The sequence below is a fragment of the Mitsuokella sp. AF33-22 genome (assembly GCF_003475755.1).
In the GTDB taxonomy this organism is placed as follows: domain Bacteria; phylum Bacillota; class Negativicutes; order Selenomonadales; family Selenomonadaceae; genus Mitsuokella.
Window position 1 is genome coordinate 6314 of record NZ_QRQA01000009.1, and the last position, 115343, is coordinate 121656.

The following is a 115343-nucleotide window of genomic DNA, read 5'->3' on the forward strand; positions in this document are numbered from 1 at the left end:
GTTCATGGGTTCGAATCCCATAGGTGTCACCACGGCGCCTTCGTCAAGCGGTTAAGACACCGGCCTCTCACGCCGGGTTCATGGGTTCGAATCCCATAGGCGTCACCATCGGCACCTTCGTCAAGCGGTTAAGACACCGGCCTCTCACGCCGGGTTCATGGGTTCGAATCCCATAGGTGTCACCATTGCATGATACAGCCAGGATGCGATTTCGCTCCTGGCTTTTTTGTTATTTTCCCCTCACCCCATCTGCCATCGGAAAGGAAGATTCTCATGCTCCTCATCTCCATGCTCATCCTGGGCGCCCTCATCGGCTTTGTCGGAGCCGGCGGCGCCGGCGTCACGATTGCCCTCCTGACCGTGGGCTTCCATGTCCCCATCCACACGGCGCTCGCCGTGGCCCTGGCCTCCATGGTCTTCACGATGCTCTCGGGCACCATCAGTCATTTCCGCCAGCATGAGGTCCTCGTGAAGACCGGCGCCATCATGGGGCTAGGTGGCATCACGGGCGCCTACTGCGGCGCGAATTTCTCGAATCTCGTGCCCTCAGGTATCCTGAGCTTCATCACCGGCTTCATGCTCTTCTCAAGCGCTGTGACACTCTACATCAAGATGTACCAGGCCGAATGGCTCGGCCGCCACATCCACATCCGCCAGGAGCCGCTCACGGGGCGCAGGCTCTGGATCTACGGCCTTGCCATCGGCGTCTTCATGGGCTTCCTTTCCGGCGCCTTCGGCATCGGCGCCGCCGCCTACATCCAGCTCGCGCTCATGGTCGTCTTTGGCGTGCCTCTGCTGCAGACCATCGGCACCTGCATGATGGTCATCCTGCCGATCTCGGCGGCCGGCGGCCTCAGCTATCTCTTCAACGGACGCCTCGATTTCGCCATCTTCATCCAGACGATCATCGGCCTCATGGTCGGTGCCTGGTTCGGCGCCAAATGGACGCATCTCGCACCGCTGCGCCTGCTGCGCGTCTTCATCGTCGGCATGCCGGCCATCGGCGGCCTCGTCATGATCTTCTTCCACTGACCCGCCCGGCATATGGCCAGCTCACGCCAAAACCAAAAGGGACAATCCCCCTCGCACACGCAATACACGACGTGCAGAAGGGATTGTCCCTCTTTTTTTCGATGAAACCGATGAATCATTGTGCCTGCTTTGCATCGGCCTGCAGAAAGGCGTAAAGAGCGCCGAGCATGCCGGCATCGTTGCCGAGTCTGGCAAATTCCAGGCGCGTGCCCGCGCGCATGGCCGGCATGACGAGGATATCGAGCTGCTGCTCGATTATTGGCTGCAGCATCTCGCGCTGAGCCATGACACCGCCGCCAAGCACGATGACCTCGGGGTTCAGCAGGCAGCAGATGGCCGACAGCCCCTCGGCGATGGCCGCGGCCATGTCATGGATGGCAAGCATGGCATCCTCGTCACCCTGCTGCGCCCAAAGGAAGATCTGCTCTCCCGAAAGCTCCGCAGGGCTCATGTGATGCGTGAAGGATGCCTCGCGGATAAGCGCCCGCGTGGACGCGAGTTCCTCGAGGATGCGCTTCTCGCCATGAAGGCGCAGGAAGCCGAGCTCACCGGCACTGTGACCGGCGCCATGCCAGACGTTGCCGTCGAGCAGGAAGCAGCCGCCGAGGCCCGTGCCGACCGTCGCCATAAAGACAGAAGAAGCACCTTTGGCCGCTCCCTGCCAGTATTCGCCGAGGGCCGCCGCGTTGACATCGTTCTCGAGACAGCAGGGCAGTCCCGTCGCTTCGGTGACGAGCGCGGCGAGCTTCGTGCCGCTGTAGCCCGGAAAACTCGCTTCGCCGGCAAAGACGATCTCACCCGCAAAGCCCGGTTTTACGATGCCGGCCGTATCGATGGCCACGCCCGCGAGCTCGCCCCTTTGACCGAGCTCGTGCACAATGGCAATGACCTTGCGCACGATGCCGTCCCGGCCCTCTTCCTGCGCGAGCGTCGGGCGCCAGCCCTTCTCCAGGAAACGCCCGTCTTCCGTTGCACGGCCGTATTTGATGGCCGTGCCGCCGATATCCAATACCGCATACTGTTTCATCGCAGCGTCTCCCTTCCTGACGGCGCACACATGCAGGCTGCATGCGTCCCGTTCCATCGTCTAAATCTTCGCTTCCCGATGATGGCGAAACCCCTTGTCACGGGCGACAAAGCGCCCCATGGCCGCAATGCGCCCCTGCATGCACTGGCGGCAGTCTGCCGGCGTATCCGCCACGCAAATCTTGCCGGGATACAGCGCGTACTTGCGGCGGTAGTCGCCCTCTGTGACATTCGGCATCACCACGTTGGCCCCCGAGGAAAGGATGACCTCGCGGCCGCGCGGCACCATCGTCTCCATGGCCGTCGTGGCCGGGATATTGGCCTCCGGCAGCAGCAGCCGCAGGATGGATACCATGCGGCGCGTCAGGTGGAAGTCCCCGGGCTGAGCCTTGCCGAGCGGCGTATCACCGTTCGGGATCAGCGGGCCAATGCCGATCATATCGGCATCGAGTTCCTGATAAAAGAGCACATCGTCGGCCAGCGACGCGAGGCTCTGCCCCGGCAGCCCGACGAGCGTCCCCGTGCCGACCTCATAGCCGAGCTCGCGCAGATCCCAGAGGCAGCGCAGCCGGTTCTCGTGGCTCATGCCCGGATCATAGCGATGGTAGAGTGCGGCATCCGTCGTCTCAATGCGCAGCAGGTAGCGGTCGGCCCCGGCCTCCCGGAAAGCCTTGTACTCCTCACGGCTTCGCTCACCGATGGAGAGCGTGATGGCAATATCAAGCTGCCTGATGCGGCGCAGGATGCGGCACATGACGGGCGCAGAGAAATGCATGTCCTCGCCCGACTGCAGGACAACGGTACGATAGCCGTAGCCTTTGGCCTTGCGTGCAAGCTCCACGATCTCATCCTCCGTCAGGCGGTAACGCTCAATCCGCCCGTTTTCGCGGCGCAGGCCGCAGTAGCAGCAGTCCTGCCGGCAGATATTCGAGAACTCGATGAGGCCGCGCAGATGCACGCCATCCCCGACGAACTCGTGCCGCACCGCATCGGCAGCCCGTGCGAGCTGTTCTTCCGCAGATGCATCGCCGAGCAGCGTCACGATTTCCTGCCGCGTCAGGCCGTGCGTCTCTCTAGCCTTTATGATCAGCTCCTCACTTTGACCGGCCATTCTGTGCTCCTGTCCTGCCGGCCGTCTGGCGCGCACCCGCCTTTTTCTGCACGGAAGGCGCGGACGTGCCCTGCTTGATCAAAAGATTCAGCGGGTCCGTCCCGTTCTTCAGCAGCTTCTGGTCAGCCTTGCTGAGATTCCCCTTCGTGCGCGCGATGAGCTCATCCTGATGCTCCTGCGCGTAAAGCAGGATGGCACGGTAGAACTTCGCGTCCACGTCCTTGTCGGAACGGCCGCAGACCTTCATCGGCGTGCCGTCGTGCGTCGACGACAAGGCCGTCCAGGTATTGTCGAGATCGTCGTGCTGCGTGACCGTCACGGTCTTATCCGTCAGATCGAAGGACAGATATTCCGCACAGCCGACCAGGTTATCGTAACCATCGGTCGCCATCATCTTCCAGCGTCTCTTGTCGACGACATCCTGCTTCTGCACATCGTCATACGTGCGCAGCGTCGGGACGATCAAGGTATTGAGATCGATGTTGCCGCTGCTGTCAACGCCGTAGCACATCTGCTCTTTATTGAAATAGTAATTCTGACGTGAGGTAGACTGTACCCAGTGGAAAACCGACTCCGGCACCTGAATGGCTGCTGCCTGGGCCGGATACTGCGGCGCCGCTGCAAACAAAACAGCAGCCGCCAGAAGGCCAATGCCCCATTTCTTCATTTCCATACCCCCTGTTTTCGTTCTGAGCCTTATTATAGAAGCGTTCCATGAAAGTTCAGTGAAGCGGGCAGCGCATGCTTTATCAGTCGTCTTCCTCCTTGTACAGCTCGTCGAGCACGTACGGCGTTTCCTGATAGACGTAGTAGTTGAGCCAGTTGGCAAACAGGAGATGCGCGACGCTGCGCCAGCGCACGACAGGTTTCTGCGTGGGATCATCGTTCGGATAGTAGTTCTGCGGGATTTTCGGATGCATGCCCGCCTTCTCATCGCGGTCGTACTCCTGCTTGAGCGTCATCGGGTCGTACTCCGCATGGCCCGTGATGAAGAACTGGCGCTTCTTGAGATTCGCGATGGCGTAGACGCCGGCGTCGCCCTCGGCCTCGGCCAGGATGGTGAGCTCCGGCACCTTGAGGATATCTTCCTTATGTTCCTCTGTATGGCGGGAATGCGGCACGTAGAATTCATCGTCAAACCCGCGGAACAGTTTCTCATGCTCGACGCAGAGATGATGCTTGTAAACGCCGAAGATCTTTTCGGGCACCTGGTACTTCGGCACGCCGTAATGATAGTACAGGCCGGCCTGTGCGCCCCAGCAGATGTGGAACGTCGAGTAGACGTGCGTCTTGCTCCACTCCATGATCTCCGTGAGCTCGTCCCAGTACGCCACCTCTTCAAACGGCATGTTCTCGACCGGAGCACCCGTGATGATCATGCCGTCGTACTTCTTGTGGCGCACCTCGGCAAAGGTACCGTAGAACTCCGTCAGATAGTCCTGCGGCGTGTGGCTCGGCGTGTACGACTCCGTGTAGATGAAATCCACTTCCACCTGCAGGGCCGAGTTACCGAGCAGGCGCAGGAGCTGCGTTTCCGTGATGTACTTGATGGGCATGAGATTGAGGATGAGGATCTTCAGCGGACGGATATCCTGACTGTAGGCGCGGTCCGCATCCATGACGAAAATATTCTCACTCTCAAGGATATGTGCTGCTGGTAAATTGTTCGGAATCTTAATAGGCATGTCATCACTCCTCTCACATGCCTGCGTCTTTACTTGTATACAATCTTTTTCATTATACCATACGCATAGAAAAAACCGTACAAAAAACGAGGCAGCTGCTTCCTGCCTCGTTTTGTTTTTCATTTCGTCTTTTCCTGGTATCCGTCTGCTCAGCGCAGGAATACAACATTCGTGCGATCGAGGAAACCCGTCGCGCCGTTCTCGATGAGCACGCGGTTTGCATCGGCCACGGATATCACCGGATCGCCGCTGTGGTTCGTCACGGACACGGCCTTGACGACAAGCGGGTTGGAGCCGGCACGCGTCGCGCGGCTGATATCCGATACATAGCTTGCCATGCCGTTGGCAATGACCGTCTGCGAATCGAGATTCTTGTAGCCGTAGATGGGCTGGCCGTTGTCATTGCGGATAACCGGCGACATGACCGGCTTGAGGCCGAGGCCGCGGCAGTCCACGATAAGGCCCGTGAAGCCGCCCACGGCTTTGCCGGCAGGTGCGGCGGCAGCTGAGGAACCAAGCTTGCCTTCCGTCGTGCTCGGCAGCATCGTCGTACCGGAGAGGCCGACCGGCTGGCTCGGCGCAACGGATGCCTGCGGCTCCGGGAAGCTTTCCTTCACCGTCGACGGCGTGAGCACGGCACTGGCCAGCGAATTGGAGGCGCCGTACATCGGGATCTCCATCGTCACCATATAGCCGCCGTCGTCGAGCGCCTTCTCAGAAACGATCTTCGCGCCGCGTATAAGGGCCGATACGTGCGTCTTCGTCACATCGCTCGTCACCATCATATTCTCAACCGTCGTATCGGAATCGACATTGACGCCCTTGATGATCTCTGCCATCTGGCGATAGGCATCGACCACGGCTGCGCGGCGTGCGAGCATGCGGGCCTGAATGCCGCTCATGGCGCTCGTCGGTGCAACGCCCGTGCCTTCCACCGTGATTGTGCCGGAACTCCAGTCCGGCCCCTCCGAAGCAAAGACGCTGGCCGCCGAAGCTGCCACCATCAATGCTGCCATCATGAGGACGGACAGCATTTTCGTGATACGTACTTTCATAGGATCTCCTCCATTTCCTATCGGTTCTTGCCTTTACTATCTATTCTTCAACACCACGCGTGTCGATTGCACGATCCACGCGGCGATAGAAGTCCTTGAACATCGAGCGCAGGGCATTGGCATAGCGGTCGGCATCGGCCTCATCGTACGATTTCTCGAGAAGCACCTCCCCGGTCACGCCATCGACGAGCTGCAGATTCGCCCGCACGCGGTACCAGAAGCGGTAATAGCCGAAGCTGTCAGCGATGCTCGTCCGATAGAAGATGCGCTCTCCCTCGTTCTTCCTGCCCTTGTCATCACGCCAGGTAAAATGCTCCGTGCGGTAGCGTTCAAGAGACGTCTCCACCGAGGGCGGCACCCACGTCTCGCCGCGCGCATAGTCCGTCACGGTCCCGCGCACATAGTAGCGGGCCTTCGCTTCCGGCTCATCGACGACACGGACCTTGCGGAGCGTATCGCCGGCCTCATCCTTATACGCATAGTAAATCGTGCGCATCGAGAATTCATCCTGTGCGGTCTCGTCCGGCAGCGTCAGCGGGCCGAACCCCAGCGTCGGGGCATCCTTCTCCACCTTCTGCGGCCGGTCGTCCTTGAGCCGGTTCCAATCGCCCGTGAAGTTCTTGGCCACCTGATCGAACGCATGCTCATGCGTCACCTCATAGCAGTGGTAATAATCCACGAGCGTCATGGCCTTCCTGCCTGTATAGGCATCATAAAGCGTGAAATCCATATCGAGCATCTGCAGATGGCTGTCGTGCGCCGGTATCACATGGTTCTGCCGCCAGCTGCGGTAGCCCGCGCGATGGCGGTCGCCGTATGGCCCGTTAATCTCATCGTAATACCGTTCCATGCGGACCCTAACGGGCGTGGCGGGTGAATGATCGATGCGCACATCGGCCCTGCGGATATGCGGCAGCAGGTAGCCTTCCGCCCCCGTGATATCGTAAACCGCTTTTGCGCGTTCCTGCTCCGTCGCATAATGCTGGAGCAGATTCTCATAGGCGGGATTGTCCCGCATGATCTGACGCTTTTCCTGGGACTTGTCCGCCTGCTTCGCATCGTCCGGGTCCTCAAAGCGCAGGAACGTCGTCTTCTTGATGCGCTTCTGGACGCGCTTCGTGAGCATTTCGTTGTCAGCCTGCAGCTCATCCACGCGGCCATCGGGCTCCTCGCCATAACGGATGGGGAAAAGGATGATGCGCTTGAAATCCTTGGCCTGCACCTCGGCATGCTCATCCATCCAGATATTGCCCGCCGCCAGGACTGGCGCAGGCGCGAGCACGCCCCAGCATACAGCCGCCGCCAGCAGCCCGTACAGGGCACGTCGAATCTTCATGCACATCTCTCCCTTCCTCGACTGCTCCAACACACATCTCACTTATTCTCAGGATTACATCGCCGCCTTGCACTGCGCGGCCAGATTCGTCGCCGCGTCATCGAGCGCCTGCGCGATGGCCTCCTCCACGCCGCGGTCGTCGCGCCGCCAGATGGCATGATACGAGAGCTCGCTCTTGCGGCGCGAATCCGCCGTCGTGACGAAGACGAGCGCACCCGTGCGGGCATCCACGACGCGCAGGCTGACTTCGGCATAAACCGTCTTGTCCCGGCCGGAAAACATCAGCACGCCGCTCTGCGCCTTGACGTTGCTCAGCGTCGTCAGATAGCCGTACAAAAGATAATCGGCCTTGTCGGCAAACTCGGGCACAACTTCCCCGCGGCCAAGCGCGGAGATGACATCCGCCTCATCCAGGCGGGCCCGCCTGACCGCACCTTCATAATCCACGAGCTCAAAACGGTCATCTCCCGCCAGCTCCGCTTCCAGGCGGTCCCGGATGACGGGCAGCATCGCCTCGGGCTGCACGGGGAGGTCGCGCATCGCGATATCCGTCTTGGCAATCCGGCTCGAAAAGCCCACGACCGCAAGGCGCGGCAGCGCGGCTTCCGCTGGCAGGGCGCAGGCAAAAAGCAGCACCAGCGTCAAGCCGAAAAGCCGGCAGCCTTGCCAGATGCCGCCGTCACCGCAGCGACAGCAGGCCCGAAGCTTCCATATCCTTGACCAGATCATTCGTCTGCGCCTCCATGACTTCACTGAGTAACGTATCGATATTCATACCCTTGCCCGTCCTGCCCAGGCCAAAATTCAGGAGCTGCGCCGTCTTCCTGTTCTCGCAGTGTCCCTCGTAGACGCGTCCGTCGGACACGCGCACGAGATAATAATCAAGCGCCGCTGAAACCTTCTTGCCCCGCGTCTCCACATCGGTATGCGTGGCGAACCAGCTGTGCTTCAGATGCACATCGATATCCTTGAGATTGACAAACAGCAGGTAATCGGCGCCGTACTTCCGCCCGATCTCCTGCATCGTACTCTGCCGGACGGGTGTCAGGAAATACGGTCTCTTCGGCTGCGAGCGCCAGTCCGCGAGCCGCGCCTCATCATGGAAATACGCGCGGCCCATCATCGCATCGGCATAATGCGCGAGCTTCGCACTGGCCTCGCCGCGGTCGAACCGGTGCCCATGGATGATCGCATCCATATGGATGTCGGAAAGCGCCGTATCCTCGGCCGTACTGTCTGCCGCATCATGGCGGCCCGCCTCATTCGTGACATCGGCCCGGCCGACTGCGGCCAGTCCCGCATCATGCAGGGACTGACCGAGTTTATCGGCAAAGGTATCGAAGTACGCGCTCTTGAGTTCATCATCGCCGTAGCACTGGACTTCCCCAATCAGGATGACCGGCCCGGACGCCGCCTGACGAAAGAGTCCTGCTGCCTGTACGCTGCTGGTCCATACGAAGCAGAGCAGGAACATCAGGATCCCACACCATCGCATGACGAGCCTCACTTCCTGCGGCCTGCACGGCCCTCCATGCGCGCGACCAGGCCGCGCGGACCGTTGACGGCATCATCGACTGCAGACTCCAGGGCTTCGAGCACCTGCTGCTTATCCACCTCATCGGAACCGATGCGGATGAGGCCGAGCGGCGCCTTCGTCAGCGTATGCTGCTTGCGGGAATGGCCGATGGCCGCCAGGACCACGCGTCCCGTCTCCACATCGACAAGGCGCAGGCTTACCGTCGCCGCCACCTGGCTGCGCTTCGTGCCGGCGCCGAGCACCGTGGCCTGCGACCGGCGGGTCGTCACGCCGTTGATGCTGCCGAGCACGAGATACTCAGCTCCCTCCAGGCGGCCGAGCTCCACGCTCTTCTCAGGGTCGATGAGTCCCGTGCCCGCCAGGTAATACTCATCCGTCAGATCCCGCAGGCGCGCGCGTTCCACCAAGGTAAACTTGTCCGCATCGAGCAGGGACGTGCAGGCAAAATCGTAGACCTGTCCGAGCTCCTCACGGTTCCATTCACTCGACAGGATGCCCCGGTTCTCAAACGGCAGCACGGCAACGGCCGGGTGTTCCAGGATACTCCTGGAAGCCGCCCAGGCCTGACTGCCAAGGAGCGCGAACAGGCACACCGGCAGCAGCAGCCGCACCATCCACTTGCACATGCGCATCGCAAAACCTTCTTTCTTTTCCCTATCATATATTCACAGCCGGCATCATTACGTTCCTGCCAGTCTGCCGGCTTACCGGCGCGAAACGGCCAGCCTGGCCGACGCGGAAGTCACGCTGTCGATGAAAATCCCCAGCCTGCTCTTCGCTTTTAGCCTGTCCATGAGCGCTGCAGCTGGCTCGACCGTCTCCACCGATACGATGGCCTTGCCGGCTTCGCTCTCACGCAGATACACGGCCTGCACGGTGCCGAGGCTTTTGAGATCCGTCACGAGCTGTCGGACTGCCTCCTGGTCACTCGTAAAGACCTGCAGCTCCACCGTCTGACCAAGCTGCGTACTCAAATGGCGAAAGCGTTCCTCCATCTTCTGCGCGGCAGCAGCAGCCGCACGCGCGGCAGCCGCCTGCTCTGCCACCTCGAGGCCGTTGCCGGCGCCGCGTCCCGTCGTCTCGAATGTGCCGAGGACCTCCCCCGTATCAAAGCGCAGGATCCTGCCCGTCAAGCGGGCATTTCCCGTCTTGAGCAGCGTCGTGCTGTAACCGCCCTGACCATCCGGCAATGAAATCGTCTGGCCGCTGACCGTCAGTTCACCGAGCACGAGATAATCCGCGCCAAGAGTACGTCCTGCAGCAGCCAGGGCCGAACCGCCCGCGGCGAGATTGCCGAGGCGTTCCGCCCCCTGCAGGCCGGCCATAAGCGAAGGATCGACGACATGATGAAAGCCGAGTGCCACGAGTTTCTGATTCAGGGCCGCTTCGGCAGAAGCATCGCGCCCGCTGCCGTCCGCCCGGCTCACGATCACCGCAATGCGCGGATCGTTGAGATTCATGACCATGCTGAGATCGGCAAGCAGCGGAGCATCCGCATCCGTGTTGACATCCATGCGTGCCTTGACGCGAACCCCGTCACCATACGGGCGTTCCTCCAGCACCTGCACATCCCGGACAAAGCCCTGCGACCTTGCATAAATCGCGTCGAGCTGCACAGAAGCACCCTGCACGAGCGTGCGGGCATCCACCAGCGTACCCACGACCTGCTCCACGGCATTGCGCGCCGCGTCGCGCAGCGCACTCTGCCGGTCCGCGCCCTCGCCTTCGGCCACCACGACCTGTGCCGACGCCACCTGGCTCCAGAGCAGCAGCAGTAAAACGGCCAATACTGGATATCGTTTCATGATTCACCTCACCAGCTGTCCTTCTCTTGGGACAATTCGTTCTAATCTATCTGAAATTATAGCACCAATGATTGACCAGCTCAATAATGAGACCATTAGAAAAGAGCTGTGCACAAGCCGGTATTTTCCGGCTCATGCACAGCTCCAGGTAAGGGTACATTGATTGAAAGGGATGCTTATTTTGCCTGCTCCGCTGCCTGCAGCGACTCCACATAGTGGATGATGAGGTCTGCCGCCGCCTCAAGCGAGAGGTAACTCGTGTTGATGGAAAGGTTGTAATACTTGGGGTCGCCCCATTTGCGTCCCGTGTAATGGCTGTAGTAGCCACCGCGCTTGAGGTCTTCCTCATTGAGTTCCGTCAGGCTGCGTCCCTCATAGACGTCCTGACCGCGTTTCGCGCGGAACTCATCATTCGCACAGATGTAGAACGAATACGTATTCTTGCGGCGGCGCAGGACGTAATCGGCACAGCGTCCGAGGATGACGCAGGGGCCGTCATCCGCCAGGCGGCGGATGATTTCCGACTCCGAGTCAAACAGCTTGTCATTCAACGTCTGCGGGCCGGCTTTGACACCGAACAGATAGAACGGCATGAACTTGACCGGCAAGGCCGGGACCTCTTCTTCAAACTTCTTCAGCTTGTCGAATTTCATATCTTCGACGCCGACATCCTGTGCGGCCAGGCTGATGATCTGGCGATCGTAAAGCTTGACGCCCAGTTTCTTGGCCAGGATCTGCGAGAGCTCGCGTCCGCCTGAGCCGTATTCACGGCTGATCGTGATGACCGTACGTTCATTCATGAAAACTGCCTCCCATTGTGTAATCTCTTATTTCAAGTACTGCGAGAATTTCATGAAGTGATCCAACTGTTTCTGGAGTTCTGCCTTCGTATCCTCGACGCTCAGGCACCACGGAGCCTGGAAGTTCATCTTTTCGACTTCCGTCTTGTATTCCGGATTCTCCTTGACGACTTTCATAATCGCTTTGTTGAGTTTTTCGACGATGGCCGGATCCGTGCCTTTCGGGGCCAGGATGACGTAGTACGTATCAACCGAGAGGTCCGGATACGTCTCGCTCAGGGACGGGATGTTCGGCAGCATCTCAGAACGCGAGGAAAGCAGCGTGCCGAGCGACTTGAGCTGCCCGCTCTCGATGTATTCCTTCGCACCGCTGTACGGGATGGACGTGGCATCAACATGGCCGCCCAAGAGGGAGGTCAGACGGTTGGATGCATCGCCCGTATCGACAACATTGAATTTCGCACCGATTTCCTTATCCATGATGACCGAGGCGATGTAAACGCCGCCGCCCATCGAGACGCCGTATTTAATGGTATCCGGATTGGCCTTCGAAGCATTTACGAGATCTTCAATCGTGTTGTACGGGGAATCCGCACGGACGACAACATTTTCACCAGCCTGCTTGCCGTAGATGGCAACCGGCTCAAATGCCTCATAGCTGAAATCCGAAAGGCCCGTGGCCTTGTTGCCGATTAAAGCTGCCGTATTGGTCGCGATCAGCGTATAACCATCTTTATCGCCGTCTTTGTACTGTTCGAGTGCAATCGAGCCATTGGCACCCGTGACGTTGTTCGCGACAACCGACTGACCGAGATCCTTCTCGAGCAAACGCGCGAGCAGACGTGCATTGTAGTCCGTGTCGCCGCCGGCGGCGTGCGTTACCACGAGGTTGATTGGCTTATCCGGATACTTGCTGACATCGCCGCTTGATGCCCCCTCTTCACTGCCGCCGCAGCCCGCTGCGGTAATCAGGCAAGCTCCTAATGCGATGGTGGAAAGAATACGTTTCAAGTTCATGTTCATTCGCCTCTCTCTAATTTTTATACGCTTCTTCAAATTTTACGCTTTGTTCTGTGCTTCCTGAGCCGCCAGCTTCTTCGCTTCGCGGCGGTTCATAATGAAGGAAAAGATAAGTGCTGCGACAGCCACAGCCGTCAGGACAGCAGCGATGGGGTGACTCATCAGCGTCTCACCAGAGCCCTGCAGCTGAGCCACACGGCGGAAGTTCATCTCGAAGATTGGTCCCAGGATGATACCCATGATGACCGGCACCGTCGGGATCTTCGCTTTGATCATGCCGTAGCCGACAAGACCAAAACCCATGATGCTGTAGACATCGAAGATACGGTTGCTGTTGCCGAAAGCGCCGATGGCGCAGAGTACCATGATGATCGGCAGCAGGAAGTATTTCGGTACGGTCAGCACGCGGATGAACACGCGGATGCCGAAGAGCTCGATGAACAGCATGGCAATGGCGGAAAGGAACAGGGCAACGAACAGGCCGTAGATGACGACGCCGCTCTTCTCAAAGATCAATGGGCCAGGGGCGATGTTGTGCACCATCAGGCCGCCGAGCAGGATAGCCGTGACGGCATCGCCCGGGATACCGAGCGTCAGGAGCGGGATCAATGCGCCGCCGATGCCGGCGTTGTTGGCCGTCTCAGATGCCACGATGCCATCCATGATGCCCGTGCCGAACTTCTCGGGGTATTTCGACTGATTCTTGGCTGCCGTGTACGAGAGCATGCCGGAGATGGCACCGCCGATGCCCGGCAGGATGCCGATGATGCAGCCGATGATGGACGAACGCAGTGCATTGAATTTCTGTCCGAAGAATTCCTTGAGCGTAAAGCCGAAGCCCTTGATATGCACGTTCGTTTCCACGCGCATATCCTGTTTCTGACGAACTTCTTCCGCAGCCTTCGCTACTTCCGTAATGGCGAACAGGCCGATGAGGATGGTCAACAGGGCAAAACCGCTCGTGAGTTCACTCAAGCCAAAGGTGAAACGCTTCATGGAATCGACAGGGGAAAGACCTACCGTGGCAATCATGAGGCCAAAGAAGGCGCCCATCAGGCCTTTGACGAGATCGCGTCCCGCGAGGCTGATGACGAGAGCCAGCGCACAGACGGCAACCGCACAGTACTCAAAGGCGCCGAACTTGATGGCAACACTGGCGAGCAGCGGCGAAATCGTCACGAGCATGATCAAACCGAAGATCGTGCCGACGAAGGAGAACACAACGCCGACGCCGAGGGCCTTGCCGGCCTCGCCTTTCGCTGCCATCGGCGCACCGTCAAAGGTCGTCGCGATGGAAGATGGTGTGCCTGGTATATTCAGCAGGATGGCTGCAACCAGGCCGCCTGAGATGCCGCCGACGTACAAGGCAACCAATGTGGACAAGCCCTGTACCGGCGTCATCGTGTACGTGACAGGCAAGAACATGATGAGTGCCAGCGTCGCCGTCAGGCCCGGGACAGCACCGAAGATGATGCCCACGAAGACACCCAGAACGATGAACCCCAGTGTCAGCGGATCGGAAAATACCGACATGGCACCTTGAACCAGAATAGATGGATCCATAATTTCACCTCATCTCCTATCATCTCAAGATCCCTGCCGGCAGCATGACCATCAGGTATCTCGTGAAGAGGAAATACAGACTGATGGAAAAGAACACTGCCAGGCCGGCGGCAATCTTCCGGACTTTGCCATTGCGCTGATCAATTGGCGTCAGGACCCAGATCTGCAGGTACACGTAAACAATACTCGTGATGATGAAGCCCACAGGTTTCATCAGAGCCGCATACAAAATCAGCAAGATGAATGTATAGGCAACCTCTCTGCGATTCCTTATGGCTTGCACCATGTCGCGCAGCGAAGTCTTGCCTGTCTCCTTCCTCATCTTGAGCAGGCCGCGCACAATCAGGATAATGCTGAGGGCCAGCAGACAGCCGCCCCAAAGTTTCGGCACCGTCTGCGCATTGACCCCGGCCGTGGCGGAGCCGCCAAACACCTTGACGGTAGTGGTTTCATAGAGGTAAAATCCGGAGAACAGTGCCCCTATCAAACCTGTTATCAAATCACTTCTCATAGTCATCCGCTCCATTCCCTGTCATTTCATTTCGTTCACATGACTTTCTTGTAGATGCAACGGATATCGTCGAGCGACAGCTCCTTGCAGTTGTTGACAAGCAACCTCGTCTGCTGGCTGCCCGCCTCTACGAGGAAATCCAGGTCCTCCGGCTTTACACCGAATTCCTTGAGACTCGTCGGGATATTCGTTTCACTGACAATCGAGGCAATCTCGGCAATGATGCAATCGGCTTTCTCCGCCACCGTCTTGCCGGAAAGCTCCGGGTAAACCGCATCGCAAAGCTCTGCCAGACGGTCCTCGCAGGCATCCTTGTTGAACTCCATGACGTGGGCGAACAGGATGGCATTCGAAACGCCGTGAGCGATGTGATATTTGCCGCCCAGCGGATAGGACAGGGCATGCACGGCCGTCGTGCCGGAACCCGTGATGGCCACACCGCCGTAGAAGGCACCAATCATCATCTCGGCTTTGGCTTCGAGGTTATCGGCTTCTGCATAAGCCTTCCGGATATTGTGGAAAATCTTGCGTGCGCCTTCCTTAGCATACGTATCGCTGAGCTTCGTCGCTTTTTTAGATGTGAAGCATTCCACAACATGAGCCAGGGCATCGACGCCCGTTGCGGCGATGATTTTCGGCGGCAGCTTGGCAATCATGTTCACATCAAGGATGACGTAATCCGGGATCATGCAATCGTTGACGATGCCCTGCTTGGATTCCTGCTCTGGAATGGCCACGATGGCGTTGCAGGTAGCTTCCGAGCCCGTGCCGCAGGTCGTCGGCATCATGACGGTTTTCGTCTGCTTGTGAGCAATGCTGCTGTCCTTCAGCAAATCGCGCAGCGTGTAATCTGCACCGACAATGATGCTGGCCAGTTTGGCCGCATCCATGACGCTGCCGCCGCCGATGCCGACGATGAGATCCGGCTGGCTATTCACTTCTGCCAGGACACGCTCGATATCCGCAACAGCAGGTTCCGCCGTCAAATCCTCGATAACCGTCACATCGGCATACTTGCCGCAGATCTCCTCCGCCGGTTTGCTGAGGCCCAAGCCGCGAATCCCCTTGTCCGTAAAGATCAAGACATGCTTCGCCGCTTCCCGTTCTATGATTGTGATGAGTTTCTCAACACTTCCCTGTCCTGCGAATACGACCGAAGGAATTGTAAGCTGACAGTTCTTCATATTAAAGCCTCCATTTATATATGATGAATCATGCGTTATGTCTTCTGCCCTATAATAATGCAAGCCGCGTGCCAACTTTTCTATCCCTAAGATTCTTACAATTCTTACGCTTTTTACCGTATTTTGTTGCACTATGCAATATTTATTGTATTATTTTGCAACGACAATGGGACACAACCGGCACAAAAAATGGGAAGGCACACATCCTTGTGGGTATGCCTTCCCATTTTCTTATCCCGTATTACTTCTGCCAACGCCCATGGTTGTACGCATCGGGGTTGCAGACCTTATCCCACCTCTCACCGCGGATGACGGCCAGCACGCCTTCAGCGGCGAGCGTTGCCACGCCAGAGGCAGCCTCCTTGGTCTGTCCGGCCATATGAGGCGTCACGATAATATTGTCGAGCTGGAACAAAGGATCGTCGACGCGAATCGGCTCATGCACGACGACATCCGTGGCAGCAGCCTGGATCCAGTTCTCCTTGAGTGCCTTGCAGAGCGCAGCCTCGTTGATGATGCCGCCGCGGGCACAGTTGACGAGGATGCCCGTCGGCTTCATGAGCTTGAGCTCCGGCTCGTCAATCATGTTCTTCGTGGCCGGCGTCAGCGGCGTATGCACGGAGATGGCATCGGCCTCCTTCAGGATGTCCTTCATGTCCGCACGATAGCCATAGCCCCAGCCTTCCACCGTCTCCTGCTTGAGGAACGGATCGTAGACGAGTACCTTCATGCCGATGCCCGTTGCCAGCTCGGCCAGGATCTTACCGATATGGCCGCAGCCGATGAGGCCCAGCGTCTTGCCATAGAGCTCATACGCCTTGTACTCGCTGCGGATGCCGAAATTGCCCTTGCGCATCTCATGGTCACAGACCAGCATATTCTTTGCGCAGGCAAAGATCATCGCCATCGCATGCTCAGCCACGGAGCGCGTATTGGCGCCCGGTGCGATCACGACGGGAATGCCGAGCTCCGTCGCGCCCTTGACGTCCACGCTGTCCACGCCGACGCCCGGGCGTCCGATGGCCTTGAGGTTCGGGCATTGCTCCATCGTAGCCTTGTCGATGGAACCGATGCGGATGATGACGCCGTCCGCATCCTTCAGATACGGCAGCATATCGGCGGGCTCGCCGGAACCGACGATCACGACCTCTGCGCCGGCGTCCTCCAGGACTTTCATGCCATCTTCATGGAGTCTGTGCGAAATTACGATCTTAGGTGCTTTTGCCATGCCACGTCTCCTGCCTTTCTATCAATACTGCTTGAATACTTCTTTGAGTGCATTCACGATCGTCGGGTTCGTGCAGTTCGACGGGCGTCTTGCTGGACCAACGTTCCAGCCGCGCAGATTGACCGCGAGCTTGACGACGGAGTTCGGATTGCCCATCTGCATGACGTTGCGGAACGGACGGATCTTCTTCTGGGCCTCGTTGGCCTTCTCGATGTCGCCGGCAGCCCAGTATTTATAGATGCTGACCATGAGCTCCGGGAACACGTTCGAGCAGCCGGAAATCGCGCCCGTGCCGCCGGCCATGAGCGTCCAGAGAATCAGGGAATCGCTGCCCGCGAGGACCTGGATGCGTGGATCCGTGTTCTCGATGTATTTGAGCGTGTTGTCGAAGTTGCCGCTGCTGTCCTTGATGCCGATGATGTTCTCGAACTCCATGAGTTTCTTGACCGTGCTGAACGCGATGTTGTTGCCCGTGCGTGCCGGAATGTTGTAGAGCAGCATCGGCATGTCAACGGCCTTGGCAACGGCACTGTAATGCTCATAAAGGTCGTCCTGGCTGACGGCGACGAAGTACGGCGAGATCACGGACAGACAGTCAACGCCGAGAGCCTGGACCTTCTTGGAGAACTCAATCGTCTCCTTCGTCGTGACGCAGCCCGTGCCGGCATAAACAGGAACGCGGCCGTTTACCGCCTCGACGGCCGTCTTGATGATCTCGAGCTTCTCTTCCTGGCTGAAGGCATAGAACTCGCCGTTCGTGCCCAGCGGGAAGATACCGCTGACACCGGCATCAATCAGATGGTTGATGAATTCCTTGTACATTTCCGGGTTGAATTCTTCCTTCTCATTCAGGGCAGTGACAACCGGCGTAATCAGACCTTTTGCTTCAAACATCTTTCTCGCTCCTATCCTTTAATTGTACAAAATCATGAATATATATGTATTTAAAGTTTCATTCCGTCAATCCTTCAGGAGGTCGGCAAATTTTACCTTGGCCATTTGGGCACCCAGGCGCAGGGCCTCCATCATGCTGTCCGGCTTTGCCTTGCCCGTACCGGCCACAGGGAATGCCGTGCCATGATCGACCGAGGTGCGGATGCAGGGCAGGCCGACCGTCACATTCACGCCGCTGTCAAAGCCCAGCACCTTGATGGGGATATGGCCCTGATCATGGTACATGACGACGACGATATCGAATTCGTCGAGGTTCGCAGCCCGGTGGAACACCGTATCCGGCGGCTCCGGTCCCGATACATCCCAGCCCTTTGCCTGCGCTTCCTGAATGGCCGGCAGGATTTTCGTTTCTTCCTCATCGCCGAACAGACCGTGCTCGCCCGAATGCGGATTCAGGCCGGCCACGGCGATGCGCGGCTTCTCGATGCCCATGAGCTGCAGCGTCTCCTGCGCCAGCTTGATGACCTTGAAGATGCGCTCCTTGGTGAGAGCCTGCGGGACATCACGGTACGCGATATGCGTCGTAGCATGGATGACGCGCAGCTTCGGGCTCGTCAGCATCATCGAGAAATCCTTCTGGCCCGTCAGATGGCCCAGGATTTCCGTATGCCCCGGGAAATGGACGCCGCCGAGATTCAGGGCCTCCTTGTTCAGCGGAGCCGTCACGATGGCATGCACCTCCTGCTTCATGGCAAAATGGCAGGCCCGTTCGATGTACTCATATGCGGCCTTGCCAGCCCTGCCGTCCACCTTGGCAAACGGCAGGTCAGCCGGCAGGTTGTTGAGGTCAACGACATCGATGGTCCCCCGCTCGTAAACACCGTCGGCCGGGTCCTGAATCGCATGGCAGCGCAGGTCGGCGCCGACAATCTTCACGGCCCGTTCCATGATCTTCAAATCGCCGAACACCACAGGACGTGAAATATCGTATATCTCAGGAGTGGACAGTGCCTTGACAATGATTTCAGGGCCGACGCCTGCTGCATCGCCCATCGTGATTCCCAATATCGGTTTCTTCATATTTATGCCTCCTGTAAATTAGACTGCTGATTCTCCGGCATCGCCTTGATCATGGTCAGCGACTTGGCGAACGTGTCGGGACGCCCGAACGCACCGGCCTTCGTGACCACAAAGACGGGCTCCACATTCGTGCCGCAAAGATACCCCAAAGGGACGCCCGGATCGACTTCCTGCAGGATCTCGATGCGATCCACCCCGAGAGCCCGGCAGATGTGCACCGCTGTATCGCCGCCCGTGAGCACCATGCCGGCCATCCCCGAGAAATCGAGACGGCTGACGATGGATGCCATGATGTTGGCGATCTTTTCGCTGACTTCCTTGCCGCTCAGCTGATACCGGCGGCCGGCGTGCACAGCCCTGCGCACATCGGCATCATCCTCGGCCGCTGTCAGCAGGACATCGTGCCCTGCTGCCATCGCGGCCTGTATCTGCTCACCATATGCATTGATGCGGTCTGCATCAGAAAGGACCGCTTCGACATCCAGCTTCAGACGCGTGATGTCCATCTGCTGGCAAAGCGTGCGGATCTGCGTCTGCGTCACATGGCTCACGCTGCCGGCACAGACGAGCACCGAACCATGGCGCGAGGACCACGAGGGATATGACTCACCCTGCCAGCCGTAAAAATACGCCATGTAATCGGCAAGCCCCGCCGAGCCAACCCAGAGGATTTTCTTCTTGTCGTACTCGTGCAGGGCATCCATGAGCGTCAGGAAGTTCTGCTCCTCGACAATGTCACAGATGACCCAGCGCCTGCCTGCGAGCTGGAACTCCTCAATGGCATCGTGCACGGCCTCCACGCCCTGGCGCATGACCGTGAAATCCAGGATGGCGCATGAGACCCCCGGCACCTGTTCCCGCAGGATATCAGGAATATACGATTCCTTGACGGGCGTCTTCGGCGCATGGCCGATCTCCGTCAGTTCCAGCAGCGTGCCATTCAGCAAATGGTAGCCGCCCACCGTGATTCTCTTATTGACCGGATAAGCCGGTGCTATGATTACAAGATCCGGATTGAACGTATCGGCAACGGCCTGGACTTCTGCCCCCCAGTTGCCTCGCAGGGTCGAATCAATTTTCTTATAAATGCATTCCGCACCATATTTCTTGACCGCTTCACTGATGCGGCGCACCTTCTGGTACGCTTCGCGGACATCGAGATCCCGGCTGTCCGAGTCAATCACGATGACCTCGCTGCCGCCGGGAGGGTCCTTCGCAAGATCCAGCTGCACACTGGCCCGCATCTGTCGCTTGGCAAATTGGAGAGCGGTATCATTCGCACCGGTAAGATCATCTGCAATCGCCGCTAATTTTACCATTCCATCACCTTATTTCTCACATAACATGCCTCACCCATACTATATGCAAGAATGGTGCCAAGCCGGAGCCCATGATTTTTCACGATACGGCACATGTGCAAAAACGGTATTGTTGCAAAATGATACATGAGTTATCTTTTTGCAACAATACCGTTTGCAAGCCGCGATTCAGTTGTGCTGGTATTTCTTCATCTTGCGCCACAGGGTCGTGCGATGAATTCCGAGCCGCTTGGCCGCGCGGCTGTAGTTGTAGTCTTCTTCCTGCAGCACGCGGTACATCGTCTCCTCCTCCACGCTCTGGAGGACGTGGCCGTTCTCCTCCTCATGCTCCGCCGCTTCCGTCAGCTGCGCAGCAGGCACGGCCTGGCTGCTCCGGTGGAACGGCCGGATCTCAACATCATCCTCGCAGGCCGCCTGGATATCCGCCCGATCGATTTCCGTGCCGTCCGTCAGCAGCATGATGCGCTCAATCATATTCGCAAGCTGGCGGATATTGCCCGGCCAGGGCAGTTGCTGCAGGAAATCCGCCGCCGCATCCGTCAGAACCGTCAGCTGCGGGTTGAGCTTCTGCATCTTCTTCATCATCGAGCGCGCGAGCAGCGGGATATCCTCGCGCCGCTCCGCCAGCGTCGGCATGTGGATGCGCAGGATATTCAGGCGGTAATACAGGTCCTGCCGGAACTCGCCCTTTGCCACCATATCGGCAAGATTCTGGTTCGTCGCCGCGATGACGCGTACATCAACGGGGATAATGCTCTCGCTGCCCAGCGGCATGACCTCGCGCTCCTGCAGGACACGCAGCAGTCGCGACTGCAGCGAAATCGGCATCTCGCCGATCTCGTCGAGGAAAAGCGTGCCGCCATGCGCCATCTCAAACACACCCTGGCGGCCGCCCTTGCGCGCCCCTGTGAAAGCGCCGTCCACATAGCCGAACAATTCGGATTCCAGCAGATTCTCCGGCAGAGCCGCACAGTTGACGGCGACAAACGGCCCCGACGCGCGCTGGCTCATGTTGTGGATGCCCTGCACGAGCATCTCCTTGCCCGTGCCCGACTCACCCGTTATCAAGATCGTGGAATCCGTCAGGGCATAGCGTGCAGCCTTGTTCTTCATATTCTGGCAGGCCCGGGAACGGCCGATCACATTCTCCATGCGGTACTTGGCCGTCAGGCCCTTCGCCATGAGCTTCTTGCGGATGCTCTGCTCAAGACGCTGGACCTCGGATACCTGCTGCAGCGTGTAGATCGTAAAGCCGGAACTGCCATTCTGGATGGTCGAAATCTTGACGAGCATCTGCTTGCCATAGACATCCGCCATGATCTCGCCGGCCGTATGGAGCTGCCGTCCCGTCAGGCTGCTGCAGAATTCCGCGAGCGGCTTGCCCATGACCTCATAGCGGACGCGATGAAAGATCAGTTCGGCCTCCGGGTTGAAGAGGATGATCTTGTCCTCACCGTCCACGGCCACGATGCCATCCTGCGATTTGTTGATGACGGAACTCAGCATGCGCGACTTGACTTCGTCCTGCTGCACGACCCGGGAAATGAGCACGGCTTCCTGCAGAGCCTGCAGAATGGCCTGCTTGCCCGACTCAATCACCTTGGCCTTCAGGCCGTATTTCTTGGCCACGCGCACCGAAACGGCGTCGCCGACCAGGACATCTACACCCTGTCGGATGGCTTCCTGAATCTTTGCTTCGGCTTCCTCTTCCCCGCGGATCACAAACTCAATGAAATGCATGTCGAGAATCTTCTCGATCTCCTCACAGCCGTAGACCATGTTGTCAAACCCGGAAATGCCGATTTTATGCACAGAGCCGCGTTCCGATACCTGGAGGACCGCCTGCATCACATCCATGACTGAAACCTGGATGCGCACGACGGGCAGATCCGCCGCCGAGGTCAGCAGCCTTGCCGTGCCACCGCGGCTCACGATCACCTTGATGGCATCGCCCGTATTCTTTTCCAACAATTTCCTGGCGTCCTCCAAATCGGCTTCCACCACCCGGAACAGCTTCTTCTGCTTGGGGAACTGCTCCGCAATGACGAGCTCAATATCCTCCGCCAGTTTCCGGAACGGAGCCACGATCAAGATTGGTGCCTGCATAAAATCCCTCCAAAAACGGGTACAAAGCGGCAAAGCTTTGTACCCGTATGCCTGTTATTTCCCTGTCAAAGCCCGATGCTGTAGCGGTTGACCCACTCCGAATGCTCTTTCGCATAGGCGCGCAGGACCTCCAGCCCCTGATAAGCCGGACTGTCCGCGGCAATCATGCGGTAAGCTCCGTCGAGCGTGCTTTCAAGCTCCTGCCAGCCATCCTGCGGCGTCCAGCGTTCCGCACGCACCGTGCGCTCCGTGCCCTGCGGCAGATTGACGGCCTTCTTCATGAAGACGATCTGCGACACATTGCCGTTGGCGTCCTTCGTCTCCGCCCACTGCCAGACGATCATATTTGAGCCCTTCATGCGCATCGTCGTCGTATCGGCCGTCACATGCGTCGTGACACCGTCCACCGAAGTATTCTCCCACAGTGTAATCCAGCGGTCCGCGGCGCTGCTGCGCGCCACCTCGCCCTGACCGAAGACACTGTCGACAATGGCCGTATAGAATGATTCATCGAACTGCTGGCTCGTGATCTCCTTGACACGGCCATCCGTCTTGGACCAGATGACCTTGCCCTGCGGATCGTAGAAATCCTCTTTCCGATACTGTACGGTACGGTTCTGCGGATTGACCACGACCTCCGCCAGGCTGTACGAGAGCTGCGCGGGATCCGGGATCAGCGTACTCAGGCCATAATTCTCAATCGTCTCCTGAGCCCCTTCATAACTGTACGTCGTCTTGGTCCAAGCAGCGATCTCCGTCGGCACCGTACCGTGACTCGTCACGGCACGGTGCGTGACCACGACGGAAGACGGGTCAAAATACTTGCTGTACTTGCTGTCGGAATTCAGCCAGTACCAGCCATCGGCACTTGCCGTCCCCATCGGCACGACAAAAAGAGCGGTCAGCAGCAGGAATGCGGCTGCCATGCGGAAAATCTTGAACATAGAGACACCTCATTTCACGCAAAACATCACGAACACACTGTTACCTTTCCTTCTATTCTACCTGTTTCCGTACAATTCGGCAAGAATCCTCACATTTCATGCGGCAAACGTACATCCGGCAGGATACCCAAAAGGGCCGCAATCGCCACCCCGTAATTCGTCATCGGGACTCCCTGAGCCCGGCAGGCGGCCACGCGGCTCAGGACATACTGGCGGTTGAACATGCAGGCACCGCAGTGGATGACAAGATCATACGGCGCAAGATCCTGCGGGAAATCGCGTCCCGATACGACCCGTATGTCCAGGGCACCGCCAAAACGCCTGCGCAGCAGGCGCGGCAGCTTCACGCGGCCAATATCCTCCTGCAAGGGCTTGTGCGTGCAGGCCTCCGCGATGAGGATGCGGGCATCTCCCGGCAGCTGCAGCAGAGCTTCAGCCCCCTGCACAAAGAAATCGATGTCCCCCTTGTACGCGGCGAACAGCACCGAAAACGACGTCAAAGGCGTCCCCTCCGGCAGCGTATCATGCACGATGCGAAACGCCTGCGAATCCGTGATGACGAGATCCGGCGCCTTGCGCAAGGCAGCCAGCATCGCCGGCAGGCGGTCCGTTGTGCAGCTCGACACGAGGCATTTCCTGTCGAGGAGCTCCCGCAGCGTCTGGACCTGCGGCAGGATCAGCCTCCCCTTCGGCGCCTGGATATCCTGCGGCATCACGAGCAGCACATGACAGCCTTCCGCCACGACACCGCCCGTGATCGTGCGCTCCCGGTAATCCTCCGGCAGCGCCCGCATGATCTCTTCGCGCAGCAGCTCCAGCCCCTGACGCTCCGTGGCACTGACGCGCAGAACAGGCTGCCCGGTTTTCGCCTCGATGCGCCGTGCCAGCCGCTCGCCTGCCTTGCCGCGCTCATCCATGCGGCTCAGCACCGCAATGGCCGGGATCTCCCGCTGACGGAAATGTGCCAGCCAGCGAAGCTCCTGCTCCATATCCTCATCCGTAAACAGCACGAGCGCGATATCCGTCGCCTTGGCCGCCTGCCGCGTCTTGTCCACGCGCAGCTCGCCCAGGGTCCCCTCATCATCGAAGCCGGCCGTATCGACAAAGACCACCGGCCCGATGCCATGGATCTCCATCGATTTATACACGGGATCCGTCGTCGTGCCCGGCACTGCGGAAACCGTCGCCACCTGCTGCCCCGTCAGGGCATTGACGAGCGATGACTTGCCGCTGTTGCGGCGGCCGAACAAACCGATATGCAGCCGCATCGCGCGCGGCGTATCATTGAGACTCACATTGCATCCCTCCTGTCCATGACATCACCTTACCACATATGCTACAATAATACCAGACTTAAATCATCATAAACACGAATGATTCGGAGGCATATCATGAACGATTATACCAGTTTCGAAGTCGGGCAGAAATTTCCGCTGCCCATCAAGACACAGGCCGATGGCGGCATGTTCCAGCTTGACGCCAACGGCGCCATGTTCATCCTGCAGCTCTCCCACACGGACGTCATCGCGCGCGAAGCCTTCCGCACGGGCAAGATGGAATTCGCCCTCTACGAGCAGGAAGGCATTCTCTTCCTGCTCTACCAGATTGATGGCATCTTCAAGGAAGGCTGGGGCGATGCGCCGCTCTCCTTCGGTGCACTGAAGCCTGAGCTTCTGCCCAAGGCCGACAGTCTCAAGGACGGCATCCTGCACCTCTACCTCGTCGATACGAGCCTGCAGATCCTGCTCGCCCAGCGCGACATCAAACTCAACGACAAATTCCTAGCCGTCCTACAGAAGCACATCGCCCGCCACGAACAGCACCCGCTCTCCCAGGAAACCTTCATCAAAAAAGTCCAGCGGATCTGGGCAGCAAAGACATCGGACGCCATGCGCCAGGATGCCTGTGCCATCCAGGAAGTCCCGCTGGACATTCCTCATGCACCGAACAAAAAAGATTTACATTGATGTACTCAAAGATGCTCTCCAATCTCGTAGAGAGCATCTTCTATTATCATGACATCATGAATGCCGCGGCTGATGTAATACGTCACCACGAGATCCCCGGGACGCGCAGCCGAAAATGCGTATCCCGCGCGCTCCATAAATTCCATGGCCTCCGGCAGCGTCAGCTCCAGTGCCAGCGCCAGCCGAATGACCGTCCCCCGGCTCGGCTGGTAATGCGGCTTGGCACAAATGGCCGAAAAAAGCTTGCGGTCCATGCCCGCCGCCCGATAAATCTCGGGATTCGTGCGTCCCGAACGGTTCAGATAGCGAAACAGCAGCGACCGAAAATCCTCCCGCGGCTTCAACAGCTCCGCGGCAAGGTCCTTGGGCAGCTCCCGATACGACGGCACCTCGCGCCGTTCCGCCACCGTGATGAGCTTCGACCGGCCCGGCACCGTCCTCTTCCTGCTGGAATCGGACTCAGAATCCTCATCTTCCCATGGCATGACCACATCCATGAGGTGTGAGAAGCGTTTTCTCAGCCTGTCCACCGGCGAATCCGGCGCAGACGATGCCATCATGGCGCAGCCCGCGTCCTTACCGTTCTTCTTCTCCACCTCCTGCATAAGCTTCGAAAGCTCCGGGACAACCTTTCTCCGCCGTTTCCGGCGGTGATAATAATAGACCATGCCGATGATTGCCACCAGCCCGCCCAAAAGAATCAGGCAGCCCCACCAGGAAAGCCCCAGTTCCAGGAAAATTTCTTTTCCTTCAATTAACACATGTACATCGTTCGGCAAACGACCACTCCACTTTCACATCGGCTTCCAGCTGGATCAGCTGTGGCACATAACTGCCCTCCGCGCCTTCGTGCTTCGGCTTCTCGCCGTCCTCACATCGACGTTCATCGGTCACAATCTTATCGTCTTCCCACGGCATGATCATATCCATCACGCCCTCGAAGCGCGTAAAACTGTGATGATCCGCCACATAGCGCGGCAACTCCAGCTTCTGCGTCCTGTTGTATTCCACGTTGACGATCTCGCCGAGCTTCGTCCCGAGCCCCTCGGCCAGCTGACCGGCTTTGCGGCGCGCATCGGCAGCAGCCAGCCCCAGCAGATTCGCCTGCTCAATCGTCTCATCGCGCAGGCGATACCGGATCCGGTACGGCATCTCCTCCACGCTCGCCGTGAGCTTCAGCAAAATCTGCTCCAGAAGCCCACGGTTCAGCTCAAAGACGAGCTTCGCCTCACAATAGCACGAGTATCCCTTCATCTTACGGCGGAAAAAACCATGCTCCATCGCCTTGCCCGTCTCGAACGCCAGCATCTGCAGCGCCGTCCGCGGCAAACCGAAATCGAGCACCATCTGCTCCAGCCGCGAGAACCGGGCCTTGACGTCCTGCTGCGCCTTCGCAAACGACTTGTCCGTCTGCTGCAGGAAAAAGACAATCTCCACCTCATCCGGCATCAGCATCACCTTGCCATGCCCGACAACCTTCAACGTATGTTCTTGTTTTATTTCTCCAAAACTCATGAAAATCCCTCCCGTGTTGAAATAAAATCAGTCTATCACAGGAGGGATTCCTCATGGTCGCTCAGGAAACGACAACATACGAATATAAGTTCATCAATATGCAATTTCCCATGGAAATCCTTCCTGTATCGAACTAAAATCGTCTACACAGAAGGGCTTCTTTCTAATTACTCAGGAAACGAGGAAATCATCTATTAATTTTCCTTATATCAATCATTTGTATAAAATTTATTAATCTCAGTCAAGTATCTCTGTCTATCTGCATTTTCAACAAGATCAGATGTACAAGCTAAAAGTACATCGATAAGTTTTTTCTCATCAGATGTTATGCGATAAATTTTTCCATTTTGACTACATGTCGCGGTAGCACTCCCCAACAATTCAAGACAATCATGCCCCATACATTCAAAGCTTCCTGCTTCTTGTCTGACAATAAAAATATCACCATCGGAAAGGACTTGATATGTATCATCCAAGCCCTGTTCTTTAAGACATTTTTTCAGTCTAGCCTCATCAGTGCAATGATTTTTTTCAATAGTCATGATACTCACTCCATCCTCAACATTATTTATTAATCTTATCCATAATCATTTTCAACTGTTCTCTCATTTCCTGATTTTCACGCTTTAACGTTTCAATCTCTTGAGATTGTTCATCTAGTTTCATGGATTGATTATGGATAACTTCGGCCATTTTCTTTTTGCTCATAGCAGGAACACCTGAACCTCCAGGACCAAATTTAATGGTAATACCTGCGCTAATGCCGGGATTGCCATTGCCGACCGTCGCGCCTAAGTTCATCAAGCAATTTTCATCTGGCTGATAGAATGCACCTACAGCTGCTGCATTTGCATTACGGTAATGGCCATAGCCAACACCAAATTGCAATTTATCATCCTCATCAAATTCCATCGGCTTTAAAGCAGCCAAGGCATTGCTGCTTGCTGCGGCTCGACTGATATCGTTTTTCAGATTGCTATAGGCATTATTCATATTCTGATAGATTTGCTGCGTATTCTCATTGACATACGCTACATTTGCTGCAGATGACGGGTCTTGACTATCTGTCTTAACCCCTGTAACCACTCGTTTCTGCTGATTTCCTGATACATCTATAACAGAAGCCGAATCATCCGCAGCAATACGAACGACTTTGCCATCTGATTTAACTAATCCATAGTTGCCAACACCTTGTAGCGCATCAAAGACTTTACCACCAGAAATCAAACCTGTATCTCCGCGAGCAATCGTCCCTGTATCCAGTTTGGACTGCCAACTTTGTACATCTGCTGCCGATAAATTATCAGCGGATTTATTGACCTTCTGATCAAGATCAGCTTTAACCGTATTGCGGATTGCGTCTTCATTAACACTCACCGTATAAGTCTTGGCACCGGTAGTATCTTTTCCTTCTAACACAGATGTATTGCTTCCTGCAATTACCTTGAGAGCCGTCTGCGACAACTTTTTGATGGTATTTTTTCCTTCATCTGTCAAGTTCGTAAGGCTTACATCCGCTTTACTACCGAGATCCGTAGTCAAACCGCTGACTTTATTATCAATCTCTGCCCGATTATACGTTTCCTCCTTCGTATAGACATCCGCCTTATTGGCTTTTTCCCCCAGGTCCGATTTCATGATGTCCTTCACCGCGTTCTTGCCCGCATCCGTCAGATTGCTCAAGTCTGCATCTGCTTTTCCTGACAAATCCGTAGTCAGGCCGCCGAATTTATTATCAATCTCCGTTCGGTTATACGTTTCCTCCTTCGTATAGACATCCACCTTATTGGCTTTTTCCCCCAGATCCGATTTCATGATGTCTTTTACCGCGTTCTTGCCCGCATCTGTCAGATTGCTCAAGTCCGTATCTATTTTTCCTGCCAAAGCCGTATAAACCGTTCCGCCCGTGACCAAGCCAGTATTCCCATTTATAATCGTTCCATCTGCAACAACGGAAATCTTTTTGCGTTGCTGACCAATTGCGTTGGCTTTAGTTGCATCATCCTTGACCTTAACATAATCACCAGCCACCAGTTCCGTCGTCTGTTCGACTGTAGCCACATCGTGAGCTGCCTTGCCATCAGCTACTTTGACCAGACGATTATATCCTGCTGCACTATATGTATTTTCCGTAATAACAGGTTCTTTTGTGTAGTCATTGGTCGTGCCATCTGCGTTTTTTATGATTTTTCCTTCAGAGTCCGTATCTGTGCGCTGCTGCCAGGTCAATGTATAACCAGATATATCCCCAGCATTATGACCAAAGGCAATTGTATCCTCTTCATTGGTTGTACTTGCACGTCCTATTGCCACTCCATTAGTAACGGTAACAACAGAGGATGAACCGATAGCAATAGCACGTGATGCATTTTGACCAGTAGATCCACCTATTACAGTAGAACCATATCCCATTGCAATTCCCGATGTTCCTCCCAGAGAAACAGTATATTGCCCCAAAGCTATATTACCATTGCCACCGATTATCGAAGACCCACTCCCAAAAGCTACATTTTCACTACCACCACTTATCGAGGATTGATATCCTATGGCTACATTATAATTACCGCCACTTATTGAAGATTCATGTCCTGAAGCCGTATTGCCACTACCACCACTTACCGAGGACTCATACCCCGAGGCTTCGTTACTATATCCCCCGCTCACTGAAGACTGTATTCCCGATGCTGTATTATTATCTCCTCCACTTATTGAAGATTCATTTCCTGAAGCGGTATTACCACTTCCACCACTTACCGAGGAACTATCTCCTATAGCTACATTTCGATCACCACCACTTACCGAAGAATGGTCTCCCGAAGCCGTATTGCTAAGGCCACCACTCACTGAAGACTCATCCCCCGAGGCTTTGTTACTACCGCCCCCGCTCACCGAAGAATAATTTTCTGATGCTGTATTCCCCAAGCCACCGCTTACCGAGGAATCCTCTCCCGATGCTGTATTCATTCCGCCAGCTAAAACCTTCCCTTCCGCTGCATACACATTACCACTTATCCCCGTGGTAACAACAGCTCCAACAGTCAATGCCACTAAAATCTTCTGACTGGTACAACGCACTTTACCATGTGTACGAGCAATTTCCGCCACAGCCACATATGCATTTTTGACAATTGACCAAACGACTTTATAAATATGATTCATGGGAAACATCTTCTTTCTATGCTATATTCTTAAATGAACCTTATAAAGTTAAAAATAACTAAAAATTCAATTAAGATTATAGCACAACAGTCCCCCCCCACAAGACATCTTCTAATATATCAGAAAAAACGTTCTTTTCCAAAGAAAAAAAGAGAGCAGAAATCATTTGGTAAATAAGCAATGATTTCTGCTCTCTTATCCCTTAAACACCTATCAAACCGCCCGCAGATTGAAGTAAGCGATTTTCGGCGGGCAGCCGATGCGGCAGGGGAACCAGCTGCCGTTGCCGCAGTGGACGTAGCCGTAGGACTCGCCTTTCTGTACCATGCCACGGGTGTACTTGAACACGGGGAACAGCGGCAGGCCGAGGATGCCGAACTGGCCGCCGTGGGTGTGGCTGGAAAGCGTCAGCATGATTATTTGTCGTAGATCGCTAAATACCTGACAGCGTCACCTTATCGTATGCGTTATTCTTCTTATCTTCCGGATGCGGCTCTAAGCCGATGATGGTGATATCTCGCTGGTCAGGCCCGTAGACCCAATACATCCGCATGGCACGACTATTCCGATTTTCCAGATACGACTGCCATACTTTCATGCCATAGCGCTTTGATAACGGCCCAATCTCATGCGTATGCAACCCAGGATAAGCATGATTGCTCGCCAGCAGTTTCATGGCCTTGCCCCACTTCTGATACAATTTCTCTTCTTGTTTGGACAGCTTCCCTTCCACATGGCCCTGTCGAAGACGTTCCCAGAGAGCAAGCATTTCAGGAATGCCAAGACAAATCAAGAATTGCATAATCAAAACTCCGACAAATCAACTGGCGCTGAAACATTTCCCTGATGAAAGTTCCGGATAGAATCATCCATCATCTTCAAAGTCCTGGCTGATATCTGCTTGGGCTTGACCAGTTCACGAGGTTCCAGAAGAATACAGCCATTATCGTACTCTTTGACCTGATAATATGAATACTTCGCTCCACGAATCGTCAACCGTTTCTTGGCATCCAGATGTGCCATGTAATCTACATGAACAGTAGCATCCATATGATTTCACCCTTTCTAGTAGGTGGGAAATCCCACTTTTTATTTTATTATACAGCGCAATGAAGGACAAAGTCAATTTCCCTGTGTTACAAAGAGTCAGCAAATCCATAAATTCCAACGCACTGCTCAAAGCCTTGCAAGCACTGACCTGGAGAGATGAGCAAGGTATGTGCTAAACCGCCCGCAGATTGAAATAAGCGATTTCCGGCGGGCAACCGATGCGGCAGGGGAACCAGCTGCCGTTGCCGCAGTGGACGTAGCCGTAGGACTCGCCTTTCTGTACCATGCCACGGGTGTACTTGAACACGGGGAACAACGGCAGCCCGAGGATGCCGAACTGGCCGCCGTGGGTGTGGCCGGAGAGTGTCAGAGCGATCGCGCGTTCGGCGGCGAGGTCGATGAAGTCGGGGTGATGCGCGAGGAGCACGGTCGGTGCGCCTGCGGGCAGTTTTTCCAGGGCTTCTTCCATGTATTCTTTGCTGAGGTCCGCGAAGTGCGGCCGGTCCATTGGGTAGTCGACGCCGGTGAGGAAGATGCTGCGGCCGGGAATCTGGCGGCATTCGTTGACGAGGACCTGCACACGCGTGTGCGAGAGGTCTTCGAGGATGGCCGTCACGCCGCGGAAGTGCTCGTGGTTGCCGAGGCAGTACCAGATGCCGTCGGGGAATGCATCGACGTAACGTTCGAGCAGCCTGGCGGCCTGATGGTTCTGTGCGTTGTCGTCAAAGAGGTCACCGGTGATGGCCAGGAGGTTGGGCTTCGCGGCAGCCGTGTGCTGCAGGAGCGTTTCGAGGTCCTGCACGGAGAAGAAGGCGCCCAGATGGATGTCGCTGAGCTGTGCGATGCGGTAGCCGTCTTCGGCCAGGCGATGCACAGGAATGTCATAGGAGCGTTCAACCAGGGAATCGCGCTCGACAAAGCTGCCGTAGAGGCTCAGTCCCGCCGCGGCAGCGGGATAGACGGCGGCCTTGCTGAGCAGCCGGCGCCGGCTCTCGTCGACGGGCACAGCCATCATGCGGCGCCACAGGCAGCGGACGAGAACGGCCAGCATCACGAAGACGCTGCCGATGAGCTGCGCGAGAATGAACGCGACGATGAGCTCCAGCAAAACGGCATTGCCGCTTACCTGATGGTAGCGTATTGCACGGAACATGAACCAGGCGATCGCGATGATATCGAAGGCCAGGACAGTCAGGCGGGCATAGAGGAGTTTCCCGCCCGTCAGTAGGTAGCGCATCGGCCAAATCAGGAAAAAGAACAATACCGCCAGAAACGTTATGACAATCAATGTGAGCCAGGTCAAACCAATCACCTCAAAATTGACAAAAAAATAGACCGGTGATCCGGTCCGTGAAAATTCTCAGCCGTATTCAGGCCAAACCACGAAGATGAGCTGCTTCCGCTTGCCGTTCCCGGTAATACCAGCGGATGGATTTGCCAATCGCACAGCGTACTGCATCGAGTTCGCCGCGCTGGGCCAGTTTCTTGAGCTGAATGACATCAAAGCCACTGACCGACAAGTAACTTGCAGAAAGGAATCCACCTCGTTTCAATAACTTGCGATAACTCGCACTGTCACGACGATCCATTTCAATGTTCTTGATTGCCATGATAATCCCCCCATGGTTTTGGTCTTCTTTACAAGCCATCCTCGGGCAATTAAATTATACCACAAAATTGTAAGCTATTCCACTATGTGTCCATCATATATTTCCATTTATTTTTGTTATAAACTAAGATATAATATACTTATCTGTTATTCATGTGTATTATTGTCTCGTATAAAGGAGGCTTCCCATGCTGACCGCACAAACAAAGGAATATCCGCTCGACAAGGAATTGCAGGAGCGGATTGACCTCGTGCTGGAATCTCACAACTACGACCCCACGCAGATTGTCGGGATCCTGCTCGAGGTGCAGGACCTGAATGAACGCCATTACGTTCCCGAGCCGACGGCTTACTACATTGCCAACCGGCTGGACATGCGCGTCACGAATGTTTTCGACTGCCTGAAGTTCTACAGTGAACTTTCCCCCGTACCCCGCGCCAAGTATCCAATCCAGGTCTGCTGCTCGCCGGCCTGCCGCGTCAATGTCATTGACTCGCACCGCCTGATCGAGACGCTGCAGAATCTTTTGGACATCAAGCTCGGCGAAACGACGTATGATGGCCGCTTTACACTGGAGAAAGTCACCTGCATCGGCGCCTGCGACCGCGCACCGGCCGTGCGCATCAACGGCCACGTGTACGATCATCTCGATACGAAAGATAAGATCGAACAGCTGCTGCGTTCGCTGCCTTGAGGAGGAGGAAGATCATGACTGAACCTGTACATTTCCTGACCAAGAATTTTGGCCGTTACGATACTTCCTCGATTGGCTCGTATATGAGCATCGGCGGCTTTGAAGCACTGCGCAAAGCCGTCAACACTGACCCGAAGGAGATCACAGATCTCATTTCATCGGTGAAGGTGCGTGGCCGCGGCGGCGCCGAGTACGAGCTCGGGCGCAAGTGGAGCCAGGCACGTGCCGTGGTCGGCGAGCGCAAGGTCGTCATCTGCAACGCCGATGAGGGCGAGACGACGACGTTCAAGGACAGAGAGCTCATCGAGCACGATCCCTTCAACCTCATCGAGGCCATGATCATTGCGGGCTACGTCGTCGGTGCTACGGACGGCTACATCTACATGCGCGCCGAGTACGCCTGCTTCCGTCCGCTGCTGCTGAATGCCATCCGCCAGGCGAAGAATTACGGCTTTCTCGGCACGAACATCCTGGGCAAGGGCTTCGATTTCAACATCCACCTCTATTCCGGCGCCGGCGCCTATGTCTGCGGCGAGGGCACGGCACTCATCCGCTCCATCGAGGGCAAGGCCGGCCGCCCGCGCATGAAGCCGCCTTTCATCAAGGTCAGCGGCGTGTTTGCGCGCCCGACCTGCCTCAACAACGTCGAGAGCCTTTCAATTGTGCCGCATCTCCTCATGGATAAGGAAGGCTTCTACGCTTCGTGCGGCCAGGGCGATTCCATCGGCACGAAGATGATCAGCGTGGCCGGCAATGTCAATCATCCGGGAGCCTTCGAGATCCCGTTCGGCATGACGGTGCGCGAGATCATCTACGGACTGGCCGGCGGCGTTCAGCGTGACCGCGCCATCCGCCTGATCCAGTTTGGCGGGGCTTCCGGAAAGGTCGCCGATGCCTCCATTCTCGACACGCCGTATACGTATGAGGATTTGCGCGCGGCCGGCGTCATGGTTGGGTCCGGTGCGTTGCTCGTCATCGACGAGCGCACGAGCGTGCTCGATTTTCTGCGCATGAACCAGGAGTTTTTCTCCGAGGAGAGCTGCGGTCAGTGCACGCCGTGCCGCGAGGGCAATCTGCACATCAAGATCATCCTCGACAAGATGGCGGCGGGCACGGCTACGCGCACGGATATCGCCATCATGGCAAAGATTGCCCGCGTCATGAGCATGTCGTCGCTCTGCGGCCTCGGTGAGACGGCACAGAATACTCTGCGCTCTGCCATGAGGGTATTCCCGGAAGTTTTTGAAGTGGGAGGACCGGTAGCATGAGCAACGAACAACAACAGCAAAATGAAATCCCCATGGTCCATCTGACCATCAATAATATCCCCCTCGAAGTGCCCAAGGGCACGAAGATCATGCAGGCTGCGCAGAAACTCGGCATCGATATCCCGCATCTCTGCTATCATGAGGATCAGCGCATCAAGGCCCACTGCCGCCTGTGCTCCGTCGAGGTCGTCGGCAAGCGCCGCCTGCTCGCGGCCTGCTCGACGGAGGTCTGGGAAGGCATGGAGGTCCACACCGATACGCAGATTGTGCGCGACACGCAGGTGTCCCTGCTCCAGCTCATGCTGGCCAACCATCACAAGGACTGCCTGTCCTGCCCGCGCAACCAGAACTGCGATCTGCAGCGCCTCTGCAGCCGCTTCAACATCCAGCATTCATCGCTGCCCTCCGTCTACAAAGAGCAGCCGCGCATCGTGACGAATCCGGCCATCGTACGCGACCCGTCGAAATGCATCCGCTGCGGCCGCTGCATCCGCGCCTGCAAGGATGTCCAGGGCATCGCTGCGCTCACGTACGCCGGGCGCAGCAGCGACATCGTCGTGACGACGGCCTACAACAAGCCGATGGAACAGACGGACTGCATCCTCTGCGGCCAGTGCAGCCTCGTCTGCCCGACGGGCGCCATCGTCGAGAAGGACGATACGGAGAAGGTGCTCGACGCGCTGCAGGATCCCAAGAAACACGTCATCGTGCAGGTCGCGCCGTCGGTGCGCGTCGCGCTCGGCGATGCGTTTGGCATGGAGCCCGGTGCCATCGTGACGGGCCAGATGGTCACGGCGCTGCGCCTGCTCGGCTTCGACAAGGTCTTCGATACGAATTTCGGCGCGGACCTCACGATCATGGAGGAAGGCGCGGAATTCATGGACCGCCTGCAGAACGGCGGGGTCCTGCCGATGCTGACCTCCTGCAGCCCGGGCTGGGTCAATTACGTCGAAAAGCATTTCGGCGACTGCATCCCGCATCTTTCCTCGGCGAAGTCCCCGATGAGCATGTTCGGTGCCATTGCCAAGACGTATTATCCGCAGCAGGCCGGCATCGATGTGCACGACATCGTCACGGTTTCCATCATGCCCTGCACGGCCAAGAAGTACGAGGCCGCGCGCAGGGAGATGGGCCGCGACGGCATGCAGGATGTCGATATCGTGCTGACGACGCGCGAGCTCATCAAGCTCATCAAGTATGTCGGCCTCTCCTTCGACCATCTGCCGGAGACGGATTTCGACAGCCCGCTCGGCACGGCTTCGGGTGCCGGCGCGATATTCGGCACGACGGGCGGCGTCATGGAAGCGGCGCTGCGCACGGTCTGCGAAAAGATGACGGGCAAGACGCTCGAGCGCCTGGACTTCGACGATGTCCGCGGCGTCAAGGGCATCAAGGAATGCACGCTCGATATCGGCGGCCGCAAGATCCGCGTTGCCGTGGCCCACACGCTGCGCAATGCGCGCATCCTCATGGAGCAGGTGCAGAACGGCACCTCCCCCTATGATTTCATCGAGGTCATGGCCTGCCCCGGCGGCTGCATCGGCGGCGGCGGACAGCCGATCGGCACGACGAATGCCGTGCGCCGCAAGCGCATGGCCGCGCTCTACGAGATTGACCGCAAGCTCCCGATCCGCAAGTCGCATGAGAACCCCGTCATCCAGGTCCTCTACCGCGATTTCCTCGGCGAACCGCTCGAAGGCAAGGCGCATGAACTGCTGCATACGACATATCAGCGCGTGAAAAAAGAATATGAGTTCTGACATGAACGCATGAAGAAGGGGCTCTCAGACAAGGGCCCTTTTTTCATGCATCCGCATCATCCTGTTGTTCGTAAGCCAGCAAGTCATCGAGCAGGACCTGCAGGGCCCGGCGCGCGATGAAGACCGGACAGTCCGGCGAACAGACTTCGCAGTGGCCGCAGCATGCCTCGACGGCCGCCAGTGCTTCTTTCACCTTATCGCTTTGCAGCATTAATATCACCTCTTTTCCTGTCAAATTCTCCTGCCTTGATTATAGCGCATCACGCGGGAAATGGCATCCATCATCATTCCCGGCACACTGCCGCCAGAACTTGACAAGGCAACAGGCCGGTGGTATCCTTAAAGCAATATTGATAAACCGTTGAGGCGAAGATAACGTCAGTCATGCGCGCACAGAGAGTCCGGGGGGCTGGGAGCCGGATGGCAGACAAGCTGGCAAATGGATCGCTGAGGGCGCACTGAACCGCTTTTGCGCAGTAGGCTGCGACGTGTGGCACGCGTGAGTGGCCGGGAGCATGCTTGTGCTCCAGCAAGTGCACGGCTCGTCCGTGAAGCAGGGTGGCACCGCGAAGATTTCGTCCCTGGCAGTATGGCTTGTACTGTCAGGGACTTTTGTTTTCCTGACAGCCGAAAGACAGAAAGGAAGCTTTATCATGGAAAACGAAGCAAAGAAAATCATCCTCTCGGGCATTCAGCCCACGGGCGTCTTCACGCTCGGCAACTACCTCGGCGCCGTGCGCAGCTGGAAGCAGATGCAGGAGGATTACAACTGCTATTACTTCATCGCCGACCTCCATTCCCTGACGATCCACATCGAGCCGCAGAAGCGCCGCCAGCAGACGCGCGAAGCCTTTGCCCTGCTGCTCGCCTGCGGAATCGATACGGAGAAGAGCCTCGTCTTCGTGCAGAGCCACAACAAATGCCATGCCGAGATGGGCTGGATCATGGACTGCTGCTCGCAGTTCGGCGAACTCTCGCGCATGACGCAGTTCAAAGATAAATCGGCCAAGCATCCCGATAACATCAACGCCGGCCTGTTCACGTATCCGTCCCTGATGGCCGGAGACATCCTGCTCTACCAGGCCGATTACGTGCCGGTCGGCGCCGACCAGACGCAGCATCTCGAGTTCACGCGTGATGTCGCGACGCGCTTCAATCACACGTACGGTGAAGTCTTCAAGCTGCCGGAAGGCTACTTCCCGAAAGCCGGTGCACGCGTCATGAGCCTGCAGGACCCGACGAGCAAGATGAGCAAGTCCGATACGAACCCCAAGGCCACGATTTCCATCCTAGACGACGAGAAGACCATCCTCAAGAAGTTCAAGAGCGCCGTCACGGACAGCGATGCCTGCGTGCGCTTTGACCCGGAGGCAAAACCTGGCGTCAGCAACCTCATGACCATCTACTCGGCCGTCACGGGCAAGACGATGGCAGAAATCGAAGCCGAATTTGCCGGCAAGGGCTACGGCGATTTCAAGACGGTTGTTGGCCAGGCCGTTGCCGACGAGCTGCGTCCGATCCGTGAGAATTTTGCCCGCCTCATGCAGGACCGCGCCTACCTCGATGAAGAGATGAAGAAAGGCGCGGAGCGCGCTTCGTACATCGCGAGCAAGACGCTGACAAAGGTCAAGAAACGCGTCGGTCTTCTGCTCGAGAAATAAGAGATACCGTCATCCTATTGACGACAAAAGCCTGCCGCTAGTGCGACAGGCTTTTTGTGTCTGAAGATGGTTAAAAAGAATTCGTGTACTACGTGCTCAGTAGCGTGCAAACATCGCGCGAATCTCCTCGTGCTTGTGCGTCTCCAGAAGTGCCAGCTGCAGAAGCACGCGGGCCTTCTGCGGGTTCAGCGTATCGCTTGGGATGAAGGCGAAGTCCTCGTATACTTCCTCCGCGTATACGACGCGTCCCGCTGCGCCGCGCGTGCTGCGCACGACGAGGACGCCCTGACCGACGGCCTTGGTGAGTTCCTGCACAACCGGCCAGGGAATGCTGCCGTTGCCCATGCCCGCATAGACGATGCCTTTGGCGCCGGCCTCGCAGGCGGCCCTGACGAGAAATCCGTCGTCGTCGGCATGCCCGTACAGGATGGCCACCTTCGGCAGTTTCGTCTGCCTCGTAACCGCAAATTCGCTGTCCACCGTATGCGCACGCAGCGGGATGTGATAAAAGACGGGCTGACCGTCCTGCACGGTGCCGAGGGCGCCCGTTTCCGGCGACTGGAAGGTATCGAGCGCCGTCGTGTGCATCTTCGTCACCTCGCGCGCACCGTCTATGCGCCCGTTCAGGACCACCAGCACGCCGCAGCCGCAGGCCTCGGGATCAGCTGCCACCAGCACGGCCTGCAGGAGGTTCATCGGACCGTCGGCGCTCAGCGCCGTGGCAGGGCGCATGGCTCCCGTCAGCACGACCGGCTTGTCGCTGTGAACCGTCAGATGCAGGAAATACGCCGTCTCCTCGAGCGTGTCCGTGCCGTGCGTGATGACGACGCCGTCCACATCATCCCGCTGCAGCAGTTCCTGCGTGCGCACGGCCAGACGCAGCCAAATTTCCGAAGTCATGTCCTTGCTGTCAATCGCGGCGATGGTTTCGCCCGAAACCTCCGCCACGTCACGAAGCTCCGGTACGGCCGCCAGCAGTTCCTCCACGCCGATGGCACCGGCCTGATACCCCGTCGTGGCCGTCTCCGAAGCAGCCTGTCCGGCAATCGTACCACCTGTGGCAAGAATATGGATGTGTTTTTTCTTCATACTTCATCCCTCCTGCGGATCGAGATTGTCTACTCTTCATGGACACATTGTATCACAATCTCCCGATAAACACAAAAAAGAGGCCCCGCAGGACCTCTTCTTCAGCAGGGGATGCGTTACACTTCCTCTGCAACTTCTTTTTTGTCTTCCTTGCTCATGCGGCTGGCAAGATAATTGGCTGCAAGCGAGCCGGAGATGTTGTGCCATACGCTGAAGATGGCACCCGGGATGGCGGCGGCTGCACCGAAATGCATCATGGCCAGCGACGTGGCCAGGCCGGAATTTTGCATGCCGACCTCAATGGAGATGGCTTTCGACTTGGCGAGATTCATGTGCAGGGCCTTCGCTACGCCAAAGCCCAGGGCATAGCCGAGCAGATTGTGGAGCATGACGACGAGCATGATGAGCGCGCCCGTTTCCATGATGCGCTGCGAGCTGACCGAGACGACACCACCGACAATCAGGACGATGGCGACAACCGAGATGAGCGGCAGGAGCTTGACGAACTTCTGCACGAAATTGCCGAACAGCGTGTTGACGAGAATACCGCCGACAATCGGCACGATGACGACCTGTACGATCGACAGCATCATGGCCGAGAGGGAGATATCCACCCAGGCACCGGCGAGCCACCATGTCAGGAGCGGCGTAACGACTGGTGCGAGGATGGTCGTCGTCATCGTCATCGAGACGGACAGGGCAACATCGCCGCGTGCCAGATACGTCATGACGTTCGAGGACGTGCCGCCCGGGCAGGTGCCGACGAGGATGACGCCGGCTGCGAGTTCCGGCGGCAGGTTGAAGCCCTTGGCGAGCAGCCAGGCAAGGCCCGGCATGATCGTGAACTGTGCCAGGGCGCCGACGAGGACATCCTTCGGGCGCTGGAACACCAGGCGGAAATCACGCAGCCGCAGTGTCGTGCCCATGCCGAACATGACGATGCCAAGGAGGATCGTAATCTTCGGTGCGGCCCACTTAAACGTCCAGGGCTGGAACAGGGAAATCGCGGCGACCAGAATGACAAAGACCGCCATGTACTTGGATATGAATGCGCTGAGTTTCTCTAAAAACCTCATAATGACAAACCCCTTTCCCATGAGATTGTATACAATATTACAACCAGACGAAGGTATTGTCAATGGATTTGCGAAACTTATTTTGCATTTGTCCTCTTAAAAAGGATAGTGGCCACCATTTGAGCCGATCAAAAAGAAGATGATATAATAGAGAAAACGCAGCAACGGGAGGAATTGACATGGAAGATATGCAGGCATTCAACATGCCCCAGGAAGAGGACAGTGATCTCTTCCTGACGACCTTCGGACACTCTGTTACAGGCCCCGGCCACAAGTACGGGCCGGCCGTGCGCTCCTATCACCTGATTCACTTCATCCTCGCGGGCAGGGGAACATTCCAGGCCAACCAGCATACATACCATTTGCACGCGGGACAGGGATTCCTGATTGAACCGGATTACCAGACGACCTATCAGAGTGATGAGCAGGAACCCTGGACGTACATATGGGTCGCCTTCAGCGGCAGCCGGGCTCCTCAGATCATCGCCTCTCTGGGACTCAGCCAGGCCGGACCGATTTACGCCTGCACCGAGGAGCAGGGCGCAAAACTCGCCGCCTATGTGCAGGACATGCTCGCGCACAACAGCTTCACGCTGTCCGGCCGCTACTACCGCCTCGGCCTGCTGATGCAGTTTCTCTCCGTGCTCGCCGAGGCACAGCGCGACCTGCTGCCGCCCGCCGACAACAACACCTACATCTCCCACATGACGAACTTCATCCGTGCCCATCTCGAGGAGCCGTTCACCGTGCAAGACCTCGCAGACTACATGAACCTCAACCGCAGCTATGTGACGACGCTCTTCAAGCGCTACCTGCACTGCTCACCCCACGAGTACATCCAGAACTGCCGCCTCACCAAGGCGGAGCATCTGCTGCAGACCACGACCTTCTCCGTCGAATCGATTGCCTGCTCGTGTGGCTATGCCAAGAGCGATTCCTTCCAACGCGCTTTCCTGCGCAAGGCTGGCATGACGCCTACCGCCTACCGCCGGCAGCAGCAGAGTCCCTACCTGCAGGCTACGGATATCAAGTCAATAAAAAAATCCTGACACATCGTCAGGACTTTTTTATGCTATGAGAGCGATTCAGGCTTCGCGCGGCATGGCCTGTCTGCGGAGCGGGCCGCCATTGAGCAGCGGCAGCGCCAGATGATCGGTGAACCACTGCACGACAGGCCCCATGAAGAAGGCCGTGATGACCGTGCCAAGGCCGACATCCGCCGCGAGGAAGAAGCCGACGGCCACGCAGAAAACGTCGGTCGTGACGCGGCAGACGCGGAACGAGGCAACATGATAGCACTCCGACGCCATCAGGGCGATGGCATCATAGGCGGAAACTCCGAGGTTCGCCACGTAATAGAGTGAAGCGCCGAGACTCATGATCAGAATGTTGATGGCCATGAGCAGGCAGCGCGTGCCGAAAGTCGGATCCAGCAGCAAAAAGTCCAGCAAGTCGTGCATTGCATCGGCCACCACCCCCGTCAGGAACAGATTGATGAGTGTTGCAAAGCCGATGTAGCGGCGCTGAAGCACGGCGACGCCCACGAGCATGAGGCCCGTCAGGATCACGTACCAGATGCTGTACGTCGAACTGAAGACATTGGCGATGCCCGTGACAAAGCACGTGAACGGGTCTGTGCCAAGTGCGATCTTCTGGAAGATGCCGACACTCGCGCCACAGATTATGACACCACTGACAGACATGAGCTTTTGTCTCATCTCTCGTTTCATTGCGTTTCTCCTCTTTCTTCAATCACAATAATCTCATTCTTCATTCGGCTTCGAGGACGAACAGGCGCGACCAGAAGTCGGTGCAGTGCCTGCCCTCTTTGCGGCTCTGCTCGCCAGCCGAAAAGTCTGTCGTATCGAGGCCGGCGCGCATGAGCTCGGCGCCCGTAAATACACCCATTTCCTCATGGTCATCGATGCGGACCTTGTAGGAAGCCGTCTCATCGAGGCCGGCAAGCTTCATCCACGTGTACGGTGTGCAGGGATGCGCGAGCATCTTGTAGTAGCCGACGATGGCCTGACGTCGGTCGTCCGAAACGACCATCCAGGCCGCGGCATTGCCCGTGAACGGGTCCTTGAGACGATAGAACGTCCCCTGCTGGATCAGCCTGCGGTATTTCTTCATGAAGCGGATCTGCCCGCGGACCTCATCGAGCTCCTTGTCCGAGAGCCTGCCGAGGTCGAGTTCGTAGCCGAACGTGCCGAAGTAAGCGACATCGCCGCGCAGCTTGAGGCTCGTCTCGCGGAAGATCTGATGGTTCGGTGCGATTGAAACATGTGAGCCCATGAACGACACGGGGTAAGCGTAGCTCGTACCGTACTGGATGCGCAGGCGCTCGCCGCCGTCGGAATCATCGCTCGTCCAGCACTGCGGCGCGTAGTAAAACATGCCCGGGTCGAAGCGGCCGCCGCCCGAAGCGCAAGACTCGAACAGAATGTTCGGGAACTCATGCGTCAGTCGCTCGTAGAGGTTGTAGACGCCGAGGATGTAGCGGTGGAAGATCTCGCCCTGATGCTCCGGGCCCCAGCCGGCCGAGCCGCACTCCGTGATGCTGCGGTTCATGTCCCACTTGATGTAGTCGACTTTCGCCGTGCTCAGGACCTTATAAATGGAATCGTGGATGTAGTCGACGACTTCCGGGCGCGAGAAGTCGAGCACGTACTGCTTGCGGCCATGCGAAGCATGGCGCCCCTCCGTGTGCAGGATCCAGTCGGGATGCGCGCGGTAGAGCTCGCTGTCCTTGTTGACCATCTCGAGCTCGACCCATAGGCCGAACTTCATGCCGAGTGCATTGATGCGTTCCGCAAGGCCCGTGATGCCGTTCGGCAGGCGGCCGGTGTTCGGCCACCAGTCGCCGAGGCCGCTCGTCTCACCGCAGCGCGTGGAGAACCAGCCGTCGTCGAGGACGAAGAGCTCGACGCCGACATTGTGCGCCGTCCTGGCGATGCGCACGAGCTTCTCCTCATCGAAGTCGAAGTACGTGGCCTCCCAGTTGTTGATGAGGATGGGGCGCACCTTGTCGCGCCAGACACCACGCGCCAGGCGCGTGCGATAGAGCTTGTGGAAATTCTGGCTCATGCCGTTGAGGCCGTGGTCCGACCAGACCATGACGGCCTCCGGCGTCTGGAATGAATCCGACGGCGCGAGCTGCCAACGGAACTCCTGCGGATGGATGCCCATCGTCACGCGCGTGACATCGAAGGTGTCGACCTCCGCCTGCGCAAGGAAGTTGCCGCTGTAGACGAGCGAAAAGCCGATGGCCTCCCCCTGCTGCTCGTCTGCCTGCGGGCGCTTGAGGATAAAGAACGGGTTGTGGACGTGACCCGACTGCCCGCGCAGGCTGCCGATGGACTGGATGCCCGGGCGCAGATGCGTGATGCTCTTCTGGCGCTCGCGGCCCCACCAGCCGGAGAACTGCACGAAGTCGTAGTCCGCATCGGGGAGGTCGATGGCAAGGCTCATCACGCGCGTGAGCGCCACAGTCTCGCTGCCTTTGTTGACAAAATAGGCATTGCGGGCAATCGCATCGAAGTCGCGGAAAATCGTGTACGAGAGCACGAGCTCGACGCCCGTCTTTTCGTCGCGCAGCGTTACGAGGAGCGTGTCCGCCTCGTCGTCTGCCTCAACATACGTGGCCGGCAGGCCCGGCAGCTTCGGCTTGCCCGCGACGATTTCATGCGAGATATAACAGAAGTCCGTGATGTGGCTGCCGTCCGGCTGCGCGAGCTCCACCGCACCCTCGCGGAAGTCCGTCGTACCGTACGAGGGATACTCCTGCCGCAGGTGCTCGCGCGAGAAGCCGTACTCGTTGTCAAAGACGTAGGCCGTCGTCGGGCGGTAGTAATCCGTGTGGACGAAGTGCCCGTAGTCGCGGTCTTCCGGCAGGCGCGCGCCGAAGTATAGCTGGCCGAGATGGCCGTCACGCAGGACCTTCATGATGTAGCTGATCCTGTCGTTGTAAAGATGGAATTGCTGAGTCGCCGCCGCAAAAGAGATGCCCATAGAAAAACCTCCTAAAATCAGATTGTCGTGTTTCCGTTCGTTTAATCTGATTATAGGAGGTTTTATCCTTTATTTCCATCCGCATCTGTTGGCAGGTAGCGGATTTTTGTTGTCTCTTTTCCTCAAATGGCTTTGATGTCGGCAAAGTGCGCGAGCAGCCAGACGATCAGGTCCTCCTCGGCCCGGCAGCCCGTGAGGTCGGCGATGCTCTTGAGCGTCTCATGGGCGTTGCCGGAAGCGATGCCGATATCGGCCTGTTCCAACAGTGTCTTGTCATTGAGGTAATCGCCGAGCGCGATGATCTTCGTATCGCGATAAGCCGGCAGCTTGCGGATTTCGGCGAGCATGGAGCCCTTCGACACGCCCTGGGCCACGAACTCGTGGTAATTCGCCTCGGAATAGAAGTGATTCGACACGGAGGACGTCCCCATCGCATCGGCCTCCTGCTCAAGCATCTTGAGGCGCGAAGGCTCATCGCAGACAAAGAACTTGAGCCAGGGGGTCCTGGCAAGGTCCGATACATCGGCCAGCGGGCAGTGACGATACATGTAGTATTCATGCGGCAGGCGGGGATCATCGTTCTCCGGCCGGCTGATGATGTTGCAGGTTTCGGCCGTGTAGACCTCGATGCAGGCTTCGGGAAATTTCTCAAGGCAGTGAGCGGCAAAGCGCGGCCAGATGGCATCATCCGTCTGTCCGTCCCTGCCGGCAGGACCGTGCAGCGCGCGCGTGGCCAGGATCTCATGCTGCTGCCAGTCGTACAACATGGAACCGTTAAAGAAGATGCTCGGCGCCGTGATGGAGACATCCTTGAGATAGCCCGCGGCCGCCTCCGGCGTGCGGCCCGTGGCGATGCCGAAATGTCCGCCGCCCGCCACAAACGTGGCAATGGCCGCCTTGTTGGCCGCGGAAATGCGGCCGCCATGCGGGATGATTGTCCCGTCGAGGTCGCTGATGATCAAATAATTCTCATAAGGTTTCATATCGTACTCTCTTTCTGTCGAATAATAAGGCACATTCAGCCCTGTTTCTCATGGTGCACATACTGCGATGGCGTCATCGCCAGATACTTGCGGAAGACCTGTGCGTAATTCTTGTAATCGCTGAAGCCGACTGCCTCGGCCACTTCATAGACGCGCAGCCGCCCCTCGGCCAGCAGCGCGAGACTCTGCTGCAGGCGGAAACGGGTCAGGAGAGAATTAAAGGTATGACCCGTCGTCTCCTTGAGCTTGCGCGAAAGATAGCTGGCCGATACGCCCTGCTGGGCGGACATCTCCTCCACGCTCAGCCGCTCCTGATAGTGCGCGGACAGGAACTCGAGCACATCGCGCACGTAGGGATTCAGATGCGTGTCGGCGAGCAGCGGCTGCCAGTCCACCAGAGATACCTGTTCTTCCTTCTCGGACACAGGTGCAGGAGAAGTCTTGTCCTGCTGACGAATCCTTGTGAGCACGTCCATGAGCTCTTCCTCATCGACCGGTTTCAGCAGATAGTCACAGGCCCCGAGGCGCACGGCCCGCTGAGCATAGGAAAAGTCCGCATAGCTTGTCAGGAAGATGACATGCACGAGTATTCCCGCCTCGCGCAACTTTTCCGCCAGCTGCAGCCCGGAAAGCCGAGGCATGCGAATATCGGTCAGCAGGACATCCGGTTTCCTTGATGCGACAAGCTGCCACGCTTCAAGGCCGTCGGCCGCATCGCCGACAACCTCTGCCCCCATCGCCGCCCAGTCGATGGTCGCGACGAGTCCGCGGCGTATGATCTCCTCATCCTCCGCGATGATGAGCTTTAACACGGTACTCCCTCCTTCTCAAATGGCAGCCGCAGCGTCACAACCGTGCCGCCCGCGGGCGGACATTCAAGCTGCAGGCCATACGGACGGCCGTACATGAGCTGCAGGCGGCGATGGATGTTGCAGATTCCTGTATGCAGGGCCGGGTCAGCGCCTTCTGCCAGCATCCCGCGAATGGCCTGCAGGCGTTTTTTGGGGAGCCCCGGTCCCTGGTCCGCGATCCTCACGCAGAGGACCTTGCCAGCCGGCCGTTCCTCCCAGCTGACATCGAGGCGGATGACGATGCTGCCGTCCTCAGACGCCCCGTAACGGATGGCATTCTCCAGCACGGGCTGGAACAGCAGCCGGGGAATCCGGCAGTCCCCGACTGCCTCGGGAATCGTTTCGTCGTAGACGAGGCGCCTGCCGAAACGGTACTGCTGGATTTCCATGTAGCTGTGCGTGTACGAGAGGTCTTCGCGCAACGTTACCTTGCGTTCCTCGCCCTTGATGCTGTAGCGCAGGATGCGCGACAGATTCATGAGCATGCGCTGCGCCGCCTGCGGGTCGAGCTTGACCATGAATTTGATGTTCTCCAGCGTGTTGAACAGGAAATGCGGATTGAACTGGCTCTCGAGGCGCCGCATCTCAGAAACGGCCGTGGCTCTCGCTTCTTCCTCGGCAATCGCCCGCGCGCGTGCGCGGCTCTCGCGCCGCACGCTGACGAGCAGGATGGGAATCATGAGCAGCAGCACGCCGGCCACGATGCCGATCCCCAGATAATAGCGCTGGAGCAGGCTCGAAACCGGCATGACGGTAAAGAGCGTGAACGCTCCGTCGGCCACGGGCTGCTGCGTCACATAATACTCCTGATGGCGGAACTCCGCCAGCCAGTGATTCGTGCGCCGGATTTCCGGTGCGAGCTTGCGCAGACCGCCTGTCGTATAGCTGCTGCCCGTCCGGACACAGGTATTGCCGAACCGGTCCTGCAGCACGAAATCCAGATACGGGGACGTGATATTGCTGCGCAGATAGCGCCCGGGCAGCACGAAGAGGATATAACCCTGCAGATGTCCCTCCTCATTGCAGATGGCCCGGCCGATGACGAGGTCGTCATCTTCATACAGGGCTTCATGGGCAATGAATTCCGTCTGCGGCTCAGACGGACGTTCCTTCAGGCGGCGCAGGATGCCCCACTGGCTGCCGAGCGTCGCCAGCCCCTCGGGCAGGTAATCCCAGCTGCCGAGGACGAGCTTTTCCTCCCGATCCAGCAGGAAGAACAGGGTGCCGTCGTGCGCGATGTTGACTTCATGGTAAAGGTAACCGTAGAGCTCGGCACGAGCCGCCGCATCATGGCGCAGCTGCCCGATGCCGGCAGTTGTCGCCATCTCTGCCACGGTCTGTGTCCTGCCGTCATAGTCGCGGAGGATGCCTGCTATGACCTCGGCTGCAACAACGCGGCTTTCATCGCTGGCCACGACGACGTATCGTTCCCAGCTGATCCCGACGAGCACGAGCCCGATGACGGCCAGAAAAAGCGTTGGCAAAAGTGCATACTTCGTCAGGGCACGCCGCACTTCATCCTGAAACGTCCGCAAACCGTCCGCCCCCTTTCCCACCATTCTCATTTTAGTATAACGGTACAGCAGGAATCTGTACATACTCGATTGCAGCACAAAAGGAGGAACAGCCTCACAGCGGTTCCTCCTCCCGTAATCATATCGAAGTGTCAATCTTACTGCACGCTCGTAAAGATATCCTTGAATTTATCGAGCCATGCCTTCTTGTTCTGGTTCACGACCTGCTCATCATCGGTGATGATGTGGATCTGGGATTTCTCCTCAAGTCCGGCCGGTGCCGGCACGTCATCGCGGACGCTGCGGCGATGCAGCTTCTGCGTGATCAGGGTCTGGGCTTCCTTGCTCGTGACAAAGTCGATGAACTTCTTGGCATTCTCCATGTGCTTGGCGTTCTTGATGATGTAGATGCCATCGGGCTTCGAGATGACGCCTTCCTTCATGTAAACGAGCTTGACCGGCGCACCGTCTGCGACATATTTCGCGCCGCCTTCTTCGAACGTGCAGCCCACGACGTATTCGCCGTCGGCTACGCCCTTATAGACGGCCGACGAACCGGAGAGCAGTTTGCCGTCGAGGTTCTTGCAGAACTTCGTGACGTAATCCCAGCCGTTGTCGGGATTGCCGTTGCCCATCGCATAGAGCATGTTGATGAGGTGTTCATAAGCCGAAGAGGATTTCGACGGATCGGCCATCGCGATCTTGCCCTTGAGTGCCGGGTTCAGCAGGTCTTCATAGCCTTCCACCTTGATGTCGCCGATGAGATTCGTATTGACCATGATGACGCTCGGGATATCCGTGAAGCGCGTCATCGAGCCTTCGGTATTCTTGAAGGCCGCCTGGATATGGTCTTCGTTGACAGACTTGTACGGTTCAAACAAGTCGGCTTTCGGCTTCATCGTCGAAAGCGAGCCGCCCCAGAAGATATCGCCGAGCGGATTGGCTTTCTCCGACTCCACGCGCTTTAGGAGCTCGCCCGTACCGGCTGCCACGACCTCGACCTTGATGCCGCTTTCCTTCTCGAATTCCTCTACGAGCGGATTGATGAAGGACAGCGGATGCGGGCAATAGATGACGAGCTTGTTGTCGTCACTGCCCGATCCCGATGAATCCTTCGAGGCCGACTGGCTGCCGCCGCAGCCTGCGAAACAGGTCGTCATGACGGCTGCACCGAGCAGGGCCGCGACAATCTTCTTCCACTTCATGACAAATCTCCTCCTTTTGATGATAAAGCGATATGAAAATGAAAATACATACTTCCCAACATCAAAGCGTGACATCGTGACGCCCCGATACCTTGAAGAAAATCACCATGGCCGTGATCGTCGTCAGGGTCAGGATGGTCGACAGCGCCGCCGCCGTGCCGTAGCTGGCGCGGATGACTTCGGTGTAGATGGCGACCGACATCGTCTTTGTCGCGCCCGTGAACAGGATGATGGAGCTCGACAATTCGTTGATGGCCGTGATCCACGAAAGGATGGCACCGCTCATGACGCCCGGCAGCATCATGACGGCCGTGATCTTGAAGAACGTCTTGAGAGGTGATGCCCCGAGGCTGATGGATGCTTCTTCCATGCTCGGGCTCAGCTGGTAGAGGATGGCCGAGCTTGAACGCAGCGTGTACGGCAGGCGCCGGATGATCAGCGAGATGATGATGATCGCGGCCGTGCCCGAGAGCAACAGCGGCTCTTCATTGAAGGCCAAAAGCAGTGTGATACCGAGGACAGAGCCCGGAATGATGTACGGGAACATCGACAGGGTATCGATGAGATCGGTGAGCCAGCTCTTCTTGCGCGTTGTCAGGTAGGCAATGGTCATGCCGAGGAAGATGATGACCACCATGGCCGTCGTGCTGAAGAGGTACGTATTCGAGATGGCCGTGCCGAGATTCTCGAAAATCGTGCGGTAGCTGTCGAGCGAATACCCGTCGACGAAGATCGAACCGCTCGTCTTGAGGAACGACGTGTAGATGACGACGAGCTGCGGGATCAGCGACAGGGCGACGAGCAGGTAGATGAAGAGATGCACGGCGGCTTTCTTCCAGCCGTGAAGCTCGCCGACCTGCATGGGCCGCAGCGAACTCATCGTGAAGGATTTGCGGTTGACGATGTATTTCTGCAGCATGAAGATCGTCGAGGTGATCAGGACCATCAGGGCTGCCATGGCAGCGGCGAAATTGGCCTGGTCCCCGACTTCATTGATGAATTCCGAATAGATCATGACGGGCATGACGTTGTAGCCCTCGCCGATGAGCATCGGCGTGCCGAAGTCTGCCATCGCGTTCATGAAGACCATCAGAGCACCGGCGAGGATGGTCGGCGTAATCAGCGGCACGATGATCGTGATGACCTTGCGGATGCCGCTGCAGCCGAGGCTCTCCGCCGCCTCGATGAGTGCCGAATCGATGTTTTTCATCGCACCGGCCACATAGAGGTAGATGAATGGGTAAAGCTTGAGCGTCAGCACGAGCAGGATGCCCGCAAAACCGTAAATCGAAGGAAAATCAATGCCGTACTCGGCCAGGAAACGCGTGATGTAGCCGTTGCGCCCGCCGATGAGGATCCAGGAATACGCACCGATGAACGGCGGCGAGAGCAGCGAGATGACGATGCAGATTTCGACAACATTCTTGAACTTGATCTTGTAGAGCGTCATGAAGTACGCGACGGTCGTGCCGATGATGACCGCGAGGATCGTCACGCAGGTAGTGACGGAGAAGCTGTTGATCATCGACTGGTAGTAATACTTGCGGTCAAAGAAATGCGCGAAATTCTGCATGCTCCAGGCGCCGGTATCGGGGTCCTGGAAGGCACTGACAAACAGGGAGAACAGCGGGTAGATGAGAAACAGCGTAAAGACGCCGATGGATAAGAGCGTGATGCCCGTCCAGAAGTCCCAGTGTATTTTCCTACTCATCACGCACCACACCTTCCATGAGACTGCGGCTGCCGTCCGGCAGGAACACATTGACCTTGGCAGGATTCGGCTTCAGCGTCACCGTGTCGCCGGCTTCGAGGATGTGTTCCGCATGGCCGAGGTCCTGGCTGTACTCGATGGATGGCTGCCCCGGCACGAGCATCTCCTCGGCAAAGGAAAGGCCGTAATTGATGTACTTGCCGAGGAACACCTTGCTGTGCACCCGGCAGCGCAGTCCCTGTCCTTCCGGCTGGATGGAGAACTCCTCCGGCCGCACCGAGATGATGACATCCATGCCGGCTTTGGCATCAGGGCCGAGCGTCGCAAGCGGCATGACGTAGCCATCCTGGAAGACGGCTGCCAGTCCCCCGCCCTCCGCTTCCGCCAGGCGTCCGCGGAACAGATTGGAATGGCCGATGAACGTCGAGACGAAGACATTGTACGGGCGCGTGTAAACCGTATGCGGACGCGCCGTCTGCTGGATTTCACCCTTCTTCATGACGGCGATGCGGTCAGAAATCGAAAGGGCCTCCTCCTGATCATGCGTGACGTAGACCGTCGTGATGCCCACCTGCTTCTGCACTTCGCGGATGGCCGAGCGCATCTCGACGCGCAGTTTCGCATCGAGATTGGAGAGTGGTTCATCCATGAGCAGCACGCTCGGATGGATGACGATGGCGCGGGCCAGGGCCACGCGCTGCTGCTGGCCGCCCGAGAGCCGCTCCGGCAGGCGGTCCTGGTATTCCGTGATCTGCACGACATCGAGGATCTCGTCGACCTTTTTCTTCATCTCATCCTTCGGCGTCTTGCGCAGCTTCAGGCCGTATTCCACATTCTCGCGCACCGTCATATGCGGGAAAATGGCATAGCTCTGGAAGACCATGCCGATATTCCGCTTGTGCGCCGGTATATCATTGATCACCGTATCGTTGAAACGTATCTTGCCGCCTTCAATCGAATTGAAGCCGGCAATCATGCGCAGCAGTGTCGTCTTGCCGCACCCGGACGGTCCCAAGAGCGTGAAGAACTCGCCGTTCTCAATATGCTCGGTAAGCCCGGGGATAATCGTCAGGCTGCCGTACCGTTTGATGACCTGATCGACATGAATTGCAACACTCATGCTCTCCCCTCCCCAAAGTCCTGATGGAACGCTGTAATTCTGTAAATAAAATTCTGATATATCTGATTTATTTTCATTATAAAAAAATAAGCAGGATGGAACAATCCAAAATCCTGCAATAATATCGCCAAAACTGAACGCTAAACGTTTACTATCGGAAGACGCGAACCTCACCCGTGTTTCCGATGCCATTTACGGCTCAGCAGCATGTGATGAAGGGCCATGACGGGGTGGTAAAAGAGCATACGCCAGCCGCCGTAACGCATGACGCGGAGAATCTGGCGGCGTTTTTCCGGCGCGTAGCAGTGGATGGGGCAGACGCTGCAAAACGTCTTCTCCGCCATGCGCGGGCAGTGACGGATCCGCGCCAGCGCGTACTCCGCGAGTTCCTGGCATTCCGGGCAGAGCATCTTCCCCTGGCGCTCATGATGATGACCGCGGCAATACAGGCGGATGATCTCCTCCACCGTCCGGCATTCCTGCTGCCGCTTTTTTTCCACAGACTGTTCTTCCATCGCTGCGCCTCCTGCCTTGTTTTCCGTTTATACTCCAGTTTACCGAAAAACGGCGCAGAAGGACGTAACGGTTGTTACGCTGGCGCATTTATCCACCGTCCACCGTGCAATCTGTGGATAACATAAGAGTTTATCACAACTTATCCACAGATTGCACAGATGTTATCCCCAGAAACTGTGGACAAAAAAATACTGCCGCATCCAAATCCAAGGATGCGGGCAGTATTCTGTCCCAGGCGCAAATGCCTCAACGTTCTGTGGAAGACGCTCCCCCGGCCGGAGCCGTCTGGAAGAGGGAAATGACAAAGCCGAAGGCCGCGCCGCAGAGCGCGGGAATCACCCAGCCCATCATGAGGCTGTAGAACGGGATGTACTGGCTCAGTATGTTGTTGAGCACCGTGACGTGCACGCCCGCGGCATTGAGGCCGTCAATGAGCGAGAAGGCCAGCGTGAAGTCAAGGGCGCCCTGGTAGATGCTCTTGCGCCAGCCGATGAAGCGGTCAAAGAGCGAGAGCAGGACGAAGACGATGACGAGTGGATAGATCGTCACGAGGAACGGCACGGCCAGCGCGATGATTTGCGTCAGGCCGATATTGGAAGCCGCAAAGCTGAACAGCGTGAATAAGAGCAGCAGGCGCTCATACGAAATGCGGTTCTTGAGGAGCTTGTTGAAGAACCAGGCGCCGCCTGAGAGCATGCCGCAGCTCGTCGTCAGACAGGCCAGGATGATGATGGCGGCGAGCAGGCCATTGCCGGCCGGGCCGAAGAAGATGCCGACGGCACTTGCAAGCAGCTGGCCGCCGTTGGCAGAGTGCCCCAGCACCGAAGCGCTCGTCGCACCGAGATACGCCAGCGAACCGTAGACACAGGCCATGAGCGTGACGGTGATGAGTCCGGCGAACAGGCAGATGCGGCCAATGGCCCGGTTATCCGTGACGCCGCGCATGCGCACGGCATTGACGACGAGCGTGCCGATGGCGATGGAAGCCAGAAGGTCCATCGTCTGATAGCCGTCCTGGAAGCCCTGGGCAAACGGTGATGCCACGTAGTTGCCCGTCGCCGGCAGGATATCCCCGAGCGGCGCCGCAAACGACTTGGCAAAGAGCACGGCCAGCACGATGAGCAGCAGCGGCGTCAGGACCTTGCCGACGCGGTCGATGAGCTTGTTCGGGTTGAGTGACAGATAGTAGCTGGCACCGAAGAAGAGTGCCGTGTAAACAGCCTGCCCGATGGTCAGTCCATCGTCGCCGAGGAACGGGCGGATGCCGATCTCAAACGAGACGGCTCCCGTACGCGGCACGGCAAAGACCGGGCCGATGCAGAGATAGAGCACGACGAGCAGCGCCGTCGCGAACCACAGATACGTCCGGCGGTTGATGAGCTCGATGTACTTGCCGCCCTGCAGGGCAATGGCTGTGATGCCGAGCAGCGGCAGTCCCACGCCCGTGAGCAGGAAGCCGGCCATCGCGGTGAGTGTATGGTCGCCAGCGGCCTGTCCGAGGGCTGGCGGGAAAATCACGTTGCCTGCACCGAAAAAGATGGAGAACATCATGAAGCCGATGGTGAGCAATTCGCCGATCTTGAATTGATTCATAAAATCCCTTCTACCTTTCTAGTCGTCTGGCTGACATCCACTATCTGTCCACTCATGGTAAACATTTTTCTTCATAAAAAAAGTTCATGTCCCAAGAGCCCTGAACATGAAGGATTACAACCATAAAAATATGGCTATATTATAGCACAGCCGTTGCCGAAAAAGCAATAAAAAAACGAATATTGTGTAATACCGTAAACTTCCCGAAATCGCGGGAAATGGAAATATGCTATAATGGGAGGGAAATGCAGGGCTCACGATGAGCCGGGAAAGGAACGATGATACCATGGCAGAAGAAGAAAAACACGCAAAGACCGGCGACGATCCCACCGTCATGCAGCCGCACGGACGGGAGCAGCAGATCAAGATGGAAATCCTCGATATGATACACAGTGGCGAGAGCCCCTTCGACATCATCTACCACGTGGCCAAATGGCTCGAGAAGACGTCAGGAGAGCCCGGCTATGCCCAATACGTCGAGAACCAGATCCGCTCCATCTACGGGCTCGCGCTCGAGCATGTCAAGCCCATGCAGAACGAACTGCACGAGGTCGAAGAACGCCTCAAGCGCATCGAGGCCTCATACAAGAATCCAGCCTTCACCGAAGAAGAGCACATCCGCATCGGCTTTGCCATCGAGCGTCACAAGCAGAACATCGAACGCCTGAAGATCCTGATACAGAAGGCCGAGGCCGATCATACAAAGATGACCATCGAGAAAAATTGAGAAAAAGAAAGGCCCCTGTGCTCTGGCCGATCCTGTCAGCCAGATCCAGGGGCATAAAATGTCTTATTCTTTTTCGTTCCTCAATCCAAAACGTAAACGGTTACGTCGCGACGGCCAAAGTCCATCGCTGCACCGTAATCCTCCATGCAGAGATCAATGCGGTCGCCGACGATGGCACCGCCCGTGTCTGCGGCAATCGCCTCGCCATAGCCAGGGATATAGAGGCGCGTTCCCAGGGGAATCACATCCGTATCCACGGCTACGACGCCGTACTGGGCAGGCAGGCCCGAGGCCGTGATGCCGCTGCCGCCGCCATCCCATGGCAGGTAAGCAGTTGCTTCCATCGTGTAAACGGCACTGTAGCGGGAAAGGCCGCGCGAGGTCTCCACCTGAGCCTGTGCCTCTTCCCGTTCACGCTGCATAGCCTGCAGCTTGGCTGCACTGTCCTTTAGTGATATGTCCATATTGGCATGTATTTTCGTGTCCAAACCCGGAGCTGCTTCCACATCCTCCGGCTGATAGCCCTGTTCGATGAGGGCATCGCGTATAGTCTGTTTGCTAGTCAGAACTTCTTTTTTCTGTCCCGCGTACTCGATGGTGACGGGGACCGCTCGATAAATCGTGATGTCGGTTGTCTTGTTGTCTAATTTCTGTAACTGGTATTCGTCTTTGGCGCTGAGTTTCACGCCTGCCCGCTCAATGAGATATTCCGGGCTTCTGTGTATGCTGTTGAATTCAATGGTGCGTCCGTCGACATGAACCTGTACCTGATGCATGTCCGAGGGCATGCCCGCACGGGTGAAGCCTGTCGTCATCATCATCATGATAGCCAGTATCATGCAAAACAAGAATTTCTTTTCTACTTTTTTGTGTAAGGAAATGAGTCGCTTTAAACTCATTCAATCCCCCCTTTGTTATAGTGGGAACGCAAAAAGAACAAAATAAGTATAGCATGGACAAAAGGGTGATGTCAAATCACCCATGTTTTGTTCTACCACTTTCAGCTGTAATTAAGCTGAAAAATGGGATTTAAAAAGTGGTGAGGGAACATTTTATATGCTCCCTCACCACTTTTATGATAACTCACTTAAAGTGTATATAAATTCTCCGCATTGCGCGTCGTCACGCGAGCAACTTCCTCCAAAGAAAGCCCTCGCAGCTCCGCCACCTTCGCTGCCACGAAGCGCACGAAGGACGGTTCATTGCGCTTGCCGCGCAGGGGCACAGGTGCCATGTACGGCGCATCCGTCTCGACGAGCAGGCGTTCCAGCGGCATGGCCCGGACGATTTCCGGCAGTTTCGCCGCATTCTTGAAGGTCAGCGGACCGTCAACGCCGAGATACCAGCCCAGCTTGAGGAGTTCACGCGCCGTTTCGAGGCTGCCCGAATAACAGTGCAGGACACCGCGAATTCCCCGGCCTTCCCGTTTGAGGATGGCCAGTGTGTCGCCATGGGCATCGCGGTCGTGGATGCAGACCGGCAGATGAAGCTGGCGCGCGAGGTCCAGCTGGCGGATAAATATACGCTGCTGCAGCCGCCTTTTATCGGGATCTTTCTCCCAGTAATAGTCGAGGCCAATCTCGCCGATGGCCACCACTTCGGGCTTTGCCGCCCAGGCAGCGAGGATGTCATCCTCGCGCGCCGTCATCTCGAATGCCTCTTCCGGATGGATGCCGACGCCGGCATAAAGCCCCTCATGTGCCTCAGCAAGCGTTACGGCCCGTTCCGAGGAAACGAGGGTATCCCCCATATTGATCATGCGGGTCACGCCGGCTTCCCGTGCCCGCGCGATGACGAACTCGCAGTCCTCGACAAACTTGGCATCGTTGAGATGCGTATGCGTATCGACAAGCTCGAAGCGGCCTGCTGCCTGCTCTGCCATCAGCGCACCTCGGTGCCGGTCGGCATGTCGACTTCGAGAATCTTGAGGCCCTTGCCGTCACTGGCCGCGAGGATCATGCCCTCGGATACGACACCACGCAGCTTGGCCGGCTTGAGGTTGGCCACGAGCACGACGTGCTTGCCGACGAGTTCTGCGGGCTGATAGAACTTGGCAATGCCCGAAACGACCTGACGCTCAGGCTCCCCTTCACCGAGGCTCAGCTGGAGTTTCAGCAGCTTGTCCGCCTTCGGCACAGGCTCTGCCGCCGTGACCTCGGCTACGCGCAGCTTGACCTTGCCGAAGTCCTCAATGCCAATGACACCCGGTACAGTCTCCTGCGTCTCGTCTTTTTTTTCATTCTTGGCTTTCTTGTCTTTCTTGGCAGGTTTTGCCTGCGGAGCCTCTTCCTTCTCCACTTCGATGCGCGGGAAGAGCTGTTCCGGCTTGCCCACCGTAAGACCTGCCGGTACGCCGCCCCACTGCTCGATATCCTCGATCTGCACGTCCTTGAAGGCCTGCGGCAGGTTGAGCTGCTTCCAGATGCGCTCTGCCGTCTGCGGCATGAACGGCGAGATCAGCACGCTGATGATGCGCAGGGATTCCGTGAGGTTGTAGAGAACGTTGGCAAGCTCCTGTTTCTTTTCTGGATCCTTGGCAAGGGCCCATGGAGCCGTCTCGTCAATGTACTTGTTGGCGCGGCTGATGAAGGCCCAGACCTTCTTGATCGTCGCCGAAAGCTGCATATCGTTCATGTTCTCGCGGAAGAACGCGACCGTTTCCGCGGCATCGGCTTCGAGGGATTTGTCCACTTCGCTCTTGCCCTGCGGTGCGAGCACGACGCCGTCCTGGAACTTCAGCGTCATGTTGAGCGTGCGGTGCAGGAGGTTGCCGAGATCGTTGGCGAGGTCGGAATTGATGCGCTGGATCAGGGCATCGCGCGAGAAGTTGCCGTCCTGGCCGAGGTTGATTTCGCGCAGCAGAAAGTAGCGGATGGCATCGGCGCCGAATTCATCGATGAGGCCGTTCGGGTCGACGACATTGCCCTTGGATTTCGACATCTTGTCGCCGTCGACGATGAGCCAGCCATGACCGTAGACCTTCTTCGGCAGCGGCAGGTCGAGGGCCATGAGGATGCACGGCCAGATAATCGTATGGAAGCGGACGATTTCCTTGCCGACGAGATGAAGGTCTGCCGGCCAGTATTTCTGGAACTTCTCGGGGTCGTCAAGGAAGCCGATTGGCGTCAGGTAGTTCGTCAGCGCGTCGAACCAGACGTAGATGACGTGCTTCGGGTCGATGGGCACCGGGATGCCCCAGTCAAACGACGTGCGCGAGATGCAGAGGTCTTCGAGGCCCTGCTTGATGAAGTTGATCATCTCGTTGCGGCGCGATGCCGGCTGGATGAAATCCGGATGCTCCTCGATGTACTGGAGCACGCGGTCTGCATACTTGCTCATCTTGAAGAAATACGCTTCTTCCGAGACTTCCTGCACGGGACGGTGACAGTCCGGGCAGCAGCCGTTCTCATCGAGCTGATGCTCCGTCCAGTAGCTTTCGCACGGCGTGCAGTAAAGGCCCTTGTACGAGCCCTTGTAGATGTCACCCTTGGCGTAGATGCGGCGGAAGACCTCCTGCACGACGCGCTGATGGCGCTCCTGCGTCGTGCGGATGAAATCATCGTTGCTGATGTCGAGGCGTTTCCAGAGATTCTGGAAGCCCGCAACGATCTTGTCGACGTATTCGATTGGCGTCACGCCGGCTTCTTCTGCCTTCTGCTGAATCTTCTGGCCGTGCTCATCCGAGCCCGTCAGAAAAAAGACATCGTCGCCGATCAGGCGGTGAAAGCGGGCAATGGAGTCCGCGATGGTCGTGCAGTACGCATGGCCGATGTGGAGCTTGGCGCTCGGATAATAAATCGGCGTCGTGATATAAAATGGTTTCTTTTCTTTCATGAGACTTCCTCCTCCGCGGCCGCTAATGGAACGCCCGCTCACTTTGTTGCCCCCTTATTATAAAACACTTTGACAGGATTGGGCAACTAAACCGTCTGACCTGCCCTCACTTGAGGCAGGCTTCAAAAATAAACTGGTTGGCCAGTACATTCATGTTGGCCGAATTGATGTCAGCCGCTTCATCGAGCATCTGCCATGCCTTGTCATATTTCTTCTGGCGGATGTAGGCCACGGCCAGCGCATTCTTGGCATCTGCTGTCTGCGGCGTCAGGCGCAGCGTTTCCTGGAACGAATGGATGGCGTCCTTCTCGTGCTTCTGAGCGAGCTCGATGAGCCCGCGGTTGTACCAGGCCTGCATGAACTCCGGATTGCGCGCGATCATCGCCTCATAGCTCTTGAGCGCATCCTTGAGGTGTCCCGTCTGATGCTGCGTCAGCGCCAGGTCATAGTAGGCGGCCGAAGACTCCGGTGCGAAATGGATGGCCTGGTTGAAATCCTGCTCTGCCGCCTTGTAATCCTGACGGTTGAAATAGACGATGCCGCGGTAGAGATAAGCGCCGGATTCATCGGGCATCTCGCGGACCTTCTTCTCCGCAGCGGCGAGCGCGGCATCCGAACCGTCCGGTGCCTGCGCTTCCTGCCAGAGCCAGAGGATCTCCTGGCCATAGCGCGTCCCCGGCACGGCCCAGACGCCATTGAGCCCCGTCCACTTCGTCACCTGGCCGTAAATCTCCGGACGGTTCTCCTTCAGCAGCTTATAGCGCGGATCGACGAGGGCCGTGTGCGGCAGTTCCGTGCTCGCATAGGCCAAAAGGTGCTGGATGTGCGCACGCACGCCGAGCTGCGGTGTCGCAAAGCTCAGGCCCGGTTCACGGTTGCCCGTCGCGCCGAGGCCGCAGAAGTTGTTCTGTTTGGGCGAGACATCGCCGCCATAGGCAAAGACCCCCGTCTCCTTCAAGGCCTGGCAGAGCGCCACATCGGGGCGGATGCCCTCGCGGCCGGCTTCCTCATAATAATAGCGGACGATGTCCTCGACGGAGCAGTTGAGTTTCGGCTGCGGGTTGCGCTTCTCGATGAAATGCACCATCTGTTCCTGCGTGGCCTCTGCCGCCCCCATGATCGTGATGGTATCGGCTGCCGCCGCTGCCTCCAGCATGGGTTCGGCATACGGCTTGGCCAGGCGCCATTTGACGGACTGCATGGCCTTCTTGTTGGGCTCTCCCGGCATCACCTGCGGGAAGTCCGGCCGCCCGGGGATGGTCCTGACGGATGCCTTGGCAGGAACGCTGCTCTGCGTTGCCGCTTCTGCCAGAGGCTGCTGCGCAGCCACGGGGGCCAGCAGCAGGCCGCAGGCCGCCGTCGAGATCAGGAACCAGCGCGAGATATTCATAGAAAAACCTCCATTGCATGTGCATGAATCTGCATCATTTTCTTGATCCTTTCCATTATACCATATGCTGTCACGCATCATGGACCTCAAAATGGCAAAAGAAAAGCTCTCCGGCAGACCGGAGAGCAGTTTCAGGGGAAATAGGGGAAAGGGCCCGCAGGCCCTTGTGCGCACTCAGGCACGCGGCCCGGTGGAATCACGCACGATCAGGGTATTCTCGAGCGTGATGCGCTTGCTTTTGCCGCCGTGGATCATCTCGACCAGCACGACAGCGGCATTGCTGCCCAGTTGGAACATATTCTGATCCATCGTCGTGATTTCCGGCTCGATAAGGCTTGCGAGCGTGATGTTATCGTAGCCGACGATGGACATATCATCGGGGATGCGCAGGGAACGGTCCTTGCAGGCCTTGACGGCACCCGTGGCCATGAGGTCGTTGCAGCAGAAAATGGCCGTTGCCTCCGTGCGCGGCAGGATGTCGTAGAGGCGGTTGCGGGCAGCCGTGACCGTCTCGATGCTGTTGCCCTCGCCGATATCCACGATATCCTCTTCATGGAAGCATTTCTTCTCCTGCATGAGCGAGCGGTACGCCTCTTCCTTGATGGTATAGGAATCCGAGTGATCACCGCGCACAAAGAGGATGCGCCGGTGCCCGAGTTCCATTAGGTATTCGAGCGCCTGACGCGTCCCGAGCGCCTCATCATTCGTCACATAGGAGACATTTGGGATGCGGCGGTAGCCGTTGATGAAGACGAGGGGCACCCGCTTGACGAGACGGCGGTAAAAGGTTTCTCGCATGCCCTGCGTATTCGGGCTGATGACGATGATGCCCGATACATTGCGGGACACAAGCGTCTTGATGCATTCCATCTCCAGCTCGGGGTCATTCTGCGCACAGTTGAGCAAGAGCGTGAAGCCCTCCTTGCGCACAGCCTTCTCAATGCCGTCAATGACTTCCGCAAAGAACATATTGTAAAGGCCCGGCACGACGACACCGATGGTCGAGGAGCGTTGCATATTGAGTTCGCGGGCCTGCACATTCGGCACGTACTGCAGTGCCTCAATGGCCGCCTGCACGCGGTCCCGCGTCTCGCTCTTGACGGGATAATTCCCATTGACGACGCGCGAGACGGTTGCGACCGAAACACCGGCCGCTCTGGCGACATCGACAATCGTCGCTTTCTTCGTTGCTTCCATTTTCTTTCCTGCTTTCTGGATTACGGACGCTCAAGCTCACGCCTCATCCACATGAGCGACGAAGCGGTCGAAAGCCTCCATGCCCTGCGGATTGCGCTTGTACACGCCAGCATGGGTCAGGACAGTCTCGAATACCTTGCCGATTTCCTGCTTGAGGATACCTGCCACCTGGTCTTCCGTAACGTTCGGATATTTCTTGTGCAGCATCTTGTACCAGTCTGCATGGCTGGCGATTTCCGGCATGCCGGAAATGTCTTCCGTGCCCTTGACGAGTTCCTGTCCGACAGCCGCCATCTCCTTCTTGAGGCGTGCAGGCAGGACGGCAAGGCCCATGACCTCGATGAGGCCAATGTTTTCCTTCTTGATGTGATGCACTTCCGCATGCGGATGGAACAGGCCGAGCGGATGCTCCTTCGTCGTGCGGTTATTGCGCAGCACGAGATCAAGCTCATAGAGATTACCGCGGCGGCGCGCAATCGGTGTAATCGTATTGTGCGGCGTGCCGTCCGTCTCTGCCAGGATTTCCACGCTCGGGTCGCTGTACGCGCGCCAGGACTTGAGGATCTTGTCGGCCAGAGCCGTCAGCTTCTCACGGTCCTCGCCCTGCAGGCGGATCGTCGACATCGGCCATTTCACGCGGCCAGCCTTGATGTCCTCAAAGCCCTTGAAGTGATACGTTTTCTCGATTGGGGCCTTGGCCATCGCAAAGGTATAGCGGCCGCCCTGATAATGATCGTGGGACAGGATGGAACCGCCGACAATCGGCAGATCGGCATTGGAGCCGAGGAAGTAATGCGGGAAAATCGTCACGAAATCCAGGAGATTCTCAAAGGATTTGCGCGATACCTTCATCGGCACATGTTTGCGGTTCAAGACGATGCAATGTTCATTGTAATACGTGTAGGGGGAATATTGCAAGAACCAGCGGTGTGCCGAGAGGCGCAGCGGAATCAGGCGGTGCGTCTCTCGGGCCGGATGGCCGGGGTGACCGGCATAGCCTTCGTTCTCACGGCAGAGCAGGCATTTCGGATAGCCCGAGGACGGTGCGCTCTTGGCCTTGGCGATATCGCGCGGGTCCTTCTCCGGCTTGGAGAGATTGATCGTGATATCGAGGTCGCCGTATTCCGTGGCCGTCTTCCAGATGATGTTCTTGTCGATGCGGTCCTTGCGGATGTAGTTCGAAGCGATGCTGAGCTTGTAGAACTCATCCGTTGCGGCTTTCGGGCTGCGTGCATAATCGTTGCGGAAGCGGCGGACGACCTCAGACGGGCGCGGCATCACGCAGTCCATGATGCGCGTATCAAAGAGGTCACGCTCCTCCGTCGTATTCTCGATGATGCCTTTCTCCGCTGCATAGTCGAGCATGTTGTCGAGGATGGGCATGGCCGTCGGCAATTCTTCATCGATGAGCTCCGGCTCGAATGCATCGACCTTGAGCACGTCGATGAGGCGGTTGGCCGCATAGTAAAAGTCATCCTCGTTGATCAGCGTATTCTGCCTGGCAAAATTCAGCAGGCGGTTGATTTCCGTATTGATTGACATGATGATTCCCTCCAGATCGATCCTGCAAACCAGAACCGCAGACGAAGGATTCCCCCGCCTGCGGTATCTGCACCTGTCTTATTTCTCGTAACCGTTCGGATGCTTCTGATGCCAGGTCCAGGCCGTGCCGATGACCTGCTCGACATTCGTGTACTGCGGCTTCCAGCCGAGGATCTTCTTGGCCTTCTCGGAAGACGCGATGAGCTGGGCCGGGTCGCCTGCACGGCGTGCACCCATCTCGACCTTGATGTCCTTGCCCGTGGCCTTCTTGGCTGCCTCGATCATTTCCTTGACCGAGAAGCCCTTGCCGTTGCCGAGATTGAAGATATTGCTCTCGCCGCCCTTGCGCAGGTACTCGAGTGCCAGTACATGAGCATCGGCCAGATCGATGACGTGGATGTAGTCGCGCACGCACGTGCCGTCCGGCGTCGGATAATCATCGCCGAAGATCGTGATGTGGTCGCGCTTGCCGAGCGGAACCTGCAGGATCAGCGGGATCAGATGCGTTTCCGGATGATGGTCTTCACCGATGGAACCATCATCGATGGCACCGGCTGCATTGAAGTAACGCAGCGATACGTAGCGGATGCCGTTGGCACGGCTGACCCACTTCATCATCTTCTCCATCGTGCGCTTCGATTCACCGTACGGGTTCGTCGGGTTCGTCTCATCATCTTCCATGATGGGCACGCGCTTCGGCTCACCATAGACGGCAGCCGTCGAAGAGAAGACGATCTTATCGACATGATGACGCACCATGGCTTCAAGCAGCACCTGCATGCCATACACATTGTTGTTGAAGTACTTCAGCGGCTTCTCAACGCTTTCGCCGACGAGGGAATTGGCAGCGAAGTGAATGACGGCCTCAATCTTGTTTTCCGTGAAAATCTTGTCGAGCACATCCTTATCGCGGATGTCACCTTCGTAGAACTTGGCCTGCGGGTTGAGGGCATCGCGATGACCCGTCTGCAGGTTATCGACGATGACGACATCCTCCCCCTTCTTTACCAGCTGATGTACTGCGTGCGAACCAATGTAACCGGCGCCGCCACAAACGAGAATAGACATGTCTCTGCTCCCTTTCTATCTTGCTTCTATATGACAGATCTCAAAACTGAACCAACCGGAACGCGGGGCTCAGCCATCGATGCGATGCGTACCATCCGAAATGCTGGCGACCACGAAGCTCGGTGCATAGCCGATCTTCTTCGTGTAAGCCTCACCGACATTCTTCTTGAAGGCTTCAATGGCATCATTCTTGACCAGGCTGACCGTCGAGCCGCCAAAGCCGGCACCCGTCATGCGGGAACCGATGACGCCCTCCTGCTGCCAGGCAATCTCAGCCAGCGTATCGAGTTCCTTGCCCGTGACTTCATAGTCATCGCGCAGAGAGAAATGCGATTCATTCATCAGACGGCCGAACTCCTTGACGTCGTCGTTTTCCAGTGCCTTGACGGCAGCCAGCGTGCGGTTGTTCTCATAGACCGCATGGCGGGCACGATGGCGCTCGAGGACTTCCTCGATGTGTCCGGCAATCTGATTGAACTCATCATTGCCGAGTTCGCCGAGGGCCGTGAGGTCCGGCTTGACTTCCTTGAGCTCGTTGAGCGCATGCTCGCACTGTGCGCGGCGCACGTTGTACGCACTCGAAGCCAAGCTGTGCGGCTTGTTCGTATTCGTGATGACGATGCTCGCATCCTTGAGGGTAATCTTGCTGTAACGATACGACAGCGTGTTGCAGTCCAGGAGGATGGCACAGTCCTTCTTGCCCATGCCGACGGCAAACTGGTCCATGATGCCGCAGTTGACGCCGACAAACTGGTTCTCAGCCTTCTGGGAGAGCTTGACCATCTCGATCATGTCGAGCTTGAAGTCAAATGCTTCGTTGAGGATGACCGAGGTCAGGACTTCCAGCGAAGCGGAGGACGAGAGGCCTGCACCGGCTGGCAGCGTGCCGTAAATCAGGATATCAAAGCCATGCGTGGCTTTGTGGCCGGCCTTCTCGAAGACGTCGACGACGCCCATCGGGTAGTTGGCCCAGTTCTTCGCTGCATCGTAAGCAAGCCCCGTCATCGGGAATTCGATGATGCCCTTGTCCGCAAGGTTCATGGAATACATTCTCGTCGTCATGTCCTCGCGGTCCGCAACCAGTGCGTACGTACCGAGGGAAATTGCACAGGGGAATACATGGCCTCCGTTATAGTCGGTGTGCTCACCGATCAGGTTGACACGCCCCGGAGAAAAGTAGCTGCGCGTTGCCTTCTCACCGAACTGCTTCGTGAACTCTTTTTTCATCTGCTCTAAGATTTCCATGTTGTAACCCTCCATCGCGTTTTTTGTGTTTGCCAGGAAACATCCTAGTAAACGTTTTCTTGTTCCCCTTAAAATATGGTGCAAACCCATGGAAGTTCCGATTTGCACCATCTTTTTTCTTGTTGTCTCTAGTTTACCGCGTCTTCGTTGTATTGTCAAGTATTATTGTAAACGTTTTCTAGTTCTTTTTCTATGAAAACAGCGACGGCTCAGGCGAGGAACGCGCGCAGCAGGGCCATGAGGGCTTCCTGATCCTCTGCACCCATCGTTTCGCGGGCCGAATGCATGGCCAGGATGGGCACGCCGACATCCATCGTGCGCACCGGCACGAGCGCCGAGGCAATGGAGCCAAGCGTCGAACCACCACGGCTGTCGCTGCGGTTGACAAAGAACTGGCAGGGAATGTCGTGCGAGGTGCAGAGTTCCTTTATGATGGCCACTGCTTCAGCATCGCCGGCATAAGACTGGCTCGCAGCCTGCTTGATGGCAAGGCCGCCGCCGAGGACCGGGTGCACGACGGGATCGCTTTTCTCGATGTAGTTTGGATGCACGGCATGAGCGACATCGACGGATAGCAGGAACGCCTCGCCGAGATCGCGCTGCAGCCGGTCTTCGTCCAATGACAGGCCGCGATAGATGCGGGCCAGCAGTGCCGGCAGCACGAGCGAGCCTGCGCCCTGCTTCGTACGGCTGCCGACCTCCTCGTTGTCAAACAGTGCCACGAGGCGGATGCCTGCGAACTGCTCCGCTGCGCAGAGGCCCTGGAGGCAGGCGAATACCGAGGTCAGGTTGTCAAGGCGCGGAGAAGAGATCATTTCGCCGGCCAGGCCAAACACCGTCCCCTGTTCAGCCGGATACGTGCTGAGCTCATAGGAGAGGATGTCATCTTCAGGAACGCCGAGCTCCAGTGCCAGCCACGACAGGAAGTATCCCGCCGTCAGGCCCTTCTGCCGGCCAAAGGCAGCCGCCAAGGGCAGCATGTCCTTCTGCGGATTCAGCGCCCCCTTTTCGTTGACCTCACGGTCCATATGGATGGCAAGGCTCGGGATCGTCAGGAGCGGACGGCCGATATCGACGAGGCGCGTTTCCGGATGAAACGCGTCGAGGCCGCGCAGCACCACCTTGCCTGCCAGCGAAAGCGGGCGGTCGAGCCATGAGCGCAGGATGAGGCCGCCGTACCGTTCGACATTCAGGAGTCCGTAGCCTTCCTTGAGCATGCCCGCCTGCGGCTTCAGGCGCAGGCAGGGAAAATCCGTATGCGCAGCGGCCATGCGCAGCGGACCGTCCTGCCCGCCCACGGCAAATGCCAGCAGCGTCGAGCCGTAAACCGGCACGTAATAGCGGCCGCCTCGCGAGAGATGCCATTCATCCGGCCACGACAGTGCCGTAAAACCGGCGTCTTTCAGAAGCTCCTCGCTCCTCTGCACCGTGTTGGAACGGCGACGTGCTGTCGGCGATGAAATCCAGGAGATCACGTGTTGTCTGTTTCATAGAAGTTTCCTTTCCCAGGCCTCTTGCCCAACAAAAAAGGCCGCCGCATGGCGGCAGCCTGCATCCATTCTTTGTCAAATGCCTTCCGGCGAACCGGCATCGGCAGCCAGCAGGGCGGCGTAGACGTCGCGGCGGCTCATTCCGAGCGTCTTGGCCGTCTGGCGCATGGCCTCCTTCTTGCTGACGCCTTCGGCCATGAGCTGCCGGCAGAGGACCACAGGGTCCTGCGGCGGTTCCTCCGCCTCCGCCAGAGCTTCCGCATCGGCACCGGACACCACGATGACGAATTCCCCGCGCGGCTCGTGTTCCTCGTAATACGCGAGGAGCTCAGCCAGTGTGCCACGGCGGAATTCCTCAAATTTTTTCGTGAGCTCGCGCCCCAGAGCCGCTTGCCGGCCGCCGAGCACGGCGATCATCTGGCGCAGCGTGTTCTTTAGGTGATGCGGTGCCTCGTAAAAGATCAGCGTGTCGCGGTACGGGCAGACCTCCCTGAGGATTTCCTGCTGCTTCTTGGCCGTCTTGGGCAGGAAGCCGACGAAGGTGAACCGCGTCGTATCGAGCCCGGAGCAGATAAGTGCCGAAAGCCCGGCATTGCAGCCCGGAAGCGGCGAGACGCGCACCCCCTGCGCAATGGCCAGCGCCGCGAGATGGCTGCCGGGATCGCAGATGCCCGGCAGGCCGGCATCGCTGACACAGATGAGGTCGTGCCCCTCCAGCAGCCATGCGACGAGCTCCGGTCCCTTTGTCAATTTGTTGTGCTCGTGATAGCTCGTCAGCCGCGTATGGATATCGAAATGCGTCAGGAGCTGGCGCGTATGCCGCGTGTCCTCGGCGGCAATCAGCTCCACCTCCGACATCATGCGCACGGCACGGTACGTCATATCTTCCAGGTTGCCAATGGGTGTCGCACAGAGATACAACGTCCCCGGCTCATTCCGTTCTTCAGTCATCATAGCGTCAATCTCTTTCTGTCAGTCCGTAAATCTTGCGGATGGCCTCCGTATAGCTGCCATCCTCCTCATGCACGATGAGCGGCGGCAGGACCTTGAGCCCTCCGGGGGCGGCGCCGACCACGGCTTCCACGAGCATCATGTTCGGGGCCTTCCCGGCCTTGGGCTGTACCATCTGCAGCCGCTTGGCCTCCATCTGATGTTCGTGCAGTGCGACAAGGATTTCCCCGAGTCGCTCAGGCAGATGAACCATCGCGAAGCGGCCGCCGAACTTCAGCGCGTAGCGGGCCGCCGTCACGACATCGTCGAGCGTCGCCGTGAATTCATGGCGCGCCCGTGCCACCCCCTGGATCCTGTTGGCCTGTCCATGAGCGACGGGCCGGTAAGGAGGATTGGCCAGCACGACATCGAACGTTTCGGCCGGGTACATGCCCCGGATGGCCCGATAATCTCCCTCGCGCACCGTGATCTTGTGCTCCAGCTCATTCATCCAGACATTGCGGGACGCGAGCTCGGCCATGACAGGACTCAGCTCCACGGCTTCCACATGGGCGACTTCATCGGCCATGATGAGCGGAATGACCCCCGTGCCCGTGCCGAGCTCCAGGACATACTGGCGCCTGTGAAAACGCGGGAAATGCGCCAGCAGCACGGCGTCCAGCGAAAAGCAGAACTCCTGTGTGTTCTGGATGATGTGACGGCCGCTCTTCATGAGGTCGTCGAGGCGCTCATGCGGCTTCAGTTCCGGTTCTCTCATGATTTCTGCTCGGGCTGGCCGCCATTCTCACGCGTCGCGCGCGGTGCACGCGGGCGGCGTTTCTCACGGGAGCGCGTCTGACGTTCCTGCCCCGCACCGCTTTCCTTGCTGGTGTCGCGCGGGCGGCGCGGACGACGGCGGCGCGACGGCATTTCTCCCTGACCGTCCTTGTTTTCCCGGGTGTCGCGCGGCTGGCCGTTCCGGCTGCTGCGCGAGCGGCGCGGCGTGCGTTCGCGGTCACTGCGTTCTCCGCGGCTGCGCGGTGCGCGGCGTTCCGAGCGGGGTTCACCCTGCTGCCCGGTCCGTTCCGCTGCCGCAGGCTTCGCCTCTTCTCCGCAGTCCTCATCCTTCTCGATGACATCCTCCCAGGCGGCAACGATGGTCCGGCTGTTGTCCAGGAGGATCGTCGCCGTGCGGCGCTGCTGGTTCAGCGAAATGACCTTGCCCTCGCCGTCGACCGTGACGACACGGCCGCCCTGCTGCGGCGGCTGCACCTTCGGCGTCTTCTTGTGGCACTGACCGCAATAGCAGTCGCTCTCGTACTTGAGGCAGCACATGAGACGCCCGCAGATGCCCGAGATCTTCGTCGGATTCAGCGACAGATTCTGTTCCTTGGCCATGCGGATGGACACCGGCTCAAAATCGCCGAGGAATGTCGCACAGCAGAGCGGGCGGCCGCAGCAGCCAATCCCACCCATAAGCTTCGCTTCGTCGCGGACACCAATCTGGCGCAGCTCGATGCGCGTGCGGAAGACGGAGGCGAGATCCTTGACAAGATCGCGGAAATCGATGCGGCCATCCGCCGTGAAGTAAAAGATGATCTTATTGAGATCGAACGTGTACTCGACATCGACGAGTTTCATCGGCAGCCCATGCTCCCGGATCTTCTTCTCGCAGATGCCGAAGGCGTCTTTCTCCCGCTGCTTGTTGTCCGCCACGCGCTGCAGATCCTGCTCATTGGCCACGCGCTGGACAACCTTCAGAGGCTGCGTAACCTCTTCCTCCGAAACTTCACGCGGCCCGATGACCGTCAGGCCGCACTCCACGCCGCGAGCCGTTTCGACCACGACGCGCTGCCCCAGCTCAATCTCAAGCTGCCCGGGGCTGAAATAATAAATCTTTCCCGCTTGCTTGAAGCGGACACCGATAATCGTATACAAAATTTCCTCCTGCTTGTCAATTACGTATCTGAACCACATCGCGCATGCGGATGTGGAAACCTTCCATCAAGAGACGCAGATTCACATTGCTCTGCAGGCGGCGCTGCGTCTCACGCACCAGGGCCAGCAGAGAAAAGATGACGGGTTCCGGGAACGACGGCAAAAGTGCCAGCAGACGCGCCCGGATATCCTTATGGTAAATGAGACTGCTGCCGCCGTCCTCATACAGCACCAGCATATCGCGCAGCATCATGTTGAGATACAGGAACCATTCCGAAAGCGTCTCGCGGTCGAACTCGCCCATCTCCTGCGAACGCTTCCAGACCGATGTCATATCCAACTGCGGAAGCTTTGCAAGAAAATCCAGGGCGTCATCGCGGCGCAACAGTCCTTCATGCTCATGCAGGGCAATGGCACGCCCGATGCTGCCGTCAGAAAGAGAAGCGAGTTCGTGCGCCTCTTCCGCAGCAATGCCCCGCTGGGCCAGCACGCGCACAATGGCATCTTCCGGCACCGTGCCGAACGAGAGCGGCATGCAGCGCGACAAGATCGTATCGAGCAGGGAACTCCTGGCTCCCGTGACCAGAAGGAACGTCACCGCTCCCTCCGGCTCCTCCAGCGTCTTCAGCAGGCTGTTCTCCGCCGCTTCATTCATGCAGTCCGCATCGTCGATGAGGACGACGCGCTGCTTCGACAGGACGGGGTAACGCGAGGCCTCGACCTGCATCGAACGGATGGCGTCGATGCGGATGACCGCCGCGCTCCGGCCCGTGCGTTCCGGCAGGACCTCCAGATAATCCGGATGTGTGCCAGACGCCATGGCCCGGCAGGACGCGCAATGGCCGCAGGGAGCGTCCTCCGTCTCACACAGGAGCGCAGCGGCGAGGACATGCCCGAGCTTTTTCTTGCCGACACCATCGGGGCCGGTCAACAGCAAAGCATGCGGCAGCCGATGCTCGCGCAGTATCGTCCGCAGCTGCATCTTCTGCGCCTCGTGCCCCGCGACATCCTCCCAATGCAGTTCCATATGCGCAGCTCCTCTCCATCGTCTTACGTTCGCACTCGCCCGCAAGCGTGCGCATCTCTATAGATTATACCGTCCGCCATGTTTTTTCGCAACAGACTTGTGCAGGCGGAACGCGCCTCAGCTCTCACCGGAGGCCGTACGTCCATGCTGCCTCTCACGGACATCGCCGATATACCCGACGGGCAGCAGATGCAGGACGCCGAGGATCTCGCTCATGCGCACGGCGACATAAAGATCGAAGCGCACATCGGGATCCGAGAGATCCTTCTCGAGGAGCTGTGCAATCTTATCATAACGGTAGCGCACCGTATTGACATGCACGAACAGCATCTCCGCTGCCGCCTTGTAGTTGAAATTCGTCTCCATCAGGAGCTTCAAAGTAATCAGGAAATCCGCATCGTTCTCGCGGTCATAATCCATGATGCGCCCCAGCGTGCGGCGGCAAAATGTCAGCACGGGCTCCATGCCGCCGGCAAACAGCGGCCGCAGCAGGCCGATATCCTGGAAGCATTTGCAGAAGCCCCGCCGGCTTTTCGTCTCGCCATAAGCCAGTGCGACCTGCGCCTCCCGGTAAGCCACCTTCATCTCCCTGAGCGGATGGCGGTCACCGACGCCAATGGAAAGCGAAATCCCGTAACGTTTTGAAAAGGACTTCTGCCAGCCGATGATGAGCGTCCTCAGACTGGAATCGACCTCTGACGGAGTGAGTTCCACCTGATCGCGCATATCCTGCAGGATCACGATGCCCTTGCCGCGCCAGAACAGCGGATACAGGGACAGCTCACGATGCTTGCGTTCAAACTGCATCAGGCTGGCCTTGAAGTCCACCGCTGTACTGTCAGGGACGCTGTCACCGAGGTCCACGAGCATCACATGGTAATCCTGCGAAGCATCGAGGCGGATATCAAAATCCGTCAGGATATCCTCGATGCGGAAACGCTGGCTCTCAAACGCCTGCGATAAAATGTCATTCGTCTTCTGCTCAACACGGTGCTGCACAGTAATCTCATTGCGCAGGAAATACGTGAGCGCCAGCCGGGCAGGTTCCACTCCTTTCATGATTGCGGGGATATCCGCTTCCATTACCCGTCGGACCAGGAGATAGAGATGGGCCGCCGCATCGGGCAGGCTCACCTGCATGACCAGCAGCTGCTGGTCATGGATATAATGAAACTGGTCATCTGCAAAAGAAGGCAGGTGTTTGATGACCTGCCGCAACTCTACCCCAGCCGGCTTGCGCTCCGGGTAATATTCCATACCATCGTGCATAATGAAGAGGAGGTGCCGCTTAAGAGCAGTCTCCAAGAACTGACCCAAGGCACCAGCTCCCTGATTGATGGTTTCCTGCAAAAGTTCATACGCCTTCTGCCTCACCATACATCCTCCCTTTTCTTTAGAAAATACTTCCTTTATTATAACACATCAGGCATCATCAGACATTATTTCACTCATAAAGAATATCATTACCATAGAATCAAACAATCGTTTCCAAGAGAACACATAGAAAAAGCGCAAATCACAAGCTATCAAAAACCCGGATTTACGCTTCTGCCACGCAGCTGCGGCCGTATAAGCAACAAGACAAAGGCGAGGCAGCGTTTGCTGATTCACCCCAGAATTTTTTTCGGCAAATGGCGGTTAAACCAGGAAATGACCCGGTCTGAAGCCGGCGTCAGGAGCATCCAGCTCAGGACCACGCAGCTGATGGAACCGGCTCCCACGACGACATCCGTCAGCCAGTGAGCCCCTGCCATGATGCGCGGCAAAGAGAACACGACCACCACGAGCGCACTCCAGAAAAACGCCTTGCGCCCGAAATACCGCAGCATAAAAAACGAAAAAATCATGAGCATCATACCGTGGTCACCCGGAAAACTCGTACTCGACCAGTCCTTAGCCGGCCAGCCTGTCAATTCGGAGACGCGCAGCACCGGGACGCCCTGCAGTGAGAAGAATTTGGTCGGGCTCGGACGGCTGAAATCCATGGCCATGTCAAACTGCTTCGCAATGACGGCCGTGACCAGCATCGTCAGGCCGATGCAGACCATCCAGCGCTTGCCCGCGCGGTCCTGCCGACGGTAATACTGATAAAAGATGCCCAGCATGAACAGGAACGCCACGGCATCAAACGGACGCAGATTCGTGAAGGCCACCAGATAACGGAATGCCACGCTCTCGCCCAGCAGATGATTGAAATAAAAAAACACACCGGCATCGACCTGATACCAGAATCCCGACTGAGCCGGGATCAGCCAGCTCATAAACAGCAGCGCTCCCAATATCGTCAGGGCAAACACCGCAATCCATCGTTTTGTAGACAACGCACTCTTCCTTTCCTTGCACGGACAAAAAACGCAGTACCGTTCTCCACCCATGAACCTTTAGACGCTTTATTATAACACGTATCTCTTAGAAAAGAAAAAAGGCGCGCCAATTACATGCCGCCGCTTGAGGCCTGTTGGCACGGAGGGGCTGCCTGTGCAAAAGCGGAGCGTTCGTCAGACTGCGTAAAGAATGAATTTTTTTCCATCTGGAATCCTGTCAAAGAGCGTCGTTCAAGCGAAGCGCGTTTAGCTCCTTTGGCAGGCTGAATTGAAAGGAAAAAAATTCATTTAGCAGGATGACGCCGTGAAGCGTTGCACGGGCAGCCCCGCCTTTGCTGCGTTCTCCCTGTCTTCCTTCACAAAGCAACAAGCCGCAATACAATGTTTCAGTGCGCTGCCTTGCGCTTCTCCCGCATGTAGCGCAACACGGACAATCCCGCCACAGCACCCTCATGTACGGCCTTGGCCACCTGCAGCAAACCGCCCGTGCAGTCACCTGCCGCAAACAGCCCCGGCACATTCGTCGCCTGCGCTGCATCAACCTTCACATTCGCGCCGTCGAGCATTGCCCCGATCTTGCGCGCCAGTTCCGAGCTGCCTGCCGTACCGATGGCCAGGAAAAGCCCCTGCAGGGCCACCTGCTGCCCGCCGGCCAGCACCACGCGGCTCACGCGGTCCTCGCCCTCCACGGCCAGCAGCTTCTCCGTGCGCACCTCAACACCAGCTGGCACTTCTGGCGGCATCTCTCCATTCGTCAGCAGCAGGACATGCTTGGCATGCGGCAGCAGGATCTGTGCTTCATGCAGGGCATAATCGCCGGCCCCCACGACCGCAACCGTCTTGCCGCGGTAAAAGAACGCGTCGCAAATGGCACAATAACTGACGCCTTTGCCCTCAAATTCCTTGAGGCCCGGCACCGGCAGCGTCCGGCGCGCAGCACCGGCGGCCAGCACCACGGCCGGTGCCTCAACGGCAGCGGCAGCCAGTTCACCGCGGAACCCGTCAAATGTATCATTGAATGAAAGCCCCAGAAGCTCTCCCGTCACGAAATGCACACCGAGACGGCGTGCGCCTTCTGCCCCGCGGCGCAGGAGCTCGCGGCCGGAGATGGGCTCAGGGAAGCCGTAATAATTCTCGATTTTTTCCGCCTGGGAAAGGCCTCCTGTCTCAATGCCCTTTGTCACGATCGTCACATCCAGCCCGCCGCGGCGCGCATAAAGAGCAGCCGACACGCCCGCAGGGCCGGCACCAATAATGAGCACATCCGTTTTCATCCAAAATACCTCCATCATTCAGCCTGACTCAATTTCCCTCATTCTAACCGCCCCTCTTCCAAGCGTCCGTGAGCCAGTCACAAAACGGGGCATCAGGCCCTGATGGCCCAGCGCAGCTTCGTCGAGCGGGCGCGGCTGTTCTCATAACATTCCTCGCGGCTCGGCCGGATGACTCCGTCCGAGATATCCCGATAGATCCCCTGCTGATGAAAGGCCTTGAACGCCTTCTTGACGATGCGGTCCTCGCCTGAGTGGAACGTCAGGATGGCTGCCCGTCCGCCCGGCTTCAAAGCATCCGGCAGCTTTGCCATGAAATCATAGAGCACCTCATACTCGTGATTGACGTCAATGCGCAGCGCCTGGAACACGCGGGCACTGCTCTTGCGGATCAGCTCCTTGCGGTCAGGCAGTTTTCCTGCCTCTGTGCGCGGCAGCCTGACTTTCTCCAAGGCCCGCTCAATCGCCTCATGCAGCTGCCGCGTCGTGCGGATGACTGTGCCGCGCTTCTCATCCTTGAGAATCTGTCGCGCAATCTCTTCGGCATAAGGTTCATCGGCATTTTCGCGCAGCATGCCGATGAGTTCATCGCGGTCCATCTGCGCGAGGCGGTCAGCAGCCGAGATGCCTGTCTCCGGATTCAGGCGCAGGTCAAGCGGCCCATCCGCCCGATACGTAAATCCGCGCTCCGGATTGTCGATCTGCATGGACGAGACGCCGAGATCGGCGAGAATGAAATCAAACGGCCCCACCTCTTCCACGAGCTTGTCAATCTCACAGAAATTCATCTGGCGCAGGCTCCACTGCGCGTCCGTATACCCCTTGGCGCGGATGCGCGCCTCCGTCTTGCGCGATTCAATCGGATCGACATCGCCGCCGTATAGATGACCTTTCCCCTTGAGCTCCTCCAGCATGGCCATGGTATGGCCGCCGTAGCCCAGCGTGGCATCGAAACCCTGCTCGCCCGGCTGGATGGCCAGCACGTCAAGGATTTCCCGGACCATGATGGGGATATGCGTGCCCGCCGGCGTATTGCCCTTGGCCCGCACATGTGCAATCTCATCTACGTAACGTTCCGGATTGAGTTCCTTGTATTTTTCCGCATAATGGCGCGGATAGCGGCCGCTGTAATGGATGCGGCGCTTATGGACCACGGGTGCCGCCGGCTCATCCGTTACCGCGGGGCCGTCCCGTCTTTCCTGTTCCTGATCTTCTTTATATGTCATGATTATTCCTTTCTGTTACACATCGAAACGGACTACTGCTTCCATTATCTTCAGTATAGCAACCCCGCCGGATCCCTGTCAAAACGCACGCGGCTGAAACACAAACAGAAAAATTAGCGCTTGACAAGAAAGACACGCCCCGCTATAATGTGAACAAACATATTAATCATATATGCATTCATCTATTTCTTAGTAAGCATAGTTGGAAAGAAGGTATCTTATGTCAAACGATCTCAAAAATAATGACGTGGATCGCGCACGTACAGAAGCCCTGAAAAAGAATCAGGGCGGCCAGCTCAAGCAGATGGCCCTCTGGTTCGGCGCACTCGTCATCGGCGCTATCCTCGGCTGGCTGCAGATTCCGGCCCTCAACGACCTCTTCAATTTCGTCGCCACGGTCTTCACGCGCCTCTTCCAGTTCATCGCCGTGCCGACTATCGCCCTGGCCGTCATCACGACGCTCTCGGCTCTCGGTGCCAAGAAGGACACGGGCCGCATCTTCGCGCATGCCGTTACCTACACGCTGCTGACGACGATTTCCGCTGCTGCCATCGGCCTCATCCTCTACCTCTGGATCGCGCCCGGCAATCTGCCGGCCGACATCATCGGCGCCGGTGCTTCCGACGTCCCGATGCAGAAGCTCGGTTCCCTTTCCTATTATGATCATTTCCTCTCGGTCATCCCGAACAACATGCTGCAGCCATTCCTCTCGGGCAACGTGCTCTCCGTCATGCTGATTGCTGCAGCCGTCGGCCTGGCGCTCGCCTTCATGCCGAAGACGGAAAACCGCGCCGTGCTCCTCAAGGGCATCCAAGGACTCCAGGAGCTCTTGTTCACGCTGATCCGCGCGCTGCTCTGGGCCCTGCCGGCCGGCATCCTGGCCTTTGCCGCTCAGCTCTCCTCGCAGATTGAAGCCGGTGTCATCGTCGGTGCGCTCGGCAAGTACACGCTCGTCGTACTCGGCGGCAACTTCATCCAGTTCTTCCTGGTCATCCCGCTCTTCCTGCTCGCTCGCGGCCTCAATCCGCTCTACGTATTCCGCAAGATGGCACCGGCCATCGCCGTGGCCCTCTTCACCAAAAGTTCGGCCGGCACGCTGCCCGTAACGCTGGCATCGGCGGAGGCCCGCCTCAAAGTCAACCCGCGCGTCTCGCGCTTCGTGCTGCCGATCTGCACGACGATCAACATGAACGGCTGCGCCGCCTTTATCCTCGTCACGTCGCTCTTCGTCATGCAGAATGCCGGCTTCGAGCTCTCGCTCGGCACGATGATCACCTGGCTCTTCGTCGCCGTACTCGCCGCCATCGGCAACGCCGGCGTCCCGATGGGCTGCTACTTCCTGACGCTTTCCCTGATGTCCTCGCTCGGTGCGCCGCTCGGCCTCATGGGCGTCATCCTGCCGATCTACACGATCATCGACATGATTGAGACGGCCGAAAATGTCTGGTCGGATTCCGCCGTCTGCGCAATGACGGACCACGATCTCAAGGGACAAATTGAAGAAACACCGGTCGAAGCTTGACCAGATGAACCCCGTCAGAAAAATATTATAGAAATAACCTCAAAGTTCCGCTTGTGAAAGCGGAACTTTTGTTTTTGTCTTCAACCACAACAGCCGTTATCCTTTGCCAGCTGTGCTTCATTTTTGATATTTTTGTTTTACTTAAAGAGACATATGTAAATCTATCATCTGTCATCTTATAACCATCTTTAATCTTGTCATGATTGACACTTATCCAATTACAAATTACAATATACCATGGTTCATGTTCTCCTCTAGGAGACAGAATGTGTATTTTTTCCAGCTTCAGGAAGGATTGATTTCATGTCGGATAAGCGCAGTGCGGCCGAATCGTACGAGCCGCCCATGTCACCACACAAGAATTACGTCGAGATCAACGCTTATGTCATCGGCTGGGGCCTGTTCTTCGCCGCGCTCTTCGCGCTGGCAGTCGGGTACCTCTGCCTCAAGATCGGCCAGACGGTCGATGCCTTCGCCCCCGTCTCCGTTCTGGCCATGGGCATGGCTGTCATGTTCCACCGCAAGAACGCATTCCCCGAAACCGTTCATATCCAGGCCATCGCCAGTGCCGGTACGAATATCATCGGCGGCGTCATGTTCATCCTGCCGGCTCTGTTCATCCTGCACATCAACGGCATCTCGTTCCTGCAGATGGCCACACCGATCGTGCTCGGCGGCGTGCTCGGCGTACTGCTGGCGACCACGTTCCGCCGCTATTTCTGCGAGGAGATGGACGCTGTCTATCCATTCCCCTCAGGCCGTGCCGCAGCGGAGGTCCTCGTCTGCAACGAGGGCTCCAAGGCCCGCACGATGATCTTAAGCGGCCTGGTTGCCATGGTCTACGACTTCGTACTCAATACGCTCGGCTGGTGGCAGGAAGTCCTGTCGACGATGACGTTCTCTTGGGGACAGGCCCTGGCCGACAAGTACAAGCTCATCTTCAGCCTTGACAATGACGCCGCACTGCTCGGCATTGGCTACTTCACGGGTCTGCGTTACGCCTTGATCATCGCCGCCGGCTCCTTCTTCTCCTGGTTCGTCTGCATCCCGGTCGTCTACTACCTGGGCGGTGAACACGTCATGACGGTCGGCGGTCAGGCGATACTGCTCGCTGATGCGCCGATCATGGCCGTCTTCTCCCAGTACGTCCGCCACATCGGCATCGGCATGCTGGCCATGGCCGGCATCATCGGCCTGCTCTCGATGTCCGGCGTCGTCGTGCGCGTCGTGAAGCGCGCCCTGCACGACCTCTTCACCTCAGGCCCTGCCTCCACGGATAACCTGCTGCGCACGCAGAAGGATATCCCGATGACGCAGATCGTCATCGGCACCTTCCTCATGGTCATCCTCTTCACGCTGTTCTTCCACTTCAACTGCTCGGAAAGCCTCGTGCAGACGGGCGTGGCCTTCTGCATCATCCTCCTCTTCTCGCTGCTGCTCTCCGTCGTCGGCATCAGCTCCATCGCCTTCACGGGCAATGAGCCGGTTTCCGGCATGACCATCTTCATGATTCTCGTCTCGGCCGTCCTCATGGGCCAGGTCGGCATGCACGGCAATGCCGGCATCGTCGCCATCCTCATGATGGCCGCCTTCCTCTGCGCAACGCTGGCCGTATCCGGCAACTTCATGTCGGAGCTCAAGGTGGCCTATCTCACGGGCGCCACGCCGAAGAAAATGCAGCAGTGGCAGATCGTTTCCATCATCCTCACGAGCTTTGTATCCGTCGGCGTCCTGTTCCTGCTGAACCATGCCTACGGCTTCACGGGCGAAGGCGCTCTCTCCGCCCCGCAGGCCAACGCCATGGCCGCCATCGTCAAACCGATGATGGACGGCGGCGACGCCCCCTGGCCGCTCTATCTTGCCGGCGCGTTCTTCGCCGTCCTGCTCTGGATGATGAAGATTCCGCCACTCGCCTTCGCGCTCGGCACCTATCTGCCCATGGAAATCAACACGCCGGTACTCGTCGGCGGCCTGATTTCCTACCTCGTCTCGCACAGCAGCAAGGATGAAAAAATCAATGCCCTGCGCCTCGGCGAGGGCAATATCGTCGCTTCTGGCTTCGTTGCCGGCGGCGCCATCGGCAGCCTCATCAGCGCCTGCCTGCATATCGCTGGCATTGACTGGTTCATGAAGGCCTGGTCCGAAACGCCGGCTGCCACGTTCCTCGGCATTCTCGCGTACTTCGGCCTCTGCATCATGATCTACGCCGTAGCACGCCGCATCAAGGACGCAAAAGCATCAAACTGAACCGTTAATAAATAAAGTACAAGAAAGGGCGTATGCCCCAGGTCAAAGACCCGGGGCATACGCCCTCTTTACGTGCCAGGCCCCGTCCTTATCCGGGGGCCTGAGCTGCGCTGATTACAAGCTGCCTTTCACGGCTGCATTCGTCTGTTCAATGCTCTGATGTGCCTTATCGATGGCAAGGCCGAGCGTGCGCATAATCTTGTCCGGATTGTGGAAGCCCATGCTGTTTTCTGCAGCTACCCAATCCCAGTACCACTGCGCTTCGCGCACGAGCTGGCGCGGCTGAGCAAGCTGCTCGTCCGTAGCGCCGGCATCCATGGCGGCCTTGATCGTCAGATGTGCCTGAGCGACCGTCTGGCCGGCAATGCGCTGCAGTTTGAAGGTGTTGTCGCCAATCGTCTGTACGCGTGCCTTGAGTGTCTCTGCACTCTCGTCATGGCACTTGAGGCAAGACTCTTCTGTCGTCTTCAGCGGATTCGTCATCCAGTGCGACGTGTATTTCTGGCCGTTCTCACGCATGTACGGCATATGGCAGTCGACGCAGGTCACACCGGCATCGGCATGAACGCTCGTTGCCCATGCCTCGAAGTCCGGATGCTGTGCCTTGAGCATCGGGGCCTTGGAGTCCGCATGGATCCAGTCCTGCGTAAAGCCGCCGGCCTGACCGGACTGATAGAACTGATACTCGGCTTCTGCATCGAGTCCGTTGTCAAACGGATGGTTGACGCGGCCGTCTTCCTTCGTGAAGTAGTACTCATTGTGGCATTGTGCGCAGACATACGCGCGCTTGTCGTTATGCGACGCGTTGTTCACGTCAATGCCGCGGCGGGCCATCGAATCGATGAAGCCCTGCTGATAGACGCGGAGTTCCATCGTCTCAGGATCGTGACAGGTCGAGCAGCCGAACCACTGGTCGTCCTCGATTGGACCCATGGCTTCCTCGATTGGCTTGGATGCATAGTCCCAGCCGCTCTGCTTGTAATAGACATCATACATGTACGAGCTCTTGCAGGTGATGCAGTTGCCCTTCTGACCGGGCAGGCGCTTCGTATTCTTGAAATCCTCACCTGCATACGTGTGGCCGCGGTCGTCATCGTACTGGATGGCGAACTTGTAGCCTTTGAAGTTCTCGAGCATCTCCGGCTGTTCCGTCAGATGCGAATTTCCTTCCTGGGCACCGCCGTATCCCGTCGGCGACGGCGAGGTATCATTGTTCTTCATGAACGAGTTGTACTCCAGCGGATAGGCTTCCTTGTAGGCTTCCTTGCCGAGCTGCTTCTCCTGGGGAATCTTGGCGAGCTTGACGCTGTTGTCGTTGGGTGCCGCCGTGATGCGAACCACGACAAAACCGAAGAAGACAACACAGACCGCTGCGATTCCGGCTATGATCTTCTGTAGCTTACTCAACTTTTATCCCCCCTTCGAGATGATTCGAGCCATGTGCGATGCTGCTGTGACACTTGAGGCAGTCGCCGCCGGTATCCATGCTGACACCGACATCGGCATGGACATTGCCCATCGTCGTCTGATGGCAGCGCAGGCAGTTGTCATTAACCGTCTGCCGCCCATCTGCCGATATCTTGATGTTCGCCGGATAGTCGCGGAGCACTTCATGATACGTATCAATCATGCCCGTGCGGCCTTTCTCAAACATGTAGTGCACGACATTGTCGTGCGGCAGGTGGCAGTCCGTGCATTCCAGCGCGCGATGTGAAGACATCGCGAAGGTCGCCGCCTCCTTGTCCATCGCATGGCACGATCCGCAGAACGCCGGCGATCCTGAGAAGGCCATTGCCGCTGAGCCGATGCCGCAGACCGCTACGCCGATGACGAAGCCGCCCGCCAGGCAGGCCAGCGTATGCTTCTGAAATAATTGCTTGAACTCCACTACAGTCTCCCTCCTCTGCTGCCCGATGCATGAGCACTGCCCACGCATGAGATATTTCGCTACTACTTCGCGATCCTGTAGAGCTCCGGATATTCCCTCCTAATCTACCTTGTTTTTTATTATTATATCATTAGCATAAAAAGAAAGGCGTTGCTGACGCAACACCTTTCAGAATCTTTTCATATTTAATATTTATGAAACAGTGGTCTTATGATTTACCAGAGCCCAATGACATGCCACCAGAGCGAGCCAATGCCGAGCCAGATGACGAGATTGACCGTGACGATGATGAAGCCGAGCTTCCACCAGGTCCCCTGCGGCACGTAACCGGCACCGTAGAGGATCGGCGCTGCACCGCCGCCGTAATGCGTCAGCGGAATCATGATGTTCGAGAGGGCGGCAAAGGAAATCGCGGCGAGGAGGGGCGGCGTGCCGACGGCCACGGCCACGGCGAGGAAGGCCGCGTACATGGCGCCGATATGTGCCGAGACGCTCGCAAACGCATAGTGCGAATAGACGTAGATGAGCACGAGGATGATGAAGGCCATCAGCCAGCTCATGCCTGCACTCTGGATGGCGGCACCGGCCATATCGGCCACCACTTTGATGAAACCGGAGCTCGAGAGTGCACCGGCGAGAGCGATCAGCGACCCCATCCAGAACATCGTGTTCCAGGCGCCCTTTTCCTGCAGGACATCCTGCCAGGTCAGCACGTTCGTCAGCAGCAGGACCGTGACAGCCAGCATGCCGACACCCGTCGCATTCATATGCGTCAGCGACGACGTGGCCCAGAGTGCCAGCGAACCGACGAAGACGGCCAGCACGATCTTCTCCATCCAGCTCATGGGGCCCATCTTCTCGAGTGCCTCCACAGCCATCTGTTTGGCGTGCGGCATCTCGTGGATCTCGGGCGGATAGAGCTTGTAGAGAAGATACGGCATCAGGAGCAGCGAGATCAGGCCCGGCACGATGGCGGCCATGGCCCAGGCGCTCCAGGTGATCTCGACTCCGATGGTCTTGGCGGCAAGCTCGACAGCCATCGGGTTGCCGGCCATCGCCGTCATGAACATCGCGCAGGTGATGGCATTGGCCTGATACTCAATCTGCATAATGTAGGCGCCGAATTTGCGCGCCGTGCCATCATCAGGCTCCGAGTGAAGTGCCGTCGACAGGCTGCGTATGATCGGGTAGATGATGCCGCCCGCACGGGCCGTGCTCGAAGGTGTGGCCGGCGAGATGACAAAATCCGAGAGCGTGATGGCATAGCCGAGCGTCAGGCTCGATTTGCCGATGGCCTTGATGATGAGATACGCGATGCGGCTGCCGAGCCCGCTTTTGATGAAGGCCCTGGCCAGCAGGAACGCGCAGACAATGAGCCAAATCGTACTGTTGCCGTAGCCGGAGATCGCAACCTTTACGCTGACGACACCCAGCAGCGCGGCCACCGATACACCGATGAAGGCGACGGCGCCGATTGGCAGCGGCTGCAGGATAAACCCTGCGATGGTCGCCGCAAAGACGGCGAACAGATGCCAGGCAATCGGCGTAATCGCATCAGGATGCGGCAGAAACCAGATCACTGCGCCGAGCAGGATGACGCCAGCCAGCTTTTTCTTTTGATTTGCATCCATTTTCATTCACCTCTTGTAAGTGCTCAGGCCTCTGCATAAGCAGCGTACTTGACGAGTACGCGATCGCAGAATACCGGTGCAAGGCCGAGGTAGTTGTGTGGATCGAGCATGTAGTCGATTTCTTCTTCCGTGAAGGCGTCCTCGACTTCCTTCGTCTTCATGAGCACGTCCTTGAGCGGAATCTCCTTCTCATAGGCTTCCATGCAGGCATTGTAGACGATGTGATGTGACGTCAGGCGGCCAAGCTTGCGGGCCAGATGCATCATGACGCACTCGCTCATCATGAGGCCCTTCTGGACGAAGAGATTGCGCTCCATATGTTTCTCGTAGACGATGAGGTTCTCGAGAATGTACTTCGTCTTGTGCAGCGCCGTGGCCATGAGCTCACAGGCGCGCGGGATGGCTTCCCACTCGGAGATGAAGCAGCCCCAGTCGCGCTCATTCTCCGAAACCATGCTCTCGACGACCGTCGGAGCGATGCCGCGAACGTTGCGCAGCAGGGCCAGAACATTCTCAAGCACGGCCGGATTGCGCTTGTGCGGCATCGTGGAGGAACCGACCTTGCCCATGAAGAACGGCTCCTCGAGCTCCAGGATCTCCGTGCGCTGCAGCGTGAAGATTTCATGTGCGATGCGGCCGAGCGTGCCGGCAAGCAGTGCGAGCATGCTGGCAAATTCCGCCTGATTGTCGCGCGCGACATGCCAGGCAATCGTCGGGACCTCGAGGCCCAGGATCTCGAACATGCGCTGCTGCGTCTCAAGCCCCTTCTCCGGCTGCGAAGCGAGCGTGCCGACGGCACCGGCCATCTCGCCGACGAAGACGCGTTTCTTCATGCCCTCGAGGCGCTCGATCTGGCGGCCCAGCTCGTCAGCCCAAACGGCTGCCTTGTAGCCGAACGTGATGGGGATGGCATGGACGACATGCGTGCGGCCAGCTTCCGGCGTATCACGGTATTTCTTGACGAGCTTGAGAATGGCCTTGAGGCAGGCCTTGGCATCGCGCAGGATGATGTCATAGGCATCGCGCTCCAGGAGAACCATGCCCGTATCGACGATATCCTGGCTCGTCGCACCCCAGTGCACAAACTCGCCGGCATGCTCCGGCAGGATCTTCTTGAAGGCATTCAGAAGCGGCACGATCGTGATGGAGCTCTTGTAGCCTTCGCCGATGGACGGGATATCGATGAGATCAGCCTTGGCATACTTGACGATGATGTCGGCCTTCTCCTTCGGGATGACGCCGAGCTCGCCCTGTGCCTGTGCCAGGGCCGCTTCCGTATCCAGCCATTTCTGTACCCAGGACTTCTCCGAGAAAACCGCATTCATTTCTTCCGTACCGAACAGGAAACCATGGATCTGGCTGTCGATGACCGTTGCTGACATGTTAAAAACCCCTTTCCAAATCGCCAGTCTTCCGCCCGCTTCTTCACGCGGGTCACTGGCTCATGCCTTTCTCTTTATCGGCCCCTCATGGGGTCCGCTTCAATCTGTTTTTATCGTATCATCAAAGTCATGTTCAAGTGAAATAGACTCATCTTATCAAAATATAACGCCAAAGGCACAAAAAAGCCCGCTCAAAGCAAAAGTCCTTCGTGCAGGCCGGTATATCGATAAATATTAAGTATTGTTATTTTATTTGTAAATCATTAAAATTTATCATATAAGTTCTCGTTATGATAAAACTTGAATTTCTTATGAGCCGTCAGCAGGGCACCGGTCCGCTGATGCAGAAGTTTCCTTTAAAGAAACAAAAGAAGTTCCAGCAGAAAAGGAGGCACATCTTTGGAAATACGACAACTCGAATACTTCCTCATGGTGCGCGAGGCAGGCAGCTTCACGCGCGCGGCGGAACGGCTGTATGTCTCGCAGCCCGCCGTCACCAATGCCATCCGCAGCCTCGAGGAAGAGCTGGGCATCCAGCTCTTTGACCGCAGCCAAAAGCTTGCCACACTGACGGCGGAGGGACGCATCTTTGCCAGCCATGTGGAAAAAATCATGCATGGCATCACCACCACCGTCGAAGAGATCCATGCGCTCAAGAATCTGACAAGCGGCGTGCTGATGCTCGGGCTCACGCCGCTCGGCGGCATGCGCTCGATTGTCCACCAGCTGCAGGCCTATCACCTGGCCTTCCCCGATATCCAGATTGCCCTGCGGGAAGAAGATACTACCGGTCTGCAGCAGGCCCTGCTGGAAGACAAGATCGATCTCGCCATTTTCGCAGCGCCTGCTGGCAATTCGGCGCTTTCCAGCCTGGAACTCGCCACCGAGGAGCTCGTGATCTGCTGCAGCCGCCGTCATCCGTTGCACCGGCGCAACACGCTCGCACTCACGGACCTTGCCGGTGAAGAACTCATCCTGCTTCCCAAAAACTGCCTGTATCGCCAGAATATCATCGAGGCCTTCGAGCAGGCAGAGAGCCTGCCCCGCATCCTCTTCGAGGCGCAAAGCGTGCAGACAATCAAGGGCCTCGTCGCGGCGGGCTGCGGCATCTCGATCCTGCCGGAAAGCCTAGTGGAAGATGACGGCGAGCTGGCCACCATCCCCCTGGAGCCGCCGCTTTCCCTGACAAGCTCCGTCTTCTGGAAAACCGGCCATCATCTCTCCCATGCCGCCGAAGCATTTCTCGGCCTGATCAAAAAAGGAGGCTCTCCTCATGCATAATCCCCGTCTGCTCGCTGTGGGCAGCAGCAAACTCGTCGCCCGCGAGATTGCGGGCATCACGCGCGCCCTGCTCGGCGGCTCTCTGCCGCTTCAAATCAAGTTGACCAGTGAAATCAAGGCGCCGTCCCCGGATACCTTCTACATCTGTGCCATCACGCAGGAGCCCTTCTTGCGCTGCGTGTTGCCCGAAAAACAGCTCTGCGTCTTCGATCTCCATCCGACGACGCGCTTTTTCCTCGATATCGCGAGGATTCCGGCCGGCGAAACGGTCTATGTCTTCAACAACCTCTATCCTTATACACAGCTGCTCATCCGGGAATGCCGGGAGCTCGGCATCGACAAGCTCGATTTCCGGCCGCTGGCCTTCGAGGAAATGCCGAAGGATGCACTCATGGAAGAACTGGAAAAAGCCCGCTGGCTCATTGGCGTGGAACCGTTCGTAGGCAAAGACCTGCTGCTCGCCTCCCCTTTCCGCGAGCATCTGCGCGAAGACCTCACGATCATCCCCGGCCATCGCACCGCCTCGGTCGCCTCGGCCAGCCATCTGCTGACCGGACTGGCCGAATACTTCCAAGAACACCTGAAAAAAGAGTACTGGCAGCTTTCATCTGCCACACCCCTTTCGGACAGCCAGCAGCAGGAAGGCCTGCTGACGCTCGCCCGACAGACAACAGGGGCCATTCGTCTTCTGCAGATGGCCTCCCTCGAAGCCATCAAGCAGCAAATCGGCACCACCGCGGCTTCCCCCGAGGAAGCGATTTCTGCCTGTGACTGCAGCACTGCAGCAGCGGACGAGATCCGCCAGAACATCGAGGATCAGTTTGCCACGCTCTCGTATCTGACGGACCGGCTGCGCCGTCTGAGCGTACCGCAGCCGGACTGACAATATAGAATAGACAAAACAGGAGCTGCCGCTTTGGTGAACGGTTCACCAAAGCAGCAGCTCCTGTTCTTTTTTCAGCGCCGCACGGCCAGGAAACAGCCGGCTGTCACAGCCAGAGCGCCGAGCCAGAGCAGATAGATATACGGCTTCGAGCTGACCGATGCCGTGATGGGCTGGCTGGCCTCTTCCGCGGCCGAGGGCAGGATCTCGATGCGCGCCTGGTCATCATTGCCGGAAATGCCCGTCAGACGCAGCCTCTTCTCGCCGCCAAAGATGGGAATGGGTTCAGAGGTACCGCCATCCAGCGTCGCGAGGATCTGCGGCTTCGCATGCTCGACCTTCTCCCCGTCCGTGACGGAGATCTCCGCCGTCACGAGCATCTTGCCGCCCGGCTGATTTTCCATTGTCACATTTTCATAACGGTAGGCAAAGCGGTCATCCATGGCCATGCGCCCTTTCTTGAGCAGGAGTTCTTCCCGGCCCGTCGTGCGCGGCGGCGTCGGCGCGATGTAGATATCGCCCGTCAGCGTATGCGCGATGGCCGGCTCGCGCGCGGCGTCCTCACCGTTCTTGTGAAGTTTCGTCAGAGCCCGGGCTTCCTCGCCGTCAACCAGGTAGCGGTAGTGCTTGGCCGTGCCGTCTTCGGCAAAGACCTGCCCCTCGTACGTCACCGTATAGCCCGCGAGCATCACGGAGTCGCCGGGAGCCAGTTCCTTCGTCAGCGACTGGCTGCCGCTGCCTGCGAGGACCATCGCGAAGAGAGCCAGGCTGACGCCTGCGTGTGCGATCATGCCGCCCGCGCCGAGCAGTCCGCGATGCGCGCTGTAAAAAGCCGTGCCGAAGGCAATGACCGCGACGGCTGAGAGCAGGATGGGCATCACTTCCCTCACGCCGACGAGCAGCGGGCAGACGAGGCCGATAACGGCCAGGACAGCCAGCAGCAGGCGCGGTCTTTCCCCAGTCTGCTGCTGCCAGCCGCGCAGACAGGAGAGCGTCATGACGATGCACATAGCGATGGCCAGCGGCATCGTCGTCCGGACATAGAAGGCACTGTCAACGGCAGCCGGCTGTCCGATGAGCTGCGTGAAGAGCGGCATGGACATGCCGAGGAAGATGATGGCCGCCAGGAAGACGAGGATCAGGGAACCGAGCAGCAGCAGGAACTCCCGGCTGTCATGCGCCGGATACATGCTGCCCTGCGGCAGGCGTCCAGCCTTTACCGCCAGGAGGATCAGGGCGCCGACAAGCACGAGGGCATTGACGACGGCCAGCGTCATGCCAATGCTCGTGCCGCTGAAGGAATGCACGGAAAAATCGCCGAGGATGCCGCTGCGCGTCAGGAACGTGCCATAGATGACGAGAGAAAAGGCAAAGATGACGGCAAGGTGCATGACGGAAAGTGCCGCCTGCCGCCGGCGTGCGACGTGCAGGATATGGAGGAAGACACCGGCAAGGAGCCAGGGCACAAGCGAGGAATTCTCAACGGGGTCCCAGCCCCAGTAACCGCCCCAGCCGAGAACTTTATAAGCCCAGTAGCCGCCGATGAAGATGCCGGCACCGAGGAAAGCCCAGGAGACGAGCGCCCATTTGCGCGCACGCTCGAGCCAGGGGCCGGTGAACGCGCCGTCCAGCAGGGACCCCATGCAGTAAGAGAAGGGCACGGCAAACAGAGCATATCCCAGGAAAATGATGGGCGGATGAACGGCCATCCAGGGATCCTGCAGCAGCGGATTGAGGCCCACGCCGTCCTGCACGACCGCTTCCGCCGGCACGAACGGGCTCTTGGCCAGCACGAGGATGGTCAGCAGAGCCTCGAGCAGCATATAGACCATGAGCCCCCTCTGCTCCATGCGGTGCTTCGTCACGAGCAACAGCGCGGCGGCCGCGTGGATGAACAGCCAGAGCAAAAACGACCCCTGCTGGCCGGCCCAGAAAGCTGAGATCTTGTACATGAGCGGCAGATCCGTCGACGAATAGCTCGCCACATAGGCCACATCAAAACGGTTGCCGAGGATCAGGGCCATGAGATAGGCACTGGCCATCAGGGCTGTCAGAAAAGAAAGGCCGGCAAGAATGCGACCGTAGCGCTCGCTCCCTTCGAGGCGCACGCCATAGACGAGTGCGGCGCACAGCGCAAAAAACAACGTCGCCGCCAGAGCAATGGTTCCAAGCATAGGCTTCTCCTTGTTTCAATGAATCAAACGATAATCACTGTTTCTGCTGTTCGTATTTGGACGGACACTTGATTAGCAGCTTATCCGCCTCAAAAACGCCGTCTTTGGCTTTGCCGATGGCGACGATATGATGGGCCTCGTCAAACTGATCCGGTTTAGTGCCATGGTAGCGCACGGGCAGCGTCTCACCCGTCTCCTCATCCTGCAGCGTAAAGACAAAACTGCCATCTTCCATATGAGGCGCCGGCGCTTCGGCTGCCAGCAGTCCCTTGACCTGCACACTGCTCGTCGCCGCCTTGGCCTCCGAGATGCCGACATACGGCGTCACGGAATCGGCAAAGCTCCAGCCCGCATAGCCCACAAAGGCCAGCAGCAGGATAATCAGCCATACCTTACGTTTCATGAAGATCCTCCTTTTTTCGGACTCCTCGCAGAAGCAGAGCCACATAGATGAGCGTCATATCGAGCAGCGATCCCAACAGCACCCGCAGCATGACGGGATCCATCTGGACCGTGCCGCTGCCGTTGATGACGGGCGACGGATGCAGAGAGAAATAGAACCGCGGAATGATGAATACCAGGAACGGCACCGTCAGGAATGAGAACAGCGCGTAGACAGCCGCGACGCGGGCCCGTCGCCGCGGCTCCAGGATGACGGCGCGCAGCATGAGGTAGGCTGCATAGATGAGCAGCAGCACGAAGATTGTCGTCTGACGCGGATCCCAGTTCCAGTATGCGCCCCAGGTCAGCTTGGAAAAAAAGGCACCGCTCAGCGTGGCAAGCAGGACAAAGGCAAAGCCCAGGCGGGCGGACTGCGCACTGACCGCATCGGACCGGAGCTCCGGCCGCCTCAGGTAACGGCCGGCATAAAAAGCACTAACCAGGAAGGCGAGCACGGACACCCAGGCGACGGGAATGTGGAAAAAGGCGATGCGCACGAGATTCCCGAGGCCCTCGGCCGGCGGCACCACGAAGAATACGGCATAGAGCAGAACCGCCGTCAGCGCCAGGATGACGGCCAGCAAGGCATATTCATTTCTCAAGATACTTCCCTTCCTTTCCAGTCCCCTAGTCTTCGTACCAAAGATAATCAAACAAGAGCGATGCGCCGACCGTCAGGATGAGGTCGTAGAGGATCATGCTGACGAGGTACGACAGGGAAGCGGTGCCATCCCCGAAGGCCGCTGCCGTCAAGGCAATGGCGGGAATGAACACCGGCAGGATAACCGGCAGCATCAGAATGGAAAACAGACCGCTGTGCACGCTTGCCCCCACGAGCAGCGAAGCGATCAGCGTGCCCGCCGCCGCGATACCCCAGATGCCGGCTGCCAGCGTTCCCAGCAGCAGGCCCGGCAAGGCGGCACTGCCATTCATGAAAATCAGGAACAGCGGCGTGATGAAGACGGCCAGAATCAGCAGGATAAACGCGGTATAGAGCATCTTGCCGAGCAGGATGGCCTGCGATGGCCCGTAAACCTTCAGGACCAGCAGAGTCCCGGCCATATCCTCGTCGCCGAAAACCCGGTCTGCCCCCGCCAGAGACGAGAAAAACAGGATGACCCAGAAGAGTGCCGCTAGCAGACGCGGCTCCAGTGCGCTGCCCTGCAGAGCCAGGCTGATACACGAGAGCGTCGTCAGCGCAAACAGGAACATGGCCGCCCAGGCAGCCTTGAAGCGCAGCCCGAGTGTGAGCTCCTTCCGGAATACCAGCTCAACGCCCTGAAAGATGGATCCGTTCATCGGCCATCCCCTCCTCCCGACCATCATTCGTCGCCAGAAAGACGAGCCTCCCCGCAGCAGCAGCCTGCCGCATCTCCCGCCGCACCAGGCTGCGTCCCGCTTCGTCAAGATTGGCACCGGGCTCATCGAGCAGCCATACAGACACATCTGAGGCGAGCAGGACGGCCAGCTTCAGGCGCTGCTGCATGCCCGTCGAGAATTCCCCTGCGGCAGAAGCGCGGACGGCGCGTTCCGGAAGCTCCACGCGCTCGAGGAGCTCCCGGAAGCGTTCGCGCGTCAGCCGGATCCCCCGGAGCCCCAGCAGAAAGCGGGCATTCTCCCAAGCGGTCAGCCGTGCGTAGAAGCGCAGTTCCGGCGTCACCATGGCCAGGCGGGCGCGAAGCTCCGCACGGCGCAGCTCCTTCCCGTCCTCTGTCACGCGCACTGCGCCGGATGACGGCTGCAGCAGATGAGCAGCCAGCTTCAGCATCGTGGACTTGCCGCTGCCGTTGGCACCGGTCACCGCCGTGACCTGTCCGCCTGGCAGATCCCGGCTGACATGCTCGAAGATCGTCCGCCCGCGAAAGCGCTGCGTGACATCATCAAAGGTTATGTGCACCATGACCTCACCGTCTTTCTTCCATCTGCTCATCGTGGAATTCCATCCAGTCATCCTGGCATTCCAGAACGCCCTGTGCCTTCATGAGGCCGATCTCGCGTGTCAGCGCACTGCGGTTGCATTCCAGCTCCTTCGCGAGCTGTACGCGCCCCGGTACTTTCACGCGCCTGCTGTGCTGGCGCTTGCTGCGCTGCAGCAGGTAGAGGATCAGCCGTTCCCGCAGGGTCTTCTGCGAGAGCAGCTCCAGCCGCTGCACCATCAGGATATTCTTGCGGCTGAAAGCCACGAGGAGATTCCGCATGACGATGCCGTGAATCCTTCCCAGGCGAGGCCCGGCCGTCAGCAGCGCCGGATAGGGTACCCAGAGCACGAGGACATCGGATACCGCATCGATGGCCGTCGGACTCGCAAAATCCGGCAGGATGGCAGAAGAACAGCCAAACAGCGCGCCGCGCTCCAGCCGGTGCCCCACGCTCTCATTGCCGAAACGGTCTTCCGCAACGACCAGGGCTTCCCCCTCCGCGAGGATGCCAATCCGTTCGTTCTTCTCATACGCCTGCAGGATCCTCGCTCCCCGCTCATATCGCTTCACCACCGCACCGACCGCCTCGATGAAATTCTCCACCTCATCCGGCTTCAATCCCTGAAAGAACGGAAGCTCCTGCAAGCCAAGATCATAACTTCTCATGTCCTTCCCTCCAATTATTCAAATCGTTGCATTTGTCTGTATTATATCATCCAAACCGACAAATAGGTGTTGCTTCTGCAACCGCGCCGTGTATACAATACCACTTCTAAACAAAGTATAATAAAAAACTGCTGCACGTCATATACGTACAGCAGTTTTGGGCAAGAGCGACGATCAGCCGATCATCGTCTTGATATCGCTTTCAACGGTCGTGATGCCGCCGATGCCGAAGTTCTCGACGAGAACCTTGGCGACATTCGGAGAGAGGAATGCCGGCAGCGTCGGTCCGAGATGGATGTTCTTGACGCCGAGATGCAGCAGGGCCAGCAGGACGATGACAGCCTTCTGCTCATACCAGGCAATGTTGTAGACGATCGGCAGCTTGTTGACATCGTCAAGACCAAAGACTTCTTTGAGCTTGAGGGCAATGAGGGCCAGGCTGTAGGAGTCGTTGCACTGTCCGGCATCGAGGACACGCGGGATGCCGCCGATATCGCCGAGATTCATCTTGATGTACTTGTACTTCGCGCAGCCAGCTGTCAGGATGACCGTATCCTTCGGCAGAGCCTTGGCGAACTCCGCATAGTACTCGCGGCTCTTCATGCGGCCGTCGCAGCCGGCCATGACGACGAACTTCTTGATGGCGCCGCTCTTGACAGCCTCGACGACCTTATCGGCCACAGCGAAGACCTGCTCATGAGCGAAACCGCCGACGATCTGGCCCTTTTCGAGCTCCTTCGGAGCCTGGCACTTCTTGGCCATCTCGATGATGGGGCTGAAGTCCTTCGTGCCGTCCGCCTTGACCTCGATGTGCGGGCAGCCCGGGAAGCCGACGGCACCCGTCGTGAATACACGTGCTTTATAGGAATCCTTCGGCGGTACAAGGCAGTTCGTCGTCAGGAGAACCGGGCCGTTGAAGGCTTCGAACTCTTCCTTCTGCTTCCACCAGGCGTTGCCGTAGTTGCCTGCGAAGTGCTTGTAATGCTTGAACTTCGGATAGTAATGAGCCGGCAGCATCTCGCCGTGCGTGTAGACATCGACGCCCGTACCTTCCGTCTGCTCAAGCAGCATCTCGAGGTCGCGCAGATCGTGGCCCGAGATCAGGATGCCCGGGTTCTGACGCACGCCGAGATCCACCGTCGTGACTTCCGGATTGCCGTAAGCCGTCGTGTTGGCCGTATCGAGCAGAGCCATGCCGTCGACACCGAACTTGCCCGTCTCGAGCGTCAGGGCCGTCAGCTGCTCAGCCGTCTGCGTATCGTCGAGCAGGCGCGCAAGAGCCGACTGCAGGAAGGCATCGATCTCCTCGTTCTCCTGCTGCAGGGCATTGGCATGCTTGACGTAAGCTGCCAGGCCCTTGAGGCCGTACGTAATGAGCTCGCGCAGGCTGCGGATATCCTCATTCTCCGTCGAGAGGACGCCGACCGTGCGGGCTTTGCTGTCGAAGTTCTCACGGCTGTCCTGCCAGAGTGCAGCAGCTGGCAGGCCTTCGCGGTCCGTGAGCTCTGCCAGGAGCTCATCCCTGCAGCGCATCGTCGTTTCAACAGCAGCCACGATGGCCTCGCGGTCAAAGTTGGCATTCGTGATCGTGATGAAGAGATTCTCCGTCACGCGGTGGTTGACATCACGCGAAACCGGCTTGCCCTCAGCGCGCAGGCGCGTCGTAACAGCCGACAGGCCCTTCGTCACGTAGATGAGCAGATCCTGCATCAAAGCGACTTCCGGCTTCTTGCCGCAGACACCTACCTGCGTGCAGCCCTTGCAACCAGCCGTTTCCTGGCACTGAAAGCAAAACATCTTGTTTTCCATCTTGAACTCTCCTTATATATCATACAAAATACGAATCAACCTGATGTCTCTATCATAGCAGGAGCAGCGGCATCATTCTGTAACAATTGTTACGCCAAGCAAAAAGAGCCCCCATCTTCTTCGAGACGAAGACGGGGACTCTGCTTTTTCAGCATGGTGCGATTGGTGAGAGTCGAACTCACGACCTGCCGCTTAGGAGGCGGACGCTCTATCCAACTGAGCTACAACCGCAACAATACATTTATTTTAGCAAATCTGGCCGATATGTGCAAGCGGCCGTCCGATTTCATGCTTCCTCACTTGCCTGCTGCATCACCCGCGCATTGGCAGCCGCATCCTCATGCGGGTCAAAGGCCTTGATGGCCCGGGCCTGCTGCATCTTGTTCTCGCAGAGGACGAGCTCGACGCGCTCGCCGAGCAGGCGCTTGGCCTGCTGGAAGGCCAGGCGGAAGTCCCGGCTCCACGAGATCATCACGTAGGCAGAAGCCAGGTCGCTGTGCGCGGCATTGACGAGCTCTCCAACCGACGGGCAGGCATCTTCACTGCCGTTGACGATGACGTGCACGCCGGCCTCCTGGAGTTCCCGTGCCTGCACCTTGTTCTCCGCGACGGCCAGCAGCGCGACCTTCATGAGTGCACCGTGCGCGCCGAGCACATGGCTCTCGCTCATGTTCGTCACATGAAGATTCTTGAGCGGGCCCCAGCCGACGGCCTGCTCAATGACCTTGCCGACATGATCCGTATGCAGATGGACTTCCACGCCTTTCTCATGACGCTCCACGAGCGCAAAGCTCGAATGCTCGCGCAGATGGCGCTCGAGGGCGGGGATATCGACACGCGTATTGAGCACCGTAAAACGCACGCAATACGGGCGCACGAGATCCTCGCGCGGGTCCTGCAGCCCCGGCTGTCCGGCCTCAAGCCCCAGGGACAGGCTGACGGCCGGCGAGACGAAGTTGCCGTCGAGTCCCTTGAGGCAGCCTGACAGGAAATTGAACATGATGCGCGCACCGGCATCTTCATGGTCCACACGCTCAAGCGATGCTTCGCCGGCCTCAATGGCCGCCTGCAGAATCTCCGTGATGGGCAGGTTGGCGCGCACGGCATGGTAAGCCCCCTTGGCCACAGCCTTGGCGACCGTTATGATCGGGCGCTCCGGCTTCTCCGGCACGACGCGCTGCGCATAGAGGATGCCGTACTGGAAGGCCTTGCCGAACTCCGACGAGGTCGCATTGTACTTGCCCGACAGTCCCTTGGACAGTCCGCGGAACATCTGCGCGAGGACGATGCCCGCGCTGCCGCGGGCTCCGAAGATGGCCGCCGTCGCCACGCGGCGCGAGAGGCCACCGATGCTGTCGTCCTTCGTCTCCGCCAGCGGCATGACAGCAGCGCCCATCGTCCGCAGGATATGCGTCCCGGGCAGATGCCCCGCTCCCTTGAGTCCGTTGATCTGTTCATATTCCAGCAAGAATTCACTGTAGGCACCCGATACCATGCGCTTGAAATCACTGCCCGTGATCACTTCACTATTTCTTGTCATATCTACCACACTCATTTCTTTCTACTGCCCCTGTAACCAAAGGCAGGATTCCATTCTATAATATAATTCGCGATGAAAGGGAAATTACCTTTATTTCTGTTATATTTCTGTCAGAAAATCCTATTTTTTCTTCCCGCCGCCAGGAACAGGGAATCCCGGTCAAAAAAATAAAATTTTCCTTGCATGTCAAGGCAAAAACGGCTATCATAGATATATGTGTCAAAATCACATGATTCACGTGAACGTAATCCATCAGCATCAACCCATTGCATGGATTTCACTGAAGGATTTTCTGACTCGGAGGTGAACATCAAATGGCAGTACCAAAGCGCAAAACTTCCAAGGCCCGTCGCGATCAGCGCCGTGCAAACTGGAAATTGACGGCTCCGGGCTTCACAGCTTGCCCGCAGTGCCATGAGCCGAAAATGCCGCATCACGTATGCCCGGAATGCGGCTATTACGATGGCAAAGAAGTCATCAAGGCAGCAGAATAAGAGCACGAAGAAGAAGCTGCAGCGACGAGTGTCTTCACTCGATGCTGCAGCTTCTTTTTCTTTCTTCCAATGACCGTCCTGCACATACAAAAAAGCCCTGCAGTGCACTGCAGAGCTTCATCGTCAAATGGCAGAGAGGGTGGGATTCGAACCCACGGTGGCTATTAACCACACTTGATTTCGAGTCAAGCACCTTCGACCACTCGGACACCTCTCCGTGTTCATTGAGAACATGAAATATTATAACATACCTTTTTCGACTTGTAAAGCCATTTATTGTGATTTATGCGGCCTGCACACCATCACATCCCGTTCAAAAACAACGTACAAAGAAGAAAGTCATTTTCTCCCAGATTGACACTCCCCATGCGTAAACGCAGAGGATTCTTAATTCAACGACCGTTGCGAATCGACCTAAGCCTATTCGTCTTACACAATCTCCAAAAGCGTGAATTCCCGTGTGTCCCACGGTATTTGTGTATGTGAATGCTTGTTATCTTTACAGCCGTAAGGTCTTTAAATTACGACAGGTTGATACACGCAACCTCAACCCGCTAAGAACTGGTTGCTCGCAATGAGCCTTGGTTTTCGATTCGTCCAGTATCTATTGTGGCGGGGCTTCTCCTTTCTTTCGTATTCTTTAGGTTAAGTTCATTATACCACGAAAGTTAGCAGTTGTCCGCCTTCAATTGCTTACGCAAATTCGGCGGACGCGCCTTATATCCCCAGCCCTGAAGGGGGGGGGGACGGCGCTTTTAATAATAAATACTAGTTGACATGAACATAATTTCTGGGTAGAATAAATTAAACGATATAAATTATCCATTACCATTAAATTTTTAAGAAACAAGGAGAAGGTGAATACCATGCTAAGCCCGATGGAACTGGCAGGCCGGCTGCGCGCAGCCGGCTTCAAGGTGACGCCGCAGCGTCTGGCTGTCTACAATATGCTTTCCCATACCAAGGCACATCCAAACGCTGACACCATCTACAAGGAGCTGCAGCCCCTCTACCCCACGATGAGTTTGGCCACGGTCTACAAGGCCCTTTCCATTCTCTGCGATCTGGGACTTGCCCAGGAGCTCAACGTAGGCGAGGATGCATTCCGCTACGATGCGGATACGAGTCATCACCCGCATGTCCGCTGCACGAAATGCGGCCGCGTTGATGATGTCCCTGCCCTCAAGACGGAAGGTGTATACCAGGAAGTCACGCGTGAGACCGGTTATGCCCTTACCGACCATCAGATCTATTTCTTCGGCGTTTGCCCGGAATGCCAGGAAAAACAGCAGCAGCATATGCATGCCATGCATTAAACAAATGATGCATCCCTTGATAAAAGAAAGGCGCTTCCAAATGAATGGAAACGCCTTTCTTTTATTATGTCAATGCCCGAAAAATAAGCATGTCAGGCAGCGGCTGCCGCCTTGCGGCGTCTGAGCTGCAGGAAGAGGATGAGGAGGAACAGGACAAAGCCTGCAGCATCCGTCATGTAGCCCGGCTTGATCATCATGAGACCGCCCGCGACGAGCACGAGGCGTTCAAGCAGGCTGCAGTCGTCCGCCAGATAGCCGATGAGCGCCGACGATACGGCAATCATGCCGATGAGCGCGGTCAGTGTTGTCATGATGAGATTGAACGCCGTCGCATCCACCATCAGGAGGACCGGCGACAGGACAAACATGTACGGGATAATAAAGGCTGCTATGGCCAGCTTCGAGGCATTGATACCGGTCCTCAGCGGATCGCCGCCCGCGATGCCGGCACCGGCAAAGGCCGCGAGGGCCACCGGCGGCGTGACATCGGCGATGATGCCGAAGTAAAATACGAACATATGCGCGCATAGTACTGGTACGCCCATCTGCACGAGCGCCGGCGCGGCAATCGTCGACGTGATGACGTAATTGGCCGTCGTCGGCACGCCCATGCCGAGGACAATGGCCGTGATCATCGTGAAGAACATCGTCGGCAGCAGCAGGCCGCCCGAGAGGTCAAGCAGGCCGGAAGCGAGCTTGAGGCCCACGCCTGTCTTCGTGACAACGCCGATGACAATACCGGCCGCCGCACACGCGACGAGTACGGACAGGACGTTGCGCGCGCCCTTGTCGAGCCCCTTGACGATCTCAATGGGCTTCATGCGCGTCGATTTGCGCAGAGCCGAGCAGACAATGGAGAGCACGATGGCCACGAGAGCGGCACGCATCGGCGTATAGCCAGCGACCAGGAGATAGACAATGACAATGAGCGGCAGGGCCAGATGGCCGCGTTCGCGCAGGATGACGCCGAATTTCGGCAGATCCTTGCGCGGGATGCCCTTGAGGTTGCTGCGCTTGGCCTCGAAGTGAACGCCGAGCCATACACCGGCAAAATAGAGGAAAGCCGGTACGATGGCAGCCTTGACGATATCGATGTACGGCACGCCGATGAACTCCGCCATCAGGAAGGCCGCAGCGCCCATGACCGGCGGCATCAGCTGGCCGCCGGTCGAAGCGGCTGCCTCGACAGCGCCGGCAAAGTTCTTGTGGTAACCGAGCTTCTTCATCATCGGGATGGTCAGCGAGCCCGTTCCCACGACATTGGCAACCGAGCTGCCCGAGACGGTACCCATGAGTCCGGAGGACAGGACGGCAACCTTGGCCGGGCCGCCGCTGGCCCAGCCGGCCACGGCATTCGCGAGGTCGATGAAGAATTTGCCGAGGCCCGTCGATTCCAGATAGGCGCCGAACAGGATGAAGAGAAAGATGAAGGTCGAGGAAACGCCGAGCGGGATGCCGAAGACGCCTTCTGTCGTGAAGTAGAGATGACCGACGAGCTGCTCCAGCGTCAGGCCGCGATGCGCAAGCACCCCCGGCATGTAAGGCCCGGCAAATGCATAGGCGATGAAAGCCAGAACAACACAGACCATCGGCAGGCCGACGATACGGCGCGCCGCCTCGATGACGAGCAGGATGCCGAGCGTGCCGACGACGAGGTCGGTGCTGGAAACCATGCCCGAGCGCAGGACAAGCTGGCGGTACTCAATGACGATATACGCCGGTGTTGCCGCGCCTAAAATGGCCAGCAGCAAATCAAACGGATGCAGCTTGTGGCGCGACCAGGATTTGCGCGTCGGATACAAGAGATAGACAAGCGTGAGGCCGAAGCCCAGGTGGACAGCACGCTGGAGCTGTGCATCGAGCACGCCGAACGTGGCCGTATAGAGCTGGAACACCGAAAACACGATGGCAATGGCCGAAACGATCTTGGCCATGAGGCCCGTATACATCATGGTATCGGATTCCTTGTCGTATTTCTTGAGGATGTCCTCGGGTGTGGATGCTGGTTTGTTTTTTTCGGGTTTATCTGTCATATGGATACCATCCCTTCCTGAATGCGTCAGCCGCACAGAGCACGGTAAAGCGGCGCGATGTAAAGATCGATGCGCGTGCCGGGTGCATACCGTTCATACAGCCGGTATTCCCTGCCCGCGACCGTCAGGGTGAGTTTCGTCCCGACTCCGGTACGCAGCTGGAGTGACGGGAAATGACGATGCATGTGATCGAATACATAATAATCCCCTTCCTGCCGGAACGCCCCTTCTTCCGCAAGGAAGGGCAGGCCGACGCCAAACGACTGGTATTTCGTCGAAAGCAGGTCAAAGCCATCGCGTTTCTCGTTCACTTCCAGATTTTCCATCACCGGCGTCTTCTGCACCGAATGGATGAAGTGAATGGAAAACGGCAGCTCCGGGCGTGCCTCCACGAGAGCCACCCGCTCGCCGGCTGCTGAGACGACAAAGCAGGGCGTCAGCAGCACGTCGAGCAGCCCGAGGCAGATGCCCAGCAGGCAGAGTACAATCGGAATGCGAGCATTGCGCAGCAAAAAATCACCATCTTCAACCAGAAAGAGACTTCCCGCCATCGCCCCATGCGCACCTGCACGAGAAGCTTCCCCGCAACGAGTGCCGGGCCGCCGCTCCGCTCAGAAGAACTGCTGCCGGAGCCATGGAAGGAAGTCTCTATCCCATCATGAAACAAAATCTGTATTGACAGCGGCAAAGGAGCCGCTCTTGTCACCGGTCAGATGACGTTCATTCCTCATTCCTTGAAGAACTTCTCTGCGCCGGCATTCATATCGAGGGACATGCCCTTCATGGCGCCCTCTTTCGTGATGAGCTTGCCGACGGAATGTGCTGCCTGGAGGCGGTCAAGGTTCGTGAAGAGCGCCTTGGCAATTTCATAGCCCAGCTTATCGTCCACCTTATCGGATGCAACGAGCATAGCCATGACCGAGATGGTCGGGACATCCTCATCAAAGCCGGCATACGTGCCAGCCGGTACCGTCGTCTTCGTGTAGAACGGATACTTGGCAATCAAAGCATCAGCCTTGTCCGCATCCACAGGCAGCAGGCGAATCTTGTTCTGCGAAGCGATATCCTGTACGGAGGAAGTCGGATAGCCAGCCGTCAGGAATGCGGCATCGACGTTGCCATCCTTGAGGGCGCTGGCGCCTTCCGCAAAGGACAGGTACTGGACATCGATATCATCATACGTGATGCCATATGCCTCGAGGATCTGGCGGGCATTGGCCTCTGCACCGGAGCCTGCCGCACCGACGGCTACGCGCTTGCCCTTGAGGTCCGCGATGCTCTTGATGCCGGCCTTATCGAGCGTGACAAACTGGCAGGTTTCCGGATACAGTGTCGCGATGCCGCGGATGTTGTCGACCTTCTTGTCCTTGAACATCTCCGTGCCGTGAACGGCATAATACGTGATATCATTCTGGACAATGGCCAGGTCGACGGAACCATCCTTGAGCATGTTGATATTCGCCACCGTGGCGCCGGTGCTCTGCGCACTGGCGTTCATGCCTTCAATATCCTTGTTGAGGATTTCCGCCATCGCACCGCCGATCGGATAGTACGTACCAGCCGTACCGCCCGTGGCGATATTGAGGAATTTCTTCTGTGAACTTTCGCTGCCACAACCTGCAAGCATGGCAACACTGAGGACTGCTATGATACCCACAGCCAACATTTTGGTGAATGCATGTAACTTCATCGAAAACGCCCCCGCTCTCATACAAACATGTATTAACAAATATATTACGTATAAGAGTATAACATAGATTATATACAGTAATCAAGCCATTGAAAAAGAATACATGTAATTATGTAATGTTTATCTGTATACAAAACACAAAAGGAGCCTTATCCCTTCTGTGGGAAAAGGCTCCTTTGCCTGAAAAACCGATGGCTGCACAGCTTTTCCTGTGCGGCGCATAAATGTCCTCAGCCGATCTTGGCCGTATGGATGACCTCGTAGCCCTTGGCCTCGATCTTCTTCTTCACGTCATCGACATCGGGAATATCGCCGCGGACGACGATTTCATACTTGCCGTACGGCTGACGGCAGGTCACGAGGCTGTCGATGGAAAGGCCACACTCCGTGAAGATGCCGGCAATATCGTGAACGACGCCGATCTTGTTGTCGACGAGCAGCGTCAGGCGCGTCTTGCCCTCCTGCAGGCCCATGACATCAACAAACGTCTTAAAGATATCCGTCTCCGTGATGACACCCACGACCGTGCCGACTTTAGAGACAACCGGCAGACCGCCAATCTTATGCTTGTACATGATGAGCGCCGCTTCCTCGATGGTGGCGTCCTCATCGACCGAAATGACCGGTGTCTGCATGACATCCGAGATCTTGAGCTTTGCGAGGAGCGACCGCTCCTCATAGCGCGAGAGCGTCGTGGCCGGCGACGGCATCACGCGCATGAGGTCCTTGTCGGAAAGGAAGCCCACGAGCTTGCCATTCTCCACAACCGGCAGGCGGCGGAAATGCCCCTTCCGCATCGCGGAAGCCGCTTCGTCCACTGTCGTATCCGGCGTTACCGTCACCGGGTTCTTCGCCATGCGATTTGCTACAAACATCACTTCATCCCCCTTACATCCTTTGCCTGTACTTTGCCGAAATACTTCGCTGCCAGCACGGGAAAATCCTGCCATAACTGCGGATCAGCCGCCCAGATAAGCCTTGCGGACATCCTCGCTCGCAGCGAGTTCCTGCGCTGCACCGGACAGGGTAATGCGTCCCGTCTCGAGCACATACGCGCGGTTGGCAATCGAAAGCGCCATATTCGCATTCTGCTCAACGAGCAATACGGTCGTGCCACTCTTGTTGATGTCCTCGATGATGTGGAAGATTTCCTTGATGAGCAGCGGCGCGAGACCCATGGAGGGCTCATCGAGCAGCAGGAGCTTCGGACGGCTCATGAGCGCACGGCCCATCGCGAGCATCTGCTGCTCGCCGCCTGACAGCGTGCCGGCCGACTGATTCCTGCGTTCCTCAAGGCGCGGGAAGAGCTCAAAAACCTTCTTGAGATCCTTCTGGATGCCTGCCTTGTCCTTGCGTACAAAGGCACCGAGATCCAGGTTCTCCATGACGGTCATCTCCGCAAAGACGCGGCGTCCTTCCGGCACCTGCGAGATGCCCTCGCGGACAATCTGATGAGCCGGCACGCCGGCGATATTCTTCCCCATGAACGTGATGGAGCCGTTCTTCGGCTTCAGGAGGCCCGAGATTGTGCGCAGTGTCGTCGACTTGCCGGCGCCGTTGGCACCGATGAGCGTCACGATCTCGCCCTGATTGACCTCGAGGCTGATGCCCTTGAGTGCATGGATGGCACCGTAGTATACATCGATGTTATCTATTTTCAGCATAGGTTCTGCCATATACATACCTGCTTTCCGTACTTTTCACCTGATGGACGGCGTCATTCGCCGCCCAGATAAGCCCGGATGACCTCCGGATTCTGCTTGATCTCGTCCGGCGTCCCCTGCGCGATGACCTCGCCGTACTCCAGCACATAGATGCGCTCGCAGATGCCCATGACGAGACTCATATCATGCTCGATGAGCAGGATGGTCAGGCCGAATTCATGGCGGATCCAGCGGATCATATCCATGAGTTCCTTCGTCTCCTGCGGGTTCATGCCGGCAGCCGGCTCGTCGAGCAGCAGGAGCTTCGGCTTGGCCGCGAGCGCGCGGGCGATCTCGAGGCGGCGCTGTGCGCCGTATGGGAGATTCTTCGCCACTTCATCCGCTTTATCCTCCAGATGGAAGATCTTGAGCAGTTTACGGCTCTCCTCCTCGATAGCCTCCTCCTCGCGGAAGTAGCGCCCGATGCGCAGCACGGATTCAATCAGTCCGTATTTGACATGATAATGGAAGGCAATCTTGACATTCTCCAAGACCGTGAGCTCAGAGAACAGGCGGATGTTCTGGAAAGTACGCGCGATGCCGCGCTGCGTGACCTGGTACGGCTTGAGGCCGACGATGCTCCTGCCCTCGAAGGAAATGTTGCCCGAGGTCGGCTGATAAACGCCGGTCAGCATGTTGAACACAGTCGTCTTGCCCGCGCCGTTCGGACCGATGAGGCCGACGAGCTCGCCGCGGTTGAGACGCAGATTGAAGTCAGACACAGCCTTGAGGCCACCGAAAACCTCCGAAACGTTTTCGGCGAGCAGGATTTCATTCATATCACTCATGCGGCGTGCCTCCTTTCTTGAAGATACGGCGGAAGATGCCCATATTCGTGACTTCCATGTAGCCGAAGAGGCCCTGCGGACGATAAAACATCAGAAGAATCAGCGCGATGGCGTAGATGATCATGCGGAACTCCGGCCAGCTCGCGAGGGCCGCCGAAATGAACGTGACGACGAAAGCACCGGCAATCGAGCCCGTGATCGAGCCGAGACCGCCCATGACAACCATGATGAGGTAATTGAAGGTCTGCATGAAGGTGAATGACGACGGGCTGATGATATAGAAGCAGTGCGCGAAGAGTCCGCCCGCCACACCGGCAAACGCCGCGCCAATCGTAAAGGCCATGACCTTGTACTTTGTCGTATTGACGCCCATGGATTCTGCCGCGATCTCATTCTCGCGGATGGCCAGGCAGGCGCGGCCATGGTTTGAGTTGACGAAGTTCTTGATGAAGAACAGCGTGAACAGCATGATGAAGAACACCCAGGCAAACGTCGTGTTGTGCGGGATGCCCTTGAAGCCGGCTGCACCGCCGACATACTGGATGTTCATGATGACGATGCGGATGATTTCGCCGAGGCCGAGCGTCGCGATGGCCAGATAGTCGCCGCGCAGGCGCAGGGTCGGAATGCCGACGAGGAAGCCCAGGAAGCCGGCTGCAATGCCGCCGGCAATCAGCGCGAGGCCGAACGGCACATGGAAATTCGTCGTGAGCACGACGCCGACATAGGCACCGACGGCCATGAAGCCGGCGTGGCCGAGGGAGAACTGGCCCGTATAGCCGTTGATGAGGTTGAGGCTCGCGGCCAGGATGATATTGATGCCGATGATGAGCAGATTGAGCTGCCAGAAGGAACTCAGGATGCGTCCCGTGATCATTCCCTGCAGCACGGCAAACAGGACCAGGGAAAGGGCGAGCATGATCAGATCATTTTTACGTAAGTACTTCATATGCTCCCCTCCTTACACTTTTTCTTTCGTGTTCTTGCCGAAGATGCCCGTCGGGCGGACCAGGAGCACGAGAATCAGAATGGCGAAAGCCGCGGCATCGCGGAACGTCGAGGAAATGAAGCCCGAGACGAACGCTTCGACGACGCCGAGAATCAAACCGCCGACCACGGCGCCCGGCAGGATGCCGATGCCGCCGAGGACAGCCGCGACAAAGGCCTTGAGGCCCGGCATGATGCCCATGAGCGGATCGATGGAATTGTAGTAGATGCCGACGAGGACACCGGCGACAGCTGCGAGCGCCGAACCGATGCCGAACGTGATCGAGATGATGCGGTCCGAATTGATGCCCATGAGCTCGGCCGTCTCCGTATCGAAGGAGGCCGCGCGCATGGCTTTGCCCGTCTTCGTCCGCTGGACGATGTACGTCAGGATGACCATGAGCACTGCCGTGATGCCGAGGATCAGCATCTGCTGACCGTTGATGACGATGCCGCCGAGGGAATCGATTGTCACGGCGACATCGCCGAACATCGCGGGGAACGTGCGCGGCGTCGGCGAAACAAAATACATCGTCGTGTACTCCAGGAAGAACGAGACGCCGATAGCCGTGATGAGCACGGAGATACGCGGTGCATGGCGCAGCGGCTTATAGGCCAGCCGCTCGACCAGCATGCCGAGCGCGCCCGTAACGACAAGCGAGATGAGCAGTGACGGCACGATTGAGAGATGTGCCTGTGTGATGGCAAAGAAACCGATGTAAGCGCCCACCATGTAGATATCGCCATGGGCGAAGTTGATGAGCTTGATAATACCGTAAATCATCGTATAGCCTAACGCAATGAGGGCGTAGATGCTCCCGAGCGATATGCCGTTGATGAGCTGCTGCAAGACTTGATGCAAGACTTCCATAGAGAGCTCCTTCCATACAGATGGCAAGAGGCCGCATTCCTGCGGCCCCCTTCTATTCGCTGTTCCTTACTCTTCCGGCATGATCTTGGCAACCATTACGCGATCGCCATTCTTGTTCTCCAGGATGACGGCCTGCTTGATCGGGTTGTGGTTCTTGTCCATCGTGATGGTACCCGTACCGACCTTGAGGTCCTTTGTCTCCTCGAGAGCCTTCTGGATCTTCTCCGGATCTGCGCTGCCTGCACGCTTGATGGCATCGGCAAGCATCTTGCCGGCATCATAGCCGAGAGCAGCGAATACGTTCGGCATATGACCGTACTTCTTCTGGAATGCTTCCACGAACGGTTTTACGGATTCATCCTTATCGGAGTAATGGGTGCTGAAATACGTGTTGTTCAGGGCATCGGCACCGGCAATATCCGTTACTTTCGAATCATCCCAGCCATCCGTGCCGAGGATTGGGCTCGTGATGCCGAGCTCGCGGGCCTGCTTGACAATCTTGCCGACCTCTTCATAATAAGCCGGAACAAAGATGACATCGGCATTTGCCGTCTTGATCTTCGTCAGAGTGGCCTTGAAATCCTGGTCCTTGGCAAGGAAGGCTTCTTCCATGACGACTTTGCCGCCGGCAGCTTCAAACTTCTCCTTGAAGACCTTGCCGAGGCTCTTGGAGTAATCCGTGCTGTTGTCGACATAGATGACAGCTGTCTTGGCCTTGAGGTTCTCGCTGGCAAACTTCGCCATGACCGTGCCCTGCTGCGGGTCGATGAAGCAGCTGCGGAACACGAACGGCTTGACCTGACCATTTTCTACCGTGACATCCGGGCTCGTGGCATCCGGCGCGATGATGGGGACCTTGTTATCCGTCGCCACCTGAGACTCGGCAATGACGTTAGCCGTGACAGCCGGGCCTACGAGAACCGATACTTTATCATCCGAGATCAGCTTCGTCGCGGCATTGACGGCCTCAGACGCCTCTGACTTGTTGTCGGCCGTGACGAGCGTGATCTTCTTGCCGTCCACGCCGCCGGCATCGTTGATCTCATCGATGGCGAGCTTCAGGCCGTCGAGTGTCGCACTGCCGTAGTTGGCGACGTTACCGGTCATCTCGAAGTTTGCACCGACCTTGATCTCATTGCTATCCGATTGGCTGCCGCAGCCTGCCAGCACGCCGCCCATCAGCATCGTGCCAATGAACACGCTGGCGAGTTTCAAGCTTTTCTTGCTGAAATTCATACGGATTCCTCCCTTTTGCTTTCCCAAATCTCTATTGCATTTCCATGCGATGCATTCATTATAGTTTACACCTTTACAATAGTCAATAGCTTGTATTAAAAAATTGCACCGATACACCTATTTTGTTTTTCTAAAACGGACTTTCCTCGTGTTCTATGCGAACTTGTATCGTTGAAACGGAAAAAATATCTAAAAAGTACACGAAGTAAAGTGTAAGTTTACACTTTTGTTGTATACTTTGTGCAGCTATGCATACGCAAAAGAGCACGGCCAAAGCCGTGCTCCATTCTGAAAGGGAATCAATCCCTGATATATACTTCCAGATCTTGTCTGCCAAAACTCAATGCTTCTTCATGTGTGTCGAATGCCACATCGATGCGGTTTCCCTGGATGGCCCAGCCGATGTCTTCAGCTACAGCCTCCCCGTAACCCGGGATATAGACATGTGTCCCGAGCGGGATCACACTGGGATCCACTGCGATAACCCCGTAGCGGACACGCGTCCCCGAGGCCGTATAGCTCGAATTGCCGGGGTCTTCGGCACTGTAGGCCGTCGCATTCACATAAATCACGCGGCTGCCGCCGCGGCTCGCCAGTCCCTCTTCGGGGCCGTCGTATTCCTCGCCGCCTGAAAGCACCCAATACGTGCCGTTGCCGCAGATGCCGTCCGTATCCAGCCCATTGGCCTTCTGGAACGCCTTGATGGCGGCCACCGTCCTGGCACCGCAGATGCCGTCAGCACTGTCATCGAGCCAGCCCTGCTCGATGAGCAGCGTCTGCACCCGGCGCACAGCCTGACCACGCGAGCCCTGTTTGACGAGGATCGAAGAAGCGAATGCTTCTGTCGTAAAGGAGAGCAGGGTAAGGGTCACCAGAAGAACCATGGAAAAAAACCATCGATTATGCAAGTGAAAACACCTCTCTCTGAATATCCACTCAAAAGCACATCTATCTATGACATATCTACTCCATCATTTTACCATAACAGACAAGCGTCCGTCAAAAAAGCCTATTTTACGAGATGGAGCCCCGCCGGCTGGGAAGGCGGCTCTTGAGGGCTTTCCTCCTGTATGGACTCAGAAGACTGTGGTGACTGACTCTTGCGCCCATGGTAGCAGACGTTCAGCAGGATGCCCATCGACGCCATCGTGACGATCAGGGATGAACCGCCGTAACTGATGAACGGCAGCGGCACACCGACGACCGGGAAGGCGCCGCTGACCATGAAGAGATTGCCGACAGCCTGGCCGACGACGAGCAGCATGATGCCGATGGTCAGGATCTGCCCATAGAGATCCTGGGCGCGGCTTGCGATGTAATAGCAGCAGATGGTCAGCAGGAAGAACATCAGGATGACCATGAAGACGCCGATGTAACCATGCTCCTGGGCGAAAATGGCAAAGGCGAAGTCCGTGTGGGCCTCCGGCAGGTATTCATACTTGCTGACGCCCGTGCCGAGTCCCATGCCCCAGAAGCCGCCCGAGCCGATGGTCGACATGGACTGGACCGCCTGATAACCTACGCCCTGCGCATCGCTCCAGGGATCATACGTCACACGCACGCGCTCCAGGCGATAGGGCTGTGAGACAATCAGGGTGGGAATCACGACGAGGGCACCGAGCAGCAGGAATTTGAGATATTTCCACGGAATGCCGACGGTAAAGGCCATGAGGAACGGCACACCAAAGACGATGCAGGCCGTGCCCATGTCCGGCTCAAGCTCGACGAGTCCTGCCACAACTGCCATCAGGATGTACGGGCCGCTCCAGACCTTGATGGTTCTTCCCGCCTTGACCTGGACCGCAAGGTAATTGGCCGCCACGAAGATGCCGAGAAGTTTCGCAAACTCAGCCGGCTGAAAACTGAAGCCGCCAACGGACAGCCAGCGCCGCGCACCATTGACCACATTGCCAAAGAACAGAACGGCCACCAGTGAAGCGACGACAAAGAGCAGGAACCAGGGCAGCCATCTACGCCAGCGGTGGTAATTGATCCGGCTGCAGACGAAGCAGACAGAGATGCCGATGAGCAGCCAGATGACATGGCGAAGCAGGAAATAATACGGATTGTTGTATTCCGTAGCCGCCTTGACAAAGCTCGAGCTGAACACATTGATGGTCCCCAGCAGGAGCAGCACGGCCATGATCACAATAACCGGTTCTGCCTCGTTGCTCCAGAGGGTTTTCCGGATACGCATCAAAAAGCCTCCTTATGAGAAGTCAATCAAAGATGACTTCGCAGCGATTGATCTTCTCGCCGAAGCCGCTGAACTTGCGTTCGTATTCCGTCATGATATTGTCCGGACGATCTTCCGCGTGCAAATCGAAGGAGATATCTTGGACGCGCAGGCCGGCTTCTTCAAACTGTTCCAGCGAAAAATCAAAGAGCGGACGATTATCCGTCTTGAAGTGCAGCTCTCCGCCTTTCTTGAGAAGCTGACGATATTTCTCGAGAAAGCCGACATGCGTGAGACGGCGCTTCGCATGGCGTTTCTTCGGCCAGGGATCGCAGAAATTGATGTAGAAGCGGTCTACCTCGCCCGGCGCAAAGATATCCTCGATGTGATTGATGTCAAAGACCAGCAGGCGAACATTCTTGAGTTCCTTTTCCGCGACCTTCTTCGCAGCAGAATACAGGACATCCTGTTGCATCTCGATGCCGATGTAATTGTTTTCCGGATGACGTTCTGCCAGCTGGCTGATAAAATCGCCCTTGCCCGTGCCGAGCTCGACGTGGAGCGGGGCCTGGCGGCCAAAGATTTCCGCCCACTTGCCCTTCTTCTCCTCGCCGATTTCCTGGTCACGGCTCACGACAAAATCATCGAATTCATGGATGGCCTCATCGACCCATGGCTTTCTTCTTAAACGCACAGTCTGATCTCCTTATTTCTTCTCGAGATTGTATTTCTTCAGATAACGGTAAAGCGTCACGCGGCTGACATTCAACAGATTGGCGAGACGGCTGACATTGCCGCCCGCTGCCTGCCAGGCCTTGACGAATACATCCTTATCCTCTTTCCACTTGTTGTCCGGCTTCACATCGCCCATGAGGCTGATGTCCTCGGGTGCGATGGTATCCTTCGTCGTATTGAAGAAGGCGTACTCCAGCACGCTCTGGAGCTGCTTGATGTTGCCCGGCCAGTCGTAATTGCGCAGGACATCGTCCGTCTCCTTGAGGATGCGTTTTGGCTTCATCTGATGCTGCTCGGCAAGCTCGGCGACGATATGCTCAGCGAGCTTCGGGATGTCCTCGCGGCGGCTCCTGAGAGGCGGTACGCGCACGACGCTCTTCGAGACGATCTCGTAGAGTTCCGGGGCAAAGAGGCCACGCTCCGTCAGGCGCTTGAGATCGCTGTCACAGGCCGCGATGATGCGCACATCGATATCGCGGTAGACGTTCTCGCCGATGCGGCGCGTCCTGCCCGTCTTGAGGGCATTGGCCAGTTCGACGGCGATGTTCTTCGGCATCTTCTCGATCTCATCGAGGAACAGCGTGCCGCCCGAAGCGAGCTCGAGGCGTCCCTGATGGCTGACCTCCGGGCTCATCATGACACCGAAGAGCTCCTGCTCGAGAAGTTCCGGCGTCGTATCGCCGCAGCGCAGCGAGATGAGCGGGCCTGCCGCGCGTGGGCTGGCCTGATGGATGCCGTGTGCCATGCGCTGCTTGCCGGTCCCCGCCTCACCCTGGATGAGGATGTGATGCTTGTTCTTGGCCACACGGGCAGCCTTGGCGCGCACGCTGGCAAAGGTCGTGCCCTCGCCCACCATCGAACTCAGGCTGTATTTGGCCGTATAGCCTGCCGCATGGGCCACGAGCGTGCGCAGGTCCTCAATCGGCATCGAGACGACGACCACCGATTCGACCGCGCGGTCGGCATCGCGCTCGAGCGGCACGACCGTCGTGATGTCCTCATACGTCTTCTTCGGCGTAATCCACGTCACTTCCTTGTTGTACGAAGGCACACCATTGAAGCCCTTGTAGATGGGCGTATGCTGGTAATTCATGATGACGTCGTTGAGATTGGACGTATACTTCTTATCGCCGTCCTTCTTCGCACCGATGCCCTCGAGGCGCGTATGGCCGAGCTCATTGGCATAAGCCACCTCGCCGCCCGGCATGACGTGGTAGACGGCAAACGGCGTCGCATCGAGGATGGCCTCTTCGGCCTTTATGCGAATCGACTCCGTCAGATGCTGCTCGAGTGCGTTCTTCATCGTATAGAGCAGCGCGATGATGGCATCCTGCGGCAACGGCACCTGCTCCATCGACACCAGCGTGATGATGTAGTGGAATTCGCCGTTGACCTTGATTGGCGCCGAGCACGCATCACCGAGCTGGCACTCCTTGATCCACATCTCCGGACCAAACATCCAGAACGCCGTCTGATGTGCATAGGCCACGCTGATGCTCGACGTGCCGATATCCTCGATGCCGACGCGCACACCCTCAATCTCGCCCGGCGTCATCTGGTAGAACGGCAGCGAATAACTCTTGAGCACGCGGCATTCCGCATCGATGAGCAGCAGCGACAGATTGTACTCCTGGAAAAACTCACGGATTTCCTCGCTCAATTTGCCCAGGTAGTCAATGGCATCCTGATGCTTCTTCTGCAGATCGGCAAACTCATCCTTTGCCATCTTGCGCGTCACGTCCATCGTCTCCGTGCCAATGCCAAGCTCCTTGCTCTTGAGCCACGATTCTGCCACCCAGGGATGCACGTTCGGGTCAAGCACTCCCTCTTCGACAAATTTCTTATAGTAGCCTTCCAGCTTGCTCCTGCTGCGATGTTCTCGGATCATAAAAATCCCTCCAACTCTTTTATTAGAACCGCAAACGGTCTGCTTTGCGAAATATCGTATCTTTTATTTTAACAAGCATCGTTGACACCTGCAATTCTTTTTGCAAAAAAGTTTACAAAAATGTATAATATGGGGTGATTACATGTAAAGAAAGATAGGTGTACCGTTATGGCAAATCAGTACAAAAAATTGCAAAAAAAGCTGTATTCCCAGAAAAATTCGTCAAAAAAGACGCCTGAGCCCAAAGTTGGCAAGGATTACATGCTGCTGATTTTAATTGTCTTCACTGTTTTTGTGGGGATTGCCGGCTGGTCGCAACTTGATGTCATGAATCGTTCCATGTACGCTTTGCTGACGATTTCACTGTCTCTGACTTATATCCGCCGTCACGCCAAGCTCAGTGAAACCATGCAAGTCATCGTGGAACGGACCAGTCTGGTTTGTCTTGGTTGTGCTGTTATAGTCTTTTTCGTTGTTCTGTATCAGCAGTTCTTCGGGTAAACAATACCTCCGCCTTCCCAACATGTCAAAAAGCTGTCACATCTTCCGGATGATGACAGCTTTTTTCATTCCATATTTTCCCAACAGAAAAAGCTCTGACCGAAGTCAGAGCTCTCATTATTTGTCGTGAAGGAATTATTTATGCTCCCAGATATCAACGCGGCGGTTATCGGCTTTGCCCTGATCCGTTGCGTTCGTGGATACCGGGTTGTTCTCGCCTTTGTAGTCAAGGCTCATGCGGCTGCTGCTGACACCGTTGTCGGTTGCATACTTGGCCACATTGTCAACGCGGCGCTTCGACAGATCTTCGTTGTACTCCTGCGAAGCATCGGATACCCGAGGCCGACATTGAAGTTCCACTTGGAGCTGCTCTCATTGCTGGCAAACTTTGCCTTCGGTGCCCAGGCACCGAGATCCAGCTGCCATTCACCCTGCTCCCAGGAGGTCTGCGGAGCAGCACTTGCCATCGAAGCGGCCGTCGCCAGAGCCGTCAGCGTTGCGACGAGTACCTTTTTTCTCACAACAAAACCCTCTTCCCTATCATCACATAATGTATAAGCACAAATATATGTTTGTTGATTTTGTAGAACTGGCCAGTTCTTTCTGTTCAACAGAATAGCACGATTGTCATGGAACAAAACATACTTCATGCTTTTTTCATGTAAATTTTATCTTATTATAAGGCTTGTTGTACAACTTGTTCTTTTTTTTCTCATTATGAAAAAAGTTACTAAAAAGCAGCCTGCATCGCAGTGGATGCAGGCTGCTGATATCACACCTTGCAGGGAACGGCCGTTCAGCGGATGGCAATGGCCTCGATCTCGCACAGAGCACCTGCGGGCAGATTCTTGACAGCCACGCAGCTGCGGGCCGGTTTGCTGACGAAGTGCTTGGCATAGACTTCGTTGAACGCCTTGAAATCCGCGATATCCGCGAGGAAACACGTCGTCTTCACGACATGCTCCATATCCGTATCAGCCGCGGCAAGCACGGCCTCGATATTGCGGCAGCACTGTTCTGCCTGTTCCTCGATGGTCGTGGCGACAATCTTGCCGGCAGCCGGATCAATGGCAATCTGGCCGGAAAGATAGACGGTGCCGCTCGTGTGGATGGCCTGGCTGTACGGTCCTACGGCAGCAGGTGCTTTTTCGGTATGGATTGTTTTCATCTTGTACCCTCCCAAGTTCTTATCCTTATGGTACAACCATTGTACAACAAGCGGGAGGGAGTTACAAGTTTACACGTTGTATTTTCAGACTTTCATGCGTTTGATGCGCAGATGACCCTTCTCGATTTCCTTGCGGTGGCAGTGCGGGCACTCATTCTCGATGATGCCGGTGTAGCCGCAGACCGGATCGCGGTCAACCGGATGATTGATGGAGAAGTAGCCCATGTTGGCATCATGCATGGCGCGCACGATAGCTTCGAAAGCCTTGACATTCTTCGACGGATCGCCATCCATCTCGATGTAGGCGATGTGGCCGGCATTCTCAAGCGCATGATACGGCGCCTCGATGCGGATCTTGTCGATGGCCTTGATGGGGTAATAAACCGGCACATGACTGGAGTTGGTCATGTAATCGCGGTCCGTGACGCCCGGGATGATGCCGTACTTCTTGCGGTTTGCACGCTGGAACTGGCCTGCCGTGCTCTCAGCCGGCGTGCCAAACGTCGACCAGTTGCGGTGTTCCTCTTCCGTATAACGGTCCGTCATCTCGCGCATATGGCCGACGATCTTGAGGCCGAGCTGCTGCGCTTCCTCGCTCTCGCCGTGATGCTTGCCCGTAAGGGCCTTGAGGCATTCCGCCAGACCGCAGAAGCCGATGGAATACGAAGCATGCTTGAGCACTTCCTTGATGGAATCCGTCGGCTTGAGCTTCTCGCTGTCCATCCAGACGCCCTGTCCCATGAGGAACGGGTAATTGTAGACATGCTTCTGCTCGATGACGTGCAGTCGTTCCAGCAGGTAATCATGACTGAGCTGGATATAGTGATCATAGAGCTGCCAGAACTTGTCGAGATCGCCCTTGGCCTCGAGTGCCAGCTTCGGCAGGTTGATGGTCGTAAAGGAGAAGTTGCCGCGGGAACCGGATTCCTCCGGGCCGTTGACGTTGCTCATGACGCGCGTGCGGCAGCCCATCGTGGCAACAGCACTGTTGTAATTGCCCGGCTTGTAATACTGCAGGTTGTACGGCGCGTCGATGTTGACGAAATTCGGAAAGAGACGCTTGGCACTGACCTTGCAGGCTTTGAGGAAGAGATCGTAATTCGGGTCCGACGGATTGTAATTGATGCCGGCCTTGAGCTGGAAGACCGAGATCGGGAAAATCGGCGTCTCACCGTTGCCAAGGCCCGCCCAGATGGCATTGAGGACCTCGCTGATGACGAGACGGCCCTCAGGCGACGTATCAAGACCGTAGTTGATGGAGCTGAACGGCACCTGCGCACCGGCGCGGCTGTGCAGCGTATTGAAGTTGTGGATGAGTGCCTCCATGGCCTGATGCGTCTCTTCCACGACATCCTCACAGGAAAGGTGGTAGATGTTGCCGGCATCGAGACTCGTTTCCGTAGTCGGCTTATGGTACTCATCAACCAGGACGCTCTCCAGGGCCTTGACAATCGTCTCGACGCTCTCGCGTGCCTTTGGATCATCGTCATTCTCCGTATAATGGCATTTTGTCATGTCGAGCGCAGCGGCAAATTTCTGCTTGAAATCCGAACCCTTGCCGAACTGCGCCGCACCGAAGCGATAAATCATCGCCTTGTGCGCCTCATCGAGCACGGCCTTGCGGAAAGACTTCTTGACGCCTTCGGCCATGGCATAGTCGAACGCATTGATGCTCTGGCCGCCGAACATGTCGTTCTGATTCGACTGGATGGCAATGCAGGCCAGCGATGCATAGGCACGGATGGAATTCGGCTCGCGCAGGAAACCGTGGCCCGTGGAAAAACCGCCATGGAAAAGCTTCAACAGATCGATCTGGCAGCAGTTGAACGTGATCAGCGAGAAATCCTTATCGTGGATGTGGATGTAGTTCTCGCGGTCCGCTTCCGCAAATTCTTCATCGAGCACGTAATTGTCGACGAAATGCTTTGCACCCTCGGCACCGAGCTTCAGCATGATGCCCATGGAGGCATCCGTATTGATGTTGGCATTGTCGCGCTTGAGGTCCGAATCGACGGCATCGGCAAAGAAGATGTCGCGATACGCCTCCATCAGATGCTTCTGCGCCGCGCGGCGTTCCGCATGTTTCTGGCGGTACGTGATGTACTTCTTCGCGATATCGTAGAAATCGTACTTCATGAGCTCCTGCTCGACGATATCCTGGATCTCTTCGACGCTGACGTTGTCACGGTCCTTGATATCCCATTCAACCTGGCTCGTCACCTCGTCGATATCCTTTTCCGTCATCGTGCTGCCACCGTCCACATTGGCACCGGCAATGGCGTTGAAAATCTTTTCGCGATTATACGGCACGGTGTGGCCAGAACGTTTGGTTACGGTTTTTAAATTCATACTTCATCAGACGCCGCACCATATCGCTCATCTTGTGCAGCGTCACCCCGCCTCCCCTACATATTGTGTTTTGATTCATTGTGACAGGTATATATTGTAGCAGAGATGCCCGCATCTGGCAATCGGAAAAATTCTCCTAACGGACAGAGATACTCCATTATGGCCGCCTTTCAAGCGCTCCTGCCCGTTTTCTTCTAACCTCCAACAAATTGACGAAAGACAGGATATCAAGTAAAATAAGACGGGATTTTTATTTCAATTTTGCGGCACGAGATGAGGCCGCCAATCACCTTTAACGGATATTCTATCATTTAATGGATATTTTTTCAGAACCGAGGGAAGAACAACATGCTAGACTCTACGGAAAGGCAGGATCGTCTGATCCGCTGGCTGACGGCCGCGGGCATCTACTACATCTGCCTGATCGCTTTTTACATTGACATCGGCCAGGATATGGGTGCGGATTACTTCATACCGATCTTCGTTCCCGTCATGCTGGCACTCGTGCTGATCCAGTACGGCATGCGCGTGCCGCTTTTTTCCTGGGCAACGCTGCCGAACCTCTTCACAGGCCTGCTCTGGTGTGCAGCCTTTCCGCTGCTCTACACCTGGACGTACAGCCAGGACTGGTACATGTCCAAGATCTGCTTCGACTTCATCGTCGGCACATCGGAATTCATCCTGCTGACAGCCCTGGAAGCCGCCCTGTTCCGCCTGGGTCACGAGAAGATCGTCGCCGCCTTTATGGCGCTCCTGAACCTCATCGGCATCGTCATCCCCTTCATCCAGTTTGCCTACTACTGCATCGTCTGGCATTGCCTGTCGCCGGCCTCCCTGATGGCCCTCTACCTGACGAACTGGCGCGAGAGCATCGATTTCATCGAATCGAACGTCGGCATCCTGCCGGCCTCCATCATCATTCTCTGTCTCGCCCTCTTCCTCTACGCCTGCTGGCGCGGCCACATGGCCTTTGCGCGCCGTCTGCTGGCTGAGGATACGACGGCCGGCCGCATGGGTGCCATCGCACTCCTGACGGTATCGATGCTCGGCTCCCTTTACTGGTACCTGCCGCAGACCTCGATTGCTGACCTCTGGAAGGATGTCGACAGCTACGTAACGCAGACCCAGACGTACAGCATCGGCCATGACGAGCGCCTGAACAGCATGCATATCGAGGGCACGCAGACGCTGGCCGCCAAGGCCCCCGGCACCGTCATCGTCGTCATC

Annotated in this window: 105 protein-coding genes, 4 tRNA genes and 1 pseudogene (1 of these 110 cut by a window edge); 18 read left to right on the forward strand and 92 right to left on the reverse strand. The window is 57.3% G+C overall.

From position 1 onward, the window contains the following. Positions 1 to 33: 33 nt before the first annotated feature. The 3 genes from DWZ54_RS06800 to DWZ54_RS06810 all read left to right on the forward strand — a co-directional run bounded on the left by DWZ54_RS06800 (position 34) and on the right by DWZ54_RS06810 (position 1032). Positions 34 to 108, forward strand: a tRNA-Glu gene (locus DWZ54_RS06800). 2 nt (positions 109 to 110) lie between these two features. After that, positions 111 to 185 (forward strand) — tRNA-Glu (locus tag DWZ54_RS06805). 88 nt (positions 186 to 273) lie between these two features. Beyond that, complete coding sequence (locus tag DWZ54_RS06810) at positions 274 to 1032, forward strand: sulfite exporter TauE/SafE family protein (protein WP_118475024.1); 759 nt, start codon at positions 274 to 276, stop codon at positions 1030 to 1032. Positions 1033 to 1147: 115 nt separating this feature from the next. Here DWZ54_RS06810 and DWZ54_RS06815 read toward each other — a convergent pair whose 3' ends face one another. The 22 genes from DWZ54_RS06815 to hydF form a co-directional block, all read right to left on the reverse strand. Next, the gene (locus tag DWZ54_RS06815; RefSeq protein WP_158573631.1) at positions 1148 to 2059 is read right to left on the reverse strand and encodes an ROK family protein; all 912 of its coding nucleotides are present in this window, start codon (positions 2057 to 2059) and stop codon (positions 1148 to 1150) included. A 60-nt stretch (positions 2060 to 2119) separates the two neighbouring features. Continuing rightward, on the reverse strand, positions 2120 to 3169 hold the full coding sequence (gene hydE, locus DWZ54_RS06820; RefSeq protein ID WP_118475027.1) for a [FeFe] hydrogenase H-cluster radical SAM maturase HydE: 1050 nt from the start codon (positions 3167 to 3169) through the stop codon (positions 2120 to 2122). Then, the gene (locus DWZ54_RS06825) at positions 3153 to 3836 is read right to left on the reverse strand and encodes a hypothetical protein (protein ID WP_118475029.1); all 684 of its coding nucleotides are present in this window, start codon (positions 3834 to 3836) and stop codon (positions 3153 to 3155) included. The genes hydE and DWZ54_RS06825 overlap by 17 nt, the downstream gene beginning before the upstream one ends. Positions 3837 to 3918: 82 nt before the next feature. Continuing rightward, positions 3919 to 4854 carry a homoserine O-succinyltransferase gene (gene metA, locus DWZ54_RS06830; RefSeq protein ID WP_118016201.1) on the reverse strand — a complete coding sequence of 312 codons (936 nt, stop codon included), beginning with the start codon at positions 4852 to 4854 and terminating at the stop codon, positions 3919 to 3921. Positions 4855 to 5003: 149 nt separating this feature from the next. Beyond that, positions 5004 to 5909 (reverse strand): LPP20 family lipoprotein, encoded by a 906-nt coding sequence (locus DWZ54_RS06835; protein WP_118475030.1) that lies wholly within the window; start codon positions 5907 to 5909, stop codon positions 5004 to 5006. Between the two features lie 40 nt (positions 5910 to 5949). Next, complete coding sequence (locus DWZ54_RS06840) at positions 5950 to 7245, reverse strand: hypothetical protein (RefSeq protein WP_147369904.1); 1296 nt, start codon at positions 7243 to 7245, stop codon at positions 5950 to 5952. 54 nt (positions 7246 to 7299) lie between these two features. Further along, positions 7300 to 7974, reverse strand: coding sequence for a hypothetical protein (locus tag DWZ54_RS06845; RefSeq protein ID WP_118475034.1), 675 nt, complete (start codon positions 7972 to 7974; stop codon positions 7300 to 7302). Then, positions 7925 to 8740 carry a hypothetical protein gene (locus DWZ54_RS06850; protein WP_147369905.1) on the reverse strand — a complete coding sequence of 272 codons (816 nt, stop codon included), beginning with the start codon at positions 8738 to 8740 and terminating at the stop codon, positions 7925 to 7927. The genes DWZ54_RS06845 and DWZ54_RS06850 overlap by 50 nt, the downstream gene beginning before the upstream one ends. An 8-nt stretch (positions 8741 to 8748) precedes the next feature. Further along, positions 8749 to 9414 (reverse strand): CsgG/HfaB family protein, encoded by a 666-nt coding sequence (locus DWZ54_RS06855; RefSeq protein ID WP_118475038.1) that lies wholly within the window; start codon positions 9412 to 9414, stop codon positions 8749 to 8751. 72 nt (positions 9415 to 9486) lie between these two features. Then, positions 9487 to 10587, reverse strand: a complete 1101-nt coding sequence (locus DWZ54_RS06860; protein ID WP_147369906.1) for a hypothetical protein — start codon at positions 10585 to 10587, stop codon at positions 9487 to 9489. 176 nt (positions 10588 to 10763) lie between these two features. Further along, entirely contained in the window at positions 10764 to 11387 is a 624-nt protein-coding gene (locus DWZ54_RS06865; protein ID WP_118475042.1) for an AAA family ATPase, read from the reverse strand. Between the two features lie 27 nt (positions 11388 to 11414). Further along, on the reverse strand, positions 11415 to 12404 hold the full coding sequence (locus DWZ54_RS06870) for a tripartite tricarboxylate transporter substrate binding protein (protein WP_118475191.1): 990 nt from the start codon (positions 12402 to 12404) through the stop codon (positions 11415 to 11417). 42 nt (positions 12405 to 12446) lie between these two features. Continuing rightward, positions 12447 to 13970 (reverse strand): tripartite tricarboxylate transporter permease, encoded by a 1524-nt coding sequence (locus DWZ54_RS06875; protein WP_118475044.1) that lies wholly within the window; start codon positions 13968 to 13970, stop codon positions 12447 to 12449. 19 nt (positions 13971 to 13989) lie between these two features. Continuing rightward, positions 13990 to 14481 carry a tripartite tricarboxylate transporter TctB family protein gene (locus DWZ54_RS06880; RefSeq protein WP_158558788.1) on the reverse strand — a complete coding sequence of 164 codons (492 nt, stop codon included), beginning with the start codon at positions 14479 to 14481 and terminating at the stop codon, positions 13990 to 13992. A 35-nt stretch (positions 14482 to 14516) separates the two neighbouring features. Continuing rightward, on the reverse strand, positions 14517 to 15665 hold the full coding sequence (locus DWZ54_RS06885; RefSeq protein ID WP_118475045.1) for an iron-containing alcohol dehydrogenase: 1149 nt from the start codon (positions 15663 to 15665) through the stop codon (positions 14517 to 14519). A gap of 241 nt (positions 15666 to 15906) precedes the next feature. Next, complete coding sequence (locus DWZ54_RS06890) at positions 15907 to 16893, reverse strand: hydroxyacid dehydrogenase (protein ID WP_118475047.1); 987 nt, start codon at positions 16891 to 16893, stop codon at positions 15907 to 15909. Between the two features lie 21 nt (positions 16894 to 16914). Then, positions 16915 to 17787, reverse strand: coding sequence for a 4-hydroxy-tetrahydrodipicolinate synthase (dapA, locus tag DWZ54_RS06895; RefSeq protein WP_118016189.1), 873 nt, complete (start codon positions 17785 to 17787; stop codon positions 16915 to 16917). 66 nt (positions 17788 to 17853) lie between these two features. Next, the gene (pdxA, locus tag DWZ54_RS06900) at positions 17854 to 18867 is read right to left on the reverse strand and encodes a 4-hydroxythreonine-4-phosphate dehydrogenase PdxA (protein ID WP_199663285.1); all 1014 of its coding nucleotides are present in this window, start codon (positions 18865 to 18867) and stop codon (positions 17854 to 17856) included. 2 nt (positions 18868 to 18869) lie between these two features. After that, on the reverse strand, positions 18870 to 20186 hold the full coding sequence (locus DWZ54_RS06905) for a four-carbon acid sugar kinase family protein (RefSeq protein ID WP_118475049.1): 1317 nt from the start codon (positions 20184 to 20186) through the stop codon (positions 18870 to 18872). Between the two features lie 168 nt (positions 20187 to 20354). Then, positions 20355 to 22292, reverse strand: a complete 1938-nt coding sequence (locus tag DWZ54_RS06910; RefSeq protein WP_118475051.1) for a sigma 54-interacting transcriptional regulator — start codon at positions 22290 to 22292, stop codon at positions 20355 to 20357. Between the two features lie 65 nt (positions 22293 to 22357). Continuing rightward, entirely contained in the window at positions 22358 to 23236 is an 879-nt protein-coding gene (locus tag DWZ54_RS06915) for a hypothetical protein (protein WP_233541643.1), read from the reverse strand. An 89-nt stretch (positions 23237 to 23325) separates the two neighbouring features. Next, positions 23326 to 24531 (reverse strand): [FeFe] hydrogenase H-cluster maturation GTPase HydF, encoded by a 1206-nt coding sequence (gene hydF, locus DWZ54_RS06920; RefSeq protein ID WP_233541644.1) that lies wholly within the window; start codon positions 24529 to 24531, stop codon positions 23326 to 23328. Between the two features lie 96 nt (positions 24532 to 24627). Here hydF and DWZ54_RS06925 point away from each other — a divergent pair, with 96 nt between their 5' ends. Next, the gene (locus DWZ54_RS06925) at positions 24628 to 25203 is read left to right on the forward strand and encodes a hypothetical protein (protein WP_118475053.1); all 576 of its coding nucleotides are present in this window, start codon (positions 24628 to 24630) and stop codon (positions 25201 to 25203) included. Between the two features lie 5 nt (positions 25204 to 25208). Here DWZ54_RS06925 and DWZ54_RS06930 read toward each other — a convergent pair whose 3' ends face one another. The 9 genes and pseudogenes from DWZ54_RS06930 to DWZ54_RS06970 all read right to left on the reverse strand — a co-directional run bounded on the left by DWZ54_RS06930 (position 25209) and on the right by DWZ54_RS06970 (position 32537). Continuing rightward, positions 25209 to 25982, reverse strand: a complete 774-nt coding sequence (locus DWZ54_RS06930) for a hypothetical protein (protein ID WP_158573632.1) — start codon at positions 25980 to 25982, stop codon at positions 25209 to 25211. Next, a complete protein-coding gene (locus tag DWZ54_RS06935; protein WP_118475057.1) occupies positions 25954 to 26718 on the reverse strand; it encodes an SIMPL domain-containing protein in 765 nt (254 codons plus the stop codon). Before DWZ54_RS06935 ends, DWZ54_RS06930 begins: the two co-directional genes overlap by 29 nt. A 209-nt stretch (positions 26719 to 26927) precedes the next feature. Continuing rightward, positions 26928 to 27260, reverse strand: a complete 333-nt coding sequence (locus DWZ54_RS06940; protein WP_118475059.1) for a hypothetical protein — start codon at positions 27258 to 27260, stop codon at positions 26928 to 26930. A gap of 22 nt (positions 27261 to 27282) precedes the next feature. Then, complete coding sequence (locus DWZ54_RS06945; RefSeq protein ID WP_158573633.1) at positions 27283 to 29877, reverse strand: YadA-like family protein; 2595 nt, start codon at positions 29875 to 29877, stop codon at positions 27283 to 27285. Between the two features lie 213 nt (positions 29878 to 30090). After that, a pseudogene (locus DWZ54_RS06950) lies at positions 30091 to 30294 on the reverse strand (metallophosphoesterase); the annotation flags it as partial. Between the two features lie 16 nt (positions 30295 to 30310). Continuing rightward, the gene (locus DWZ54_RS06955) at positions 30311 to 30679 is read right to left on the reverse strand and encodes a hypothetical protein (RefSeq protein WP_118475063.1); all 369 of its coding nucleotides are present in this window, start codon (positions 30677 to 30679) and stop codon (positions 30311 to 30313) included. Between the two features lie 2 nt (positions 30680 to 30681). Continuing rightward, complete coding sequence (locus DWZ54_RS06960) at positions 30682 to 30927, reverse strand: hypothetical protein (protein WP_118475065.1); 246 nt, start codon at positions 30925 to 30927, stop codon at positions 30682 to 30684. Between the two features lie 172 nt (positions 30928 to 31099). Next, entirely contained in the window at positions 31100 to 32239 is a 1140-nt protein-coding gene (locus DWZ54_RS06965) for a metallophosphoesterase (RefSeq protein ID WP_370245752.1), read from the reverse strand. Positions 32240 to 32297: 58 nt separating this feature from the next. Continuing rightward, positions 32298 to 32537, reverse strand: coding sequence for a hypothetical protein (locus DWZ54_RS06970; RefSeq protein ID WP_118015152.1), 240 nt, complete (start codon positions 32535 to 32537; stop codon positions 32298 to 32300). A gap of 187 nt (positions 32538 to 32724) precedes the next feature. Here DWZ54_RS06970 and DWZ54_RS06975 point away from each other — a divergent pair, with 187 nt between their 5' ends. The 3 genes from DWZ54_RS06975 to DWZ54_RS06985 are packed head-to-tail and all read left to right on the forward strand — an operon-like array spanning position 32725 to position 36259. After that, positions 32725 to 33231 carry an NAD(P)H-dependent oxidoreductase subunit E gene (locus DWZ54_RS06975; protein ID WP_118015151.1) on the forward strand — a complete coding sequence of 169 codons (507 nt, stop codon included), beginning with the start codon at positions 32725 to 32727 and terminating at the stop codon, positions 33229 to 33231. 14 nt (positions 33232 to 33245) lie between these two features. Next, positions 33246 to 34499, forward strand: a complete 1254-nt coding sequence (locus DWZ54_RS06980) for an NADH-quinone oxidoreductase subunit F (protein ID WP_118475067.1) — start codon at positions 33246 to 33248, stop codon at positions 34497 to 34499. Continuing rightward, the gene (locus tag DWZ54_RS06985) at positions 34496 to 36259 is read left to right on the forward strand and encodes an NADH-dependent [FeFe] hydrogenase, group A6 (RefSeq protein ID WP_199663287.1); all 1764 of its coding nucleotides are present in this window, start codon (positions 34496 to 34498) and stop codon (positions 36257 to 36259) included. Before DWZ54_RS06980 ends, DWZ54_RS06985 begins: the two co-directional genes overlap by 4 nt. Before the next feature lie 43 nt (positions 36260 to 36302). Here the strand turns inward: DWZ54_RS06985 and DWZ54_RS11920 are convergent, their stop codons facing one another. Beyond that, positions 36303 to 36470: a hypothetical protein gene (locus tag DWZ54_RS11920; protein WP_199663289.1), complete on the reverse strand. Its 168-nt coding sequence runs from the start codon at positions 36468 to 36470 to the stop codon at positions 36303 to 36305. 442 nt (positions 36471 to 36912) lie between these two features. Here DWZ54_RS11920 and trpS point away from each other — a divergent pair, with 442 nt between their 5' ends. Next, on the forward strand, positions 36913 to 37920 hold the full coding sequence (trpS, locus tag DWZ54_RS06990) for a tryptophan--tRNA ligase (RefSeq protein WP_199663292.1): 1008 nt from the start codon (positions 36913 to 36915) through the stop codon (positions 37918 to 37920). Between the two features lie 96 nt (positions 37921 to 38016). Here trpS and DWZ54_RS06995 read toward each other — a convergent pair whose 3' ends face one another. Continuing rightward, positions 38017 to 39009 (reverse strand): asparaginase, encoded by a 993-nt coding sequence (locus DWZ54_RS06995; RefSeq protein WP_118475071.1) that lies wholly within the window; start codon positions 39007 to 39009, stop codon positions 38017 to 38019. A 116-nt stretch (positions 39010 to 39125) separates the two neighbouring features. After that, positions 39126 to 40085 carry a bile acid:sodium symporter family protein gene (locus tag DWZ54_RS07000; protein WP_118015147.1) on the reverse strand — a complete coding sequence of 320 codons (960 nt, stop codon included), beginning with the start codon at positions 40083 to 40085 and terminating at the stop codon, positions 39126 to 39128. Between the two features lie 179 nt (positions 40086 to 40264). On the opposite strand from DWZ54_RS07000, the gene DWZ54_RS07005 reads away from it, so the two are divergent. Further along, complete coding sequence (locus DWZ54_RS07005) at positions 40265 to 41134, forward strand: AraC family transcriptional regulator (RefSeq protein ID WP_118475073.1); 870 nt, start codon at positions 40265 to 40267, stop codon at positions 41132 to 41134. A gap of 36 nt (positions 41135 to 41170) precedes the next feature. Here DWZ54_RS07005 and DWZ54_RS07010 read toward each other — a convergent pair whose 3' ends face one another. The 10 genes from DWZ54_RS07010 to brnQ all read right to left on the reverse strand — a co-directional run bounded on the left by DWZ54_RS07010 (position 41171) and on the right by brnQ (position 53589). After that, positions 41171 to 41815 (reverse strand): YitT family protein, encoded by a 645-nt coding sequence (locus DWZ54_RS07010; protein ID WP_118475075.1) that lies wholly within the window; start codon positions 41813 to 41815, stop codon positions 41171 to 41173. 40 nt (positions 41816 to 41855) lie between these two features. Continuing rightward, positions 41856 to 44096: an alpha-galactosidase gene (locus DWZ54_RS07015; protein WP_118475077.1), complete on the reverse strand. Its 2241-nt coding sequence runs from the start codon at positions 44094 to 44096 to the stop codon at positions 41856 to 41858. A 122-nt stretch (positions 44097 to 44218) separates the two neighbouring features. Further along, positions 44219 to 45079, reverse strand: coding sequence for an HAD hydrolase family protein (locus DWZ54_RS07020; protein ID WP_118475079.1), 861 nt, complete (start codon positions 45077 to 45079; stop codon positions 44219 to 44221). Between the two features lie 35 nt (positions 45080 to 45114). After that, on the reverse strand, positions 45115 to 45891 hold the full coding sequence (locus tag DWZ54_RS07025; RefSeq protein WP_118475081.1) for a response regulator: 777 nt from the start codon (positions 45889 to 45891) through the stop codon (positions 45115 to 45117). Further along, a complete protein-coding gene (locus DWZ54_RS07030; protein ID WP_158573634.1) occupies positions 45885 to 47465 on the reverse strand; it encodes a sensor histidine kinase in 1581 nt (526 codons plus the stop codon). Before DWZ54_RS07030 ends, DWZ54_RS07025 begins: the two co-directional genes overlap by 7 nt. A 137-nt stretch (positions 47466 to 47602) precedes the next feature. Further along, positions 47603 to 48649, reverse strand: coding sequence for an ABC transporter substrate-binding protein (locus DWZ54_RS07035; protein ID WP_118475085.1), 1047 nt, complete (start codon positions 48647 to 48649; stop codon positions 47603 to 47605). A gap of 61 nt (positions 48650 to 48710) precedes the next feature. After that, positions 48711 to 50360 carry an iron ABC transporter permease gene (locus tag DWZ54_RS07040; RefSeq protein ID WP_118475087.1) on the reverse strand — a complete coding sequence of 550 codons (1650 nt, stop codon included), beginning with the start codon at positions 50358 to 50360 and terminating at the stop codon, positions 48711 to 48713. Further along, entirely contained in the window at positions 50353 to 51480 is a 1128-nt protein-coding gene (locus DWZ54_RS07045; protein ID WP_118475089.1) for an ABC transporter ATP-binding protein, read from the reverse strand. Before DWZ54_RS07045 ends, DWZ54_RS07040 begins: the two co-directional genes overlap by 8 nt. A gap of 170 nt (positions 51481 to 51650) precedes the next feature. Further along, positions 51651 to 51995, reverse strand: coding sequence for a nitrous oxide-stimulated promoter family protein (locus DWZ54_RS07050; RefSeq protein WP_118475091.1), 345 nt, complete (start codon positions 51993 to 51995; stop codon positions 51651 to 51653). A gap of 247 nt (positions 51996 to 52242) precedes the next feature. Beyond that, positions 52243 to 53589 (reverse strand): branched-chain amino acid transport system II carrier protein, encoded by a 1347-nt coding sequence (gene brnQ / locus DWZ54_RS07055; RefSeq protein ID WP_118475093.1) that lies wholly within the window; start codon positions 53587 to 53589, stop codon positions 52243 to 52245. Positions 53590 to 53875: 286 nt separating this feature from the next. Here brnQ and DWZ54_RS07060 point away from each other — a divergent pair, with 286 nt between their 5' ends. Beyond that, positions 53876 to 54316: a hypothetical protein gene (locus DWZ54_RS07060; RefSeq protein ID WP_118475095.1), complete on the forward strand. Its 441-nt coding sequence runs from the start codon at positions 53876 to 53878 to the stop codon at positions 54314 to 54316. Positions 54317 to 54396: 80 nt separating this feature from the next. On the opposite strand, the gene DWZ54_RS07065 is transcribed toward DWZ54_RS07060, so the two are convergent. From DWZ54_RS07065 to rsmH, 17 genes are all read right to left on the reverse strand, one after another. Further along, positions 54397 to 55155 carry a G5 and 3D domain-containing protein gene (locus tag DWZ54_RS07065; protein WP_118475203.1) on the reverse strand — a complete coding sequence of 253 codons (759 nt, stop codon included), beginning with the start codon at positions 55153 to 55155 and terminating at the stop codon, positions 54397 to 54399. Positions 55156 to 55403: 248 nt separating this feature from the next. Further along, complete coding sequence (locus DWZ54_RS07070; protein WP_118475097.1) at positions 55404 to 56198, reverse strand: TatD family hydrolase; 795 nt, start codon at positions 56196 to 56198, stop codon at positions 55404 to 55406. After that, positions 56198 to 58150 carry a methionine--tRNA ligase gene (gene metG / locus DWZ54_RS07075; RefSeq protein WP_118475099.1) on the reverse strand — a complete coding sequence of 651 codons (1953 nt, stop codon included), beginning with the start codon at positions 58148 to 58150 and terminating at the stop codon, positions 56198 to 56200. The genes DWZ54_RS07070 and metG overlap by 1 nt, the downstream gene beginning before the upstream one ends. 106 nt (positions 58151 to 58256) lie before the next feature. After that, positions 58257 to 59540, reverse strand: a complete 1284-nt coding sequence (locus DWZ54_RS07080) for a glucosaminidase domain-containing protein (RefSeq protein ID WP_118475101.1) — start codon at positions 59538 to 59540, stop codon at positions 58257 to 58259. Between the two features lie 174 nt (positions 59541 to 59714). Further along, positions 59715 to 60737: a LacI family DNA-binding transcriptional regulator gene (locus tag DWZ54_RS07085; protein ID WP_118475103.1), complete on the reverse strand. Its 1023-nt coding sequence runs from the start codon at positions 60735 to 60737 to the stop codon at positions 59715 to 59717. Between the two features lie 36 nt (positions 60738 to 60773). Beyond that, entirely contained in the window at positions 60774 to 62279 is a 1506-nt protein-coding gene (gene galT, locus DWZ54_RS07090; protein ID WP_118475105.1) for a UDP-glucose--hexose-1-phosphate uridylyltransferase, read from the reverse strand. A gap of 78 nt (positions 62280 to 62357) precedes the next feature. After that, complete coding sequence (gene galE / locus DWZ54_RS07095; protein ID WP_118475107.1) at positions 62358 to 63347, reverse strand: UDP-glucose 4-epimerase GalE; 990 nt, start codon at positions 63345 to 63347, stop codon at positions 62358 to 62360. Positions 63348 to 63416: 69 nt separating this feature from the next. After that, on the reverse strand, positions 63417 to 64592 hold the full coding sequence (locus tag DWZ54_RS07100) for a galactokinase (RefSeq protein WP_118475109.1): 1176 nt from the start codon (positions 64590 to 64592) through the stop codon (positions 63417 to 63419). Positions 64593 to 64801: 209 nt separating this feature from the next. Further along, complete coding sequence (locus DWZ54_RS07105) at positions 64802 to 66067, reverse strand: M18 family aminopeptidase (protein ID WP_370245757.1); 1266 nt, start codon at positions 66065 to 66067, stop codon at positions 64802 to 64804. Positions 66068 to 66157: 90 nt separating this feature from the next. Then, a complete protein-coding gene (rsmI, locus tag DWZ54_RS07110; RefSeq protein WP_118475205.1) occupies positions 66158 to 67033 on the reverse strand; it encodes a 16S rRNA (cytidine(1402)-2'-O)-methyltransferase in 876 nt (291 codons plus the stop codon). 7 nt (positions 67034 to 67040) lie between these two features. Beyond that, positions 67041 to 67790 (reverse strand): tRNA1(Val) (adenine(37)-N6)-methyltransferase, encoded by a 750-nt coding sequence (locus DWZ54_RS07115; RefSeq protein ID WP_118475111.1) that lies wholly within the window; start codon positions 67788 to 67790, stop codon positions 67041 to 67043. Further along, complete coding sequence (locus DWZ54_RS07120) at positions 67787 to 68950, reverse strand: stage 0 sporulation family protein (protein WP_118475113.1); 1164 nt, start codon at positions 68948 to 68950, stop codon at positions 67787 to 67789. Before DWZ54_RS07120 ends, DWZ54_RS07115 begins: the two co-directional genes overlap by 4 nt. Before the next feature lie 16 nt (positions 68951 to 68966). Next, positions 68967 to 69977 (reverse strand): DNA polymerase III subunit delta', encoded by a 1011-nt coding sequence (gene holB / locus DWZ54_RS07125; protein WP_118475115.1) that lies wholly within the window; start codon positions 69975 to 69977, stop codon positions 68967 to 68969. 117 nt (positions 69978 to 70094) lie between these two features. Further along, a complete protein-coding gene (locus DWZ54_RS07130; RefSeq protein WP_118475117.1) occupies positions 70095 to 71354 on the reverse strand; it encodes a CdaR family transcriptional regulator in 1260 nt (419 codons plus the stop codon). 230 nt (positions 71355 to 71584) lie between these two features. Then, the gene (locus DWZ54_RS07135) at positions 71585 to 72298 is read right to left on the reverse strand and encodes a phosphatase PAP2 family protein (protein WP_233541646.1); all 714 of its coding nucleotides are present in this window, start codon (positions 72296 to 72298) and stop codon (positions 71585 to 71587) included. Positions 72299 to 72687: 389 nt separating this feature from the next. Next, the gene (locus DWZ54_RS07140; RefSeq protein ID WP_118475121.1) at positions 72688 to 73575 is read right to left on the reverse strand and encodes an NAD(P)/FAD-dependent oxidoreductase; all 888 of its coding nucleotides are present in this window, start codon (positions 73573 to 73575) and stop codon (positions 72688 to 72690) included. 92 nt (positions 73576 to 73667) lie between these two features. After that, positions 73668 to 74798 (reverse strand): 16S rRNA (cytosine(1402)-N(4))-methyltransferase RsmH, encoded by a 1131-nt coding sequence (gene rsmH / locus DWZ54_RS07145; protein WP_118475123.1) that lies wholly within the window; start codon positions 74796 to 74798, stop codon positions 73668 to 73670. Between the two features lie 220 nt (positions 74799 to 75018). On the opposite strand from rsmH, the gene DWZ54_RS07150 reads away from it, so the two are divergent. After that, positions 75019 to 76320: a dicarboxylate/amino acid:cation symporter gene (locus DWZ54_RS07150; protein ID WP_118015118.1), complete on the forward strand. Its 1302-nt coding sequence runs from the start codon at positions 75019 to 75021 to the stop codon at positions 76318 to 76320. A 303-nt stretch (positions 76321 to 76623) separates the two neighbouring features. Further along, complete coding sequence (locus DWZ54_RS07155) at positions 76624 to 78567, forward strand: OPT family oligopeptide transporter (protein ID WP_118475125.1); 1944 nt, start codon at positions 76624 to 76626, stop codon at positions 78565 to 78567. A 114-nt stretch (positions 78568 to 78681) separates the two neighbouring features. Here DWZ54_RS07155 and DWZ54_RS07160 read toward each other — a convergent pair whose 3' ends face one another. The 4 genes from DWZ54_RS07160 to purB form a co-directional block, all read right to left on the reverse strand. After that, a complete protein-coding gene (locus DWZ54_RS07160; RefSeq protein ID WP_118475127.1) occupies positions 78682 to 79974 on the reverse strand; it encodes an ammonia-forming cytochrome c nitrite reductase subunit c552 in 1293 nt (430 codons plus the stop codon). Continuing rightward, positions 79967 to 80455, reverse strand: coding sequence for a NapC/NirT family cytochrome c (locus DWZ54_RS07165; protein WP_118015115.1), 489 nt, complete (start codon positions 80453 to 80455; stop codon positions 79967 to 79969). Before DWZ54_RS07165 ends, DWZ54_RS07160 begins: the two co-directional genes overlap by 8 nt. Positions 80456 to 80670: 215 nt before the next feature. Beyond that, positions 80671 to 82092: an anion permease gene (locus DWZ54_RS07170; RefSeq protein ID WP_118475129.1), complete on the reverse strand. Its 1422-nt coding sequence runs from the start codon at positions 82090 to 82092 to the stop codon at positions 80671 to 80673. A gap of 17 nt (positions 82093 to 82109) precedes the next feature. Continuing rightward, positions 82110 to 83468, reverse strand: coding sequence for an adenylosuccinate lyase (gene purB / locus DWZ54_RS07175; RefSeq protein WP_118475131.1), 1359 nt, complete (start codon positions 83466 to 83468; stop codon positions 82110 to 82112). 399 nt (positions 83469 to 83867) lie between these two features. On the opposite strand from purB, the gene DWZ54_RS07180 reads away from it, so the two are divergent. Both DWZ54_RS07180 and DWZ54_RS07185 read left to right on the forward strand, forming a co-directional pair. Next, positions 83868 to 84749, forward strand: coding sequence for a LysR family transcriptional regulator (locus DWZ54_RS07180; RefSeq protein ID WP_118475133.1), 882 nt, complete (start codon positions 83868 to 83870; stop codon positions 84747 to 84749). Further along, on the forward strand, positions 84742 to 85632 hold the full coding sequence (locus tag DWZ54_RS07185) for a hypothetical protein (RefSeq protein ID WP_118475135.1): 891 nt from the start codon (positions 84742 to 84744) through the stop codon (positions 85630 to 85632). The genes DWZ54_RS07180 and DWZ54_RS07185 overlap by 8 nt, the downstream gene beginning before the upstream one ends. Before the next feature lie 74 nt (positions 85633 to 85706). Here the strand turns inward: DWZ54_RS07185 and DWZ54_RS07190 are convergent, their stop codons facing one another. The 9 genes from DWZ54_RS07190 to DWZ54_RS07230 form a co-directional block, all read right to left on the reverse strand. Beyond that, positions 85707 to 87806: a heme lyase CcmF/NrfE family subunit gene (locus DWZ54_RS07190; RefSeq protein ID WP_118475136.1), complete on the reverse strand. Its 2100-nt coding sequence runs from the start codon at positions 87804 to 87806 to the stop codon at positions 85707 to 85709. A 34-nt stretch (positions 87807 to 87840) separates the two neighbouring features. Continuing rightward, positions 87841 to 88209 (reverse strand): cytochrome c maturation protein CcmE, encoded by a 369-nt coding sequence (locus DWZ54_RS07195; RefSeq protein ID WP_118015108.1) that lies wholly within the window; start codon positions 88207 to 88209, stop codon positions 87841 to 87843. Beyond that, a complete protein-coding gene (locus DWZ54_RS07200; RefSeq protein WP_118475138.1) occupies positions 88199 to 88849 on the reverse strand; it encodes a cytochrome c biogenesis protein in 651 nt (216 codons plus the stop codon). The genes DWZ54_RS07195 and DWZ54_RS07200 overlap by 11 nt, the downstream gene beginning before the upstream one ends. A 25-nt stretch (positions 88850 to 88874) precedes the next feature. Continuing rightward, entirely contained in the window at positions 88875 to 89546 is a 672-nt protein-coding gene (locus DWZ54_RS07205; RefSeq protein ID WP_118475140.1) for a heme exporter protein CcmB, read from the reverse strand. Continuing rightward, positions 89518 to 90177, reverse strand: a complete 660-nt coding sequence (locus DWZ54_RS07210) for an ABC transporter ATP-binding protein (RefSeq protein ID WP_233541647.1) — start codon at positions 90175 to 90177, stop codon at positions 89518 to 89520. The genes DWZ54_RS07205 and DWZ54_RS07210 overlap by 29 nt, the downstream gene beginning before the upstream one ends. Then, positions 90152 to 90832, reverse strand: coding sequence for a Crp/Fnr family transcriptional regulator (locus tag DWZ54_RS07215; RefSeq protein ID WP_118475144.1), 681 nt, complete (start codon positions 90830 to 90832; stop codon positions 90152 to 90154). Before DWZ54_RS07215 ends, DWZ54_RS07210 begins: the two co-directional genes overlap by 26 nt. Before the next feature lie 174 nt (positions 90833 to 91006). Beyond that, positions 91007 to 92641 carry a hydroxylamine reductase gene (gene hcp / locus DWZ54_RS07220; protein WP_118475146.1) on the reverse strand — a complete coding sequence of 545 codons (1635 nt, stop codon included), beginning with the start codon at positions 92639 to 92641 and terminating at the stop codon, positions 91007 to 91009. Between the two features lie 154 nt (positions 92642 to 92795). After that, positions 92796 to 92872: transfer RNA gene (locus tag DWZ54_RS07225), tRNA-Arg, on the reverse strand. Between the two features lie 55 nt (positions 92873 to 92927). Then, positions 92928 to 94181: a DAK2 domain-containing protein gene (locus DWZ54_RS07230; protein ID WP_118475148.1), complete on the reverse strand. Its 1254-nt coding sequence runs from the start codon at positions 94179 to 94181 to the stop codon at positions 92928 to 92930. A 314-nt stretch (positions 94182 to 94495) separates the two neighbouring features. Here DWZ54_RS07230 and rpmF point away from each other — a divergent pair, with 314 nt between their 5' ends. After that, positions 94496 to 94675, forward strand: coding sequence for a 50S ribosomal protein L32 (gene rpmF / locus DWZ54_RS07235; protein WP_118015101.1), 180 nt, complete (start codon positions 94496 to 94498; stop codon positions 94673 to 94675). Between the two features lie 128 nt (positions 94676 to 94803). On the opposite strand, the gene DWZ54_RS07240 is transcribed toward rpmF, so the two are convergent. After that, positions 94804 to 94892 (reverse strand) — tRNA-Ser (locus DWZ54_RS07240). Positions 94893 to 95541: 649 nt separating this feature from the next. Between DWZ54_RS07240 and DWZ54_RS07245 the strand changes: the two genes are divergently transcribed. Continuing rightward, positions 95542 to 95991, forward strand: coding sequence for a Fur family transcriptional regulator (locus DWZ54_RS07245; protein ID WP_118475150.1), 450 nt, complete (start codon positions 95542 to 95544; stop codon positions 95989 to 95991). A gap of 92 nt (positions 95992 to 96083) precedes the next feature. Here the strand turns inward: DWZ54_RS07245 and DWZ54_RS07250 are convergent, their stop codons facing one another. From DWZ54_RS07250 to DWZ54_RS07310, 13 genes are all read right to left on the reverse strand, one after another. Beyond that, positions 96084 to 98024, reverse strand: a complete 1941-nt coding sequence (locus DWZ54_RS07250) for a TRAP transporter permease (protein ID WP_118475152.1) — start codon at positions 98022 to 98024, stop codon at positions 96084 to 96086. A 26-nt stretch (positions 98025 to 98050) separates the two neighbouring features. Beyond that, positions 98051 to 98536, reverse strand: a complete 486-nt coding sequence (locus tag DWZ54_RS07255; RefSeq protein ID WP_370245758.1) for a DUF1850 domain-containing protein — start codon at positions 98534 to 98536, stop codon at positions 98051 to 98053. Positions 98537 to 98751: 215 nt separating this feature from the next. Further along, entirely contained in the window at positions 98752 to 99690 is a 939-nt protein-coding gene (locus tag DWZ54_RS07260) for a TAXI family TRAP transporter solute-binding subunit (RefSeq protein WP_369974331.1), read from the reverse strand. 254 nt (positions 99691 to 99944) lie between these two features. After that, positions 99945 to 100589 (reverse strand): CBS domain-containing protein, encoded by a 645-nt coding sequence (locus tag DWZ54_RS07265; protein ID WP_118015096.1) that lies wholly within the window; start codon positions 100587 to 100589, stop codon positions 99945 to 99947. Between the two features lie 84 nt (positions 100590 to 100673). Continuing rightward, positions 100674 to 101378, reverse strand: a complete 705-nt coding sequence (locus DWZ54_RS07270; protein WP_118475207.1) for an ABC transporter ATP-binding protein — start codon at positions 101376 to 101378, stop codon at positions 100674 to 100676. A 53-nt stretch (positions 101379 to 101431) separates the two neighbouring features. Then, a complete protein-coding gene (locus DWZ54_RS07275) occupies positions 101432 to 102196 on the reverse strand; it encodes an ABC transporter ATP-binding protein (protein ID WP_118475209.1) in 765 nt (254 codons plus the stop codon). Position 102197: 1 nt separating this feature from the next. Next, complete coding sequence (locus tag DWZ54_RS07280; protein WP_118475156.1) at positions 102198 to 103154, reverse strand: branched-chain amino acid ABC transporter permease; 957 nt, start codon at positions 103152 to 103154, stop codon at positions 102198 to 102200. A 12-nt stretch (positions 103155 to 103166) separates the two neighbouring features. Continuing rightward, positions 103167 to 104063 carry a branched-chain amino acid ABC transporter permease gene (locus DWZ54_RS07285; RefSeq protein WP_118015094.1) on the reverse strand — a complete coding sequence of 299 codons (897 nt, stop codon included), beginning with the start codon at positions 104061 to 104063 and terminating at the stop codon, positions 103167 to 103169. 66 nt (positions 104064 to 104129) lie between these two features. Next, a complete protein-coding gene (locus tag DWZ54_RS07290; protein WP_118475158.1) occupies positions 104130 to 105299 on the reverse strand; it encodes an ABC transporter substrate-binding protein in 1170 nt (389 codons plus the stop codon). 299 nt (positions 105300 to 105598) lie between these two features. After that, positions 105599 to 106183, reverse strand: coding sequence for a 3D domain-containing protein (locus DWZ54_RS07295; protein ID WP_118015092.1), 585 nt, complete (start codon positions 106181 to 106183; stop codon positions 105599 to 105601). 125 nt (positions 106184 to 106308) lie between these two features. Next, entirely contained in the window at positions 106309 to 107496 is a 1188-nt protein-coding gene (gene ftsW, locus DWZ54_RS07300; RefSeq protein ID WP_118475160.1) for a putative lipid II flippase FtsW, read from the reverse strand. 22 nt (positions 107497 to 107518) lie between these two features. Beyond that, entirely contained in the window at positions 107519 to 108169 is a 651-nt protein-coding gene (gene trmB, locus DWZ54_RS07305) for a tRNA (guanosine(46)-N7)-methyltransferase TrmB (protein WP_118475162.1), read from the reverse strand. A gap of 12 nt (positions 108170 to 108181) precedes the next feature. After that, on the reverse strand, positions 108182 to 110098 hold the full coding sequence (locus tag DWZ54_RS07310; RefSeq protein WP_118475164.1) for a sigma 54-interacting transcriptional regulator: 1917 nt from the start codon (positions 110096 to 110098) through the stop codon (positions 108182 to 108184). Between the two features lie 168 nt (positions 110099 to 110266). Between DWZ54_RS07310 and DWZ54_RS07315 the strand changes: the two genes are divergently transcribed. Further along, positions 110267 to 110599 (forward strand): hypothetical protein, encoded by a 333-nt coding sequence (locus DWZ54_RS07315; RefSeq protein WP_118475166.1) that lies wholly within the window; start codon positions 110267 to 110269, stop codon positions 110597 to 110599. 135 nt (positions 110600 to 110734) lie between these two features. Here DWZ54_RS07315 and DWZ54_RS12020 read toward each other — a convergent pair whose 3' ends face one another. The 4 genes from DWZ54_RS12020 to DWZ54_RS07330 all read right to left on the reverse strand — a co-directional run bounded on the left by DWZ54_RS12020 (position 110735) and on the right by DWZ54_RS07330 (position 114116). Then, the gene (locus DWZ54_RS12020) at positions 110735 to 110878 is read right to left on the reverse strand and encodes a hypothetical protein (RefSeq protein ID WP_233541649.1); all 144 of its coding nucleotides are present in this window, start codon (positions 110876 to 110878) and stop codon (positions 110735 to 110737) included. Next, on the reverse strand, positions 110833 to 111120 hold the full coding sequence (locus tag DWZ54_RS12025) for a hypothetical protein (protein WP_233541650.1): 288 nt from the start codon (positions 111118 to 111120) through the stop codon (positions 110833 to 110835). Before DWZ54_RS12025 ends, DWZ54_RS12020 begins: the two co-directional genes overlap by 46 nt. Before the next feature lie 275 nt (positions 111121 to 111395). Continuing rightward, positions 111396 to 111767 (reverse strand): RidA family protein, encoded by a 372-nt coding sequence (locus DWZ54_RS07325; protein WP_118475170.1) that lies wholly within the window; start codon positions 111765 to 111767, stop codon positions 111396 to 111398. An 84-nt stretch (positions 111768 to 111851) separates the two neighbouring features. Continuing rightward, entirely contained in the window at positions 111852 to 114116 is a 2265-nt protein-coding gene (locus tag DWZ54_RS07330; RefSeq protein ID WP_118475172.1) for an anaerobic ribonucleoside triphosphate reductase, read from the reverse strand. Positions 114117 to 114464: 348 nt separating this feature from the next. Between DWZ54_RS07330 and DWZ54_RS07335 the strand changes: the two genes are divergently transcribed. Then, positions 114465 to 115343: the 5' portion of a phosphoethanolamine transferase gene (locus tag DWZ54_RS07335; protein WP_118475174.1), read on the forward strand. 951 nt of this gene lie beyond the right edge of the window; 879 of the gene's 1830 nt are visible here — the first part of the coding sequence; its start codon is at positions 114465 to 114467; the stop codon falls past the right edge of the window.

What these genes read in the sequence shown, in the direction of transcription:
- DWZ54_RS06810 (WP_118475024.1), top strand. Translation starts at nt 274, where the DNA reads ATGCTCCTCATCTCCATGCTCATCCTGGGCGCCCTCATCGGCTTTGTC.
- ftsW (WP_118475160.1), bottom strand. Translation starts at nt 107,496, where the DNA reads ATGCGTATCCGGAAAACCCTCTGGAGCAACGAGGCAGAACCGGTTATT.
- DWZ54_RS07265 (WP_118015096.1), bottom strand. Translation starts at nt 100,589, where the DNA reads ATGTTTGTAGCAAATCGCATGGCGAAGAACCCGGTGACGGTAACGCCG.
- DWZ54_RS07290 (WP_118475158.1), bottom strand. Translation starts at nt 105,299, where the DNA reads ATGAATTTCAGCAAGAAAAGCTTGAAACTCGCCAGCGTGTTCATTGGC.
- DWZ54_RS07050 (WP_118475091.1), bottom strand. Translation starts at nt 51,995, where the DNA reads ATGGAAGAACAGTCTGTGGAAAAAAAGCGGCAGCAGGAATGCCGGACG.
- DWZ54_RS07230 (WP_118475148.1), bottom strand. Translation starts at nt 94,181, where the DNA reads ATGACAAGAAATAGTGAAGTGATCACGGGCAGTGATTTCAAGCGCATG.
- DWZ54_RS06845 (WP_118475034.1), bottom strand. Translation starts at nt 7,974, where the DNA reads ATGATCTGGTCAAGGATATGGAAGCTTCGGGCCTGCTGTCGCTGCGGT.
- DWZ54_RS07295 (WP_118015092.1), bottom strand. Translation starts at nt 106,183, where the DNA reads ATGGTTCTTCTGGTGACCCTTACCCTGCTCTCCTTTACGACAGAAGCA.
- rsmH (WP_118475123.1), bottom strand. Translation starts at nt 74,798, where the DNA reads ATGACATATAAAGAAGATCAGGAACAGGAAAGACGGGACGGCCCCGCG.
- DWZ54_RS07005 (WP_118475073.1), top strand. Translation starts at nt 40,265, where the DNA reads ATGGAAGATATGCAGGCATTCAACATGCCCCAGGAAGAGGACAGTGAT.
- DWZ54_RS06980 (WP_118475067.1), top strand. Translation starts at nt 33,246, where the DNA reads ATGACTGAACCTGTACATTTCCTGACCAAGAATTTTGGCCGTTACGAT.
- DWZ54_RS07070 (WP_118475097.1), bottom strand. Translation starts at nt 56,198, where the DNA reads ATGGCAGAGCAGGCAGCAGGCCGCTTCGAGCTTGTCGATACGCATACG.
- metG (WP_118475099.1), bottom strand. Translation starts at nt 58,150, where the DNA reads ATGAAAGAAAAGAAACCATTTTATATCACGACGCCGATTTATTATCCG.
- DWZ54_RS07040 (WP_118475087.1), bottom strand. Translation starts at nt 50,360, where the DNA reads ATGAGTAGGAAAATACACTGGGACTTCTGGACGGGCATCACGCTCTTA.
- DWZ54_RS07045 (WP_118475089.1), bottom strand. Translation starts at nt 51,480, where the DNA reads ATGAGTGTTGCAATTCATGTCGATCAGGTCATCAAACGGTACGGCAGC.
- DWZ54_RS07170 (WP_118475129.1), bottom strand. Translation starts at nt 82,092, where the DNA reads ATGAAAATGGATGCAAATCAAAAGAAAAAGCTGGCTGGCGTCATCCTG.
- DWZ54_RS07245 (WP_118475150.1), top strand. Translation starts at nt 95,542, where the DNA reads ATGCTAAGCCCGATGGAACTGGCAGGCCGGCTGCGCGCAGCCGGCTTC.
- DWZ54_RS06910 (WP_118475051.1), bottom strand. Translation starts at nt 22,292, where the DNA reads ATGCAGGCACCAATCTTGATCGTGGCTCCGTTCCGGAAACTGGCGGAG.
- trpS (WP_199663292.1), top strand. Translation starts at nt 36,913, where the DNA reads ATGGAAAACGAAGCAAAGAAAATCATCCTCTCGGGCATTCAGCCCACG.
- metA (WP_118016201.1), bottom strand. Translation starts at nt 4,854, where the DNA reads ATGCCTATTAAGATTCCGAACAATTTACCAGCAGCACATATCCTTGAG.
- DWZ54_RS07060 (WP_118475095.1), top strand. Translation starts at nt 53,876, where the DNA reads ATGGCAGAAGAAGAAAAACACGCAAAGACCGGCGACGATCCCACCGTC.
- DWZ54_RS06890 (WP_118475047.1), bottom strand. Translation starts at nt 16,893, where the DNA reads ATGGCAAAAGCACCTAAGATCGTAATTTCGCACAGACTCCATGAAGAT.
- DWZ54_RS06835 (WP_118475030.1), bottom strand. Translation starts at nt 5,909, where the DNA reads ATGAAAGTACGTATCACGAAAATGCTGTCCGTCCTCATGATGGCAGCA.
- DWZ54_RS07155 (WP_118475125.1), top strand. Translation starts at nt 76,624, where the DNA reads ATGTCGGATAAGCGCAGTGCGGCCGAATCGTACGAGCCGCCCATGTCA.
- DWZ54_RS07100 (WP_118475109.1), bottom strand. Translation starts at nt 64,592, where the DNA reads ATGGAAATCTTAGAGCAGATGAAAAAAGAGTTCACGAAGCAGTTCGGT.
- brnQ (WP_118475093.1), bottom strand. Translation starts at nt 53,589, where the DNA reads ATGAATCAATTCAAGATCGGCGAATTGCTCACCATCGGCTTCATGATG.
- DWZ54_RS07010 (WP_118475075.1), bottom strand. Translation starts at nt 41,815, where the DNA reads ATGAAACGAGAGATGAGACAAAAGCTCATGTCTGTCAGTGGTGTCATA.
- holB (WP_118475115.1), bottom strand. Translation starts at nt 69,977, where the DNA reads ATGGAACTGCATTGGGAGGATGTCGCGGGGCACGAGGCGCAGAAGATG.
- DWZ54_RS06865 (WP_118475042.1), bottom strand. Translation starts at nt 11,387, where the DNA reads ATGAATGAACGTACGGTCATCACGATCAGCCGTGAATACGGCTCAGGC.
- DWZ54_RS07015 (WP_118475077.1), bottom strand. Translation starts at nt 44,096, where the DNA reads ATGGGCATCTCTTTTGCGGCGGCGACTCAGCAATTCCATCTTTACAAC.
- DWZ54_RS07020 (WP_118475079.1), bottom strand. Translation starts at nt 45,079, where the DNA reads ATGAAACCTTATGAGAATTATTTGATCATCAGCGACCTCGACGGGACA.
- DWZ54_RS06945 (WP_158573633.1), bottom strand. Translation starts at nt 29,877, where the DNA reads ATGAATCATATTTATAAAGTCGTTTGGTCAATTGTCAAAAATGCATAT.
- DWZ54_RS07035 (WP_118475085.1), bottom strand. Translation starts at nt 48,649, where the DNA reads ATGAAGTGGAAGAAGATTGTCGCGGCCCTGCTCGGTGCAGCCGTCATG.
- galT (WP_118475105.1), bottom strand. Translation starts at nt 62,279, where the DNA reads ATGTCAATCAATACGGAAATCAACCGCCTGCTGAATTTTGCCAGGCAG.
- DWZ54_RS07215 (WP_118475144.1), bottom strand. Translation starts at nt 90,832, where the DNA reads ATGAGAAGTTATGATCTTGGCTTGCAGGAGCTTCCGTTCTTTCAGGGA.
- DWZ54_RS07205 (WP_118475140.1), bottom strand. Translation starts at nt 89,546, where the DNA reads ATGAACGGATCCATCTTTCAGGGCGTTGAGCTGGTATTCCGGAAGGAG.
- DWZ54_RS07190 (WP_118475136.1), bottom strand. Translation starts at nt 87,806, where the DNA reads ATGCTTGGAACCATTGCTCTGGCGGCGACGTTGTTTTTTGCGCTGTGC.
- DWZ54_RS06925 (WP_118475053.1), top strand. Translation starts at nt 24,628, where the DNA reads ATGAACGATTATACCAGTTTCGAAGTCGGGCAGAAATTTCCGCTGCCC.
- DWZ54_RS06870 (WP_118475191.1), bottom strand. Translation starts at nt 12,404, where the DNA reads ATGAACTTGAAACGTATTCTTTCCACCATCGCATTAGGAGCTTGCCTG.
- pdxA (WP_199663285.1), bottom strand. Translation starts at nt 18,867, where the DNA reads ATGAAGAAACCGATATTGGGAATCACGATGGGCGATGCAGCAGGCGTC.
- DWZ54_RS06875 (WP_118475044.1), bottom strand. Translation starts at nt 13,970, where the DNA reads ATGGATCCATCTATTCTGGTTCAAGGTGCCATGTCGGTATTTTCCGAT.
- dapA (WP_118016189.1), bottom strand. Translation starts at nt 17,787, where the DNA reads ATGTTTGAAGCAAAAGGTCTGATTACGCCGGTTGTCACTGCCCTGAAT.
- DWZ54_RS07000 (WP_118015147.1), bottom strand. Translation starts at nt 40,085, where the DNA reads ATGAGGTTTTTAGAGAAACTCAGCGCATTCATATCCAAGTACATGGCG.
- DWZ54_RS07280 (WP_118475156.1), bottom strand. Translation starts at nt 103,154, where the DNA reads ATGAAGTACTTACGTAAAAATGATCTGATCATGCTCGCCCTTTCCCTG.
- DWZ54_RS11920 (WP_199663289.1), bottom strand. Translation starts at nt 36,470, where the DNA reads ATGCTGCAAAGCGATAAGGTGAAAGAAGCACTGGCGGCCGTCGAGGCA.
- purB (WP_118475131.1), bottom strand. Translation starts at nt 83,468, where the DNA reads ATGTCAGCAACGGTCATCGACAGCCAGATCCATGGTTTCCTGTTCGGT.
- DWZ54_RS06880 (WP_158558788.1), bottom strand. Translation starts at nt 14,481, where the DNA reads ATGAGAAGTGATTTGATAACAGGTTTGATAGGGGCACTGTTCTCCGGA.
- DWZ54_RS06855 (WP_118475038.1), bottom strand. Translation starts at nt 9,414, where the DNA reads ATGCGCATGTGCAAGTGGATGGTGCGGCTGCTGCTGCCGGTGTGCCTG.
- DWZ54_RS06955 (WP_118475063.1), bottom strand. Translation starts at nt 30,679, where the DNA reads ATGCAATTCTTGATTTGTCTTGGCATTCCTGAAATGCTTGCTCTCTGG.
- DWZ54_RS06905 (WP_118475049.1), bottom strand. Translation starts at nt 20,186, where the DNA reads ATGGTAAAATTAGCGGCGATTGCAGATGATCTTACCGGTGCGAATGAT.
- DWZ54_RS07185 (WP_118475135.1), top strand. Translation starts at nt 84,742, where the DNA reads ATGCATAATCCCCGTCTGCTCGCTGTGGGCAGCAGCAAACTCGTCGCC.
- DWZ54_RS06935 (WP_118475057.1), bottom strand. Translation starts at nt 26,718, where the DNA reads ATGAGTTTTGGAGAAATAAAACAAGAACATACGTTGAAGGTTGTCGGG.
- DWZ54_RS06960 (WP_118475065.1), bottom strand. Translation starts at nt 30,927, where the DNA reads ATGGATGCTACTGTTCATGTAGATTACATGGCACATCTGGATGCCAAG.
- DWZ54_RS07195 (WP_118015108.1), bottom strand. Translation starts at nt 88,209, where the DNA reads ATGAAACGTAAGGTATGGCTGATTATCCTGCTGCTGGCCTTTGTGGGC.
- DWZ54_RS06815 (WP_158573631.1), bottom strand. Translation starts at nt 2,059, where the DNA reads ATGAAACAGTATGCGGTATTGGATATCGGCGGCACGGCCATCAAATAC.
- DWZ54_RS07270 (WP_118475207.1), bottom strand. Translation starts at nt 101,378, where the DNA reads ATGCTGAAAATAGATAACATCGATGTATACTACGGTGCCATCCATGCA.
- DWZ54_RS07260 (WP_369974331.1), bottom strand. Translation starts at nt 99,690, where the DNA reads ATGTTGGCTGTGGGTATCATAGCAGTCCTCAGTGTTGCCATGCTTGCA.
- rsmI (WP_118475205.1), bottom strand. Translation starts at nt 67,033, where the DNA reads ATGACTGAAGAACGGAATGAGCCGGGGACGTTGTATCTCTGTGCGACA.
- DWZ54_RS07080 (WP_118475101.1), bottom strand. Translation starts at nt 59,540, where the DNA reads ATGAATATCTCGCGCTGGTTCCTGATCTCGACGGCGGCCTGCGGCCTG.
- DWZ54_RS06885 (WP_118475045.1), bottom strand. Translation starts at nt 15,665, where the DNA reads ATGAAGAACTGTCAGCTTACAATTCCTTCGGTCGTATTCGCAGGACAG.
- DWZ54_RS06985 (WP_199663287.1), top strand. Translation starts at nt 34,496, where the DNA reads ATGAGCAACGAACAACAACAGCAAAATGAAATCCCCATGGTCCATCTG.
- DWZ54_RS06940 (WP_118475059.1), bottom strand. Translation starts at nt 27,260, where the DNA reads ATGACTATTGAAAAAAATCATTGCACTGATGAGGCTAGACTGAAAAAA.
- DWZ54_RS06915 (WP_233541643.1), bottom strand. Translation starts at nt 23,236, where the DNA reads ATGTTCAAGATTTTCCGCATGGCAGCCGCATTCCTGCTGCTGACCGCT.
- DWZ54_RS07310 (WP_118475164.1), bottom strand. Translation starts at nt 110,098, where the DNA reads ATGATCCGAGAACATCGCAGCAGGAGCAAGCTGGAAGGCTACTATAAG.
- DWZ54_RS07325 (WP_118475170.1), bottom strand. Translation starts at nt 111,767, where the DNA reads ATGAAAACAATCCATACCGAAAAAGCACCTGCTGCCGTAGGACCGTAC.
- DWZ54_RS06995 (WP_118475071.1), bottom strand. Translation starts at nt 39,009, where the DNA reads ATGAAGAAAAAACACATCCATATTCTTGCCACAGGTGGTACGATTGCC.
- DWZ54_RS06975 (WP_118015151.1), top strand. Translation starts at nt 32,725, where the DNA reads ATGCTGACCGCACAAACAAAGGAATATCCGCTCGACAAGGAATTGCAG.
- DWZ54_RS07315 (WP_118475166.1), top strand. Translation starts at nt 110,267, where the DNA reads ATGGCAAATCAGTACAAAAAATTGCAAAAAAAGCTGTATTCCCAGAAA.
- DWZ54_RS07115 (WP_118475111.1), bottom strand. Translation starts at nt 67,790, where the DNA reads ATGAGAGAACCGGAACTGAAGCCGCATGAGCGCCTCGACGACCTCATG.
- hydE (WP_118475027.1), bottom strand. Translation starts at nt 3,169, where the DNA reads ATGGCCGGTCAAAGTGAGGAGCTGATCATAAAGGCTAGAGAGACGCAC.
- DWZ54_RS07210 (WP_233541647.1), bottom strand. Translation starts at nt 90,177, where the DNA reads ATGAGCAGATGGAAGAAAGACGGTGAGGTCATGGTGCACATAACCTTT.
- DWZ54_RS07065 (WP_118475203.1), bottom strand. Translation starts at nt 55,155, where the DNA reads ATGATACTGGCTATCATGATGATGATGACGACAGGCTTCACCCGTGCG.
- DWZ54_RS06840 (WP_147369904.1), bottom strand. Translation starts at nt 7,245, where the DNA reads ATGAAGATTCGACGTGCCCTGTACGGGCTGCTGGCGGCGGCTGTATGC.
- DWZ54_RS07085 (WP_118475103.1), bottom strand. Translation starts at nt 60,737, where the DNA reads ATGGAAGCAACGAAGAAAGCGACGATTGTCGATGTCGCCAGAGCGGCC.
- rpmF (WP_118015101.1), top strand. Translation starts at nt 94,496, where the DNA reads ATGGCAGTACCAAAGCGCAAAACTTCCAAGGCCCGTCGCGATCAGCGC.
- DWZ54_RS06825 (WP_118475029.1), bottom strand. Translation starts at nt 3,836, where the DNA reads ATGAAGAAATGGGGCATTGGCCTTCTGGCGGCTGCTGTTTTGTTTGCA.
- hcp (WP_118475146.1), bottom strand. Translation starts at nt 92,641, where the DNA reads ATGGAAAACAAGATGTTTTGCTTTCAGTGCCAGGAAACGGCTGGTTGC.
- DWZ54_RS07250 (WP_118475152.1), bottom strand. Translation starts at nt 98,024, where the DNA reads ATGACAGATAAACCCGAAAAAAACAAACCAGCATCCACACCCGAGGAC.
- DWZ54_RS06850 (WP_147369905.1), bottom strand. Translation starts at nt 8,740, where the DNA reads ATGCGATGGTGTGGGATCCTGATGTTCCTGCTCTGCTTCGTATGGACC.
- DWZ54_RS07140 (WP_118475121.1), bottom strand. Translation starts at nt 73,575, where the DNA reads ATGAAAACGGATGTGCTCATTATTGGTGCCGGCCCTGCGGGCGTGTCG.
- DWZ54_RS07150 (WP_118015118.1), top strand. Translation starts at nt 75,019, where the DNA reads ATGTCAAACGATCTCAAAAATAATGACGTGGATCGCGCACGTACAGAA.
- DWZ54_RS07130 (WP_118475117.1), bottom strand. Translation starts at nt 71,354, where the DNA reads ATGGTGAGGCAGAAGGCGTATGAACTTTTGCAGGAAACCATCAATCAG.
- DWZ54_RS06860 (WP_147369906.1), bottom strand. Translation starts at nt 10,587, where the DNA reads ATGAAACGATATCCAGTATTGGCCGTTTTACTGCTGCTGCTCTGGAGC.
- DWZ54_RS07275 (WP_118475209.1), bottom strand. Translation starts at nt 102,196, where the DNA reads ATGAATGAAATCCTGCTCGCCGAAAACGTTTCGGAGGTTTTCGGTGGC.
- DWZ54_RS07330 (WP_118475172.1), bottom strand. Translation starts at nt 114,116, where the DNA reads ATGAATTTAAAAACCGTAACCAAACGTTCTGGCCACACCGTGCCGTAT.
- DWZ54_RS06970 (WP_118015152.1), bottom strand. Translation starts at nt 32,537, where the DNA reads ATGGCAATCAAGAACATTGAAATGGATCGTCGTGACAGTGCGAGTTAT.
- DWZ54_RS07285 (WP_118015094.1), bottom strand. Translation starts at nt 104,063, where the DNA reads ATGGAAGTCTTGCATCAAGTCTTGCAGCAGCTCATCAACGGCATATCG.
- galE (WP_118475107.1), bottom strand. Translation starts at nt 63,347, where the DNA reads ATGTCTATTCTCGTTTGTGGCGGCGCCGGTTACATTGGTTCGCACGCA.